The organism is Aeromonas sp. QDB14, from assembly GCF_027707845.1.
Taxonomy (GTDB): Bacteria; Pseudomonadota; Gammaproteobacteria; order Enterobacterales; family Aeromonadaceae; genus Aeromonas; species Aeromonas caviae.
Genome location: NZ_JAPCJD010000001.1, coordinates 56,238 through 171,580, shown reverse-complemented (window position 1 = coordinate 171,580; position 115,343 = coordinate 56,238). Strand labels below are relative to the sequence as shown.

Here is a 115,343-nt window from a genome sequence, read left to right as displayed (position 1 = left end):
ATCCGGGTTCATCGCCAGTACCTCGGCGGCCGGGGTCTTGGCCGGCACCACGGTCAGGCGGCAGCCACGGTCCACCAGCATGCGCAGGATGTTGCGCTTCACGCCGAAGTCGTAGGCCACCACGTGGTATTTCAGCTCATCGGCCGCCGGGGTGACGTGACCCTTGCCGAGCTGCCAGCTGCCTTCAGTCCAGCTGTAGGATTCGCTCACGGTCACTTCCTTGGCCAGGTCCATCCCCTTCAAACCGGGGAAGGCCCGGGCCTGTTCGAGGGCATGGGCTTCATCGAGCTGCTTGCCGGCCAGGATGCAACCGGCCTGGGCGCCTTTTTCACGCAGGATGCGGGTCAGCTTGCGGGTGTCGATGTCGGCGATGCCAACGATGTTGTGGGACTTGAGGTAATCGGAGAGGGATTGCTGATTGCGGAAGTTGGAGGCCAGTATCGGAAGGTCCCGGATGATGAGGCCCTGAGCATGGACCTGACTGGACTCTTCATCTTCGCTGTTGGTGCCGGTGTTGCCTATATGGGGGTAAGTGAGGGTAACGATCTGACGGGAATAGGAGGGATCTGTGAGGATTTCCTGATAACCCGTCATCGACGTGTTGAAAACCACTTCACCAACGGAACATCCCTCGGCGCCTATCGACACGCCTTTGAACACAGTTCCATCTTCCAGCACTAGCAATGCAGTGTGATTCAAGACAACCTCCAGTTATTTAGCTTTAAATTCAGCAATTTACCTGGGTGTTGCGGGCTCGGTTCCGGTCTTTGACAGGACTCGAACCCGGCAGATTTCTGGCAAATTGGGCGCATTCTACTTAAAAACGATTTCATTTCAACGTCTTTTCTCGTTTGAAATGCATCTAAATTCAATAAACAAGCAATATTACCCATTATCTATGCACTCACTCGCTTTGCAACCCCCTCTTCAAAAAGAAAAGCCAAACACAGACCACAAAGCGGCGCCCGATGCCATGCAACGTACAAAAAACCAAATTTACCACTTAATAAACAGCAAGATAGAAAATTAAAAAATAAACAACACAACAGCAAAAACACCATTTGAAGCCAGAAAAGTGAACACCAAGAATAGAAAACGTTTTTCTTGGATTGCATTTTTAGTCTATTTCACATCAAGGCGAAATGCCCCCCGCAGGGGAATATTGAGACCCAAACCCGTTACCCCTTGATGACATTTTTGTCGCAAGAGGGTGGCAGGCTTGTAAGAATGGCAGGATTTAGCGAGGTTCACTCAAAAAGTGATGATTAAGGCTCATTTCTACAAAAAAGTGACAAAAAACCCCGGCGGACCGGGGTTTGGCAACCAGTACGGGAGTCTGCACTCCCCCTGAAGTCGGTTTATTTCAGACCGAGCACATCCTGCATATCATAGAGACCGGCCCCTTGCTGGCCGAGCCACTTGCCCGCCCGCACTGCACCGTTGGCGAAGGTCAGACGGCTGGAAGCCTTGTGGCTGATCTCGACCCGCTCGCCGATGTCGGCGAACATGACGGTGTGCTCCCCCACCAGATCGCCGGCGCGGATGGTGGCAAAGCCGATGGTGTTGCGATCCCGCTCACCGGTGATCCCCTCACGGCCATAGACGGCGCACTCTTTGAGATCCCGGCCCAGGGTTTTCGCCACCACCTCCCCCATGGAGAGCGCAGTGCCGGACGGAGCATCCACCTTGTGTCTGTGGTGCCCCTCGATGATCTCGATGTCGGTGTACTCCCCCATCACCCTGGCCGCCTGCTCCAGCAGCTTGAACACCAGGTTGACCCCGACCGAGTAGTTGGAGGCGAAGACGATGCCGATCTGCTTGCCCGCCTCGTGCAGGGCCGCCTTGCCCGCCTCGTCAAAGCCGGTGGTGCCGATCACCATCTGCTTGCCATGAGCCAGTGCAAAGGCGAGGTTCGCCAGGGTCACCTCGGGGCGGGTGAAGTCGATGATGAGATCGAATTCGTCCTTCACCTTCTCCAGACTGTCGCTGATGATGACGCCAAGGCGCCCCAGGCCGTTGAGTTCACCCGCATCCAGACCCATCACGGCAGAGCCCGGTCGTTCCAGCGCCGCTCCCACCACCACGCCCTCGGCGTTGGCGATAGCCTCCAGCAGCACCTTGCCCATACGACCATTACAGCCCATCACGGCCACACGGATCGGATTGTCCATCTCCACCCTCTCATCTCTTTATTATGGAAAGAGACCGTTTTACCAGCCCGCGTCCCCTTTGAAAAGCCCGATCTGGCCCGCCAAACCACCCCGACGTTTAAACGATAAATTCATTAAAAACAGAATAAATAACGGAATAACCAGACAAGTCAGAATCTCGAAGCAAAAAGCCCTATCCATCTGGACGGCTATCTTGACCCGGGCGGGCCGACTCACTACTGTTGGCCCCCCATGGTGGCAGGATGCCCGCCCTGTGCCCGCCCTGGAGGCGCCACAGGCAACGACAGGAGGTCATTGTTCAAGTTTCGAGGAACACATGATCCAGACCCAACCCCGTGCCAGAGCCCTGCTGCCCCTTCTGGTCTTTCTTGCCCTCTTCATCGGTACCGGTACCTGGCTGACCCTGCAGGGGGTCGAGTTCGCCTTCTACCAGCTCCCCGCCCCCGTTGCCGCCCTGCCTGCCGTCATGCTGGCCCTGCTGATGGGACGCGAGGGGTTCAACAAGAACCTCGAGACCTTCTTCAAGGGGGTGGGCGAGAGCAACATCATGGCCATGTGCCTCATCTATTTGCTGGCGGGCGCCTTCGCCACCGTGGCCAAGGCCACCGGCGGGGTGGATGCCACGGTCGCCCTCGGCCTCTCCCTCATTCCGGGCTGGTGCCTGCTGCCGGGGCTCTTCCTCATCTCTGCCTTCATTGCCACCGCCATGGGTACCTCCATGGGCACCATCGGCGCCGTGGCACCGGTGGCGCTGGGCGTCGCCCAGGCCGCCGGCATCGATCCGATGCTGATGGCGGGGACCATCCTCTCCGGCGCCATGTTCGGGGACAACCTCTCCATCATCTCAGACACCACCATCGCCGCCACCCGCAGCCAGGGCTGCGAGATGAAGGACAAGTTTCGCGAGAACATCAAGATTGCCGCCCCCGCCGCCGTGCTGGTGATCCTGCTCTATCTGGTGCTGGGCTCCACCGGTGAAGCGCCGGCCCCCACCGCCGAGGCGGACTTGCTCAAGGTCGCCCCCTATCTGCTGATCCTGGTGCTGGCCCTCTCTGGCATGAACGTCTTCATGGTACTGGGGCTCGGCATCCTGGCGGCCGGTGGCGTGGGGCTGCTTGGCAGCTACTCTCTCGGCCAGTTCAGCAAGGACATCTATCAGGGCTTTACCAGCATGCAGGAGATCTTCCTGCTCTCCATGCTCATCGGCGGTCTGGGTGCCCTGATGGAACGCCAGGGGGGGCTCGCATGGATAAGTGAGCGCATCGCCGCCCTGATTGCCCGCTTCACCCGCCACCACGATGGCGAACAGAACGAAAAGGCGGCCGAGCTCGGCATCGCCGGCGTGGTGAGCCTCACCAACCTGTGCACCGCCAACAACACCGTGGCCATCATAGTCGCGAGCAAGGTGGCCAGGGATCTGGCGGACCATCACGGGGTCACCCCGCGCCGCGCCGCCTCCATGCTGGACATCTTCTCCTGCGTGGTACAGGGGCTCATCCCCTGGGGCGCCCAGGCGCTGCTGCTGGGTTCCATCTTCGCCCTCTCGCCGATCCTGGTCGTGAGCATGAGCTTCTACCCCATGGCGCTGCCCCTGGCCGCCATCGTGGCCGTCTTCCTCAAGCACCAGATGGGCGCAGTGGCTCCCGCCCCCCACCGTTCCTGAGGCCCGACCTCAGGGGCCGCCCGGCTGGCGGCCCCGCCATCGGCTTTTCATCCCGTCGGCCCCTTGCTAAGGTAGCGCCAGCCCACCCTTGCCCAGGAGTCCCCATGCCGGATACCCAACCCGAACGTCAGAACCTGCGCCAGCTCATTCGCCAGCGCAGAAAAAGCCTGAGTCAGGCCGAGCAGCAGGCGGCGGCCCAGCAGTTGGTCGAACGCTTCCAGGAACACCCCGGCATCCTCGCGGCCAGGCGCATCGCCCTCTATCTGGCCAACGACGGGGAGCTCGATCCCCTGCCCGCCATCCACTGGCTGTGGGCCCGGCAAAAGGAGGTCTACCTGCCGGTGCTGCACCCCTTCACCCCGGGTCACCTGCTCTTCTTGCGCTACACCGCCACCACCCCCATGACCCGCAACCGCTACGGCATCGCCGAGCCCGAGCTCGACGTGCAGCAGGTGCTGCCCCACAGCATGCTGGACATCATCTGCACCCCGCTGGTGGCCTTCGATGAGGCTGGCAACCGCCTCGGCATGGGGGGCGGCTACTACGATCGCACCCTCGCCTGCTGGCACGAGCACCAGCTCGGCCCAAGACCTCTGGGGCTCGCCCACGACTGCCAGCAGGTGGATGCCGTCCCCCGGGAGCAGTGGGACGTGCCGCTCCCCCAGATCATCACCCCCAGCCGCAGCTGGCACTTTGCCTGATCAGGCGGGGGCGCCCCCTTCGGTTCAATAAACAGGCAAACGATTTACATCTTGGGGATTTTTGCGCCGGAACGTGAGCACCATGGTCGCTCTGGGGGGGATGCTTGGATATAATGCGCCCGCTTTTTCCATAAGGATCCATCATGACTCAAGATGAAATGAAGAAGGCGGCCGGTTGGGCTGCGCTCAAATACGTGGTACCCGGCACCATCGTCGGGGTGGGCACCGGCTCTACCGTCAATCACTTCATCGACGCACTGGCGACCATGAAAGACCAGATCAAGGGCGCGGTGTCGAGCTCCATCGCCTCCACCGAACGCCTCAAGGGTCTCGGCATCCCGGTGTTTGACCTCAACCACATCGATGCCCTCTCCGTCTACGTGGATGGTGCCGACGAGATCAACGCCAGCCGCGACATGATCAAGGGGGGCGGAGCCGCCCTGACCCGCGAGAAGATCGTCGCCGCCGTGGCCGACCAGTTCATCTGCATCATCGACAACACCAAGACCGTCGACGTGCTGGGCACCTTCCCCCTGCCGGTGGAAGTGATCCCCATGGCCCGCGAATACGTGGCCCGCGAGATCCGCGCCCTTGGCGGCAACCCGGTGTGGCGTGAAGGGGTGGTGACCGACAACGGCAACATCATCCTGGACGTCAAGGGCATGGCCATCACCGATGCCAAGGCTCTGGAAACCCGCCTCAACAGCATCGTGGGCGTGGTCACCAACGGCCTGTTCGCCCACCGTGGCGCCGACGTTGTGCTGATCGGCACCCCCGAGGGTGTGATCACCAACTAAGGCCTGCTCCCCGGACCTCCCCCTCCGGGCAAGCCCCCGCCCGGGTCAGTCAACCTGACTGCCCCAAATGGACAACGGCGCCTCATGGCGCCGTTTCTGGTTATCCCTCAATGGCTTGTAGCAGCACATCTGCAACAATCGTTGATAACTTCAAAGAATTTGACTTTCGTCACAAATATTCCCTCTCCCAAACGTTTTTGCTACTTTACGGTTTTCTTCACACTGCAAGCCTGAACGCATTTTTCAAAACAATAGAGGGAACGTCATGACAGTCAAGTTTTCGCTGGACAAGGATAAGATCAAGGTACTGCTGCTGGAGGGAGTCCATCCCAACACGGTGGAGACCTTTCGGGCAGCCGGCTACACCAATGTGGAATATCTGAAGACGTCCCTGTCGGAAGAGGAGTTGATCGAGCGCATTCGTGACGTGCATTTCGTGGGCCTGCGTTCACGCACCCAGATCACCGAGAAGGTGCTGGATGCCGCCACCAAGCTGGTGGCCATCGGCTGCTTCTGCATCGGCACCAACCAGGTCTCCCTCGACGCCGCCCACGTGCGCGGCATCCCCGTCTTCAACGCCCCCTTCTCCAACACCCGCTCCGTGGCCGAACTGGTACTGGGGGAGATCCTGCTGCTGCTGCGCGGCATTCCCGAGAAGAACGCCAAGTGCCATCGCGGCGTTTGGGAGAAGCTGGCCAACCGCAGCGTCGAAGCCCGCGGCAAGAAGCTCGGCATCATCGGCTACGGCCACATCGGCACCCAGCTTGGCATCATCGCCGAGATGATCGGCATGAAGGTCTATTACTACGACATCGAGAACAAGCTCTCCCTTGGCAACGCCATCCAGGTGCCGAACCTGGTGGAACTGCTCAACATGTCTGACGTCATCAGCCTGCACGTACCGGAAACCGCCTCCACCAAGGATCTCATCGGTGCAGAGCAACTTCGCATGATGAAACCGGGCGCCATCTTCATCAACGCCTCCCGCGGCACCGTGGTGGACATCGACGCCCTGGCCGACGTCATCAAGAGCGGCCACCTCTCCGGCGCCGCCATCGACGTCTTCCCGGTGGAGCCCAAGTCCAACAACGAGGAGTTCCTCACCCCGCTGCGCGGCCTGGACAACGTGATCCTGACCCCCCACATCGGCGGCTCCACCCAGGAAGCCCAGGAGAACATCGGTCTGGAAGTGGCCAACAAGCTGGTCAAATACTCCGACAACGGCTCCACCCTCTCCGCGGTCAACTTCCCGGAAGTCTCCCTGCCCGGCCACAAGGGCTCCAGCCGCCTGCTGCACATTCACCGCAACCAGCCCGGCGTGATGAACCAGATCAACCAGATCTTCGCCGACGAGGGGATCAACATCGCCGGTCAGTACCTGCAGACCAGCAGCGAGATCGGTTACGTGGTCATCGACGTCGAAACCGAGCACAGCGAGAAGGCCCTGGCCCGTCTCAAAGAGATCAATGGCACCATCCGTGCCCGGATCCTGCACTGATAAGCCCTTATCTGCGCAGCAAAAAGCCCGTCGTGATGACGGGCTTTTTTATGTCAGGAGAAAGGTTGCTCTCGCAACCTACCACCAGCCCAGCAGGTTGCGGCCCACCAGGGCGCCCCACACCAGGGCATTGAGGGCCAGAGCGATGAAGACGGCGGCGGAGCCCAGATCCTTGGCGCGGCCCGAGAGTTCGTGATGCTCGGAGCCGATGCGATCCACCACCGCCTCCACGGCGGAGTTGAGCACCTCGACGATCACCACCAGCCAGCTGATGCAGACGAGCAGCAGGATCTCGTTGAGGGAGTCACCTATCCAGAATGCCAGCGGCATCAGCAGCAGGATGAGCAGCAGCTCCTGACGGAAGGCGGCCTCGTTGATCCAGGCCGATTTGAGACCTTTCATGCTGTAACCGGTTGCGTTGATGATGCGGGTGATCCCGGTCGCGCCTGGCTTTGCCACGATAACTACCTCATTTGAAATGGCTTTTGGGTTCACATCCTATCAGAGCCGCCCAAGGTTTCCATCGGGTGACTTTTGCTTTATTTTATTCCCTTGCATTTTGGCATCCCGCCCACCTTATCCACTCGAGAATTGAGTCGTATGTCCATTCACACCGATGAATTGCGCACCCGTCGCCTGGAGGCCCTGATCACCCCAAGCGAGCTGGCGCACGCCTTCCCGTTAACCGACACCATCGCCCAGAACCTGCTAGATGCCCGCCGCCAAGTGGAAGCCATTCTGTCCGGTGAGGATCAGCGCCTGCTGGTCATCGTCGGCCCCTGCTCCATCCACGATCCCGCCGCCGCCCACGAATACGCTCTGCGTCTGAACACCCTGCGGGAAGAGTACAAAGAGAGCCTGTGCATCGTGATGCGCACCTACTTCGAGAAGCCACGTACCATCGTCGGCTGGAAGGGGCTCATCAATGATCCGCGCCTGGACGGCAGTTTCGACGTCAATGAAGGGCTCAAACTGGCCCGCAAGCTGCTGGTGGACATCAACGAGACCGGCATGCCCACCGCCACCGAGTTCCTCGACATGGTGACCGGCCAGTACATCAGCGATCTCATCACCTGGGGCGCCATCGGGGCGCGCACCACCGAGTCCCAGGTTCACCGGGAGATGGCCTCCGCCCTCTCCTGCCCGGTGGGGTTCAAGAACGGCACCGACGGCAACACCCGCATCGCCATCGATGCGGTGTGCGCCGCCCGTCACAGCCACATCTTCTACTCCCCGGACAAGGACGGCAAGATGACCATCTACCGCACCGCCGGCAACCCCTACGGCCACGTGATCCTGCGAGGCGGCCACAGGCCCAACTACGACACCGCCAGCATCGACGAGGCGTGCGAGGCTCTGGCCCAGGTGGGCCTGCCGGAGCGCCTGGTGGTGGACTTCAGCCACGGCAACAGCATGAAGGATCATCGCCGCCAACTGCTGGTGGCCCAGGATATCTGCGATCAGCTGCGCCGCGGCCGCACCGGCATCGCCGGCATCATGGCCGAGAGCTTCCTGGTGGAAGGGCGTCAGGACGTGGAGAACGGCTGCGCCGTCACCTTCGGCCAGAGCATCACCGATGCCTGTCTGTCGTGGAGTGACACCGAAACCCTGCTGGCCATGCTGGCAGAAGCCGCCCAGGTGCGGCTGGACAAGCAGAAAGCCTGAGCAACCGCTCAACGCTCTCTCTACCAAAAGAGCCAGGCATCACGGATGCCTGGCTCTTTTCATTTCCACAGTGATTCACTCGCCCACCTTGGCTTCACTCAGCCTCTGCAGGTTTTCAATGCTGTATCCGTAGTCGACGGAGCGGCTCCCTTCTCCCACTTGTTTCAAAAGAATGGGAGAAGGGCTGGGGATGAGGGGGCAGCCCGCCTCACAGGCTCGGCATAAACCAGGTGCGGCCGGCCGCCTCGATTCGATCGGTGCGGATCTGGAACACCCGCTCCAGCAGCGCCTCGTCGATGATCCCGACGTCCCCTTCCCCCACCACGCGGCCCTGTTGCAGGCAGAGCACGCGATCCGCCCAGTCGATGGCCAGATTGATGTCGTGGATGGCCACCACCACCAGCAATCCCTGCGCGGCCAGTTGCTTGAGCAGCCGCAGCAGCGCCATCTGGTGATGCAGATCCAGCCCCGCCAAGGGTTCGTCCAGCAGCAGCACCCGCCCGGTCGGATTGAGGCTTGGCCACAGTTGCAGCAGGGTGCGGGCGATCAGCACCCGCTGCTGCTCCCCCCCGGACAATCGGCTGAAGTCCCGTGCCAGCAGAGGCGCCAGTTCCAGGGCGTCGCACACATCCGCCACCGCCTGCGCCTGGGCATCGGGGCCCCCCTCCTCCAGCCCCAGGCTCAGCACCTGGAACACCGGGATGTGGAACAGCTGGGGCTGGCGCTGGGGCAGCATGGCGCGCCGCGTTGCAAGCTCGGGCCAGCTCAGGGTCGTGATGGCCTCTCCCCCCAGCAAGACGGCGCCATCGGCGGGCAGCAGGCCCGCCAGGGCCCCGAGCAGAGAGGACTTGCCGCTGCCGTTGGGGCCGAGCAGGGCCACCAGCTGACCGCCGGACCAGGTGAGATCCAGGGGGGCAAGGCGATGGGGGATGGCCAGGGCGCGGGCCTCCAGCCGCCAGGGGGCGGGATCAGCGGGACACATCGGCATCTTGCCTCAGCAGCAGATAGATAAAGAGCGGGGCGCCCACCGAGGCGGTGATGACCCCGATGGGCAGTTCACCGGCGTGCAGCGCCGAGCGGGCCACCAGATCGGCCCCGAGCAGCAGGGCGCCCCCCCCCAGCGCCGAGGCGGGCAGCAGGAAGCGCTGATCGCTGCCACCGCACAGGCGCAGCAGGTGAGGCACTACCAGGCCGACGAAACCGATGACGCCGCACAGGGAGACCGCCACCCCGGTGAGCAGGCAGACCGCCAGCACCAGGCGTACCCGCATGCTGTCCACGTTCAACCCCATGAGGCGGGCCTGGGTCTCCCCCAGCAGCAGTTGTTGCAGTGCCCGCCCCTGCCAGCAGAGCCAGCCGAGGGTAAGGGGCAGCACCAGCCACCACCAAGCGAGCTGCTGGCTGCCGTAGGCGAGGCTGCCCATCATCCAGAACATGAATTCCCGCAAGGCGCCGTCGTCGGCGAAATACATCAGCCAGGTCATGGCCGCATTGGTGAGGATGCCGATGGCGACCCCGAACAGCAGCAGCCGCCCATGGCCGAGCCGTGCCCGGCGTGCGAGACGGATGAGCAGCATGGTCACCACCAGGGCACCGCCAAAGGCCGCCAGCGACAACCCCCAGCCCGGCAGATAGAGCCCGAGCCCCTTGGCCACCGCCATCGCCACCATGGCGGCCAGCCCAGCGCCGCTCGAGACGCCGAGCAGGCCGGGTTCCGCCACCGGGTTGTGCAGCATCACCTGGAGCACGGCACCGCCGCAGGCAAGGGAGGCCCCCGCCAGCAGAGCCAGCAGGGCGCGCGGCAGGCGCAACTCCAGCAGGATGCGCAGCTCCAGATCCCCCAGCGGCTGCCAGGGCAGCAGCACGAACTCCCCGAGGGCGAGGGAGAGCAGGAACAGGGCCAGGGTCAGCAGCGACAGCAGGAGCAGCCAGCGGCGCTGCCAGCGCTGCTGGCGACGGATGAGAGCGAGATACACGGGATCCCCAAGAAGCGAGGCCCGCCGGGGGGCAGGCAGGAAAGCTGCATGATAACAGCGCGTTACCACCCAAGGTCAAGGCTGGTAGGGCTTGGCCAGCGCCGCTATCTCGCCGCTCTCCACCATGGCTTGCAACGCCTGCGCCAGCTTGGAGCCCAGCTCGTGGTGGGGTGAGTGCTTGCTCATCCCGAGGTAGAGCACCACCGGGTTGGGGGGCTGGAAGGGCGCCTTGACGAGGCCGGCGTCGTTGTGCTGGCTCAGGGCGTAATCCACCTGGCAGTCGGTCCCTATCATCAGGGGCAGGTGGCCCCGCTCCACCATGCGCTGCAACTGGTCTTCGGTAGGAACCCCGTGCTTGTCGAGCTGGGTGTCGCCATCAAAGGGGGGGAAGTAGGCGGAGTTGAGCACATAGCCTATCTCGCGGCCTCGCAGATCCTCGTAGCGCCTGAGACCTGCCACGGCGGCGGGCTTGCCATAGAAGGCAGGCCGGCACTGGTAATAGGACGGCTGCAGGTAGTCGATGAAGGCGGCCCGCTCCTCGGTGTGAGCCAGCCCTATCATCAGATCCACCTGACCGGTCTGCATCTGTTTGAGTGCCCGTCCCCAGGGCACCCGTTTGAGGGTGAGCACAATGCCGCTGCGTGCCTGCAACTGGCGCAGAATGTCGATATCCAGCCCCTGGAAGTCGTCGTTCTCTGCCAGCATGCGAAACGGCGGCCAGACATCGGTGGCCACCGTCAGGGTCGGCGCACCTTGCGCCCAGCAGGCAAACAACAGACAAAGCGCACCCCAGCTTGTCTTGCCCATCCAGCTTTCGCCTTCTTTTGTTACATCCTTGTGAGCTAAAAATACCCTCAAGCACCACTTATGAAAACCCATGGAGTCGAGATAAAATGCATTGATTTAAAAGGAGAACCTAATGAACCCCATCATGACCAGTATCGGCCTGCTCATCTGCAGCAACGTCTTCATGACGTTTGCCTGGTACGCCCATCTCAAGAGCATGAATCACAAACCCTGGATCATCGCCGCCCTGGTGAGCTGGGGGATAGCCCTGTTCGAATACCTGTTGCAGGTGCCCGCCAACCGCATCGGTCACACCGTGCTCTCCGTCGGCCAGCTCAAGATCCTGCAGGAGGTGATCACCCTCACCGTGTTCGTTCCCTTCTCCATCTTCTATCTGAAAGAAGACCTGAAGTGGGACTACCTCTGGGCGGGTCTGTGCATCCTGGGCGCGGTCTTTTTTGTGTTCCGCGAAAAACTGACCGGCGCCTGAGGCTGTACACTCAAGCCATTCATCATCCCCCAGCCCTTTGAGCGACGAGGCCCCTCATGGAATTGAGAGACATGCTGCAGATCCTGGCCAAACAGGACGGTTCCGATCTCTATCTCTCCACCGGCGCCCCCCCCTGCGCCAAGTTCAACGGCGCCCTGCGCCCCCTCACCCAGGAGCCCCTGGGGCCGGGCGAGGTGGCCCGCATCGCCTACGACATCATGGATCTCGAGCAGAAACAGCAGTTCGAGAAAGAGCTGGAGATGAACCTCGCCATCTCCCTGCCCCAGATAGGCCGTTTTCGGGTCAACATCTTCAAGCAGCGCAATGAAGTTTCCCTGGTGGCGCGCAACATCAAGACCGAGATTCCCCGCTTCGAGGATCTCAAACTCCCTCCGGTGCTCCTCGACACCATCATGGAGAAGCGGGGTCTGGTGCTCTTCGTCGGCGGCACGGGGTCCGGCAAATCCACATCGCTCGCGGCCCTCATCGATCATCGCAACCGCAACAGCGGCGGCCACATCATCACCATCGAGGATCCGGTGGAGTTCGTCCATCGCCACCAGAAGAGCATCATCAACCAGCGGGAGGTGGGGGTGGATACCCGCAGCTTCCACGCGGCCCTGAAGAACACCCTGCGCCAGGCGCCGGACGTCATCCTCATCGGTGAAATCCGCGATCGGGAGACCATGGAGCATGCCCTCGCCTTCTCGGAGACCGGGCATCTGGCCATCTCCACCCTGCACGCCAACAACGCCAACCAGGCGCTGGATCGCATCATCAACTTCTTCCCGGAAGAGCGCAGACCCCAGCTGCTCAACGACCTTGGCAACAACCTCAAGGCCTTTGTCTCCCAGCGGCTGGTGAAGACCACGGACGGCGGGCGCCGGGCGGCGGTGGAGGTGATGCTCGGGACCCACACGGTGCGCGATCTCATCAAGCGCGGCGAGTTTGGCGGCCTCAAGGAGATCATGGAAAAATCCAGGGCCCTTGGCATGGTGACCTTCGACAGCACTCTGTTCGATCTGGTGGTCGAGGGGGTGATCGACGAGGAGGAGGCGGTGAAGAACGCGGACTCCCAGAACAACCTGCGCCTCAAGATCAAACTCTGGCGGGAGAAGGGCCAGATTGGCAACAGCGCGGCGGCGAGCGGCTGGAGCCTGGAGCCCACCAAGGACGAGGGCGACCTCTTCTGAGACGGGCCCGGCGGCCACGAAAAAGGGAACCCTCGGGTTCCCTTTTGCATATGGGCAGGCATCACCCCTTCTGGATCAGCCCTATCTGGCCGGGCTCGCACCACTCGAACGTCACCTCTTCGTGCTTGCCGCAGCAGGAGCCGCCACACAGGCGGCTCTCCCGCTTGGCGACGCGCCCCTTGCGCATCCAGACCCCGAGCATGGCCTCTACCGCATCCTCGGAGGTGTGGAAGTGGCGGGCCAGTGCCCGCCGGCTCACCTTCTTGTGAAGGGCCAGATAGTCCCCCAGTTCACGCAGGATCACAGAATACCCTCCCTCTCGGCGCACTCGCCCCTGACCATGAGCCCCTTCACAGGGTCACCACCTTGCGGGCGACGATGTCGCCGTGACGACGCCCCAGCCACCAGAGCAGCACCAGGGAGAACAGATAGCTCAGGCTCCAGACCAGGCTCTGCGCCGGGTGGGCGGCGAAGGTCGCCAGTTGATAGAAGAGAGTGGCGCACAGGAAGGCGACGTAGTTGCACCAGGCGGCAGTGAACAGGGCCCACTGGCGACCGGTCTCTCGCACCAGAGCCCCCATGGCGGCGGCGCAGGGCATGTAGAGCAGCACGAACAGCAGGTAGGCAAAGGCTCCGGCCACGCCGTCGAAGTGGGTCTGCATGTTGCCGTAGGTGGAGGTGTCCACCTCCTGGGCCTCGGCTGCCGCCTGCTTGTCCTCCAGATCCCCCACCTTGAGCCCCATGGGATCGGCGGGGTCGATGTCCGCCAGGTTGGCGGGAATGGTGGCCAGCGCCGCTTTCAGGCTGCCCAGCAGGGAGTATTCACTCTCCTCCTCATCACGGGCGCCGCCGGCGTAGAGGCTGTTGAGGGTAGCGACCACCGCCTCCTTGGCAAAGATGCCGGTGAGGATGCCCACCGTGGCCTGCCAGTTGTCGTCCCGCACGCCTATGGGATGCAGCACCGGGGTCACGGACTGGCTCAGCTTGCTCAGCACCGAGTTCTCCTGATCCTGGTTGCCGAAGCTGCCGTCGGTGCCGAGGGAGTTGAGCACGCTCAGCACCGCCACCATCAGGACAATGGTCTTGCCCGCGCCGAAGATGAAGCCCTTGAGTTTCTGCCAGGTGCGCAGCCCCACGTCCACCGGACGGGGCCACTCGTAATCGGGCATCTCCATCACCATGGAGTCGCTCTTGCCCGGCAGCAGGGTGCTGCGCAGGAAGAGGCCGGTGAGCACCGCCACCAGGATGCCGAACAGATAGAGACCGAACACCAGATTCTGCCCCGACTCGGGGAAGAAGGCCACCGCGAACAGGGCGTAGACCGGCAGACGGGCACCGCAGGACATGAAGGGTGCCATGGCCGAGGTCATCAGCCGCTCGCGCTCCGACCCCAGGGTGCGAGTCGCCATCACCGCCGGCACGGTGCAGCCAAAGCCCATCAGCATGGGGACGAAGGCCTTGCCGGGCAGGCCGAGGCGACGCATCAGGGCGTCCACCACGAAGGCGGCGCGGGCCAGATAGCCGGAGCTCTCCAGCACCGCGAGGAAGAGAAAGAGGCAGCCCACCACGGGGATGAAGGTCGCCACCGTCTGCAAACCGGCACCCACGCCGTCCGCGAGCACGGCTCCCAGCCAATCGGGGGCACTCATCAGCCCCAGCAGGTGGTGCACCCCGTCCACGAAGAGGGCCCCCCCGAGGATGTCGAAGAAGTCGATGAAGGCGCTGCCCACCTTGATGGCGAACATGAACATCAGGTACATCACCAGCAGGAAGAAGGGGATGCCCACCCAGCGGTTGAGCAGCACCCTGTCCAGCCGTTCGCTCTGGGCGACGGTGAGCTTGTCCTGATGGCGGCACGCCTGCTGGCACCAGTGGTGGATATGGCCGTAGCGCAAATCAGCGAGTTGCAGGTCGATGTCCTGGGCGTGGTGGGCGCGGCTCACCACGTTGTCGGCCGCCGCCTGCTGCCCCGCCGCCAGGGTCTCCTGCATGGCGATGTCTTCCTCCAGCAGGCGCAGGGCGCGGCCACGGCGATGCAGATGATGGGGGGCGAGCAGAGTCTCCAGCTCGGCGATGTCCCCCTCGAGGGGCTGACCGTAGTCGAGCACCAGGGCGGGCTGGGGCTGGCCGATAAACTGGTGGATCCCCTCTTTGAAGGCCGCCACCTGCTGGCGATTGTGGGCCGAGAGCGACACCACGGGGCACCCCAGCGCCTTGGCGAGCAAGGCCTCGTCGATGGTGATGCGCCGCTTTTGCAGCAGATCCATCTTGTTGAGCACCACCACCATGGGCAGCCCCAGCTCCCGCAGTTGCAGGGTGAGGTAGAGGGAGCGCTCCAGGTTGGCGGCATCGATGACGTTGAGCAGCAGATCCGGCTGCTGGCGCTGGACGAAGCGACTGGCGATCTGCTCGTCCAGGCTCGCCTCCTGGTTGGCCAGGGCATAGATGCCGGGCAGGTCCACCAGGGTGTATTCCTGCCCGCGGGCAGCAAAGGCCCCCATCTTCTTGTCGACGGTGACCCCGCTCCAGTTCCCCACCTGCTGGCGGGAGCCGGTCAGGGCGTTGAACAGGGAGGTCTTGCCGCTGTTGGGATTGCCCACTGTGACCAGGTTGTAGCTCATACCGGCTCCACCTCGATTTGCTGGGCCAGACTCCGCTGCATGGAGAGGCAGATGCCCTGGCACTGGATCTGGAGCGGGTCCCCCAAGGGGGCGGCCCGCAGATAGAGTATCTCGGTCTGGGGCAGCAGCCCCATCACCATCAACTTGCGCCGCAAGGCGCGGCCAAGGTGGTTCATGTGCGTGATGCGAGCGCTCTGTCCCGGCGACAGCTCTGTGAGTACCATGACGGGCTCCTGAAGTTAAACAAGAATAATTCGCTTTTAATGGGGGGGATTATAAGCTGTGCCCTCAACATTTATTTGCGTAAAATCAAACTCCGCTTAGCTAACCGACAAAGTATTGCCATGAGTCACGACAACAACAGCCGCCTGGTCTACAGCACGGACGGCGGCATGATCAAGGAATCCGCCCCCGCCCAGCACGCCTCCCCCTTCCCCGCCGACGGGGTCGTGCGCATCCGCCGCGAGACCAAGGGACGCAAGGGGGCCGGGGTCATCAGCATCCATGGCGTTCCCGTCGACCAGCAGAAGGCCCTCGCCACCCTGCTCAAGAAGAAGTGCGGTACCGGCGGCGGTCTCAAGGAGGGGAGCATCGAGATCCAGGGGGACAAACGGGACCTTATCAAGGCGGAACTGGAGAAGGCCGGCTTTCAGGTCAAACTGGTGGGGGGATAATTCCCCATCCCGCGCCTTGCCTCACCGGGGGTTTTTCCCTAGAATGCCCGCTCCCATCGAGGGGGAGTAGTCTCGCCACGGACCCGTTCCGTGCGCGATCCTGATCAACATACTTGGTGCCAACTCACCATGGTCAGGGTGATCCGGGCAATGCCGGATTTGACAAGACCTTTGACGGGCCAGTGCCAAAACCGGGGACGGATGGCGCAGGCTTGTCTTTGGTTTATAACAATTCCGTCCCCCGGTCATTTTTATGGAAGCCTTGTTAACCTCCACCATCAGCGTTGCCATCGCCGAGATCGGCGACAAGACACAGCTGCTGGCCCTGTTGCTCATCTGTCGTTTTCGCAAACCCTGGCCCATCATCGCCGGCATGCTGGCTGCCACCCTGCTCAACCACGCGGGTGCCGCCTGGATAGGGGAATTCATCAGTCGCTGGATGGATCCCAAGGTGATGACCTGGCTGGTCGCTGGCGCCTTCATCGCCATGGCCGCCTGGATCCTGGTGCCGGACAAGATGGATGATGAAGAGAGTTCCCTGGACAAGTACGGCCCCTTCATGGCCACCTTCGTGCTCTTCTTCATCGCCGAGATCGGTGACAAGACCCAGATAGCCACCGTGCTGCTGGCAGCCAAATACGACTCCCTGATCCAGGTGATCACCGGCACCACCCTCGGCATGATGCTGGCCAACGTGCCCGTGGTGCTGCTCGGCAAACTCGGGGCCGACAAGCTCCCCCTCAAGGGGATCCGCATTGCCTGCGCCATCCTCTTTGCGGGGCTTGGCATCTCCACCCTGATCTTCGCCTGACCTCCATAGAAGCCGGCGGGGGATCAGCGTGAGCACTGATCGCCACCGCCGCCCCGGACGTCCTTCAGGCCCCCTCCTCACGGCGGGGGCCTTTTTAGTGCAAAGACATGGCCCCGTGCCGCGACCTGTGTCGCAGCGCCGACGGCGCCCCTGCCCCGAGACGCGGCGCCGTGCCATAATGCCTTATCTTTCAGGCATCACGGCTTCAGGAGCCCCCATGCACCTCACCTCAAGACAGACCCTGCTCGACTGGGTCAGGCGCGGCCGCCTGCCACGGGCCTCGCTGCCTGCCGCCCTGGCCCTGTGCGATCTGCCCCCCGGCCCTGCCCGCTGGCAGTGGCTGTTCGACAGGCTGCTGCTCTGGCTCGGCTGCCTCTGCCTTGGCGCCGGCCTCGTCTTCTTCGTCGCCTTCAACTGGCAGGCCCTGGGGCGCCTCTCACGTCTCGCCCTGCTGGAGCTGCCGTTGCTCGCCATGCTCCTGGTGCTCTGGCGAAAACCCATGAGTGACACCCCGCGCCAGGCCCTGCTGCTGGCCCTGGCCCTCAACCTCGGCGCCCTGCTCGCCCTGGTGGGTCAGACTTACCAGACCGGCGCCGACCCCTGGCAGCTCTTCGCCACCTGGGCCCTGATGCTGCTGCCGCTGGCGGCCCTTGGCAGAAGCCCGCTGCTCTGGACCCTGGCCTGGCTGCTCGGTCAGCTCGCCCTGGTGCTCTACTGGCGGCTCGGCCTTCTCGATCTCTTCTTCTCCTTCAACGAGGAGGCCCTCGGCTGGTGCCTGACCCTGCTCAACGCCGCCCTCTGGGGTCTGCTCATCCTGGTGCCCGCCCGCTACGCCCTGATGCCCTCCTGGCTCGCGGGGCTGGCCGCGGGGCTCGGCATCACCCTGCTTACCCTGCTGGCCCTGTTCGATGTCGCCTCTCCCTGGGTCTGGCCTGCCTGGCTCGCCTGGCTCGGCGCCGCCTACCTGCGCTGGCACCACAGGTTCATCGCCGGACTCGCCATGGGGTGCCTGAGCCTCATCGCCGTCATCCTCGCGGCCCTTGGCAAGTGGATGGAGCCGGACATGAACGGCTTTTTGCTGCTGGCCCTCATCGCCATCGGCCTGTCGGTGATGGCCAGCCGCTGGCTGCAACAACAACGGAGGCAGCATGTCTGATCTCACCCCCTGGGAGCGCCTGCGTGCTGCCCAACTTGTGGAAGGGGATGCTCCCCGGGATGAACAGCCCCACTGGTCGGGCCGTTTTCTGCTCGGCATGGTGGGCTGGATAGCCGCCCTCTTCCTGCTCTTCTTCCTCTTCATGGCCTTCGAGCAGCTGACCCGCGACCCCAACAACGCCCTCACCATGGGGATGGTGCTGATGGCCGCCGCCCTCGGTCTCAACCGCATGGCGACCCGCAGCGATCTCTGGGATCAGTTCGTGCTGGCGCTGGCGCTGGCGGCAGATGCCTGGCTGCTCTACGGCCTGCTGGACAGGCTGGATCTGAACGTCGCGTGGCTCTGGTTCGGTCTGACTGCCTTCTCCCTCGGGGTGGCCGCCCTGTTCGAGCACTGGCTGATCAGGCTGTTCCACAGCTTCGCCGCCGCCATCCTGCTCACCCTCGCCCTCGCCTGCCTCGGCCTGCACCTGCTGGCTCTGCCGCTGGTGATGGGCGCCGTCGCCCTGTGCTGGCTGCAGGCGGAGCGCGATCCCACCCGCCATCTGCTCTATGAATCCCTCACCCTGGGGCTGGCACTCTCCCTGCTGGTGCTGGGACGGCTGCACCACCCCCTGTGGGAGGGAGGCACCAGCGTCCTCAATGAGCTCGGCAGCTCCCGCCTGCCTCTCTGGCTCAATCCCCTGCTCTGCGCCGCCCTGCTGCTCGCGGTCATGGTTCGCCTCAGGCTGCCGCTGCGCTACGGGCTGCCGCTGGTGGTGATCAGCGCCATCATTCCCGGCATGGGGGCTGGCGCCCTGGTGCTGGTGCTCGGCTTCTACGCCGGCAGCCTGGCCCTGATGACCCTGGCAGGCCTCCTGCTGCTCGGCTTTGGCTCCCTCTATTACTACGATCTGGGGCTGACCCTGATGACCAAGTCCTGGCTGCTGCTCGCCTCGGGGGCCCTGCTGCTCGGTACCCGTCAGTGGCTCAAGCACCTTCACAACGGGAGCCCCTCATGAGACGCCTCGCCTTTTTGCTGACCGGTCTTGCCCTGCTCGCCGGCATCAACGCCACCGTCTGGCGCTTCGAGCACGCCATGAGCCAGGGGGAGGTGGTGCTGATCGAGCTGGCACCGGTCGACCCCCGCTCCCTGATGCAGGGGGACTACATGCGCCTGAACTACGCCCTCGCCCGCCAGCTGGCGGGCCGCCAGGCCGCCGCCGGCCCCCACACCCTGGTCATTCGCCTGGATGAACATCAGGTGGTGCACTGGGTGGAAGGGGGCAAGCCCGAGGCCCCGGGCCCGGAGGAGCGCCTGCTCAAGGTGCGCCAGCGCGACGGCCAGTGGTTTATCGGGCCAGACGCCTTCTTCTTCGAAGAGGGCACGGGAGATCAATATGAGTCGGCCCGCTACGGCGAGTTTCGCCTGCAAGAGGATGGCAGCACCCTGCTGGTAGGGCTGAGGGACGAAGCGTTCACCCCCCTGGGTCACACCCGCCCGGCCTGGTAAAAAGGGGGCGCCGACCCGGTTGTGAGTGGCAAGATGATGACGGCCCCCGGCGGATAACGTCTTCGCCGGGTGGCGAAACGCCGTGACTTGGCAACACTTGAAACTGGGCACTCGGCAGCAGGACGGTCAGGATGAACACAGACATTGCAGTCCCCCTTCGCAGACTGGTCGCCTGCGCCGCCCTCGCGGCCATGGTCTGGGGCACTCCCGCGACCCAGGCCAGCCCGGCGCTCGCCAGCCTGCACTACCTCACCGAAGAGTACAAACCCTACAACTTCACCGGGGAGGATGGCGCCCCGACCGGCTTTGCCATCGACCTGCTGCACCTGGTGTGGCAAAAGACCGGCACCCCTGTCCAGCCCGTCAGCATCCTCCCTTGGGCCAGGGGTTACTACCTGCTGACCCAGAAACCCAATGTGGTGCTCTTCTCCACCGCCCGCACCGAGGCGCGCAATCCCCTGTTCAAGTGGGCCTGCCCCATCGGCTATGCCGAGATAGTGCTGATGGGGCTCGCCAGTCGCCCCCTGACCCTGACCAGCCTGGAAGATGCCCAGCGCTACACCATAGGCGCCGTGCGATCCGATGTGGGGGAGCAACTGCTGCTCAACGCCGGCTTCGACGAGCAGAAGATCATGACCGCCAACCGCCTCTCCCAGGCCCTGCGCATGCTCACCTCGGGCCGGGTCGAGCTGATCTCCAGCAACAAATCCACCCTGCTGGATCTCATCAAGACCCAGCAGCTGGATCCCGCCCAGTTCGAGGTGCGCTGGATGTTGAGTTCCGAGCAGTACTGCTTCGCCTTCAGCCACCCGGTTGACGATGCCCTGGTCAGGGAGTTCCAGCTCGGCCTGACCCAGGTGCTGGCCAGCAGCGACTTCCAGCAGCTCCAGTACAAATACTTCCCCTCCCCCTGACCTCTTCCCCCGCCGGTGCCGCCAAGGCCCCGGCCCGCCTTTGAGCCAGCGCACGAAACCCGTTTAATGTTCGCCACTTGCAACGACAAGGGGTGACGCAGACCGCCTCGGGTCCGTAATATAGGGCGCAGGAGCCTGTTGGCCCCTTTTTCACGGCAAGGGGCAGGGCGCACGGTGGCAGCGACAGTCAGGGGCGGCAGCGTGCCCGCCGACCGCCTTCATCGGGCAGCGCCGCGCTCACGCCCTTCCCCGCCATCTCTGCGATCTCTTGGGAATACACATGCACAACACAGCGAAATGGTTGATGAGTCTCTCGGTCTGCGCCCTTCTGATGGCCTGCGGCGGTGACAAGACCACCGGCAAGGCCTGCCTCGGGTCAAACAACGACACCCTGGTGGAGGGGATGCAGGACAAATGCAAGGCGGGGGACATTGTCGCCACCAAGCACCCGGCCTATTTCTGCGATTTCAACTACGCGGTCACCTTCAACAGCTACAACTCCGCGATTTGCGTCTACTCCGGTGGCCTGAAACCGGAGAGAACCACGGAAAAATCATGACTGGCGACCCATTTTCCCCGTCTGATACGAAGATGGCGGCAGAATATGTGGTCAATGCCCGAGCGGCGGTGCCGCCCAGGCCATCAGGGGGCGGCTTCGCCCCTATTTCACCCGCATCAGACGGTGATGCTGCCCGGCGCACTCGAGCTGGAGCACCTGGGATCGGGCCATGGCCTCCACCCTGGCCAGCATCTCGGCGCTGTAGCCTTTGCGGCGCATCCATTGCAAGGGCTCCTCGAAGCCCCCTTCGTTGACCACGAAGGTATCTGTGTAGGACTCCTTGACGATGCTGACCACCCAGATGCGCTGCTGAAACTCGCAGAGTCCGGCCACCAGGGTGGCCGCCCGCCCGGCCAGGGCGCGCACACGGCGGACAAGAAAATGAACCATGGTATGGGCTCCGAACCGATAAAAGGGAAAACAGGCTGGCACCCGGGTGGACGCGCCACCCTGTGCCCTCTCAACCCGCCCCGCTGCTATCGCGGGGCAGACACCTGACTGGAAGGAGGCGGGTTCCCGCCCTCCCCTGCGGCCCGGCGCTGGCGCTTGACCGCATACATGCTCGCATCGGCCCGGTTCAGCGCCTCCTCGACGCTGACCTCGGCCGGCATCACGGCCACCGCCCCCACGCTGGCACCGGGATAATGGATCACCTTGTCCCCCACCGGCAGTGACAGCACGCTGTGCTCGAACAGGCGCTGGCGAAACGCCGCCACCGCCCCGTCCTGCGTGTCGGCGTCCGGGAAAGGCCCCATGCCCACGGCCACGAACTCGTCCCCCCCAAAGCGGGCCAGCAGATCGCCGCCACGCAGGGTCTCGCTCAGTTGCCGCGCCATGGCGGTGAGCAGCCTGTCCCCCGCCTCGTGGCCATGCTCGTCGTTGATGGCCTTGAAGCCATCGAGATCCACAAAGGCGATGAGCACCGGATGCCCCGTCCGCTCCGACAACGAGAAGAGGCGGGTGAGCTCCAGCATCAGGGCGCGGCGGTTGGGGAGCCCGGTGAGGGGATCGGAGAGGGCCAGGCGCGAGAGCTCGTCGTTGGCCTGCTGCAATTGCCGCAGCAGTTGCTCCCGCTCCACCTGTTCGGCAATCAGGTGCGCGAAGAAGGCGATGAGCTGCTGCGCCCCCGCCACCGCGGGTTTTTGTTCGGTACTGGCGCCGCACAGGGTGCCATAGAGGGAGCCGGTCGAGGTGCGCACCGGGCTGCTCAGATAGGAGCGAATGCCGAGCTCGCTGGCCGCCTGGGAGTCCCCCCACAGAGCGGCGACGTCATCGGTGTAACCAATCTCTTCGTCGATGGCACGGCGACACAGGGTATCGCTCCACTCCACCGTCATCCCCTCGGGGATCTGCAGCCCGGCCACATTGCGGGCATAACGGACATGCTGGGTGCTTTGCCCGAGGTCAATCTCGGTGAGATAGGTCGACTCCAGCCCGGTCACCGACGCCAGCATCTCCAGCAAGGGGCGGGTCAGGCTCTCCAGATCCCGCGCCTCTGTAACCCGCTCCGACAGGGCCTGCAATATCTTGTCCATGCCTCTCTCCCAGCTTGCATGTCATGTCCGCACACCTTAGCCAACTCGGGGCACGCCAGACAAGTGCGAGAAAGGGGTAGACCGGGAAAACACCCACCCGCTCACGGCCTGGCGGGCGCGCCGCCACGCCCGGGGCCCCCCCGGCGGCCCGCCCCGGGCCATAACTTTGAACCAGCGCAAAAAACCCATCATTTCTGACACATCCCTCAGCAATAGCCGTGGATCGGGCCCCGTCGGCTCCGTAGGATGGTAATGGGTGCCCGTTGGCCCCTGTTTCGTCCCGTCGGGTCAGCGGCGCATTGTGGTAGCGAGAGCCAGGGGCGGTAGCAATTCTGGCGGATGCCAGCCCGGCATCCCGCGCCTGCGGCAAGGGGCGAGGGTGTCACCCTCGACGGGAGTGCCCGTCAGCCTCGAGGCTCCATCCTCTCCCCTGCGGGTAAGACGTTAGAAACCATTGGTAGAGTCGAGTAGGGTCGATTAGCGAAGCGTAATCGTCCGCGGTAACAGTCCCCTCTCCCCTTGCGGGAGAGGGTCAGGGTGAGGGGTTCGGTAACGCCATTGCCTGGCGAATGCCACCCCACGCCTCAATGGCATGGCTTCGCCATGCAGGACACGAGGGCGCTGCCCTCGACCGGGTTTCGCCCTTATCCCCTCGCCCCTTTGGGGGAGAGGGCCAGGGTGAGGAGTCGGTAACATCATTACTCGATGTCGTAGACCGCTGGATTGACATGGCTTCGCCATGCAGGACACGAGGGCGCTGCCCTCGACAGGGTTTCGCCCGCCCTTCGGGCTTGGGCGAGTGACTTTTCTTTGCGTGGCCAAAGAAAAGTCACCAAAAGAAAGGCCACCCCCACTTGTTCGCCCTCCTGCGTTGGGTTCCCTCGGTTCAGGCAAAAGGTCTGGCGGAACGACGCAGACGGTACATCCCTGTACCGCCTGCGTCTGCGCCGTCGTCCATGACGGCGCTCCTGACCTTGTGCCCTCACCTCGGCGAACAACAGGGGGGCAACACCCAACCCGCAGCACCGAGGCCGGTTAACAGGCGCAGGGTACACCAAGCGCAGCGCATTGCACTGTGGTAACCCCCCGTCTATTCGGGGCAAAAATCGGGCGGGTTGTTATCTCAGAGCCAACCCCTCGCCCACCCCATGGCGTGACCAGATTGCCTCACCAATGAAACAAGAATTATCAACGTAGCTTCATTGGTGAAAAAATCATGGTGAGTATAACGACAAGCGGCACCCATCCCTATCGGGAAACGGTTTTATATTGAAGGCCCGAGAGTGAGTATTTCACTGTAATAACACCTTATTTCTCGAACGTCCTATTATGTTTTTTAATCGAACCTATAACCATTAACCACAATTAATAAACCACATAAGTGATAAGCATGAAAATTTCAATTCTCCATTTAAGTGACATTCATATAAAAGGAACAACGGAGGAGGAATTTCTTGAAAAAATAGTTCCAAATCTTACTAATCTCACATCCTATCATGCATCATCCTCTGACGTTATATTCATAGCGATCACCGGAGACATTGCATTCAGCGGTAAAGAACATGAGTATTTAATAGCATCTAGGTTTATAGAGAAACTAAAAAATGACATTAATGCAGATACTAAAAAGCCTGTTGAGATAATCATAGTGCCTGGAAATCATGACTGTAACTTTAGCAATGCAAACCAAGCCAGATCTATCTTACTTCAATTTTTAACATCTAATAGTAATTCTAGTTTAGAGAATGAAACCATAAATCAAATTGCATCTATACAAGATGAGTATTTTAAGTTTGAAAAAGACGTAAATCCTAATTACATCGAACACTCTAAAATCTTTAAAACATTTGACTACGTACATGTCAATACAACAGTTAGATTTGCACTAATAAATACATCTTGGTGCTCAGAGTTGCATGAAAAACAAGGAAAAATGATAATTCCAAACAATGCAATTAATTTCGGTAAAATCAACCAAAGCGATATTGTAATAACTCTATTTCATCACCCGTTCAATTGGTTTTCACAAAGTTGTTATCATGACTTCAGGAAAAACACCAGAGAGCATTCAAACTTCATAGTAACAGGCCATGAACATCAGCCTACCGTGACCGATACATATGAACAAAACTCTGGCGAATGTGTTTTTATCGAAGGGGCATCATTGCATGATGATTCTAACAACTCAGAGTTTTCAGTCATCAATATTGATACAGACTCACATCACTACATTATTTCAACCTATAAATATGACCCTGCGGAGCAAATATACGTTGCCAACTCAGAATGTACAAATACATATGGCTGTGATACAAAACATAAGAATGGTAGCTTGTCCTACTCATTTGAAATACTAGAAAACAATAATGACTTGGGCGGTGCATTCCAAAACTCAGGCACGGACCATCTAAAGATTAGTGATATATATGTTTACCCACATATTAAAGAAATAGGAAACGATGTAGACAACCATCTATATGATGCATCCGAGTTAAAAAAAGTTGATTTTATTGGTGAGTGTATAATCCTAAAAGGTGATGAAAAAACAGGAAAAACTACCCTACTTAAAACACTCCTAGTTGAACATTTAAAAAATGGCCTACATCCAATTTATATGGATGGGAAGGAATTAAAAATATCAAAGCCGAATCAACTTACACGCAGTATAGAGTCAGCAATAAATGCCCAATACACTAAAGAATCTGCTTTCGACACTTACAAACAAGTACCGAAGGAAAAAAGAATTTTGTTTTTTGATAATTTTGACGAAATTCAAGTAAAATCAACAAGTGGGCTAGACTCCATTCTTAATGAGCTAAAAAGTACCTTTGGAAACATCGTTATCACAGTAAATGAACTTTTTGATCTAACTTCATTTATTAATGAGCATACTGTAAACCCTTTTAATGGATATAGAAATTTCTCTATTCAACCATTTGGCTTTAGAAAACGGAATGAACTTATAAAAAGATGGTATAGCGTTGGTAGTAACAAGTTTGAAGATGAGTCTTTGCTTTTCAATAAAGTAGATAAAGCTGAGAAAAACATTGGTATCATAATATCTAAAAACCTTATTCCACCAGCTCCAATTTATCTTTTGACATTAATGCAAAGCATGGAAGCTGGACATGGCAGTGAGTTGAATGAGAGTTCACTAGGTGAATATTATCGTTTCCTAATCACACAGTCCCTACTTAATAATGGGATAAAAAGAGAAAATCTTACTGAATACTTTGAGTATTTATGTCAACTATCTTGGTATGTCCATCAGAACACAAGAGAACAATTAACGCACGAAGAGGTAAGCAATTTTAACAGTATTTTTAGTAATGAGCGTCATACCGTAGAGCTAAGAACTAGGCTTGGAGAGCTGTGTGCAGCAAACATATTGTCAAACTATGGAGGACTCTACTCATTTAAGTACCCTTACATATACTATTTCTTCAAAGGGCTATATTTGAGTGATAATATTGAGCTACACGTATGTGTTGAACATATAAATCATTGCTTCAAACACCTTTATGTTAGATCAAACGCACATACTATACTATTTTTAGCTCATCATGCTGGTTCAAGCTCGACTAGAACTTTAATTGAGTGTATGAAACATGCAATGTCATCATTGTTTCGAGATAATTCGCCTGTCACGTTCGAAACAGATGAGGGATTAACCAACATTGTTCGACATTCACCTAATTTAATATATAACAAAACTTCACCTGAAGAACATCGCCAAAGAGTAAATGAAACTAAAGATCTTGCAGACAGTGATAATGATGGTCTATCAGAAATTGAAGAAGACAACCCAGACGATCTAAGTCTTGTTGCACAGATAACTACTATGTTCAAAGCGATCGAAATTGCGGGTCAATTTTTGAAGAACCAATACGCAAAAATCAACCGCTTAGAAAAAAGAGAGATTTTAAACGAAATATTTTCAGCACCATTGAGAAGCTTAGATAATTTCTATGAGTTTATAAGAGAGAATCCGGATGCACTCATATCCGAGATTGAGAAAAAAATTGAGCGAAAAGGAATATCAAATGATAAAGAAAAAATTAGGGTTGCTTCACAACAAACTGTGTCAGCACTAATTCAATTCCTTTCCGTAATATATTTAACAAAACCGGCTCAAGCAGCAAACTCAGCTAACTTATTTGAGGATATTTTTCATATTGTTGATGATAAAAAAACGACATCATACAAAATGATTAGATTGGCTCAATTACTTGACTCACCGAGTGCAATTCCAAGGGGGCACATCGAGGAAATTTTAAAAGAGTCAAAAAACAATATCTTTGTCAAAAAGATACTTCAAATAATAGTAATAAAACGGCTTTACATGTACAGAACCGCAGAGGCTGACATGCAATGGATCAATAGTAAGCTAGATATTGACATCACCAAACAGAAAGAAATTTCATATATTAAAGGCTCAAATCTATTTCTCACCAAAAAATAAACCTAGTTTTTTACAACCTCAATAAACACGCTAGAAACATTGAGCAATGTGATAGTTAAAAACCGCGGCCTTGAGTTGCGGTTTTTATTTATATTGCCCAGATAATTTTTACCAAAACGCTATTTCCCCCTTGCACTGCTCCAAGGCAGGATAGGCAGCCAATATGCAAGATGAAGCCACGGACTGGCACGGTATTGGCTCCCCCTGCAATCCGCCGAGTCGAGTTCAGCGGGTCAGGAGCGCCATCAGGGATGATGGCGCAGCCGCAGTCGGCACAGGGATGTGCCGTCTGCTGCGCTCCGTCCGACCCGTTGGACGAGACGAGGGAACCCGCGAAGCGGGCGGTTTGCCGGGGGAGAAGACCTTTGGTGACTTTGGGTCTTTCCAAAGTCACTCGCCCCAGCCCGAAGGGCGGGCGAAACACCTTCGAGGGCAAGGCCCTCGCCCAAACAAAAACCGCAGCCCCAGGGCTGCGGTTTTCTTATTGGCTCAACCTGTTGGCACTAGGCGCCAACAGCGCCACCGGCCTTAGGCACGGCGCCAGCTGGTCTTGCCTGCGCTGTCTTCCAGTACGATGCCCATCTCGGTGAGACGGTTACGGGCGGCATCCGCCGCGGCCCAGTTCTTGTCGGCGCGGGCCTGAATGCGCTCGGCGATCAGGCGCTCGATCTCGGCGACCTCTTCGTCCACCTCAATACCCTTCAAGAAAGCATCCGGATCCTGTTGCAGGATGCCGAGCACGGCGCCCAGTTCCCGCAGGCGGGCACCGAGGCCGGCGGCGACAGCGATGTCTTCGGCCTTCTGGCGGTTGATCTCGCGCACCAGGTCGAACAGGGCAGAGTAGGCTTCCGGGGTGTTGAAGTCATCGTCCATGGCATCTTTGAAGCGAGCCACCTGCTCGTCACCACCGGCGGCGGCAGCCGCCGGCAGGTCGCGCAGGGCGGTGTACATCCGCTCCAGGGCGGCGCGGGCCTGCTTCAAGTTGTCTTCCGAGTAGTTGAGCTGGCTGCGGTAGTGACCGGACATCAGGAAGTAACGGACGGTTTCGGCGTCGTAGTGGGCCAGCACATCGCGGATGGTGAAGAAGTTGCCAAGGGATTTGGACATCTTCTCTTTATCCACCATCACCATGCCGCTGTGCATCCAGGTGTTGACGTAGTCGCCGCCGTGGGCGCAGCAGGACTGGGCAATCTCGTTCTCGTGGTGCGGGAACTGCAGATCGGAGCCGCCACCGTGGATGTCGAAGTGGTTGCCAAGGTGCTTGGAGTTCATGGCGGAGCACTCGATGTGCCAGCCAGGGCGACCCGGGCCCCAGGGGCTGTCCCAGGTCGGCTCGCCGGGCTTGGACATCTTCCACAGCACGAAGTCGAGCGGATTGCGCTTGGCATCCACCACGTCGACCCGGGCGCCGGCCTGCAACTGCTCCAGATCCTGGCCCGAGAGCTTGCCGTAGTCGGTGTAGGACTCGACGATGAACATCACATCGCCGTTGTCCGCCACGTAGGCGTGCCCTTTTTCCAGCAGGGTTTCAACCAGGGCGATGATCTCGCCGATGTGCTGGGTGGCGCGGGGTTCGATGTCCGGGCGCACCATGCCGAGGGCATCGAAATCCTGGTGCATGTCGCCGATGAGGCGCTCGGTGAGATCGTCACAGGTCACGTGCGTTTCGGCGGCGCGCTTGATGATCTTGTCATCCACGTCGGTGACGTTGCGCACATAGGTGAGGTCGTACCCTGCATAACGCAGGTAGCGAGCGACGACGTCGAAGGCGACGAAGGTACGGCCGTGGCCGATATGACAGTGATCATAGATAGTGACGCCACACACATACATGCCCACCTTGCCCGGGTGGATAGGTTTGAATTCTTCTTTTTGACGAGTGAGTGTGTTGTATATCTTCAGCATCTTATGACCACTGCCTGTGAGTAAAATGGCCTGCCATTCTAACCGCATCCGGTATAGAAAACGAGGCAGAAAAAGCCCCCTCTCCCCCCTGCCATCTATGCCGCAGGGCCCTGATGGGCTAGAATTGCCACCACTTTATGCCATACACCTGCGGGCACCTTGCTGCCTGCGTCAAAATGAAAGGACAACTCATGGTTACTCTGCACACCAACCACGGCGACATCACCCTGACCCTGAACGCGGAAAAAGCCCCGGAGACCGTGGCCAACTTCCTGCAATACTGCCGTGACGGTCACTACGACAACACCATCTTCCACCGCGTCATCGACGGCTTCATGATCCAGGGCGGCGGCTATGCCCCGGGCTTCGAAGAGAAAGAGACCCGCGCTCCCATCAAGAACGAGGCGGCCAACGGTCTGTCCAACAAGGTCGGCACCATCGCCATGGCCCGCACCATGGAACCACACTCCGCCAGCGCCCAGTTCTTCATCAACGTGAACAACAACGACTTCCTGGACTTCAAGTCCGCCACCACCCAGGGCTTCGGCTACTGCGTGTTCGGTGAAGTGACCGCCGGCATGGACGTGGTCAACAAGATCAAGGGCGTGAAGACCGGCAACTACGGCCGCATGCACCAGGACGTTCCGACCGAAGACGTCGTCATCACCAAGGTGACCCTTGCCGAGTAATCCCTGCCGGCCAGGCTCTGACACAACTGCGGCCCCGGCCGCAGTTTTTCCATCTGCCGCCCCCAACTGGCGCCGCCTCGACTATCTGGCCCAGGGCAACGCACGTCAGCGCTCGGCCCACGCCCTGCTGAGCGGCGGCCTGTGGAATGAGCTTGGCCCCCTGTGCAACGATCTGGCCCTGGTGAGCACGATCGCCATCGGGCTGGATAGGCCCGGCAGCGATCTCGACATCCTCTGCCAGCATCCGGATCCGGCCTTCCTTGCCGCGACACTGGCAGCACAAGGCTGGCAGGTGCGAAGCAAGGGCGAGCAGGTCTGGATCGCCGAGCAGCGACGCCACGGGCCAGATGGCCAGTGCTGGCCAGTCGAGCTCTACCTCACCCCTGATCCCCTCGAGATGTGTCATGGCTGGCGCCACCTCAGCCTGATGGCCGCCCTGCTTGAGCGCTTTGGCGCCCCCTTCCACCGGGAGGTGCTGCGCCTGCGCGTTGATGAAGGGCTCAAGGGGGAAGCGGCCATGTGCCGCCTGCTGGGTCTGTCCGGCGACCCTTACGAGGCGTTGCTGACCCTTGAGGGCGTCAACCTTGCGGGGCTCTGCTGCCCTTCCCTCCCCCACCCGCTCGACGTGCAAGGTCACAGGCCTTGTCCGCACCCAGGCGGGACTCTCTTACCATGATGCCCAGGAACTCATGAGCACCCTCTTTATCAGTGACATTCACCTCAGCCAAGGCAGGCCCGACATGACGGCGGCCTTGGTGCGCTTTCTGGCCGAAGACGCGCCCGGTGCCGACGCCCTCTATGTGCTGGGGGATCTGTTCGAATTCTGGATTGGGGACGACGACCCCAACCCGCTCCACCGCGAGGTGGCCGATGCCTTTCTCGCCCTGAGCCAGCAAGGGGTGCCCCTCTACTTCATTCACGGCAACCGCGACTTCCTCTTGGGGCACCAGTTTGCCAAACGGGCCGGCATGACCCTGCTCGGCGACCCCTGCGTCATCGAGCTGTACGGCGAGCGGGTGCTGCTGAGCCACGGGGATCTGCTCTGTACCCGGGACGAGGGCTACCAGAAGTTTCGCCGCATCACACAACAGAAGTGGCTGCGCTGGCTCTTCCTGCGCCTGCCGCTCTCGCGCCGCCAGGCCATCGCCCACAAGATGCGCGGCCAGAGCCAGATGGAGAATGCCCACAAGAGCCAGATCATCATGGACGTGACCCCGGAGGCGGTGGACGACATGCTGCGCCAGCACGGCTGCCGCCTGATGATCCACGGTCACACCCACAGGCCCGCCATCCACGACTTCACCCTGGATGGGCGTGCGGCGCGGCGCATCGTGCTGGGAGACTGGTTCGAGCAGGGGTCGGTGCTGGTCTGCTCCCCCGCCGGGCAGCGCCTCGACACCCGCGCGCTCGGCTGAGGCCCTCTGCCTGCCATGGTCAGGAGCGAGTCTCATATGACCGTTTCTGACTCACGCCGTGCTGTGGCGGGATACAAGCTGGATCCCTGCATATACTCTGGTTCTCTGCACACAACGAGGAGAAGACCATGGGATTTCTTACTTGGGTGGTACTGGGGCTGATCGTCGGCATCCTGGCCAAATGGATCATGCCGGGCAAGGATGGCGGCGGTTTCTTCATGACGGTGATCCTGGGGGTGGTCGGCGCCATGGTGGGGGGCTATGTCAGCACCCTGCTCGGGATGGGAACGGTCACCGGCTTCAACCTGCCGAGCATCATCATCGCCACCGTTGGCGCCCTGATCGTGCTGTTTGTCTACAACAAGCTGCGCAGTTGAGACGCAGCCACCCATCGATGCGAGGGCGCCACTGGCGCCCTCGCTGTTTTCTGCCCCGCTGGCGCCAGCTTGTCTCGACTACCCGATCTCATCCACTCGTTTCGTCCCTTCGATGCAGCGCTTGCATCATTTCTAGTTGAGGCGTCTAATAAGCCCCATGCAAGCCAATGACCCCCTGCCCCGCCGCCCTCGCGGCCGCCCTGCCCAGCACGGGCACACCTATGCCGATACCCGGGATCTGTTGATCCGCCGGGGCATGGAGCTGCTGACCGAGCAGGGCATCGCCGCCACTTCCATCGAGCGGGTGTTGCAGTCGACCGGGATCCCCAAGGGCTCCTTCTATCACTACTTCGCCACCAAGCACGACTTCACTCTGGCGGTCATGGATGCCTATCACCACTACTTCTGCCGCAAGCTGACGCGCTATCTGGAGGATGAGAGCCTGCCCCCCCTGGCCCGTCTTGTTGCCTTCGTCGACAGCGCCTGCCGGGGCATGACCCGTTATGGGTTCCAGCGGGGCTGTCTCGTGGGTAACCTGGGTCAGGAGGTGGTGCAGCTCTCCCCCGAGCTGCGCCTGCGCCTCGAGCAGATCCTCCTCGACTGGGAGGCGCTGCTCGCCCGCTGCCTGAGGGATGCCGTGACGGCGGGGGAGCTGCCCCCTGAATGTGACTGCCCTGCCCTCGCCCATCAGTTCTGGATCGGCTGGGAAGGGGCCGTGCTGCGCGCACGCCTGGTGGGCGATACCGAGCCCATGCTCTCTTTTCTCAATTTTTTCATGAAGTTAGCAAAGTGATTTTTTTACGAAGATTAATAGTCAGTCAGTCCAATTAATGGGAGTAGACAAGATGTTCAACGGTATTCTGATCGAGAAAGACGAGGCGGGTTATCGCGCCAGCTACCAGAGCCTCTCCGAGGAGATATTGCCTGCCGGGGATGTGACCGTGGCGGTACAGTGGTCTTCCCTCAACTACAAGGATGGCCTGGCCCTCACCGGCGCCGCCCCCGTGGTACGCCGCTTCCCTCTGATCCCCGGTATCGACTTTGCCGGTACCGTGCTGGAGAGCCAGCATCCCGACTGGCATCCCGGCGACAAGGTGGTGCTCAACGGATGGGGCGTGGGCGAGACCCACAGTGGCGGGCTGGCAGAGCGGGCACGGGTCCGGGGCGACTGGCTGGTCGCCCTGCCTGAGCGCTTCCAGCCCCGGGACGCCATGGCCATCGGCACCGCAGGGTACACCGCCATGCTCTGCGTGATGGCGTTGGAGAAGCACGGCATCACCCCCGGTGACGGTGACATTCTGGTGACGGGCGCCAACGGCGGTGTGGGCAGCGTGGCGATCACCCTCCTGGCCAAGCTGGGCTATCGAGTGGTGGCCGCCACCGGGCGGCTGCACGAGGCCGACTATCTGACGTCCCTCGGCGCCGCCGAGGTGATCGATCGCGCCGAACTGGCCACGCCGGGACGCCCGCTGGGCAAGGAAAGCTGGGCCGGCGTCATCGACACCGTCGGCAGCCACACCCTGGCCAATGCCTGCGCCACTACCCGCTACGGCGGCGCCGTGGCCGCCTGCGGTCTGGCGGGAGGGATGGACTTCCCCTCCACCGTCATGCCCTTCATCCTGCGCGGCGTCACCCTCTATGGCATCGACAGCGTGATGGCACCGCGCCCGCTGCGTCAGCAGGCCTGGGCCCGACTGGCCGAGGATCTCGACCTGACCCGCCTCCATCTCCTCACCCGGGAAGTGCCCCTCTCCCAGGTCGTGACCCTGGGGGATGCCTTCCTGGCAGGCCAGGTGCGCGGCCGGATCCTGGTCAATGTCCAGGGGTGATAACTGACGCGATATGAGCCGGCTCGCCTGACCAGGTCAGGCGAGCCTCTTTGTGTCCCCCTATTCAGGTCATGGAACTGAGCCGGGATGCAAACCCCATCAGCAGAACGCCTGCCCCGGGGCAGACGTTCGTGAAGGTCAAAACATCAGAAGGCCGCTTCACCAGTGCATAAGGCGCTCAGCTAACCGATCACCGAACAACATGATGACGAGCCCGGTCAGCATGACCAACATTCCACCCAGCTTTATCAAAGATACCGGACGCTGGATGGTGCCAAGCAGACCGAAATGGTCGATGACCTGGGATGAGAGCAACTGTCCGACGATGGCCAACCCAAGCAGGGCTGACAACCCGATTTTCGGTGCGAGCACGACGTAGCTGAACAGCGCGCAAGCACCGATCAGGCCGCCAGCCAGACTCCACAGAGGCTGTGATGGAATGGCCGCAAGCGAGGTGAATAATCCGCCACGCAGCAGCGAGAAGACCCCGAGGCTGAATGCACCGGCCGCGAAGGAGAACAATGCGGCGGTGACCGAATCGCCCCCGAGTCCTCGTGCCAGCTGGCTATTCAGAGTTGTCTGCAGCGTGATCCCGAGACCTGCGGCAAAAGCGATGACGTAATACAGTGTGCTCATGGGTTGCATACCTGTCAGTGTGCCTGTGCCAGCGGCAGGAAGGCGTCAGCAAAAATGTCAGGTTCATACCCGGCGGCGGCAAACAGATGCTCACGGGACTCATCAATGGCGGCGCGAAGGCGCGTGCTGTCTACGCCAAGCACCTTGCCATGCTGCTTGACGATGCGCCCGCCAATAATGACGGTATCAATGTTGCTGCGCTCTGTCGCATGCACCACGGTGCCAAAGGCATTGCCGGACGGGTAGAGGTTGATATCGCCAACATTGATCAGAATGAGATCCGCCTGTTTTCCTGGCGTCAGGCTCCCTACCTTGTCCAGCAGCCCTGCACAGGCAACACCATCGACAGTCGCCGATTTGAGAAGTTGGGCAGCCGGCAGCGTGGTCAGCGAGTGGTCGGAGCCGCAGCAGTGCTGCTGATGCATGCCCATCACCCGCTGCAGGTAAAATGCCACGCGCATTTCCATAAACATATCAGTGCTGTAAGAGGTTTCATTGTCGACGCTGAGGCCAGGGTTGATGCCATGACGCTGCGCCGCCTGGATGGCAAACATACCGTCCTCGATGCCATAGTGCGCATCGGAGCGCGGGCAGACATTCACCCGGACACCGGCTTCTCGCAGGATCTTCCATCCCTCATCTGGCAGTGACGTACAGTGATTGAAAATATTGTCCGGGCCGAGCAGACCGCGCCGATGCAGTGACTCCAGCTCAGACGCCATAAAAGAACCAAAGAATTCAGTGACGATCGGCAGTCCCAGCCTGCGAGCCTCGGCCCACAATGCAGGCTCCAGCTGGGCCATGACAGCAAGGGAAACCAGGCTCTCTGGGTTGTCCTTGAAATATTTCTCTTGCAGGCGTTGCCAGTTACCCGGCCAATGAGCCTTGTCCCATTCCCCCGATACCGGTGCGCCGGAGGCGTGTATGGCACGGATCCCTGCATCCAGCAGGGCCTCGACGGCGGCGTCCGAATGGGCTGCGGTGCGGCTGTTATGGGAATTGTCAATGACGGTGGTGATGCCTGCATCAATGCAGCCCAGTGCCGTCAGCAGGTTGCCGATATACATATCGGCAGGGCGATAGTACTTGGCGAAAGAGAAGTGCGTGGCGTTGCTGTAGTCTTCCAGACAAGTGGCATTCGGATTGATGCGGCGCAGTTGTCCCTCCCAGGAGTGGCGATGAGAATCCACCATCCCCGGCATGGCGATCATGTTCGTAGCATTGATGATACGGGCACCATTCGCCTCCAGATTCTCGCCTATGGCCGTAATGGTTGATCCACTGATCAGAATGTCTCCACGTTCAATGTTACCCACGCTCTCATCCATGCTGAGGATCGTGGCCCCCTTGATCAAGATTGAATCTGGTATTACATCTTGATTATTAACAATATTTCTAACGTATCCGGTCATTTCAAGAGCCTCTTTTCTAGCCAATGGCAAAAAGATACGGCACTCTATTACCCTGAAAAAGATGACCAAACTGTTTTCATAATTCATGATTTTCGAATAATCATGGGAACTATCGGTAGAGTTATCGTCTCAAGGGAGAAGGGCTGTGGATCGTATTCAGGCTATGCAGATCTTTATGCGGGTTGCTGAGACCGGAAGCTTCGTGCAGGCAGCAGAGACCCTCTCACTGCCTTCCTCGACAGTCAGCAGTACGATTAAAAACCTCGAAAAATACCTGCAGGTGCGCCTGCTGAACAGAACAACGAGGCAGGTGAACCTCACCCCTGAAGGCCTGCAGTATCTTGGCCAGTGCAGGGAAATACTCTCATTGATTGAACATGCCGAGTCCAGCCTGACGGAGGCTATCAAGCGGCCACAGGGGCGTTTGCGGGTTGATATGCCGAGCGGGATAGCACACTCCATCGTCATGCCGAATCTCAGAGACTTTCACCAACGTTATCCAGATATCTACCTGATGATAGGTGTGAGTGACCGGCAGGTTGATCTTGTTCAGGAAGGTGTGGACTGCGTGATCAGAACAGGAGAGCTGAATAACTCCACCCTTGTTGCTCGTCCCCTTGGCCGGTTTCGGTGGGTAACCTGCGCCTCGCCTGAATACCTTCACGAAAACGGTGTTCCCCAGTCCCCTGAAGAACTGTCTGTGCACCAGGCGGTCCACTACTTTTCGGGCCTCGCCAGGCATGCAAACGAAATGCGCTTTGTCCGCGGTAAAGAGACTCTATCGGTTACTGTGAGCGGCACCGCAGCCGTCAATGACACGGGGCTTTATATCAAGATGTGCCTCGATGGCTTTGGCCTCATCCAGCTTGCCGAGAATGTTGTACTGGAGCACCTGCAGGCAGGAAGGCTCATCGAGGTGCTAGCAGATTGGCAACCGCCATCGGTGCCAGTCACATTGCTTTATCCCCATCAGCGTTTTCTGTCTCCTGCCGTGCGTGCATTTGCTGACTGGATTGCCGAACTTGTCCACAAGACCAGCCCGGGAAAATGAATACAACCATAGGATTCAAATCTGTTTGCTGGCCAACGAAACGCGAGGCCCAGGCGCCATAACAAGCCGCGCTAGCTTCAGTACCAAAGACCATCCCTAGACAACCTCGGCGCAGTGTCAAGACACATCTGCTTGCCTATGTCGGAGCACTCAGCCAGCCGATTACAGCAAATCACAGGGAGCAACAAGTCACCTGGACAGGAAATGGCCAATTCAGCAAAAGTGGGAAAGAAATTCTGGGGGGAGGGGGGTAAAACAAAAACGACACAATGAAGCGTCGTATCTGTTTAATCTGTAAGGCTTTTTCTTCAATTTTAATGGTGCCCGAGGCCGGAATCGAACCGGCACGACGCGAACGTCGAGGGATTTTAAATCAAAGGGCCTCGTTTGCATCTTGTTGCATGAAATAGCAAACAGATGGAGCGAGTGACACCGCTAATTCGCAACGAATCGCACCCCGTCATAGAACATCGCATACCGCTTATCACAGAATTCGAAAAGATGAGGGGAATCACCCCCGTCGATACAATCTTTGCAGACCCCTTGCAGGTTCCTTCTGTAACAGTCAAAGTAAACTCAAGCGCAATGAATCCTCTTTGCGCATAAAAGAAAAATATAACATCTTGTTTTTCATAACAAAAACTACAAGGTGTAAGAATCCCATTGGGGATAGAAACTACTGTGTTACTTGCTCTACATTCTTATGGATAGACTCTTACAGGTCAGCTAACCAGTCCTCATCACATCCGCAAAAAACGCACGAAATGGAATTCTCGTCGCTCGCGGTATCTGACCACTACCTCCGGTACTTAGCCAAAGCGGCATAATTTCTACATGCGGATCCAGCTAAGCATGGGGTGATTACCATCGTGATTGACCCTATATATTGTCATCAAGCGTACCTAATTAGATGGCAATCCAAGCTTGTCAAAGAACGCACGGTTACGTTCCTTGGCCGCCTTTACTAACTGATCGAAACTAATCACTTCTATATATGCATGAGATGGCTCGTTATACCCAAAATAACCCATCCCATCAGATGTTATTCGCAAATTGGCTCTACGGCAGCGACGATGCATGGATTCAGTAAGGTCACAAAGCACATAGCAATACCCGGGGATATCCTTGTTCCCGGGTATCGGGCGACCGGATTTTGTCGTTACTTTACCCTCTCGTATTCGCTCTAAATAACCAAGCGCTTGATCAATCGGGTCTTTATCTTCACCTTCACGCATATTGTTGCGCATTGGACGTATGATTTCGACCACGGTGATAGATGCTAAGGGAAAGCTATTTTGATCATTAACAAGCAGCGGGTTATCAAACACTCTTAGGCTGAGTAAATCTGGTTCCTTTGTCGAATCATTACCAGTAATCGGCATCGCATTCAGAGTTTTGTCGGAAGCCAAATAGTTGTGAAATGCTAAACGTTCGTCGATCAACCATAGATTACAAGAATCCAGTAAAACCTCGCTAGAATCTTTGCGCATTGGCATGATTAGCTCATGAATTATGTCTTCTCGGGCATACTTGCCATCATCCAGTCGCTCGATGGATTTTTGCAGTAGATCAATAATGACCTTTCGATGTGATACGTAATTGGCGAGGTCTGATTTTTTCAGATCTTCAGCTTTTCGCAGATACTGGCTTAGCCGTTCCTTGTATTCCTCTACATGCTCCTCATTTTGAGGTTGCATGATGTCATGACCCTCACTTACTAATTGTCTCTCGACCTCATACCACTGAGCATGTAGATGTAACTCTAAGTCTTTGTCCGACTTTTCTGGGTCAACAATGAGCTGTTCTTCTGCAACATAGTGAGCAATAGGCCGGTATCGGGGTGCATGGCTATTAATAAAATCATCTACGCGTTTACGACCGGCTGAGACATTTTCTGCCAAAACATCTTGCAGATATTCTTTCGTGCGTGCGAGCACTGCATCGCGAATATCTTTAAAGCTTACTTCGTTGAGCATGTCTTCTACGTTTTCGGCAATATCAAAAGAGGTGCGCTCGCTGCGTACACGCTCATCTAAGTAGCCTGAAGACACGTAACAGGTATAGGTAAATTCCCCCGATTCGTCAGATATTTTGCCGTACAAGCCGGGAATTTTTCCTTGAATGGATTCTTCTTTAACCAATCGATTAGCTGCGCATAAAGCTAACTGATGCTTTTTATTTACCGATGCCCGAAACTTGATATGAGTTAGGTCGAACGCATAATCGCGTATTTTTATCGTTTCGAGGAATGCGCTGGCGTGCATATGTTCTTCGAGCAAGGAATCCAGTTCGAAAATCTCACCAGCGTCTTCGACTTGTATATCGGGTGCACTGCCTCGACGAACAAAGTACCAGAGCACATGTTCAAGTAGCTGATTAGCTACTGTTAGCCCCTTGGTTGGCACCTGCTTTCGATAACTTTCATCAAATCCCACCAGTTTGATTTGAGTACCTGGTTGTTGTTCGGTAGCTACCTGAAGATTTTCACTGTGGACGCCTGATTTATCGTTAAAGCGAAATACACGCTTTTTTAGATGGCCATCCCCATCGACAAAATGGCTTTCTACTTCGACAAGATCAAACACCTTCAACCACATCAAGCGACCGACACCTCGGCAGCCTTTGTCAATTTTGTGGTCGGAATCCAGTGTTTCAAATGACTTAAAGTTGGTTTCATTAAAACCACAACCATTATCAGTGATGGTGAAACCTACTATAGGTGGCTGCGATTTGGCATCGAAATCTAAACTCTTCTGAGTCGCGCGATTGATCCGAAGAACAACCCTACCGTTATCGCTATTACCTTTTTCTTCAATCGAGTGAATAGAGTTTACCACCGCCTCAAAAACAGGCATCAGGCCGTGACTCTTAGGTAAAGAAGTGTTGCGTAAGCGACCTTTGAGATTGGTTTGTAAACTCATACTCCCTCCTTAGAGCTCGCCTTTAAAAGCTGAATCGAGAATTGATGCTTTTAGTTGCTGCATCATTGTTATTTTTTCAGAAATTTCAGCTTTGCTCTTTCTTGCTTTGGATATCAAAGCATTGCAATCAGCAACCGCTTTAGCAATGGCCTCATCATTAGCCGGTAAAGGAAGCGCGAGGTTCTTAAGGTCTGTTATTGATAAATTTGGCTGATTCAGGGACTTAGATTTTTCCAGTACATAATTTTTAGTGCGGGATGACTGTAAGTAAAGATAAATGAAATCTAATACGTGTTTGTTTTTTGAAGTTATTGCAGCGACACGCTGATTCACTAGCGCGCCACTATAACTTTCTGGTACTCGGCAAACTTTAAGTCCACCATTAATTATCGGACGAGTTAATGCGATTACGATATCGTTCGCCTTTGCTGCAAATCTCTGATATTCACTCTCATAGTTGACGGGCAAAAACTCTTCTGCATTTTCAGAAAACTCATTAACACCAACGTTGGTTATTTTAATCGGCTTAACTCCGGATTCCGAAGTGAAGTCACCGCTTTTGAATGCATAACCAGATATAAAATCAGCCAGCTTTGACAAGGGTAACTCGGGGTTTGTTTTTGTGAGTTCAGCAAAATAGATATCAAGCCCATTCTGAGATAACGCATCGGCCAGCGTGACGCTTTCCTGCAAATGCTCGACGGAGGTGTCGATGCGGGTGAGCAGTGCATCGAGTTTTTCGACGATGCGTTTTTGTTCCTTAAGTCCACAAACAGGAACGCTGACACTTTTTAAAGCTTTTAAAGGTACTCGCTGTCGACCAGTTGCACCTTCCATGTTATCTATTAGAAAACGGCGAACTGATGGCGACCGAAAGAAGTGCAATAAATATTTTGGTTCAACACTATCTAACGCATGGATTGGAAAAACCTCTGTCGTAGCGAAGCCACCGTCAACATTGTCGATTAAGGCTGTTTTGTTATTCTCTGTACAAGGAGTGATTTTGGCAAACAGTACCGCATCACGTTGAAATTTTGTGTATCCCTTTTTTACGTCATCAAAGTTTCGTAGTTCGTAAGTGCTCTTTTGACCTGTTTCTTGATCAATGTCTGTCATTCCAATAAACGGGACATTCCCTTCAGAATCTGGAGTTGGCACAAATCCTCTATCGGCTCCGATCTGCGCAACTTCTTCAATGCTTTGCCACTCCCACCCGTCCGGCAATGAATACAAAACCTGTTCCATTATTATTTCTCCGCCAACAGGTCTTCAATTTCATCCAACAGGCCTGATACCAGTTTTTCTTTGGTGCGGATCTGCTTAAGAATATCGCTTGGCGCTAAGTGCTCGGCATCTTTCTGTTTGGCTGGGTTTTTGGCGGATAGGTCATAGTCTTCAGCTAATTTACTGGCTGAAACTGTCCATGAACGTTCAGTGGTTTCGCGGCTGCTATACAGTTCTACAAACTCTTTTAGGTGATCATCGGTGATCGGTTTGTTTTTGGTGAGCTTTTGCTCAGGCTCACATTCGTAATACCACACATCGCTGGTGCCACCGCTGCGCTCAAAAAACAACACGTTTGTTTTTACGCCCGAATATGGCAAAAATACCCCAGCGGGTAGGCTTAAAATGGTGTGTAGGTTAAAGTTTTCCAGCAGTTCTTGTTTGACCTGTTTAAACGCACTGTTGGTTTGGAACAGCACGCCTTCTGGTACTACGATGGCAGCTTTGCCGCCACTTTTTAGTGCTTTCATAAAGTGTTGCAAAAACAGCAACTCGGTGGCGTTACTTTGGATAGGGAAGTTTTGCTGGATTTGTGACTTTTCTTTACCGCCAAATGGTGGGTTAGCGAGAATAATGTCGTAACGGTCTTTTTCCTGAATGTCGCGGATATTCTGGGTCAGGGTATTACCACGGAACAGGTTTGGCGACTCAATGCCATGCAAAATCATGTTCATCATACCCATCACGTACGCCAGCGAGGTTTTCTCGTAACCGAAGAAGGTGTCGCGTTGAATAAAATCCCACTGCTCGGTAGATAGTTGGTTCTTTTTGCCCTTTAGATGCTCAAAGGCTTCCACTAAAAATCCGCATGAGCCAGCCGCTGCATCGTAAATGGTTTGCCCGGCCTGCGGGTCAATGGCCTTAATCATGGCTCGTACCACGGGGCGCGGCGTATAAAACTCGCCCGCATAACCACCGGCATCGCCCATGTTTTGCAATAAGCCTTCATAGACCAGCGAGAGTTCAAACATGTCATCACTGGACTGGAAATTCAGTGTGTCGATAATATCCAACACTTCACGCAAGGTATGGCCAGACGCTACCTTGTTGTCTAAATACTGGAAAATGGCACCAATTTTATAGGCGAAAGTTTTTGGGTCTGAACCTGTAACGGCGGCATTGGCAAAGCTTTTTAAGTAGGGGAATAACTCGTTATTCACATACTCGGTTAAGTCATCGCCCGTGCGAACTTTGTTAATATCTAGCTTGCCCTCAGCATTTTTTGGGCAGGCCCAATTTGACCAGCGGTGCGCTTCATCCAACACCGGTTGATAATCTTTACCTGATAGTACCGCTTCATCTTCTTTTTCAGACTCATAATCATCCAAAAACTTTAAGAACAACACCCATGAGGTTTGCTCGGTATAGTGCATAGCACCACTAATGCCATCGTCACGGCGCAGTATGTCGGTAATTCGGTCAATCTTTTGTTGTAATGACATGGCTTATAGTTTTCCGATAATAAAATTGTACATATTGGTGATGTCTTCGCTGATTTCTGCGGGCGGAATCAGATCGAGATAGGCTTGGAGTTTTTCAATGTCGAGGCCTAGGCCCTCGGTATTGATCAGAGGGTCAATGACACTTTTGGCATTCAATCGCCGAATATCGTCGTTATCACCTGGGTTGTTTGGTTGTAAATGATTGCGCTGCGCAATTTCACCATTGTTGATTTGAGTAAGCACGTTGTGGTGCGACAGCGCTGTATGCGAAAGCAAGTAATTTTTGATTTCGCGGCGTTTCCAAGCCAATAGATATGGCGAAACTCTGGTACCACGCGGCCATTGAATGGCATTTAGCAACTCACGGTACACTTGCCCGTTCACTTGAACGCCATTGGCAGCATTCCAGTCCAATGCCGCCTCGTCTCGATCACAAATTAGGAAAATCTGTGTTGTTACAAGTGGTGATTCAATCTTGCTTAAGCCATGTAACCAATCTATTTTGCCCTTGCCAAAGGTTTCGTTAGCAGAAGCGTAGCTAGAGGACTTTTTCATGGCATGCACAGTGGCTAATCGATTTACGTCTAACCCTGCACGTGAGGCGAGTTTGGTAAAGATAATCCAGTCATTGTAGTCATCTAATAAGGCGATGTTAGGCAGCTTACCACACACCTCAAATTCAACGGATTTGGCACGAGAAAGTACACTAAGGCGGCTGATTAGTTGCTTGATCTTGTTGTCTTCGTTAATTCGACCTTGTTCTACCACTTTCAGGTGTTCTATGCGGTTTTCTTTTGCAGAAATAGAGTCCAACAGGTGTGTCGTAGTAATCGCATGGCCTTGAATGCTGTGTAATAGCGACCATAGTTTCTCTACGTTTTTGTAGTGCAGGTGCGAATCTGCTTCATCAAATAGGAATAGCGTATTCGGCGCATCAAAAAGGTCTATCAACGCATATAGAAAGAGCAGTTGGTATTCACCATCGCTTAACAGGTCAAGCTCTATTCCATCTTTAAAAACGAGTTTGTAGCCTTGTTTGTCTATGAAGTAATCGTTATCCGCCGCTTGGGTAAAAAAGCTCACTTCAGGGTCAAACGCTATATTTTGAGCCTGGGCATTTGCTTCACCAGCTTCTATACCCTCTTCACCTGCTTGTGGCTGTCTTGGGTAATCGAACGAAACATCAATGAGTCGGCTTGCTGGTATTTCAATAGTTCGCTTACGCAGCGGTTGCTCAAACTCATAATCATTAGAGAGGAAGCTACTAATAAAGCTGTCTAACGAACGAAAGTAGGGAGTATTTCGTAGCGTATCAACTTCGCCATTTTCTTCGCGCCTCAGGGCATCCTGGACTCGATTAACATAGTTTTTATCAATTTTGAATGCGCATTTTAAGTAAGTAGTTTGGTCATCACCTTCAAATGCCGATTCAGTAACATAGCCTCGTTCGCGCAAAAATGAACGAACTTTGCCACTACGCTTGGTCGCCGTTGCAAGGAAAATGAGTAATTTAGACCAAGGCTTGTCAAAGTACAGGCATTCCAACCCCAACCCTCTACCCGCTTGACGTTCGCGTTTTAAGTAAATACCAAACTTTTCAGAGTAGTTCTCATTCTGCCCTGAAGAAAAGCACACCACATTTAGGTGGTGATGTGCGCGCTTGTTTAACCGTTCTTCAAATACTGACTGCAAGATGCTGGATTTACCGCTGCCATTTTCACCAATTAAAGTAGCAACCTTATTGATGTTTAAGGTTTGTGGCTGGTCGTGCAGCGGGTTAGGTGCGAGTGTTAATTCCATTTCAATTCACATGATAAAGCTGTTGTTGTAATTTTTTAAAAGCCGCCAGTAAATAGGCCGGCTTTCCACCGAATGCTGTTGAAGCGTCTTTCACTGTGCCCAACCCTGATAGCTCGATGAGAGCAGGTAAGCGTTCGCGTGATAACTCCGTGCTGCCGGTTTGCTCATAACGATTGAGTACAAAGTGCAAAAACTGCTGTGCCTTTTCTTGCTGATATTGTTTAAAGAAAGAGCTGTTAGTACGAACTTGCTCAGCGCGAGCTTTACGGGTTGCCATGGGCTGTTCAAAGGCTAAAAAAGCCAGCAGATCGAAGATATCGCACTCTTCTGCTTCAAACATGCGTCGCAGTGTGGCAAGTTGCTCTTTATCAAAGCCTGCTTGAACGAGTTTGCCGAGCAAGATTTCGCGCTCGTCGGGGTCTGACCATATCTGCCGCAATTCCTCAATCGATTTAAACAACCCTGGCAATTGGGTGATCAAGCGCTCAACAAATTCTTGCACCGTTAGAGGTTTGCCGTTTTCATCGATATAACGGGTTTCTACATCAATGACTTTCAGTTCACGGTGTTTGCCTAGCTTTACTTTCAATCGAGGTTTTGACTCGCACGGTTCAGGCTCTGGGCCATCTGTTCCTCCGGGTGGCTCTGGTGTGTAAGGTGGTGTTGTTGGCTCACCAATGCCACCTGGCTCTGGTACTTCAGGCTCTCCATCCCAATCTTTGTCATAAAATTTATTGGTTGCACCACGAAAATCAACAATCGTGAAATAGTCTTTGCCATCAAAAACACGGGTGCCGCGACCGATGATTTGTTTAAACTCCACCATTGAGCCGATGGTTCTGTCCAGCACTACGTTACGCACGTTGCGGGCATCTACTCCAGTGGTTAGCATTTGCGATGAGGTAATGATGGTAGGGATGTCTTTGTCGTTATCCTGAAACTTTTCCAGAAGATCGCGGCCAACTTTGCCTTCATCACTGGTTACACGCACACAGTAATGTGGGTCTTTCAGCTTTTTGTGTTTGTTGATCATGTCACGCATGGTAAGTGCATGATTTTGGTTTTCGCAAAAGACGATAGTCTTTTCTAGTGGATTGATATTGTCCAAAATAGCTTTTGCGACCAGTTCGGTACGTTCATCTACGACGATTTTTTTGTCGTAATCTGCAACCTGATAGACATCTTGCCCTGACTCACCTTCGATCACTTGGTCATCTTTGGTTAGCACCAGCTCATCTAAGTTGGTGCGTACGCGTTTGACACGATATGGCGTTAAGAAACCATCGTTGATGCCATCTTTTAATGAGTATTCAAAAGCGGGGGAGCCAAAGTAGTCGTAGGTATCCACGTTAGCTTCACGTTTTGGTGTAGCTGTTAGGCCGACATGTACCGCACTGCCAAAATGATCAAGTATGACTCGCCAAGAACCTGTCTCATTGGCACTACCCCGGTGACACTCGTCAATCATTACAAGGTCAAAAAAATCACTTGGATACGCTTTGTAATAGCCTTCAATATTTTCTCGCTCAGCAATGGCTTGGTAGATAGCAAAAAATATATGCGCATTGGTTGGCACGACTCCGCCACGCTTGCGTACCTCCTCACCATTTATTTTGATGAGATCTTTTTCGTATGGGTTGAAAGTGTTAATGGCTTGATCGGCCAAAATATTGCGATCCGCTAAAAACAAAATTCTAGGCCTACGTGTACCCGGAGATTCTTTGTTCCAACGTGACTGGAACAATTTATGGACGATTTGAAAGGCAATAAACGTTTTACCTGTACCGGTCGCCAGCGTTAACAGCACTCGTGGCTTACCTTTACCAATAGCATCTGTGGCGGCATGGACCGCTAATTCTTGGTAATAACGCGGCTGCATTGCGCCTTCTAAATGAAAGGGCACATTACGAAGTTGCTGGCCTAGATCCGAATTAACACCCGCATAGCGGTTTTCAAGCTCTTGTGGTGTTGGATAAAACTCGATGTAGTCGCCTTTGCCAGTTTCTAAGTCGAACTCATAGGTTTGTTTGCCATTGCTTGAATAGACAAAGCGAACGAGTAGCTTCTTGGCATAGTCGATGGCTTGTTGAAGGCCTTTGGTTGGGTGCTCAGATTCTTTTTTTGCTTCAACAACTGCAAGGTAACGATTGTCTTTGTGGAGCAGATAATCGACAAAACAACGACGACCACGGGCTCCAGCGGCAAGCTTACGGCCATCGGTAAAGTAGTGCTCCCGAATGATGTTGCCTGGATGCCAATGTGCGGCTTTTAATGCTGGGTCGATGTAGTTTGCTCTGGTATCTGCTTCTGACGACATATCGTCACTCCTTGATGCTTTTTAGCTTTGGCTATCGCTTGGCACTTTTTCCAATATGTCGTTCAATGGGCAGTTAAACAAATCACATAATTTATCTAATGCCTCTAAATCCACCTTGAGCGCGGTTTCTTTGTACAGTAGCGTGATAGTGGTACGGCTTATGCCGGTTTCTCGCATCACGTCGCTAATGCGCATTTTTCGTTCGCCCATTAAACGGGCAAGGTGGCAGCGGATCATGCTCTCTCCACGGTCGTATACATCACATTTGCGTTTTATTGCATTGAAAAATTCAAAGCCAACGTATTGATTGGTGTTTGATTTTTAATCGTTAATGCTACGAGTAATCACTGTTGCCAACCCTATCACGATTAGGTTTTTTATCAACTTATTTGAGTTGAAGCGTAATTTTTTAGAGTAGTGAAGACAGATTGTCAGTGTGAGGAAGTTAGGTTGCCGTGATCATGACAAAACGGTACGGTAGCATGGCTTGCAATTTATGCTCTATGCTACTGATATTTTTTGAGACCGCAGTGCTCAGATACCATCCCCCCACAAGGACCTTGGTGCATAATTTCTAAGCAGAGCGGACTTTCTCCAAGCACCGGTTGCGCTCAGATGATCTGCTGCTGAGCAGAGGACCGTCACCACTTCGTTTCGCGGCTCCCACTATGCCATATTCTGATTGTGAGGCCACACTAGAAGCCGTTTGAACCAACCTCCTTGCAAACCGTCATGGCTAGTTATGGTCGCACTTCCTAGGCGGCTTAACCGCTTCTCGCCGGTTGATAACAAAACCCCTCTACTGATGACAAAAGCCCATCGCCGATGATGGGTTTTGCGAAAAACTGCCTGCCAGCCAATTCGTCACGCCGTGTCGCGGCCTGTTTGGATAATCCGCGACACGGTTATTCCCCTTCTGTGATGGTATGCACGAACACGACAAGATTGCTCAGCGCCTCGGTATGCTCCTCACCCGTCTGTACAGCGGTGAGAAGCTGCACCTGAGTGATCTGGCCACCGAGTACAACGTCACCGTGCGCACCCTGCAGCGGGATTTCAATCAACGCCTCAGCTATCTACCGATAGAGCACCGCAGCCAGCAATACTGGCTGGATCCTGGGTTCCTCAATCACAAGAACGACGGAAAGGTGCGAAAGCTGGCCGAGCAGTTGGGTATCACCGACTTGTTCCCCCGCGCCAGTGAACATCGTCTGGGTCAACTACTGGACAGAGGCAGCCCCAGTCTCTTTGCCATCAAGGGGTTCGATGGACAATCAGCCGACTCACTCATTCACCAGATACCGGTATTAGAGCAGGCCCTGACCCAGCATCTGCAATGCTGGCTCATCACCAAAGACCAGCGCAAGCAACTGTTTAGCCCCTATCAGCTCGTCAACTACAAGGGCACCTGGCACTTAGTCGGCGTCAGCGAGGGGCGGTTGCAAGCCTATCCGCTGAGCAACATCGCACTGGTTGAGCTATCGCAACAGACCTTTACCCGCGATGCGCTTATTCAGCGGCAAATCGATACCGATCCGACGCTCTGGCGCTCCGGCATGATCGAGGTGCTCCTCAAGGCCAGTGCCTCCATCGCCATCAACTTTCAGCATCGTCCGTTGTTGCCCGAGCAGGAGATTGTCAAAACCCTGGATGACGGTGCGCTGTTATTGAGCAGTCGTGTGCTCGATGCCAATCAAATTCTGCCCATCATCAAATCCTGGATGCCGGGACTGACCGTGATCTCACCCGGTTTTATCCATGAGCAGATCGTCCGTGATTTACGCCATCTATTGACCCTGATGAGCCAGGCTCCGCCCTGACCCATTTGTGACCAACATCTCGATTTATACATCTGACGACAACGTATGATATGCCGCGACACAACCTGTCGCCACTGATTCACATTGTCGTCAACCATCCCGCAGTCGATATCCAAGGAGTAGTGCATGAACACCATCAGCCTGCAAAAAGTGTCCGACAACACTCTTTGCTCCACCAGTCCCTATGAGCCACTCTTCGAGCATGTCGCCGCCCATTTGCAAGCCCAGGGCGGGACGTTAAAAACCATCGAGCGCACCCAAGGCAGGATCGAAGCCGCATGGAAATATGGCTTTAACCCATTCGGCATGCGTATCACCGTGAATTTCGCCTCTCAAGGCAATGAGACCATCCAGCTCACCCTCAATGGCTCGTTTGTCGATGCCATCGATACCTTTGGAGCAGCCAAGAAGAAAGCCAGGGCAATCACGGATGAACTGCTGAAGCCTATCGATATCGCAGCATGGCCGATTAAAGAGGGGGCAACATCCTCCCAGCACCCCTCTACCGCGACCACTCCCCCGCAGGCACCGCTAAACGGCGCAAACGCCGTTGCGCACCGTGGCAAGCGCAAGGGGCTCACCGCTGTGCTCGCATTCTTGGGCGGCGGCATTGGTCTGCATAAGTTCTACACCGGGAATTGGGGCTGGGGGCTTATCTACTTAGCGCTCTGCACCACCGGCCTTCCCCTGATCTTGTCCGTGATCGAGTTCATCCGTGTTTTGTGCCTGACACAGGAGGAGTTTGACCGTCGCTATAACTACCGCCCCATATCCGCGTTTTCATGGGTGTGGTGAGGAGCGCCTTGTATGAACATAAAAACTGCAGTCGGATTACTGATGCTCTGCTCGACAGGCGCTTATGCTGGCGTACTCAGCATGCTGGATGTGGCAACCCTCAAGGAAAGCGAGCTGGAGATGTGCCCGAACATCTCCGTCGAGAAGATGGTCAACAGCTTTTTCGAAGATCCCGAGTGGACCGGCGGGAAAGCGGCGGATGGTCGGAAATTGGTGAATGTCAGCGGCACCATCACCTATGCCAGTCAGCCTGCACGGGCCATGGTGCAGGTCTGGATGCAAGACGATGGTTTTTCTGTGGAGGCGCTGGAGATTAACGGACGACCACAGCCAGAGGGGATGCTGGATCTTCTGCTAGAGAAAATGTGCCAGAGCGCCAGAGGTACCGACCATACAGGAGATCCACAGCAACAAGCAGTCGAGCTGCCGTTCACGGGAACTCGGTACTTCAACTTCGGAGGTGAAAATGGGATTCAACAATCCATCACTATCGCCCCCAATGGACGCGTCACATTGAGATCCCATGGTGCGACCGCTGTCTCCGTCGATTATCAGGGCATGTATGAAAACCCACTGCTGACCCCGGCGGGTAACTACCGCGTCCATGCCGACAAGATATATCTCACCGACGAAGGCGGAGACTTCCCTGACCCATCAGAGTGCGAGGTCATCGTGTGCGAGACAGAACTGTCTGCACCTTGATGCACTGAAGCTAAAAACAACGACAAGCACGGTGAATAGAAACGCATAAATTAGAGGCTAATCAACATTTTATAGCCGTACACCGAGATAAAATTATCACGATGATAACGGACCATGCTCTGGACGTTATCGCATACCAATAATAAACGGGAAACTAACAATGAAGAAAACCCCCTTGGCCATGGTGTTGATGGCTACTTTGTCAGGCTGTGGCGGTGGTGGTAGCGACGGTGGAAACACGGATAGTCCAACCCCACCGAGTGCCTCCTTGGCGATGTCAGGAAAGGCGATTGATGGATACATTCAAGGCGCGACCGTCTATCTCGATCTCAATTTCAACCGTCAGTGGGATCATGGTGAACCCAAGACAACCACCAATGATGCCGGTGATTATCGGTTAGAGCTGCCGGTAGACCTGCAAACCTGCGCTCAATACGCCCCCTTGGTGGTCGATGTGCCGGTAGATGCCGTGGACCAGGATCTTGGCCCTGTAACAGAAGCCTATCAGATGGTCCTTCCTCCCACCTTTGCCCCCATCACCAAGGATGATGTCTACCATGTGACGCCGCTGACCACGGTGCTCTGGAGCAGTGTAGGAAGTGAGCTGGCAGCCCAATCACAGACGACTTGCCAGACCGTCATGGCGAACCGGCAAAAGCAGGAGCAGTTGATCGCCTCGATGAAACAGGCCGTCAGCCGTGTTGTCAGTCACTACAACATCTCTGAGCAGAAGCTGTATGCGGACTTCATCGCCAGCGGTGATAGCGAGACAGCCACGCTGGCCCAGGAGATCGTGCGCGGCTTGCAGCAGTCTTTTACCGAGACAGAAACCTTGAAACGGGAAAACCCGGACGCCAACTTTGTCTATGTCGATTACCACAAGGGGGATAGTCGCGACCACAACAATGCCTATCCGGATGCCTGGTATCGTGAAATCCAGTTGCAAGGGGCAGCCCAGAGCAGCACCGAGCTGGTGAAGGTGAGCGATGATTTCGCGCAAATTATCAAGACCATCATCTACGGTGAAGAGCGCCAAGTGACAGGCAATAACTACACCTACACAACCCGTTACGACTTTGAGTCGCGCCATGGGGACAACACCCCCTATAGCTGTGACATCAAGGAGACCCTCTCGACCCGCTCGAACGGAAAAATGTACTCACTGGAGAATCTGGCCGAAGCATCGGCAGAGAGCTTCAACGACTGTGCTCCTGACGATATGGCAGCAGCGATCACCCACCGCTACGCCTTCATCAACTACAGCAACAACGATCTGAGCTACTCCACCCAATTCATCTATAACCGGCAGGCGGGCGCATTCAGCTTCCTGAACGACTGGGTCGGTCTGGAAGGGCAGCTATCCACCCTGAACATGGGTGAGCTCACTGCGGCTCTCGAAGCCCTTCCCTATCCGTATGACGAACCATCCCAAGATCCTGATGCGGCTAGCTGGGTCAAGAGCATGACGGCCAGTGAAAATGGCAATACCATCAAAACGAGCTATAACAGCAGCGGCCTCTATCAGAAGCAAACAACCTATGCGGACGGTACTCATAGCCTGGAATGTGGCACGGACGGCATAAACTGGGGAGCCTGTCAGTAGTCCGGCTCCATAGCGCGGAAAACGCAGAGGTCAGGGTCGGTCGGCACTGGCCTCTTTTTCGCACAGCTTAGCTAAAACGGAACGATCCTGACTAATGGCCGAGCCGCATCTCCTGATCCAGCTTCAATCGCCCATATGAAAATCCATCATCCTGCGCAACACGCGTGAAATGCGCATTGCAGCCTGCACGTAACCATATGATTGATCGACGAAGAAGTAATAGGTGTAACAGCGCCATTGGGGATACATAGTGTACTGGTCCAGGGCAGGAGCTGGGGGAGGCGATGACCTGAGGGATGATTTAGGAAACAACGTCATGGCAACCCACCGTAGTTGCTTGATCTTCAATGCTATACCAGCTCTTGCAGCGAGTTGAGGATCATGGATAATCAGGAAAAATACTATTAGAAGCGGTTATTCTCACCTTAGGACTTTTTATGCAGCACAAATATCTAATTGATGATAACGACCCAGATATCGCATATGTTCTTGAAAATCACCCTGATTATTCCCCTGATCTCGTATTTGACGTCACTGGCGATAAAGTTACGTTAAAGAAGCAGTCCATACAAATTTACTCTGAGAGTGAAACTTCTCGTCTAGAACAATACTACAACTTAGAGCTACTTAGTAAATATCTGCACTACCTTCATGCCGAAAGTGTTAAAAAGACTAATGTGCAGGCAAAAACTCTCGAAAATTTAATTTCTTTTTGCTTAAGCCTTTTTGGAAAAACTGACGTAAGAGAAAGTTTAACTGGAGAAACTAAACGCTTGTACGTTGCACTATTAGATGAGTTTGAAAAGTGCGACCAAGTTTATAAATCAACAACGGATGCCTATTATTATCCTGAGCATAATGAACTCACCGAATACGCAACAAACCTTTCCACCCTGCTGATATCATTCTTAGATAGAGTAGACATTCCCTCATATATTAAAATTAAAAGTGATAAAACAAAGAGAATGAAAATAAAAGCGCACTTTGCTCGAGGACTGTTTATTGAGCATGCGATTCGTGTGCTAGCTAAGATAGATGTAAACACTTCCACTGCCTACGCAATTGATAAAGCCGGGTTTATAGGAACGGTTTTTAGCATCGCAGCTTTCCAGGTTCTGACAAAAATCGCCGACGTTGGGGAACTTGAAGACCGCAGGTCTTGGATTAAATCCCCTGATGCATATGCAATTTTAAACATGAGGAACGAGCGATTCCAAGGAACAAAAATAACCAACAGTGCCGTTCGAACTATCACAAGAAACTTATACATCAAGTTAGTCATATATTATTTGGAAAGAAATTGGGATCACGTCTCCGCACTATACAGTACGCCAGGGAAGCCCTTTACATACACTATAAACAACCTATTGCTTGTTTTGATAAGCATTTGTGATGATGTTTTTGTTTATGACGGTGCCACACCAATCGACCTCTCTTCTAGGCCGAAACTCGACAACCTTAAAACCCGGCATGAACATAGAGTGATGCGGCGTTATCTTAATAAGATTATCGGAAAAAATGGACCTCTCCTGTCTGAGCTGACAAATAATGAGAATGCTACTTAACAAAAATGACATTTCCTGAATGCATGTGATGTCAATGATGTAACCACCCCCGATGGCCTAGCATCCTCCTTTTTCTGAAGGAGGATCTATGTCCATTACTAATCTGAAACTGACAAAACGAGCACTTGAGACCTTACCACCACCAGCCAATGGCAAGCAGCAGGTATATCGTGATGCTGACGTAAGACAGCTATACGTGTACCGGTACGCTCTATCTACGTCTTTCGTCTTCGACACAACCCATCGTTACAAACGGGTCTTCGAGACCATTGGCCCCTATCCGCAGCTCTCCATCCAAGAGGCCAGGGACGAGGTGCATGCGAGGCTCCATAAACTTGCCCGCAATACGTATCCCCTGGGACAAAACAAAACCCTCCAAGAGATCTTTGAAACCGCCTACCTCGACGATCTGCAGCTGCATAAGCGCAATACGCAGTCAGAGCTGTCCAAGGTCAGAAAACACATTCTGCCAGAGTTTGGAAGCCGTCGCCTAAAAACACTGGATCGCCAAACCATTGTGGCCTTCCAAAGGCGACTTGCTGAACACCTCAAGCCTGCCACTGTGAACAAGATCTTGTCTGCCCTGTCGAGGATGCTGACCTTGGCCGTGGAGCACGGATACCTCTCTGTCTCACCGATGAATGGGTTACGGCAACTCAAGGAAAATAATGAACGCAAGCGGATCCTGAGCCTTGATGAACGCTCACGTTTTATCGATGCATGTTATGCCCAAAACTCGGAAGCAAGTCGGTCGCTATTACTGTCTCTCTATACAGGGATGCGAATTGGGGAGGTGTGCTCCATAGAACAAGCCCACTTGCACCTCGATGAGGCTTACCTGATCCTGCCTACGACCAAGAATGGATTACCTCACCAAGTGGCCCTGACGTCTCATGCCATCAGGCTCATCGAAACACAGCAACTACTGGTCAACAAACAGAGGTTCCTTTTCCCCTCCTCCCAATCCTCTTCAGGGTACATGAGCTACCCACGGCATGCCTTTCAGCGGATTTGTGCTACAGCAGGGATCAGTGACCTTTGCATTCATGACCTCCGCCGAACCTTTGCCACAGAGCTGATGCTACAGACGGGTGACATTGCCATGGTTGCGCAGGCCCTGAACCACTCATCACTACAGATGGCGATGCGATATCAGCAACGCACCACGACCCACTTACTCCCTCATATCAATGCTACTCAACAGCAATGGCTCTCTGAAGACATACCACAGCCCACAGCGTGTTGCAGTTGAGTTGCGCAGAACACCACAAAGACCCATTTGTAACCAAAACACACAAAATTCCGCAATGCATGTGTTGTCAATGCTTTGGGGGGTCAACTTCTGAATACTGCAATCCAGTCGCACGAACAGGCAAACGAGAGGCAGTGATGGACGGTGTACATATGTTGACACGAAGCGAGTTAGCGCTGCGGTGGCGCATCTCAAAAAGCTGGCTGGACAAGCAAATGATCATCGCACCCGAGACGCTACCTGCATTTGTCACCATCGGGCGGCAAACCCGGTTCCCACTAAGTGAAGTGGAGAAGTGGGAACGTAAACAACTGCAAAACCAAAATTAACAACCCTAACCACAGGAGGCTCTCATGAGCACAAATAACACTCAACACACCGCTGCCTATCAAATCGTAGGTGCATTCATCAAAGTGAACGATGGTTTGACGAACCTCGGCACGATCAGCCGCGTTGCACACATGCAGCTCAATGATCCCGACCAGCCACATGCGCTGATGGCATGGTCCGACAGCAACACATACCCGGCCATTATGTACAGGAGCAGTGACCGACAAGAAATCGAGGAGCGCTTCAAAGAGGTCTCTAGTCTCGTGCTCAAGCAAAAGAAGCGCAAGTTCATCCGAACCAAGAAGTTACTGGTCGCAACAGACCTGATTGCCGGTTGCACCCCGATCGTAAAAGACGCCAATGTCTGGATCAGTATTTCCCTTCTGTTGCCGGACACCAAGCCCCTGTGGGTTGCATGCGACTCTAAAGAAGAACTTGATGAGGACATGGAGGCTATCGAACGCCAGCTAAGCGCCTAACCGTATTCCTCTTCAATAAAGGGTCTCCAAGGAGGCCCTTTTTTTACGAGCCAACACGCATGAAAAGACAAGAAAACCCCGCACATAATGCTGGAGACACGGCGGTGAGCTTTCCCTACGCAGATACCGACCTGCTGCCGGAGCTTAATAACAGCCCCCTTCCCGATGACTACGGCATGCTCAACGACGAGCAACACCAGAGTGCATTGGCGCTCGCGATTGAAAGCGCACTCGACCCCTGCCAGTACATGAATGCTCCCTCACGCCTTCCTGACTGGATGATAGATGGCCTGAGTTCTGATGTGATTGCGGGAGACCCCGACATACCTGATTACCTGCTACCCGTGCAGGAGAATTCTACCAACAAGGCACTGCGGTTACGCACTCAGCATTATCTCAAACCGGGAGAGACAGTAACCCCGGCCAAAGGGGCTAGGCTCCATATCGGCATAGACAGCGAATACGTTTACAATCCCGCGACAAAGCGTAACGACATTCTCTCCTACCAGTTCTTTGCTATGACAGAGAAAGGAGAACATTCAGACATCATTTACCCCGCATCCAATCGGACATCTGATCGCCTGAGTTTCGATAAATTCCTCGGCCACATCGTAGTGGTATGTAAGGAAAAAGGGATACTCACGGAGTGGCCCAAACATGTCTTTGTGTATGCCCATTTCCTAAGAGCAGACCTTGCCTCATTTGGCGACTTCTGGCGGTTCAAAACCCAGGTTAATGGCATTCGCCGAACAGTGGCGTCAGTAAACAATGCCTATGGCATCGATCTTGAGAACGTCTTGCACCGTCAAGCAAAACCGGCCCCGCTGATTTTGCGAGACAAGCAGCGTAAAGCACAAAGAACCTTGATCACCTTTGTCGATACTATGTTACACACCCCTGGTGGTGCGGGCCTTGCAGCCGTTGGTGAACTCATTGGCTTACCCAAATTGTCTCTCCCTGCGGGTCAGTCTATTGATCGCATGGATGAACTACTTGCCAGCAACAAGGCAGCCTTTGAAGCTTATGCCCTGCGCGATGCCGAAATTGCAGTCAAATATGGCCTTCAACTCCATGCATTCGCTAAGACACTGGGGCTTTCATCCCTGCCAAAGACGATTGGAGGCTGTGCCACATCGGTGTTCCTGAAACATCTGCGCGAAACGGGCCAAGACCGGGATCAGCTATTTGGAACTCATGAGGTGGTGCAAACTGGATGGAACAAGAATGCATCCAGACCTGTGACCAAGAAGGCCCGGGAAATGGCCCCTGAAGCAAAGCTATTCGAGGGTTTTGCCATCGATTGCTACCACGGTGGACGAAATGAATGCTTTTGGGGTGGCCCGACCCCACTATCGCTCTTCAACGATTTTGACCTCAGCGGAGCCTATACCACAGGGCTTGTTGACCTTTTTCCCCTTGATTATGAGCGAGGGCGAATGACCACCAACACAGCCGAGTTCTGTGGCCATGTCTTTGGTCTTGCTCGCGTTAAATATAGATTTCCATACGGGACACGTTATCCCAGCCTACCGGTGCGTACTGAAATTGGCCTGCTGTTTCCCCTCACTGGTGAATCTTTCTGTACCGCACCAGAGATCGAGGTCGCACTCCGCATGGGTTGCCAGATTGAGATACATCAGGGTGTCATCATCCCTTGGGCAGATACGACGCAGCGCCTGTTTGAGCCCTTTGTCTCGCAGGTTCGGGAAAAACGCCAATCGTATGTGAAGAAATCCTTCGAAGAGCTGCTTTGGAAAGAAATTGGTAACTCTCTCTATGGCAAGCTGGCACAAGGTCTGAGGGGCAAGTCAGCCTTCGATACATCCAGTGGATTGAGCAAGCCCATTGAGCGCTCCGCCATCACCAACGCATTCTTTGCCGCGCATACGACCGGCCTGATCCGTGCCGTACTCGGAGAAGTCTTGGCCTCCATCCCCGCTCACCGAACAGTGGTGAGCGTCACGACAGATGGCTTCCTCACCGATGCTACATATGACGAACTTGTGTTGACTGGCCCGATATGCCGCCGCTTTCAGGAACTGGGCGAGCGACTGGATGGCCCTGGCTTTCGGATGCTGGAGCAAAAACATCAGGTTAAACAGGTCATCGCGATGAAGACTCGTGGTCAACTCACCTCAGAAGGCGTTGAGGGTCAGCCCCAGATCCTGGCCAAGGCTGGGGTTAAGCCCCCCTGCACTAAGGAGCTGCATCAGGCGTACATGCTTGACCTGTATCTGAATCGTGCCCCCGGCCAAAAAGTCGATAGTGACCATTTAATATCTACGACTGAAATGTGGATCAATGAACGCGATCTCGTATCCGTGAGCAGGTCAAAGACCCTGAATCTTGAGTTCGACTTCAAGCGGCAACCCATGCTGCCATCAATGCAGAGTGTGCTAGGCACCGAGCATATTTGTTTTGATACACGCCCCTGGTCGACGGTAGCTGCCGCTATGGAGCAACGTGTGGTATTCGATAACTGGCGGCGAACGAACTGCCTGAAGACCCTCAATGACTGGGAGAGCTGGGAGGATTACTTCGTCTGCAAGACGTCGATAAAAGGATTGCCAATGCGTGTGACGGATGAAGGTTCGCTTGGCATCCTAAAGCGGGTTTTCCTGCGTGCTTATACCCAGTCCGCTTTCGGTATGACGAAAACGATGGGGTACGATGAGCTGGCCGAATGGCTGACCATCAATGGCTGCCCAACCAGTGTTGATGACTGTAAGTCCGCCAAACGCGCCAAGCTGGTCGGGCAGTGTGTACCGGTGACGACACGCACCGTCCGCCTGGTGCGGGTGATCCTGCAAGAGTGTCCGGGGTTAGATCTGGGGGCGATGTTCAAGCCCGAGGACATACTTCAGCTCCAAGACAGACTGAACAGAGCCAAGGCAAGGATGGCGCAAATCACGCAGGATGCGCCGAGCCATGAAATGATAACTGATTGATTTATATATTAATATCTGGCTGGTGTAATAAAGCGATTGGGGAAACAACATAGTGGTTGCTTCCCCCTTCTCTTTACGTGGCACTGATAAGATGCACTACAGATTCCTTAAATCGTCCAGCCGGCGCTGGCCCATTGCAGGCTTTCCGGAATTATGTAGCGGTTACTGACATTGGCGAGCCGTTGATTGACGGCACTTTCAGCATCTGCAAACAGCGCCTTGCAGTGCTCTGACATCGGTTTTAGCTCGGCAGGTTGCGCTGGCTGCAGCAACCACTGCCCAATGGCTTCGGTATTCAACTGCGCGCCCCCCTCATTGACCTGAATGGTCACGAACTCCTGGCGCATACGTTTTCCCTGCAATCCTTGCCAGCGCAGCATGGCACCAAACAGCGCTCCTTCACCTAGCTCATCTCCCTGCACCACTGCAGCCAGGCCACCAAAGTCGTAGTCACGTGCCTTGTTGAGCAGGTACTGCATGAGTGGCGAGTTGAGATCGAGCATTTGGGTATCCGGCCGATGGGCCGCTAGCTCGCGATCCAGGGTGACATCCATACGCGGTGACGCCTTGGACGACATGCCTAGCTCGCGCATCACTAGCTCCGGCAAGCGGATACGCAGCAGCTTGCTCTTGTGGGTGCGTTCGACGACGTCTATACCTAGCTGATAACACATACCCAGCACGAAGCTGAGCAGGTGTTCTTGAGTGATTTCCAGCTCATCACGCAACTCGTTAGCATCACTTCTGGCCGCATACTCGAACAGTTCACGCTGCTTGGCGATTGCTGTATGCGCTTGGTGCAGGGCTTCATCAATGCGCTCGCGAGTGCGCTCGATCCCCTGCAGTGTGGCCGCCTGCAGGATATCCTCGACATCAATGAGCTCAGCCAGTTCCCCGAGGATCTCGTCTTTCAGGCCCTCGTTGAATTCATCTTTCTGTACCACAGCCATGTCATGAACCACAGAGTCGATGCGGTCGTACAACAGGTCGATGATCTGCTGATCCATGGTGTCAGGCTGGTGGATGTTGAAGACCACTACCTTTTTCTTCTGGCCGTAGCGATAGAGGCGACCGATCCGCTGAACTAGACGCATGGGGTTCCAGGGTAGATCGAAGTTAATCATGATATGGCATTGTCGCTGCAGGTTGATACCTTCGCCACCGGCCTCGGTGGAGATCAAGAACTGGCCTTGATCCTCAAATCGGGTAATGGCCTCTCGGCGCTCAGTATGCCCCATCGAGCCATTTATAAGCTCGACTTTGTCTGCGCCGAAATGACACCGCAAGGTCTCGCACAGGTAATCTTGTGTCGTGCGGTACTCGGTGAAGATCAACACCTTTTCTACGGGGTTGGCTGCAAGAATCTTGCGGATGACCTCATCGATGAAGAGCTGGAGTTTGCGGTCGTTATGCTTGAGCTGTTCAGCTTCCTCGATCAGATCATTTAGCAGCATAATTTCCCCGGCGAAGAACTCCTTGGCGTTTGTTGCCAGCTGCTCTTCCCATTCGCCGAAGTAGCGCTCGTCGACCGGCTCATCTGTTCCATGCTCGCCGTTGAGTTTCTTTTCCAAGCGAGCCAGGCGATTGCAGAGCGCGTTGAGGATTGCCGCCGAGCTGGATGCAGCCAGCTTGCGATAGACCGTCATCACGAAGCCGATAGCGTTACCTGTGCGCCCCATCTCCACACTAGCTGCGTAGCCACGGCGTAAGTAATCCTGCAGGCCCTTATCAAAAGTCTGTGATTCCTCGCTAGCAGGCACTTTCATCGCGCGCGTGATCTTCCCTTGGAAGATGAAGTTACCCTCAGCATCGGTCACATCCGCTTTGTGGTTGCGGTAGACCATGTCATGGAGGATTTCCGGTTTGAGGTTGAGCATCAGCAGCTCGCGACGACGCTTGGGACGCAACAGTTCGAGCAAGGCGATGAACTTGTCCTGCATGCCCTGGTGAGGCGTGGCACTAAGCAGCAACATATGCTCAGTTTTTCCGCGCAGACTGGCTGCCAACGAGTAACGATCAGAACTGTCGAGCTTTTGCCCGTACTGGCGGCGACTGAGGCGATGCCCTTCATCGAAAATGATCAGGTCCCAATCCTCGGCCTGCAGCAGACTTGCCAAGTGGTCTTCCTGCTTGAAGCGATCCATGGAGCCGATCACGTGGTCATGCATCTTCCACTGACGCGGCTCGTTGATGGAGAAGTCTTCTCCGTAGATCTCGAACTCATCCAGCTTGAACTTGTCGTAGAGCTCCTCCTGCCATTGTTTGGTCAGCCCAGCTGGAGTTATCAGCAGAACCCGCTTGATCTGTCGACGCTGATGCAAGGCATGCAAGAGCATGCCGGTTTCGATGGTTTTACCGAGCCCCACGTCATCGGCAATCAGCCAGTTGAAATTGCCTGAGGCCAAGATGTGGTGAACCAAGTTGATCTGGTGTGGTAAGGGCTCGATATCCAGATGCGAGAGCGCCCCTGTGTTCTCGTTCCAGGTCTCGATGGCATGCGCGAGCATGCGCAAGCGCATGCGCTCTGCATCCAGTTCCTTGCCTGTGGCTGCTGTGATAAAGCGGTGCTTGGCGCCTTTCACTTGGCGCAGGTGCTGATAGGGCAACCAGTGCCGCTCTCCACTCTCCGGAAAATCGACCAGCACTTGCTGAGAGCCCGCCAGGATACGCTGCTGCATGATGCTGCCAATACCCAGCGAGCGCACACCTGTACCGGGAGTCGCATCCTGAACATCCATGCCGTTCTGGAAACCAGAGCCAACCAAGCTGGCGTCAACCATGCCTTGGGAGCGCTCAGGCATGAACCAACTCACCTGCAATTGGGAGCCACTGTCTCCGTGAGCCATCTTGACCATGCCGTAACGGTACTTTTCGCCGCTGGGCAGGGGTTGGCTAACCCAGCAGCCGGTAACATGGGTAAGACTTTGATCAGACATCGATTGAGATCTCCTTGCTCGTTTGCGTGGCCATTGAATACGCATCTACAGGAATGGGCTTGTCACTCGCATAGCAGCTAGGTTCCTGGGGGTGTTTGGTTTGAAACACACCGTAAGCACGTAGCTTGGTTGTCTGTTCGATCACCAGCAGATCACTAATCCCAAGGTCGCTGTACTCCTCGACAGGTAATTCATGAGGACTGCAAAAGTTGAATGGCAGACTGGCGGGTAAACAGCCAGGTAGGTTACAAATCCGAAACCAGAGGAAACGGTTGAACGAGCGGAATGCTCGACGGAGGCTAGACCTGTCGTACCAGTACTCAAACAACGATTCGATGAACTGCTCGATTTCCTCTATTTGCGGCAATGATTCAAAGGCTCGAATCAGCATCAAGGCTGTCGGCCATGACATAACATACTGTGACAAGTTGCTTGAACCGTTCCTGTCATAGGCAATCCAGTAGTAGTCATTCTCAGCCCAAAGTGCTTTCACATGAGCAGCCAGGATCAGCTCATCTGGGCTCATACCTTTGTCAATTTCTCGCTCCAATGCTAGCCGAGTGGCACCCCACCCGTTCATCACAAAAATCTGCTGAACTAAGGGAAGCATCGATAATGACCAGCCCGCTCGGCTAATCAGCTCTACTGCTTTCTGCAGAGCTCGATCTTCACGGCTAAGTCTTTCATCAAACAGCTCAGTATCAGAATCGAAGCTACCTTGGCTGTCATACACGTCGTCGGGATCAAAGGCATAAGCCGCAAATTCGTCGTCATTTTGGTCATCATGAATGTCAAGTTCATCAGCTACACCAAAATAGAGATCATCCTGCTCGACCAATATCTCATCATTGTCGAAGAAGTCATCCTCAGGCTCATAACTATCAGGCTGATTGACTTGATACCCTTCAAAATCGAGGGCGAATTCATGTGGATCGCAAAAATCTATACCACCAACCAACTCTTGAATATGGCTATCGCTGTAGTAGCTCTCTGAACCAGAAGGCCACTGATAATCAATTATTGCTTCCTTAGGTGTCTGAGGCAGTTGAGGGATTGCTTCACAGAGAACGTCGTCCACCGTTACAGATACCTGTGTTGAGTGTGACGGGACTACTTTGAAGTGGGGGGCATGGCTCACTAAGGTCTTGGGCCCCTGCGCCGTTGACGCCACATCCACAGGCTTACATGCACGAGCTAAGGATAGGGTTTCGCGCTCATTGGCAGAAATAACTCGCGTATCCTCAGTTACTGACAATGGAACCGGCAAAATAACCGTTTCATAGACTTCGTCCCGCAAACAGGGGAAGGGGTCTAGCCCGACAAAAACACTGGCATCAGCGGTAATGTATTCCAAATCAGTAGCTGTGATCGTCTCATCATCCCTCTCTGAGACGACATCGACTTCTGGAGACAGATCAAGAAAGGCGCTCTGTTGCCTTTTCGCCAGAAAAGCCTGTTGCATCAAAGCCGCCGCCTGCTTTGGACGGCTCTGTAGTATGTAGACTCGTCCTAAGAGATCTAGAAGCTCAGGATCTTCGTTTTCAGCAAGTTCTTCTTCAAGCAACTCTTCTGCGGCAACTAGCTTTCCGGAGCTCACCAGGACGTTGACTGATTGAAGCAGTTGTTCACGGTTGCGGGTTTTGTGAGCTGGCAAATGAGCAGCCTTGTGACGATCGCATAGGCTTTTCAGCTCAAGATTTCTAATAATGTCTAGTAGATCCGGATGGTCTCGCAGAATATCGCAGGCCACAATCTTGGCCTGATCCAGTTGCCAATCATCTAGGGTCTGACCACGCGAGTACAACTCATTATCGGTTGTACGCTCCTTCAACAGATCCAGAACATGTTTTTCCGACTCTGTGCTGCCACGTTGAGCCAGCAAGTCCCTCAGGCTATGCAGCAGGTCTTCCCAATCCATCAACAACTCCAAATGACCCTTAGCCTTATGGACAATGCAAACCTCAGTCTATGGACCGCTCTTGTTATCCGTTCGAAACAGACTATGGCAATTCTGTGGTCTCCAGTAGCCAGATACCGAGCAGTGCCACACGTATTTACGTTGGCGGATGCCATATAGTATGAGCGCCCCAAACACGCTTCATACTTATGCAATGCAATGCAATGCAATGCAATGCACGATCTCGTTGCTCTAATGTGGCAATCAACGCTGCCATCCTGGCTGTCGCTACCAGATTGCTCAGACCTCAGGTTGTGACAAACACTAACTCATGATGCGAGGGAGTCCTACCTTATCACCTCATTGAGCTGATGGACATTTGCGGCCATCACACAATGAGAAGATGCTCGAACTTTCTTTGTTGTCGACGTTCAATGGACAGAGACGCTTTGGGACTGACTGCGCAGCCGCCCCCTGTTGCATAAGATGATGACCACATAACTAACTGATAATTAATGTAAATCAGGCTTGGTGGAATAACGCTATTGGGGATACACACATATCTGTCTTTCTCCCTCCCCGCCGATGACAAAAAAACAAGCCTCCCAGCCACAGGCCGGGGGATACTTGTTTTGGGGATGGTGGCTGAGAGAGACACCTGAAGCAGCCGAAGGATGGACTAACCTACTGAGCCGCTGACCGGTTTCGTGTTGGGTTAGTCCATGGCTCTTTGCCCCGCATGGAAAGGTAAACACAGCAGCACCGCTGCCAGAACCAAACCGCCGCTGATTCCTGTTCCTCTCCTGTCCGGTGCGACGGTTACGCAGCCACTGAGACGGTAAACACGCCCATCTGGTAGTAACTGACGAAGTTCGACTCCCACATCGTATAGAGCTCCCTGGCCGACGCGGGTCCCATCTGGCCGTAACGGAGCAGGTAGTATTCTTCGCTCAAAAAGTTGAAGTCGATCTCTTTGACCAGCTCCGCCATATCCTCCGGCCCCTGATAGCTAAAGTCCGTCACGTAATCGAACTGCCACTGGTCTTTACGCTTTAGCAGCCGTATTTCTACCGGATGGAACCCACCACGAACCGGGCCGTAATCCGGGTCTCGGAAGTTGAAGACCAGACTGGATTTTCCCTTCAGCACCATTCCAGATCTAACCAGTTCCTGATCCAGAATACTCATCAATGCCTGACTGACAGGCAGGGCAAAATCGCCCGCAAATGGGATCGTCATAATCACCTCAGATTGGTTGTTTGGGGGGGCTCACCCTTGGGCAGGTGAGCACTATGCAGGGGTTATTCGATGGTAGAAGTTACGGTACAGAGCTCATTGGTTAGCGAACCCAAGCGCTCAAGGTAATCAGGCACCAGTTCGTGCAGCATCGGATTGCCGTCTGCCTTCTGGATCAACTTCAGACCATCCGAACGCAGAATGGCTGATAAGAATCCGGCGTTATTGGCGCTGCCACCATTAAACAGTCGCTTCATGACGCTGGATTTAAACGGCTTGTCTGCGGGCAAGGAGCGCAACACATCGTCAATCGCCGACAGCGCAATCCACTCCTTGCTATGCAGACCCCCACCCTGATTGCCTGTAATTTTCAGGAACAGCTCGCCACTCTCTTCATGACGACCGATGGCATAGAAAATCAGCCCTTCTGATCGGGCACTGAGTTTCTCGGCGGTATGGTTGAGCAAGGCGTGTATGGGGGCAGGACCGCCGGGCACGGAGTCTGCGGTGTCGCCGGGTCCAGGCCTGGCCTTGTCGGCGTCAGCCGCAAGGGCTGGCGAGAGAGGCTCGGCGCAGCCGCTTGCTCCAGATGTGAGAGGGCTCTCGTCGGCTGGCGTGGTGCTGGCGGGTTTAGGGGTCTCTTCAACGCGGTGTTTACGGGGTCTTGCCATGATAGTTTCCTTACAACGTCGTTAGATAACCGGAGATTGCGATCTCCAGTTCATCGGTAGATGGGTCATAGATAAAGGGTCATAGAAAACGCGATAGCGCGATAGGACCGACTCCATCACTGTCACAGTGATCTCATCCGATCCTTGGCAGATTGACGGTGATGTGACTTAACCGGTAATGCGGCTAATGCCGAGGTGATGACTGATAAGTCATCCAGATAACCGGCAAATGGAATGGGGTCTGGTACCACGTCGAACGGGTTTACCAGATAAGCCAGCGCACCGATGATGAGCGCATAGCACCAGACCGGCAGATCGCCATCCGTGAGCAGGACATACAAGAGCACGGCCTTCTCCAGCAGCTCCTTAATCCCCTTGATCTCTTTTAACTTGCGCATGATGTCGCTATGGCTGGGATTACTCATGGTGCATCACCTCCAGGGTGGGAAGCAGCGGTGCATTTGAGTGGATCAGCAGGTAAATTCCCGCCCCCTCATCGTTGAGAATGGCCAGCAGCAGGCGCCAGTCTTCGGATATGGCGAATTCTTGCTCCGGGTAACGCAAACCGAACATCACCTGATTCTGGGTATGCTGTGGCATGGCCTGGAACTCATTCACCGAGTCCGTCATCTCGATAATGACCAGACTACAACCGGTCGTGTCCCAGAATGCCCTCGCCTCCTCTACTGATGAAAAGGGCTCGATAATTTGCTCCATGACCAGTGAGTAAATGTCCGGGTAGGCCGCGAGCAATGTCTCCTCCGGCCATTCCATACAAGTTTTCATCGTGTTTCTCTCCAACTAAAAGGCCCTTAAGCTCAGATGAACTTAAGGGCCTGGGAACTGTGACATGTGGACCAACAGCCGATGTGACAGCGCTGTCTGGTTATTAATATCTGTTTATAAACAATACCTTTTCGGTCACTCCGCCTGGATCATAGACGAGAGACCTTCGCTGATATTGCGACTGCGCTCAGAGGTCAGCTTTGCATACCGCTGGGAGGATTGAATGCTGGCGTGGGCTAGTTGTGCCTTGACGTCATACAGGCTGTATTGCCCGGAAGAGACCAAGGCACTGGCGACCGAATGGCGAGCTGTATGGAAGCAGACCTCATCGCGGTCTTCGATACCGGCTTTCTGCAACACCCGTTCATAGGCGCACCTTGGTTCACCGATGGGTTTGCCCTGACAGCGAATATGCTGGCTCGCGAACACATAGGGATTACCGGCTATTCTGGGGAGCTTCTCCAGAATATCGATAGCCAATGTGCTCAGGTAAATGATCCGGCTCTTGCCATTCTTGGTCAGGGGTACGAACAGCGTCTTATCCTCCCAGTTCACATGTTCCCATTTAGCGAGTAACACCTCTGATTTTCTTGCCCCCGTCAGATAGAGCATCGCGATGAAGCTGCCTGCAGCTTGATTGCGATCCTGCAATGCCACCTCAATGACCCGTTTCATCTCTTCAATCGATAGGAAACGCGTCCTGGCATTGTCCTCCTTCAACAGCTTGATCTTGGCCGCCTCATTAGTCTCCAGAATGCCCCAGCGCACCGCATAGCTGCCCATGGTCTTTAACTGGGCCAGCACCCGGTTGGCGGTACTCGGTGCGTAGGCGGTCTGCTGAGGGTTGTTGGGGTGAACCATCTCCGATTGCAACTGCAGGACATCCATCGCCTTGAGTTGCCGGTAACGCATGGCACCAAAGCGTGGTTCTATGTTGTGTTTGAACCGCTGAATGTCGCTGTTGATCGATCGTTTGCCGATGGTCTTGAGGTGCGGCAAAAAGGTCTGCCAGAAGAACTCCGAAAGGGTGGGCTCAGTTTTGTAGCTATCCCGCTCTGCTACCGGGTCGATGCCTTCTGCCAACATCGCCTTGTACTTGCGGGCAATGGTCCTGGCTTGGATCACATCGATATCGCCGAATCGTCCCAAAGCAATGCTGCGCTTCTTGCCCTGGAGGGTATAGCGCAGTAGGAAACGCTTACTGCCTTGGCTTTTTCCTGACAAGAGTTTTAAGCCGATGACCTCTGTATCGGAGAACTCCAGTTCAGTAGCGCCAGCCTCTCGTTGTTGTGCGGGCAAAGCCTTGATGGCTGCATTGGTAAAGCGAAATTTGGTCTGCATAGATACCTCCGATGATGGGTTAGATCATGGGATTAATATCTGTTTCAAAGGGGATTCAATGCGGGTTTGGGAAGTGCGCGGTCAAGACGTAACAGCACGCCACGCTTGCCTTAGTACCAGAGACAGACCCCGGAAAAGTCCGGAGCAGTAGCCTACCAAACGTCCTTGGCTATGTTGGAAGACTGAGCAGGTTGTTCGCAACGAGTAGCAGGAAGTAGTAAGTCGCTTAGACAAGAAATGGACAAGAAAGGAAAAGTGAGAGAGGGGAAACGCTGGGGAGCAGAAACAAAAACGACGCAATGAAGCGTCGTATCTGTTTAATCTGTAAGGCTTTTTTCTTCAATTTTAATGGTGCCCGAGGCCGGAATCGAACCGGCACGACGCGAACGTCGAGGGATTTTAAATCCCTTGTGTCTACCGATTTCACCACTCGGGCACCGCAATCGGTATCAAGCTCGCGTGGCGGGCTTGTCAATATGGAGGCACGTTCCGGAGTCGAACCGGACTAAACGGATTTGCAATCCGCTGCATAACCGCTTTGCTAACGCGCCATGCAAAAGAGAGGAGCTCTCTATTGTCTGAATTTGGAGCGGGAAACGAGACTCGAACTCGCGACCCCGACCTTGGCAAGGTCGTGCTCTACCAACTGAGCTATTCCCGCATCGGTCTGGCTGACTGCCTGACTGTGAGAACGCATTCTAGCGATGTTCCCCGCCCAGTCAACCAAAAACATTTAATACGCTGATCGTTCGGGTGTTTTTTACCCTTGTCCCACACTTTTGGCGCTCATGGCCGTTTCTCGGCGCCAGTGGCAGAGAAACGGCCATCTTCCCGTCGGGACTAGAACCGGGAGTGGTAGCTGAGATCGCCCCAGGCAGCCTTCATGTACTGGAACATGGACCAGAAGGTGAGCACGGTGGCCACGTAGAGCAGCACATAGGCGAGCCACACCATCCAGATGTCGTACTGCCAGATGAGGCCGGTGAGCGACACCATCTGGATCATGGTCTTCCATTTGCCAATCCAGCTGACCGCCACCGAGGAGCGCTTGCCAAGCTCGGCCATCCATTCACGCAGGGCGGAGATGATGATCTCCCGGCCAATCATGGTCATGGCGGGGATGGTGACCCAGACGGTGTTGTAGTGCTCGACGATGACCACCAGGGCCGCCGCCACCATGATCTTGTCGGCTACCGGATCGAGGAAGGCGCCAAAGGCGGTGGACTGGTTCAGCTTGCGGGCAAGATAGCCGTCAAACCAGTCGGTTGCGGCCGCCAGGATAAAGACGATGGCCGCCGCCATGTAGGACCACTGATAGGGAAGGTAGAACAGGATGACGAAGACGGGTATGAGCAAAATCCGAAAGAACGTCAGCAGGTTAGGAATATTTGTCATTATTTTCAGCCACTTCTTGTATGCCGCTACATGGTAGCCCCAAGCCGATCGCGGATGCAACCGAACTGGCGCCCGCCTTGGTCCATTAATCCATCAATAACCTCAGGATGCCGGTCATTATGGCATTTGGGAGCCCCCTGCGTCACGGCTCTTGTGCGCAGGCAGCACGCCCTGATGCCCCCTGGCGTGACCTCCTTCACACCAAAGGCAGCGCTAGAGCGAGTGCAATGCGTCGTGAATGGACTGGGCCAGCTCCTGGCTGATGCCGGGCACCTTGGCGAGCTCGTCCACCCCGGCTTTTTTCACCTCCTGCAAGCCACCCAGGTATTTGAGCAGCGCCTGCCGCCGTTTCGGCCCCACCCCGGGAATCTCTTCCAGGGTACTGGTAGTGCGGGCCTTTGCCCGCCTGGCCCGGTGGCCCGTGATGGCAAAGCGGTGGGATTCGTCGCGAATGTGCTGGATGAGGTGCAAGGCGGGCATATCTGCCGGCAGGTGCAGCTCTTCGTGGCTGTCCCCCAGGATCAGGGTCTCCAGCCCCGCCTTGCGCGTCACCCCCTTGGCGATGCCCACCAGCAGCGGATATTTGCCGCCGAGAAACTCCAGCTGGCGCGCCAGGATCTCCTCCGCGCGGCGCAACTGGCCGAGACCGCCGTCGATGAACAGCACATCCGGCACCTTGTCCGGCTCCTGCTGCTTGCCAAAGCGACGCTCCAGCGCCTGCTCCATGGCGGCATAGTCATCCCCGCCGGTGATACCGTCGATGTTGAAGCGGCGGTATTCCGAGGAGAGCGGCCCCTCCCGGTTGAACACCACGCAGGAGGCCACAGTGCGCTCCCCCATGGTGTGGGAGATATCGAAGCACTCCATGCGGGCGATGGGGCTTTCGAGCTCCAGCAGCTCCTCCAGCTGATCGTAACGGGCGGTGATGGTGCTCTTGTGGGCGAGGCGCGAGCGCAGCGCAGTCTGGGCGTTGATGGAGGCAAGCTTGATGAAGCGGGCCCGTTCGCTGCGCGTCCGGCTCACCACCCGCACCTTGTAGCCGGCGGTCTGGCTCAGGGTGTCGGCGATGACGCTCTCATCCTCCAGCGCCACGTCCAGCAGTACCTCGCTCGGGATCTGCCGTCCCCCCTGCCCCGACAGATAGAACTGCAGCAGGAAGGATTGCACCACCTCGTCAAGCTGGGTATCGGCCGGCACTTTCGGGAAGTAGCTGCGCGATCCCAGCACCTTGCCCTGGCGGATGAAGAGCACGTGGATGCAGGCGGTCCCCTGCTCGAAGGCCACCCCCACCACGTCGAGCTCGTCCAGCACGTTGCCGCTCACAGACTGCTGCTCGGTGACCCGGCGCAGGGCCTGGATCTGATCCCGGTAGCGGGCCGCCTCCTCGAAGCGCAGATCGCCGCTGGCGGACTCCATCTTGCCCACCAGTTCGCCGATCACCTGCTGGTTCTTGCCCGCGAGGAACAGCTTGGCCAGCGCCACCTGCTGGGCATACTCGGCCTCGCTCACCAGCCCCGCCACGCAGGGGCCGGCGCAGCGCTTGAGCTGGTAGAGCAGGCAGGGGCGGGTACGGTTGGCATAGACCGCATCCTCGCACTGGCGCACCGGGAAGATCTTCTGCATCAGGTGCAGGCTCTCGCGTACCGCGCCGCCGGAGGGGTAAGGGCCGAAATACTCCCCCTTCACCTTGCGGACGCCGCGATGGACGCCGATGCGCGGGTGCCGATGGTCGGTGATGATGATCCAGGGGTAGGACTTGTCATCCCGCAGCAGCACGTTGTAGCGGGGCTGGTACTGCTTGATGAGGTTGTGCTCGAGGATCAGCGCCTCGGTCTCGGTGTGCGTGACCGTTACCTGCACATCGGCAATCTGGCGCACCAGGGTGCGGGTCTTGATGCTGTCGACGTTGGCCCGAAAGTAGGAGGCGAGCCGTTTCTTGAGATCCTTGGCCTTGCCCACGTAGATGACGGTGCCGCCGCTGTCGTACATGCGGTAGACACCGCTCTGGTGGGTGACGGCGCTCAGAAACGCCTTGCTGTCAAAATGGGGCTCGGGAGAGAGGGTCATCGGCAACTCGACTCAACGGATGAATGCAAAAAGACGGGGAGAGCATACTGCCCACAGCCTGCAAAAAGCAAAAGGCGGCCGGTGCCGCCTTTGGTGTCCACACGCCCCCGTTACAGGGTATCGGCATCCAGCATGCCATAACGAATGGCCAGATGGGTCAGCTCCACGTCACCGTTGATCCCCAGCTTGCTGAACAGGCGGTAGCGGTAGCTGTTGACCGTCTTCGGGCTCAGGTTGAGCTGCTCGGAGATGTCGGTCACCTTCTGCCCCTTGGTGATCATCATCATGATCTGCAGCTCCCGCTCGGAGAGGGACTTGAAGGGGTTCTCGTCGGCGGAGGCGAACTGGCTCAGGGCCATCTGCTGGGCGATCTCCGGGGAGATGTAACGCTGACCGGAGTGGACCAGGCGAATGGCGTGGATCATCTCGTCCGGCGCGGCCCCCTTGGTGAGGTACCCGGCGGCGCCCGCCTGCATCACCTTGGTGGGGAACGGATTTTCTGAATGAATGGTCAGCACTATGATGCGTACATCGGGGCGGATCCGCAGGATCTTGCGGGTCGCTTCCAGACCGCCGATGCCCGGCATGTTCATGTCCATCAGGATCACATCGGGGTGATGTTGCCGACAGAAGGCCACCGCGGTTTCCCCGCTCTGCGCCTCGCCCACCACCTTGATCCCGCGGACGTCTTCCAAAATGCGTCTTATCCCTGTACGCACCAACTCATGATCATCGACCAGGAATACATTAATCACCCAAACACCCCGTTTTTTATCTCGTTATATGCCAGTTAGGGTTAACACGGCGTCTTGCATCATAACCAAACTCGATGATTTGGCAAACCATGGGCGGGAAAAGTTTGAAATTGCTCGTAAAATCCGTTTTAAATCAAATTATTATACAAAGAATCAATTAAAAAACGGCGCCCTGGGGCGCCGTATTGCATCAAAGCCGTTCCGCCAGCCTCAACCGGCCAGCAGTGCTCGCACCTTGTCGAGATCGGCCTGGGTGTCCACCCCCACCGGCGGGGCTTGCAGCGCCTGGGCCACGTGGATCTTCTCCCCGTACCAGAGCACCCGCAGCTGCTCCAGGGCTTCGACCTGCTCGAGCACGCTCGGTGCCCAGTCCACGTAACGCTGGATGAAGCCGGCGCGATAGGCGTAGATGCCGATGTGGCGTTGGTAGTGATCGCCAATCTTCTCTCGGCTCTGGGCAAAGCGGTCCCGATCCCAGGGGATGCTGGCGCGACTGAAATAGAGGGCATACCCCTCCCGGTCGGTCACCACCTTGACGGCATTGGGATTGAACGCCTCTTCGGCATCCCTGATCGGCACCGACAGCGTCGCCATGGGCGCGCTGGCCGCGGCCAGGTTGTCCGCCACCTGGCGGATAATGACGGGGGGAATGAGGGGCTCGTCCCCCTGCACGTTGACGATGATGGTATCGGCGGCAAAGCCGTAGTGACGGCACACCTCGGCCAGACGCTCGGTGCCGGACTGGTGATCCGGTGAGGTCATGCACACCTCGAACCCGGCAGCGGCGGCAAAGGGGGCCAGGACCTGCTGCACCCGCTCGTCATCGGTGGCGACGATCACCCGATCGGCACCCGATTGCAGGGCCTTCTCCACCACGTGCTGCACCATGGGCTTGCCGTGAATGTCGGCCAGCGGCTTGCCCGGCAGCCGGGTGGAGGCGTAACGGGCAGGAATGACGACGACGAAACTCATGGCTTCAGCTCTTCCAGCGCCAGGTGACGGGCCCGGTTCTCCAGCAGCACCGGGATCCCCTCCTCCAGGGGATAGGCCAGTCTGTCGAAACGGCAGATGAGCTCCTGAGGGCCCTCGGCGTGCGCTTGATAGTGCAGTTTCCCCTTGCAGACCGGGCAGGCGATGATGTCGAGCAATTTAATATCCAGTGCCACAACGAAACTCCTTTAACGATTTCCCACAGGCGATCTTGCCTGGCATGTCAATGTGCAGGGCCAGCCCCCGAGTCCGGGCGCTGGCCGTCTGTTCCAATCCGGTAGCACCCCGTCAGGGCGCCTGGTGCCCGTTCCCTCTTCCGGGCTGCGGGCCCAGGGTGCGCAGCAGCGCCTCCCCCAGGGCATCGGGCAGCTCGGCGCTGACCGGCAGATACCACCAGTTGTCCGGGGCGAAGGGGCGGCACTTGACCGCATCCTTCTCGGTCATCAGCAAGGGGCGCTGGCCGAAGCGGGCCAGCAGCTCGGCGGCGTCGAACGCCTGGTGATCCCCGTAGCCGACACTCTGCACCAGCTCGTAACCAAGGGCGGTCAGGGTGGCGAAGAAACGGGGGGGATGGCCGATGCCTGCCAGGGCATCCACCGGCCCCGAGAGGGGGGCCGTGAGAGGCGCATCATCGCACACCCGGCGCAGGGTATCCGGCACCAGGCGCATGGCGTATTCGCCACGGGCGGGTTCGCCGCCGTTGCAGATGATGGCGTCCACCCGCTTGAGGCGGGTCGTGGGCTCGCGCAGCGGCCCCATGGGCAGCAGACAGCCATTGCCAAAGCGGCGCGCACCGTCCACCACCACCAGTTCGATGTCACGGGCCAGGGCATAGTGCTGCAGGCCGTCGTCGGTGACGATGATGTCCACCTCACCGCTTTGCTCCAGCAACCGCACAGCATCGGCCCGTCTGGGGGCCACCGCCACGGGGCAGCCGCAGCGTCTGGCGATGAGCACGGGCTCATCCCCGGCCTCGGCCGGGGTACTGCTCTCATCCAGTCGATAGGGGTAATGGGGCGCCTTGCCGCCATAGCCGCGGCTCACCACGCCCGGGCGCCAGCCCCGGGCCTGGAGTTGTTCCACCAGCCAGACCACCACCGGGGTCTTGCCGTTGCCCCCCACCGAGAGATTGCCCACCACCACCACCGGCAGGGTGGCCCGATAGGCGCTGAACCAGCCCCGGCGATACCCCAGACGGCGGACGCCGCTGATGAGGGCAAACAGCAGGGCGAAGGGGGCCAGCCCCCAGCGCCAGAGGCTGTTCCCGTACCAGAGTCTGGCCAGCATCAGCCCTTGTTACCCGTGGCTGTATTACCAAACTGAATGGCCCGCAGCTGGGCATAAGTACCATGCATGTCCATCAGGGTTTGGTGGTTGCCGCGCTCGACGATGTGTCCTTCGTCGATCACCAGGATCTCGTCCGCCTTCTCGATGGTGGAGAGGCGGTGGGCGATCACGAGGGAAGTGCGCGCCTTGCACAGCTCGTCGATGGCCGCCTGGATGTGGCGCTCGGACTCGGTGTCCAGGGCCGAGGTGGCTTCGTCCAGCAGCAGCACCGGGGAGTCCCGCAGCAGGGCGCGGGCGATGGCGATGCGCTGGCGCTGGCCGCCGGAGAGGGAGGCGCCGTTCTCTCCGATGACGGTGTCATAGCCTTCCGGCATCTTGCTGACGAAGTCGTCCGCATGGGCGATGCGGGCCGCCTGCTTGATCTCGTCGCGGCTGTACTTCTCTTCCGCCGCGTAGGCGATGTTGTTGGCCACGGAGTCGTTGAACAGATGCACGTGCTGGGAGACCAGGGCGTACTGCTTGCGCAGCTCGCTCAGGCGGTATTCGCGGATGTTGACGCCATCCAGCAGAATTTCCCCCTCTTCGATGTCATAGAAGCGGGTCAGGAGGCTCGCGATGGTGCTCTTGCCGGAACCGGAACGCCCCACCAGGGCCACCGATTTGCCTGCCTCCACCTTGAAGCTGATGTTGCGCAGCGCTGGTGTCTCCTTGGTCGGGTAGGTGAAGGTGACGTTGCGAAACTCGATTTCACCTCGGGCACGTTCCAGGGTGCGGGTGCCGGTGTCCTGCTCCGGGGTGGAGTCCAGCAGACCGAACAGGCTCTGGCAGGCGGTGATGCCGCGCTGGAACTGGTTGTTCACGTCGGTCAGGCTTTTCAGCGGCTTGAGCAGCATCATCATGGAGGTGACCATGACGGTGAAGGTGCCCGCAGTCAGGGTCGCCTTGACGCTGTCGATGGTGGCGACATAGAGGAAGACCGCAAGAGCCACGGAGGCCACCATCTGGACGATGGGGCTGCCGATGGCGTCGGCGGCGACCATCTTCATGGTCTGCTGGCGCATCCGGTTGCTCACCTGGTAGAAGCGCTTGTCCTCCACCTCCTGACCCCCGAACATCAGCACCTCTTTGTGCCCCTTGAGCATCTGCTCGGTGGAGGTGGTGATGTCACCCACCGCCTGCTGGATGTGGCGGCTTATCTTGCGAAAACGTCGGCTGATGATGCTGATGAGGATCCCGACCAGGGGCCCCACCACCAGGAAGATCACCGACAACTGCCAGGAGTGCCAGAACATCAGGCCCAGCAGGCCGATGACAGTGGCCCCTTCCCGCACCAGGGAGACCAAGGTCGAGCTCGCGGCGGACGACACCTGACCGGCGTCATAGGTCACCTTGGAGAGCAGGTTGCCGGTGTTCTGGCGGTCGAAGAAGCTCATGGGCATGGCCATCAGGTGGCTGAACACCTGCTGCTGCAGGCGCATCACCACGTGGTTGCCGACCCAGGCCATGCAGTAGTTGGAGAGGAAGGCGGCGCAGCCGCGCAGAGCCACGATGCCGAGGACGAAGAAGGGCATCCACTTGAGCACGCTGCTGTCGTTGCCGTTGAGCCCCTGATCGATAAGCGGTTTGATGGAGTAGACGAAGGTGGTATCCACGGCCGCGTAACCCAGCATGCCAATGATGCCGCCCACCAGACCCAGCTTGCGATCCCGGACATAACCGAGCAGGCGCTTGAAGACGGTCCAGCTCTCTTGTGAGGTTTCTTGTTGCATGAATAGCCGTTAATAAGGGAAATGACGGGCTATTCTAGCCAAACCTTGGAGCTACACCAAGCGCCGCTGGCGCGATGGCTACAACCCGGGTCACAAATGAAGGCCGCCCCTTGCCGGGCTGGCTCACCGGATCCTCACTCCCTTCCCCATACCTGCGGCTGCCACCAGGGGCCGCCACGCCTGTACCAGGGCCCCTGCTCCCGCTCGGCCCGGATCCTGAGCCCCGCGTCCCCCGGCTCGATCAGGATGGCGCCCGCCTCCCCCGTGACCCACTGCCGCGCCCCCTGGTATCGCGCCACCACCTCGGGGCGGGGAAAGCCCCACTGGTTCATGAAGCCTGCGCTGTGCACCACGAAGTCAGGTTTCACCGCCGCCACGAAGGGGGCCGTGGAGGAGGTGCGACTGCCATGATGCGGGCTCACCAGCAGGGTGCTGGCCAGCCCCGCGCCCTCCCCCTCCTCCAGCGCCTGCGCCAGCAGGCGGCGCTCCGCCTGCTGCTCGATGTCGCCGCTCAGCAGCAGCCGATGGCGCCCGTCGTCCAGCTGCACCACGCAACTGTCGTTGTTGCGCCCTGCCCCGGCTGCCAGGGGCCAGAGCACCCGCACATCCAGCCCCTGCCAGTGCCACTGCTGACCTCGGCGGCAGGCCTGGGTAGCCGGTGTAAAGGGGAAGGAGGAGAGCTCCCGGCGTACCGCCATGCTCTGCAGCAGAGCCTGCCGGTTGCCCGCGTGATCCCTGTCTCTGTGGCTGATGATCAGGGTGTCGATCACCCGGATGCCGAGCCGGTTGAGCAGGGGCAGGATGGCCGCATCCGCCATGTTGTAGCCCCCGGGGTAGCGATCCCCGGTATCAAACAGGATGGCCCGCTCCCCCCGGGTGACGAGCACCGAGAGCCCCTGCCCCACGTCCAGCACCCTCACCTGCCAGGAAGCGGGAGCAGGCCAGAGGGCGAGCAGCATGGCCGCCGCCACTGGCCCCCCCAGGGCGCGCCCTCCCGGCAGGTGCCATCCCGTCCACAGCAGGATCAGCAGGGCGCTGGCGGGCATCAGCCAACCGGGCACCGGCCACCAGAGCTGCAGGCGATCCGCCAGCTGCGTGAGCCCCCACAGCACCCACTCCAGGCCGAAGGCGGAGACCCAGAGCAGGCCGTGGGCCAGCAACGTGGAGAGGGGCGCCACCAGCACGCCGATGAGCGCCAGGGGAATGATGACAAGGCAGAACAGCGGCAGTGCCAGCAGATTGAGCAGAAACGCCAGGGGCGCCATCCCCTCGAACAGCAGCAGTTGCAGGGGCAGCAATCCGAGCAGCAGCAGAAGTTGCAGCCGCACCAGGCCGGGGCGATCGTGCAACAGGCTCGCCAGCAACAGCAGGGCCACCGCCAGAAAAGAGAGCCAGAACCCCGCCGAATAGAGGGCGAAAGGGTCCCACAATGTCAGCACCACAAAGGCCCACAGCCAGATCCGGTGGCTCGGCCAGTCCCGCTTTAGCCAGCGCAGCAGGCTCCACACCAGCACCATGATGAGGGCACGCTCGGTGGCCACCGCAAACCCCGCCAGCCAGCTGTAGGTGGCCGCGAACAGGAGTGACACGCAGATAGCCCCGCGCAGCCCGAACAGCCGCCCGAGCCACCAGCCGAGCACCGCTACCAGAGCAATATGCTGGCCCGAGATGGCGATGATGTGGGTCAGGCCGCTGCCGCGAAAGAGTTCCCACTGGGCATCCGTGATCCCTCCCTGTTCCCCGAAGGTGAGGGCCGCCAGCAGGGGGGCCTGCGCCATCCCCTCCCAGGCGCGACTCGCCGCCGCCAGCCAGCGATCGCGCACACCCGGGGGCACGGCATCCAGGGCGATGACCCGGCGCAGGTTGCCGGTGGCGGTGATCCCCTTGCCAAGGAGCAGGCGCCGCCCATCCATCCCCGCTTCGTTGGCCAGGCCATGGGCCGGCTTGAGAGAGGTCACCAGGGTGACGCGGCTGCCGGCAGGCAACGGCGGCAACACCTGATAGGCATTGACCCGCACCAGGGGTGGCACGATGAGGGGGCGATCGTCCAGGGTGTCGAGGCGCAGCAGCAGGCGCGCAAATTTATCCCCCTCTTTCTCTCCCGAAGACTCCGTACTTTGCACGTGTGCGGTTATGATGTGGCTCGTTTTTTTGCCAAGCTGATCCAGCCAGGCAAGCCGGTAGTGCAAATTCACCTGCATCCAGAGGATGCCGAGCAGCAGAAACAGCAGCCGCCAGCAACGACCACCGGCGAGGGGGAGCGCGAGCAGCAGCATCAGGCCACCCCATTCCCATGAAGGCAGCCATGGCCAAAGCAGTGAGGAGCTTGCCCCCAGGGCAAACGACAACAGACGCAGATCCATGGAGCAAGTATTTAGCAAGGTTCAGAACATGCCCAAACGAATCATACAGCGCTGGCTACCCGACCCGGCGACCCTCAAGGAACACAAGCACTTGCGACTCTTTGGCAAGCTGCTGCTGGATGCCAACCTCTGGCATCTCAACCGGCGCTCCGCCGCCGGTGCCTGTGCGGTCGGCCTCTTCATGGCCTGGGTGCCCCTCCCCTGCCAGATGCTGCTGGCCGCTGGCGGCGCCATCGCCTGCCGGGTCAACCTGCCCCTCTCGGTGGCCCTGGTCTGGCTCTCCAACCCCCTGACCATGCCACCGCTGTTTTATGGCGCCTATCTGGTGGGCTGCCAGTTGCTGGGGCAACCCTCCCAGCACATCGAGATCACCTTCACCTGGGCCTGGCTGGTGTCGGTGTTCGAGACGGTGGCCCCGCCGCTCTTGCTGGGCTCCCTGGTGCTTGCCCTGCTGAGCGCCCTCGTCGGCTATGTCCTGGTTCGCGCGGGCTGGCGCCTGAGCACGGTGCGCCAGTGGCAAAAACGCAAGGTGGCGCGCCCATGCTGAACCGCTGGTTGGCCCGCTTCAAGATTGACCCCGATACCCTGCGCCAACAGAAGTGGTTCGCCCTCTTTGGCGAGCGACTGCTGACACCCGCCCTCTGGCAAGGGGGAACGCGGGCCCTCTGTGGCGCCGTGGCGGCCGGGCTGTTCGCCAGCTGGGTCCCCATGCCCATGCACTCTCTGGTGGCCGTCGCCCTGGTGCTGGCGTTCAGCTTCAACCTGCCGCTGGCCCTCTTGGCGGTCTGGTTCAACAACCCGCTGACGCTCCCCTTCATGTACCTCTACGCCTATCGGGCCGGTTGCCTGGTGCTGAACGAGACGCCAGCCCCCTTCCATCTCACCTGGTCCCTGCACTGGCTGGAGCAGGAAGCGGCTATCCTGGTGCCCCCCTTCCTGCTCGGCAGCCTGCTGCTGGCGGTGCTGAGCGCTGCCGCCGGCGCCTTGCTCACCCTGCTGCTGTTGCAACTGGGCAAGCTGACCCGCCCCCGCTAGGTTGCCAGCACGCTGTCCTTGTCTCGGGCGGCGTGCCTTGCCATCGTCTGCCTCTGCCACCACACTCCTTGTAACCCGTTGTTTTTCGACCCCCATTCGAAACAAGGAGCCCACCATGGCCGAACCGCTCACGCTGGCCCATGCCAATGGCAACCCCCTCTCCCTGCTCCCCGCCATGGCCAATCGCCACGGCCTCATCACCGGGGCCACCGGCACCGGCAAGACAGTCACCCTGCAGGTGCTGGCGGAGGGGTTTTCCCGCCTCGGCGTGCCGGTCTTTCTTGCCGACGTGAAGGGGGATCTGAGCGGCCTGGGCGCCGCCGGCACCCCCTCTGCCAAGCTGGATGCCCGTCTGGCCCAGCTCGGCCTTCAGGCACCCGACTTTGCCGCCAGCCCCACCCTGTTCTGGGATCTCTTCGCCGAAGAGGGCCACCCGGTGCGGGCCACCGTCTCCGACATGGGGCCTCTGTTGCTTGCACGCCTGCTCGGCCTCAACGACACCCAGAGCGGGGTGCTGGAGCTGGTGTTCAAGGTGGCGGACGACGAGGGGTTGCTGCTGCTCGATCTGAAAGACCTGCGGGCCATGGTGCAGTTTGCGGGGGAGCACGCCAAGACCCTCACCACCCGCTACGGCAATGTGTCGACCGCCTCCATCGGCGCCATCCTGCGCAACCTCCTCACCCTGGAGAGCGCGGGCGGCAATCACTTCTTCGGCGAGCCCATGCTGGACATCCAGGATCTGATGCAGACTGACGGGGCAGGCCACGGCCATATCAATGTGCTGGCCGCCGGCAAGCTCACCCAGTCCAGCCGCCTCTATGCCTGCTTCCTGCTCTGGCTGCTCTCCGAGCTGTTCGAACAGTTGCCCGAGATAGGGGATCCGGAAAAGCCCGTGCTGGTGTTCTTCTTCGACGAGGCCCACCTGCTGTTCAAGGATGCGCCCAGGGCACTGCTGGAGAAAATTGAGCTGGTGGTGCGCCTCATCCGCTCCAAGGGGGTGGGCGTCTATTTCGTGACCCAGAGTCCGGCCGACATCCCCGACAGCGTGCTGGGGCAGCTTGGCAACCGGGTGCAGCACGCCCTGCGCGCCTTCACCCCGAGCGATCAGAAGGCGGTACGCATCGCCGCCAACACCCTGCGGGCCAACCCTGCCTTCGACGCCGCCGGAGCCATCACTGAACTGGGGGTCGGGGAAGCGCTCATCTCCCTGCTCGACGAGAAGGGGCGGCCCAGCGTGGTGGAGCGCGCCTTCATCGCGCCCCCGGCCAGCCGCATCGGCCCCCTGAGCGCGGCCGAGCGCCAGGCGCTTATTCAGGGCTCATTGCTCTACGGCAGATACGACACCCAGGAGGACAGGGAGTCCGCGTTCGAGCGGCTTCAGGAGGCATCGCCCGCCGCCGATGACGAGACCGCTTCCCCACAGACCGACCAGGGCGGCGGTCTGCTGGATGCCTTGAATGGCATCCTGTTCGGTCGCACCGGCCCCCGTGGTGGCCAGCATGACGGGGTGGTGCAGACCGCCGCCAAGAGCGTGGCCCGCACCCTCGGCAACGAGGTGGGACGCCAGCTTATGCGCGGGGTGTTCGGCTCCCTGCTGGGGAGCAGCAAGCGGCGCCGCTGATGCCGGAAAATGAAAAAGCCCGCCGTGTCGGCGGGCTTTTTATGGCTGAAGCAAGGCGCTTGGCGCAGATGCTTCTCTCTTACAACACCTTGGCGATGGCGTCGCAGAGGGGATCAATGTTGGCGCGGGTGATGCCTGCCACGCTGATCCGGCCGGAGCCGACGATGTAGATGGCGAATTCGCTCTTGAGGCGCTCCACCTGATCCTTGGAGAGACCGGAGAAGGAGAACATGCCGTTCTGTTCGCGGATGAAACTGAAATCCTGGTTCACCCCCCGCTCGGCCAGCTTCTCCACCAGCAGCTCACGCATCTCGCGAATGCGCACCCGCATGGCGGCCACTTCTTCCACCCACTCCGCATAGAGGGCCGGGTCGCTCACCACGGTGGTGACAACGGCGGCGCCGTGTGACGGCGGGTTGGAGTAGTTGGCACGAATGACGGTCTTCACCTGGGTGAAGGCGACGTCGGCCACCGCCTTGGTCGCGCAGACCAGGGTGAAGGCGCCGACCCGCTCGTTGTAGAGGCCGAAGTTCTTGGAGAAGGAGCTCGCCACCAGCAGCTCGTCGTGGCACTCGGCGAAGATGCGAAGGCCTTCGGCATCCTCTTCGATACCCCGGGCAAAGCCCTGATAGGCGAAGTCAAAGAGCGGCAGCCAGCCGGCGGCAGCACTCTGCCTGGCCAGGGCACGCCACTGCTCGGTGGTGGGGTCGATACCGGTCGGGTTGTGGCAGCAGCCGTGCAGCAGCACCAGATCCCCCGCCTGCGCGTCAGACAGGGAGGCCTGCATGGCGGCGAAGTCGAGCCCCTTGGTGGCGGCGTCGTAGTACTTGTACCACTTGACGGTCAAACCGGCCGCCTGGAACACGCTGACGTGGTTCGCCCAGGTGGGATCGGAGATCCAGATGGTCTTGGCGAGATTGTTGCGTACCACGAACTCGGCGGCGATGCGCAGGGCACCGGTACCGCCCGGCGCCTGCGCCGTCTTGGCGCGGCCGCTGGTCACCAGGGCGGCATCACGGCCGAACAGCAGTTGCTGCACGATGCGGCCGTATTCGATATTGCCTTCGATACCGAGGTAGTTCTTGGTCTTCTCGTCGGTCAAGAGCTTCTGCTCGGCTTGCTTGACGCAGTGAAGGATAGGAGTGGCACCGGTCTCATCCTTGTAGATACCGACCCCCAGATTGATCTTGTGGCTGCGAGTGTCGGCACGGAAGGCTTCGGTCAGGCCCAGGATCGGATCCGCTGGGGCGGCAACAACCTTTTCAAACATGGTATTCCCTGTAGTCCGTTGAGTTCGTTGGCTGGCAAAGTAGGTTGGCAAACAAAAGCGCCCGTCCAGGGAGCGCTTCGTCAGCTCTTTATACCACTGCCTTCCATAGGGGAAAACCGCTTTCTCGGTGCCGCCTCAACCAATCCCGTGCCAATCCGGTGCCAGGGCACACACCTCGACCGACAGACCCCGATTCGACTCCACCAGATCATTGCACTGTCCCAGCAGCGCACGGGGGATACGGCTCGGCTCCCAGGGCCGACCATCCCCCAGGGGAGCCCCGTAAGCCGCCTTGATGGGCACCAGATCCCGGGGCAGCCACCAGCTCGCCGGTCTCCCCAACCGCTGGGCCAATGCCAGTACTCTGTCGACCCCGGCCGGATCCAGGGCAGTGAGGTGGCTCCAGAGGGTCTGGGGCGGCAAAGCGGCGATCAGGGGCTCCAGCGTGCCGGGATCCTCGGCGGGATACCAGACCAGCAGGGCGTCGGCGGGCAGTGGCAACTCGGCGAAGGCGCCGACGGCATCGGTCGTGATCACCCGCTGTATCTCCCCCTCTCCCCAGAGGATCTTGCCAAGCTGCGCCAGGGTGCGGGCTGGCAGCGCCACCTCCCCCAGGGTCTGGAGCCAGGGGGCGGCATCCAGCAGGGTGCCGCCGCTGAGAAACAGGCTGAACGGCCGTGCGGCCCGCAGACGAAGGGGCAGATCAGTGCAAAGCCGGATCCCCTTGTCTTCGAAGTCGATCTGCTCGATGGGGCTGAAATGGCCCTCCCCCTTGCGATACAGGGCCGCCAGCACCCGCTCGTTGACCCTCTCCCCCAGTTGCCAGCCGTGGGATTGCAGCCACTCCTCGGGTTCCGGCGGGGCACTGGCCATCTTCGCCAGCATCAGCTCCCGAGTCAGATAGCGGTGCCCGGCAGGGGTGAGCTCATAGTGGTGATTGCCAAGGGCCAGCAGCAACTGGTTGTCCCGAAGCATGCCGATGAGCGGCTGCCATTGACGACCGCGAACAGCCTGGGGGCTGCCGCTCAGCAACTGCTGTGCCAGCGCGCGCCACTCGGGGTGGGTGAAATCGATCAAAGACATCCTTCCCTGTCGGCAAACCATCCTTCAACGAATTGAATAATCTAGCGATTTACGACGAAGGAGCCAAGGGCGGAAAAGAGACAACGTGACCTGGCGCAGCACCGGACGTCGAAAGGAAGCGAAAGAGGTGAAAGGCAGATAAAACAAAACGGCCAAGCAAGCTTGGCCGTTTCATCAACTCTTTCACGATTCCCTATGAGAGGGAGCCTTGATTAGAAGTTGTATTGCATACCAACAGTCCACTCGTCATCTTGCTGACTCAGGCCTTGGATTTTGTATTCGGTGTAAGCTTTCAGCTTGGAGTTGAAGGCGTATTCAACACCCATGGAGGTGAAATCTACGGTGTCTTCGTAAGAAGTTACACCTTCCACTTTCGCTTCAGCGAAGTTGTAGCCAGCCAGGAAGGTCCAGGCGTCTACGTTGTAGGAAGCAGCCAGCTCGTAGCCACGCGCCTTGGCATCGTTGAAGCCGTCGAACTTGTAGGTGGATTCGTTATACAGGGCAGCGAAGTAGAAACCCTGATAGGTGTAGCTTGCGGCAACAGCCCAGTCATTCTTGTCGGTCAGATCAGCGCGACTGAAAGTACCGTTTTCGGAAGTGATGGTGAGGCTGGAGGCATCTTCGAAGCTCTTGGACTCGTAACCTGCGGCCAGACCCAGACCAAAGTCGAAGTCATAGGTTGCGCCCAGGGTGTAGCCGTGGTCCATTTTACCTTCAACACCAGACCAGCCAGCGTAGTTCGCATCATAGCTGCCGTTGTTGGTGATGTAGCCACCTTTCAGGCCAAAACCGTTCCACTGACCGTTATAGATAGCCTGACCTTCTTGACGATCATCATAGACGTTGGCCATGTCACCGTAGTCGTTGAAGATATCGGTCTTGGCGACGGTTGCATTGTAGAAAGCAGTTTCTGTCTGACCAAACAGGAACTGGCCATACTGGGAACCATCGAAGCCAGCATAGATGTGACGAACCTTCAGCTCACGCTTGTCGCTGTCATAGGAGTTTTCGGAGGCCAGTTGCCACTCAGTTTTGGCAACGCCAGACCAGGTGTCATTCAGAGCCATTTTACCGGACCAGCCCAGACGGGCATAGGTGGTCAGCTCACCATCATTCTTGGAGTAAGAATCTGCGTCTGCATCGTAGGAGTCGTACTCGCCGAAGTACTGGGCATGTACACGACCGTAGATGTCGAAGGTGGTACCGTCTTTGTCATAGATGACGGCAGCGTTAGCTGCGGATGCAAACAGAGCCGGGATAGCAATAGCCAGAATTGTCTTTTTCATAGTTTCCAATGCCTACTGTAATTAAACACTAAGTCCTTGTTATTCCCTGTGTTAGCAATGTTCTTTGCATCACTATGGCGCCGAGACTATCACCGGGTTTTCGAATCCGCAATGAAAAAACTTGGAACTTTTTATGAAAACCATAGTCACAGGGAAAAATTTGTGAGCTGAATCTCACAATGTTTTCCCCATCAGGGAAAACGTTTACAGCGATACTCTCTGCCTGAATCCCTCTTTTTTGGTGGTTTATTGCAACCCCCTGTTCCCTCATAACATATGTGCAAAGCCGGGGCTGACCCGACTGCTTCTCCCCTGCCTCGACCCGGGCCGCCTGTTGCGGGTATCCTGTTGCCATCTACACCGACACGGCCACACCTTCTTTATGCTATCGACTCGCCTCAAAGCCACCATCCGCAATACCTATCGCCAGATTGCCGATGGTTTACCCGGTTTTGTGCCGCGCAAGGAGCAGAATTTCCTGGTTGCCGAAATCGCCAAGACCCTGACGGGAGAATATGACAGGAGTCGCCGCATCCTGGTGGCCGAGGCTGGCACCGGCATCGGCAAGTCCCTCTCCTATGCCCAGGGGGCCATACCAGTGGCACGGCTGACCCAGAAGAAGCTGGTGATCTCCACCGCCACCGTGGCCCTGCAGGAGCAGCTCATTCACAAGGATCTTCCCTTTTATCACCGTCACAGCGAGCTGCCGTTTCGTTTCATGCTGGTCAAGGGGCGCCAGCGCTACTGCTGCGAGCACCTGCTGGAGCAGGCGGCAAACGGCAGCGAGATGGCCAATTTCGAACTCGACTTCGGCGCATTGAGCAAACACAAGCCATCGGATGCTGACAAAGCGTGCTACCAGGGGCTGTGGCAGGCCTACACCGAAGGCAAGTGGGACGGGGATCGGGACAACTGGCCCAAACCCATTCCGGACCCGTGCTGGGATCGCATCGCCGCCGACCGCCACACCTGCAACAAGGCCCTGAGCCACCATCAGCACTGCCCCTTCCACCGCGCCCGCAACGACATGGACGCGGCAGACGTGCTGGTGGTCAACCACGCCCTGCTGCTCTCCGACCTCACCATGGGGGGCGGCATCATATTGCCGCCGCCGGATGAGTGCATCTATGTGCTGGACGAAGCCCATCACCTGCCCACCATCGCCCGGGGTCACGGCGCCGCCAGCGCCAGTATCAAGGGATCCCGCCGCTGGCTGGAAAAGCTGGTGCAAAGCGCTGGCAAGCTGGCCAGGACGCTGAACAAGGAGAGCCTCCTCGACCCCCAGCTCAAACTGCAGGATGCCCTGGCCTCTCTCCAGCCGGATCTCAAGGCCCTCGAGCAGTGGCTCACCAGCAATGATCACCTCTTTGGCGGCGAGCCCCACCACAGATTCGCCGATGGGGTGCTGCCGGATCCCCTGCCCATGCTGGCTGAAAACCTCAAGGAGGCGAGCAAGAAGGCGTTGCGGGCGCTGGACAGAATGCAGGGGGCCATCGGCGAGGCGCTCAAGGATGGCGAAATCCGTCGCAAGGAGGCCGAGCCTCTGCTGGCGGAGAGCGGTTTTCACCTGCAACGGCTCGAGAGCTTCTGCGCCCTCTGGGAGATGCTGAGCCGCCATGTTCCCACCGGCAAGACCCCCCTTGCCCGCTGGATGGCCAGAAGCGAGGACGGGGACATCTGGTTGCACGCCTCCCCCATCGAGGTGGGGTATCTGCTGGAGGAGTGGCTCTGGTCCCGCTGTCTCGGGGCCGTGCTGGTGTCGGCGACCCTCACCGCCCTCTCCTCCTTCAGTTATTTTCGCCACCAGGTAGGGCTCAAGGAGCATGACGGCACCCGCTATCTGCGGCTGCGCTCCCCCTTCGACTACCACAAGGCCGAACTCTATCTGCCCAAGATGGCCCATGAGCCCAGTGCCCCCGCCTTCACCCAGGAGTTGATCGATACCCTGCCTCGCCTGCTGGCAGGCAAGGAGGCCAGCCTGGTGCTCTTCTCCTCCTATCGCCAGATGAACGAGGTGGCGGTGGGGCTGCGGGCCAAGGGGATGTCGCTCCTGGTACAGGGGGAAGCGTCCCGCAGCGCCCTGCTCCTCCTGCACAAACAGAAGTGCGACGGCGGCCAGGCCAGCATCCTCTTTGGCACCGGCAGCTTCTCGGAAGGGCTGGATCTGCCTGGCCACTACCTCACCAACCTGGTGATCACCAAGCTCCCCTTCGCGGTGCCCAACTCCCCCGTGGAAGAGGCGACCGCCGAGTGGATAGAGCAGCGCGGTGGCAACCCCTTCCTGCAACTGACGGTGCCGGAAGCGTCGCGCAAGCTCATCCAGGCCTGTGGCCGCCTCATCCGAAAAGAGGCGGATCGGGGGCGGGTCACCATCCTGGACCGGCGCCTGCTGACCAAGCGCTACGGCAAGGGGCTGCTGGACGCCCTCCCCCCCTTCACCCGACGCATCGAGTGACACGGCTGACGCCCGTCATGTGCTCCCCTGTCCCTCATGTCAGGAGGGGGCAGGAAGATAGAAGAGCACGCTGCCCGCAGGGCTCGGGGCAGCGGGATCCACACCGCGCACACCGGAAGGCGCCATAAACGGCTATTGCCGCTGTGGGGCAAACCTGTAAAAATGACCCCCTATTTTTCAGTGGGCAATTGCCTGACTGTTCAAGGAGATGAAATGAAACTGACTGTTCTGGTACCGGCCCTGGCTGGTCTGTTGTGGGCAGGTAGCGCCCTGGCCGCTAGCCAACTGGAAATTACGAATCCCTATGTCATCCAGCTGCTCGATGGCGAACCCGTCAACCCCCAGCTGCTCGACAAAGCCACCGTCTTCTCCCTGGAGCCCGGCAGGCACCAGGTCGTGGTCGCCTTCGAGGGCAACTACTCCAGCCGCAGTGAAACCAAGCTGGTCACCGCAGAGCCCCTGGTGATCAACTTCACCGCCGCCGACAACCAGCAACTCTTCCTCGACTTCAAGAAGCCCCGCAAGGAAGAAGAAGCCAAGCGTTTCGTCAAGGAACAGAACGTCGTTCTGAAAGACAAATCCACCGGCCAGGTCCTGAAATCCGAGCAGTTCGTCATGCCGACCGTGGGTGGCTTCCAGCTGACACGTGACTATCAGCAGGAGCTGCTGAAGATGGGCAAGGCCTTCAACCAGCCCAAGACCGTTTCCGTCTCCACCGCCGCCGTGATGGCTGCCGCCAGCGCACCGGTGGAAGTGGCCCCGAGCAAGGCCATGAGCAACCCGGAAGCCCTGACCCAGCTGCAGAGCTGGTACAACAAGGCCGATGCGGAGACCCGCAAAGCCTTCCAGATCTGGGTGATCCAGCAGCAGTAAGGCGCATCGCACGCCTGCATCGAGGGGAGCCTGGCTCCCCTTTTTCATACCCGTTCATGGCCGATGCTTCATGTCACTGCGCATCTTCTATCACCCCCACTACTCCGCCCTGACGCTGCCCGAGCGTCACCGCTTCCCCCTGGCCAAGTACCAGGCGCTGTTTGAACGCCTCGTCGCCCTCGACTATCCGCTGGCACAGGCCGCCCCTGCCAGCCGTGAGCAGATAGAGAAGGTGCACGATGCGGCCTATGTACAGGCCGCCCTCGCCGGCACCCTCGATGAAGGGGCCATTCGCCGGCTCGGCTTTCCGTGGTCTTCCCTGCTGATTGAACGTACCCTGCACTCGGTCGGCGCCACCCTGGCCGCCAGCCGCCACGCCCTTGCGCAGGGCTGCGGACTGCAGATCTCCGGCGGCTACCACCACGCCCACCGGGGATTTGGCAGCGGCTTCTGCCTCTTCAACGATCTGGTGATCGCGGCACGAACATGCCTGGACGAGGGACTCTGCGAGCGGGTACTGATCGTGGATCTCGATGTCCATCAGGGAGATGGCAGCGCCGCCCTGTGCACGGGCAGCCGTGACATCATCACCCTCTCCCTGCACGGGGAACACAACTTCCCCCGCCACAAGCCAGCCTCCCACCTGGATTTCGCCCTGCCAAGCGGCATGGAGGACGACGCCTATCTCGAGACCCTGAACCAGGCCCTCGCCCTGGCTCATCGCCTCTACGCCCCCGACTTCATCCTCTATCAGGCCGGGGTGGATGTGCACCGGGACGACGAGCTAGGCTACCTCTCCCTGAGCGACTCAGGCGTGCGCCAGCGCGATGCCATGGTCTTTGACTCTGCGCTTCGCCACGGGCTGCCCATCACCGCCGTACCGGGAGGGGGTTACCGGCGAGACTGGCAGCAGTTGATCCCGCTGCACCTCTCGCTCTTTGAAGTAGCAAGACACCGGTTTGGTTGAGCGGCACCACCCGGCCCATGACGAAAAAGAGGCGACCCTTGGGTCGCCTCTTCTATATCCGTGCACAGGGATGATGACGCCGTCTGCCCTCAGGCATGGGCCATCGGCGTCGGGTGCTCGCCCATCTTGCGCAGCAGCATCAGCAGATAGACCAGGGAGACCCCGGCAATCACCATGAACAGCAGATGATCCGAGTAGTGCTGCATCAAGAGCGCCGTCAGGGTCGGCCCGAGCAGGCTGCCGATGGTGTAGCTCAGCAGCAGCGCCTGGTTCATGGCCACCAGTTGATGCTGCTCCACCTTCTCGCAGGCCCAGGCCATGGCCACCGGATAGAGCGTGAAGCCCGCGGCCCCCAGAATGAACAGCGTCGGTGCCATGGCCGCGTTGCCGAGCATCGCCATGGCCCCCAGGATCACCACCAGCACCTGTACCCGCAGCACCGGCAGGCGCCCGAAACGATCCGCCAGACGTCCCACAGGCCATTGCCCCAGGATGCCGGCGCTCACCATCACCGCCATCCAGTAGCCGATGGCCCCGTCGCTCACCCCCTGGTGGTTCAGATAGAGCGGCATCAGACCATAAAGCACCCCCAGCACGATGCCGGAGAGGATGCAGCCGTTCACCCCCAGACGCGCCTGACGCAGGCGCAGCATCGGCCAGACCGGAGTCCTGGCCTGGTGGTTGCCTGACGGACTGGCGATGCGGGTGAACAAGAGCGGCAGCATGGCCGTCAACACCAGGGCGGTCACCCAGGGCAGCACCGCCATCAGCGACGTCGGCACCTTGCTCACCAGCAGTTGCCCAAGCACAGTGCCCACGTAATAGACCATCATGTAGGCGGCCAGCAGGCGCCCTCGATTGCGGGCGTTGCCGCTGCACATCAGCGCGCTCTCCACCACCACCCAGATCATGGCGCAGCCGACCCCGGCGATGAATCGCCAGGCGAGCCAGCTCCAGAACGCCAGGGTAATGCCGAGCCCGACGCAGCCTGCGGCAAAGAGCGCACTGGCCAGGTAGTAACTGCGATTGAAGCCGCAGCGGGCGATGAGTCTGCCCGCCAGCAGGGTTCCCAGCAGGTTGCCGGTGAAATAGGAGGAGCCGACCATGCCAACCTGCCAGGTGGGCAGATGCTCATGGGCGAGCCAGAGCGGCACCAGGGTATTCAATACCGCGATGGCCAGGGTCAGCAACAGCAGGCCACAGAGCAGGAGCAGCACCGGGCGGGAGTATGTGGTCATGGATAGAACCGTGGGGAGAGGCAAAATGCGAGCGCATCATGCCACCGCCTGTGCCTTTGTCAATCGGCACTGAGGCCGGGTCGCAAGGTTTTGCTGCCCACCGTGATGGCAACGCGGCACGGCCCTCCCCTGACGGGAGCCTCATCCCCTTGATTGGCCGACACCTTGGTCATGATGAGGGGAACCGGGCGGTTGAATATCGACTCTGTGCCTCCCTCACGCCAGAGCGCCATGACCAGAAGAGGCGGCCCAGGGCCGCCTCTTCTTTCTAACAAGCACAACCTATCGTGCACAACGCCGGTCAGCGCTGGCGCTTCTTGGCGTACTTGCGACGAGCCCGGGCCTGGCGCTCCTCTTCCCGCTCCGCCTTCTCCCTGGCTTTCTGCTCGGCCTCGGCCTGGGCTTCCACTATCTCGACGCTCACCATCTCTGGCGTCTCCAGGGAGATCCGCCCCAGCATGCCGGACCGGAATTCATTGACCAGAATTTCCGAGGCCTTGTGCAGATCCGCAAGCCCCCCCTTGCGCATGAAGCCGCGCTGACGGGCAATGAGATCCAGCAGCTCGATCTCGGTCTCCGGCAGCTCGCTCAGCTGGTAGCGTGCCTTGATGCGCTCCGGATAGGCCTTGATGAAGTAGTCGGCGGCAAACATGGCGATGTCGGCGTAATCGAAGACGGTATCCTTGATGGCCGCCGTGATCGCCAGTCGATAACCGCAGGAGGGCGGATTGAGCTTGGGCCACAGGAAGCCAGGGGTGTCCGTCAGGATGACGTGGTTGTCGAGCTTGATCCGCTGCTGGGACTTGGTCACCCCCGCCTCGTTGCCGGTCTTGGCGATGATGCGCCCCGCCAGGGTGTTGATCAGGGTGGACTTGCCCACGTTGGGGATGCCCATGATCATGGCGCGCACCCCGCGCACCCCGCGCACCCCGCGCAGCTCGAAGTTGCGCTCCGGCAGCATCTCGTGGCACAGGGTCAGCAGTTGCTTGATCATCGTAGGCTCCTGCTGGGTCAGGGGCAGTGCCTTGATCCCCTTTTCCTGCTCCATGTGGGCCACCCACAGCTCGGTGATCTCGGGGTCGGCAAGGTCTGCCTTGTTGAGCACCTTGATCACCGGCGTCTCCCCGCGCAGCTCCGGCACCAGGGGGTTCTCGCTGGAGAAGGGGATGCGGGCGTCGAGCATCTCGATGATGACATCGACCTGGGGCATGACCTCTGCAATCTCTTTGCGGGCCTTGTGCATGTGGCCGGGGAACCAGTTGATGGACATATCCGTTACTCTCTCATTGGCATGCGGTCCCCTCTCGGGGCTGCGGGCGCTCGGGGTTGCGGGTGCGTGGTGATGCGCCAGACCGCTGGCACTCATCGCAAGGGGGCGCATTTTACCTGCTGCGGCCCCGATTTGACAGGCTATTCTTGCCGGGTGTTGTCACCCGGGTGGCCGGATGCCCGCTACGCCACCGGGAGGTGAGTGGCAGAACACAATCAACATAACCCATTGATATAAGATAACATTTACAAGGCGCTTTCACCGCATTGTCATCTCTCTTCACTAAAAGTGTCATCTGCCCCCTCTAGGCTGCGCTCAGGTTTCACAAGGAGCGAACCCCAATGAGAAAGATGGCAGGACTTGCAGTGATGATAGGCGCCGCCCTGGCCGCCGGCTGCAACTCCAACAACGACAGCAACACCCCGGAACCCCGCGCCAAGAACGTGATCTTCTTCCTCGGCGACGGCATGGGTCTCAACACCCTCACCGCCTCCCGGATCTATGGCGTCGGTGAAGAGGGCAGCCTCACCATCGACACCCTGCCGGAAACGGCCTTCATCAAGACCTTCTCCCACGATGCCCAGGTGACCGACTCGGCCCCCTCCATGGCGGCCTACATGACCGGGGTCAAGAGCAACAACGGCGTCATCAGCATGGACAGCGACGCCACCCAGGAGAGCGATTGCAGCCAGAGCGGCGGCAAAGCGGTGACCACCCTGCTGGAGCTGGCCAAGGCCGATGGCCGCGGCACCGGCGTGGTCACCACCACCCGGGTCACCCACGCCACCCCGGCCGCCACCTATGCCCATATCTGCAACCGGGATCTGGAGGCTGATATCGCCGTCCAGATGGTGCCGGGGGGCAGCGGTTACAACAGCGCCCTGAAGGAGGGGCTGGACGTGGTGCTCGGCGGCGGCAGCAGCTTCTTCCTGCCCAGCGCCGACAAGGGCAAGCGGACCGATGGTCGCAACCTCATCGACGAGATGAAGGCGAAGGGCTATCAGTTTGCCGCCACCCTGGACGAGCTGAACCAGGCCGATGCGAGCAAGCCGCTGCTGGGCCTGTTCGGCTCAAGCCACATGAAATATGACCTGGACCGACCCGCCAGCGAGCCGTCACTGGCCCAGATGACCCTGGCTGCCATCAAGCAGCTCAAGGGCAAAGAGAAGGGCTACTTCCTGATGGTGGAAGGGGGGCGCATCGATCACGCCCTGCACGACACCAACGCCAAGCGCGCCCTGCAGGATACCCTCGCCTTCGACAACGCCATCCAGGCCGCCATCAATGAAGTGAAGAAAACCGATCCCGAGCTGAAAAACACCCTGATCGTGGTCACCGCCGACCATGACCACACGCTAGTCCTGAATGGTTATGCCAAGCGCACCGGCAAGACCACGGCAGGCAATGCGGGCGTGCTCGGGCTGGTGAAGAACTACGAGACCGGCGAGCCGAGCAAGGATAGCGATGGCATGCCCTACACCATCATCGGCTTTGGCAACGGCTACAACCGGGTGGACGGCCCGCGCAGCAGCGTGGCGGCCCTCGACGACGCCACCGCCTCCGCCGACGACTATCACCAGGAGGTGGTGGTCAAGGTGGGCGAGATAGGCAACGAGACCCACGGTGGTACCGATGTCTTCCTCGGCGCCATCGGCCAAGGGGCGGAGCGCTTCCACGGCTCTCTCGACAACACCGCCGTGTTCGGCAAGATCAAGGCTGCGGCCAAGCTGTAAGGGATTATCAGGATGAACATCACCATGAAAAAGACGCTGGTCTGCACCGCCCTGCTCGGCACGCTTGGCGGCCTCTCCCAGGCGCACGCCGCCGATGCCAAGAACGTCATCCTCTTTATAGGTGACGGCATGGGCCCCACCGTGCTCACCGCCACCCGCCTGTTCAAGGTGGGGGAAGAGGGGGATCTCGAGATGATGAAACTGCCCCAGAGCGCGCGCATCAAGACCTTCTCCCACGATGCCCAGACCACGGACTCCGCCCCCTCCATGGCGGCCTACACCACCGGCGTCAAGATGAACAACGAGGTGATCGCCATGAGCAGCGACACCAGGGCCGTGGCACCGTCCAAGGATGCCAACGGCAACAAGGGCATCAACAACTGCACCAGCGACAACGGAAGCCCGGTGCCCACCCTTCTCGAGCTGGCCAAGGCAGCCGGCAAGTCGGTGGGAGCCGTCACGACCACGGAGCTCACCCATGCCACCCCGGCGGCGACCTATTCCCATATCTGCCACCGGGATGCGGCCTACGCCATCGCCGAGCAGGCGGTACCGGGCGGCGCCGGCTTCAACCAGGCGCTGGGGGATGGGGTCGATGTGCTGATGGGGGGCGGCGCCAACCACTGGACGCCCTACAGCGCCAGCAACAAGGGCGGCCGGGCCGACGGCCGGGATCTCACCGCCGAGCTGACCGCCCGGGGCTACCGCTATGTCACCACCAAGGATGAGCTCTCTGCTGTCAACTCGGGCAAGGTGCTGGGGCTGTTCAGCACCAAGTCCCACCTCGACTACGAACTGGACCGCGTCGCCAAGGGGGCGGCCAGTACCCAGCCGTCCCTCTCCGAGATGACCGCCAAGGCGATCGATCTGCTCAGCCAGAACAGCCAGGGCTACTTCCTGATGGTGGAGGGGGGGCGTATCGACCACGCCCTGCATGCCACCAACGCCAAGCGATCCCTGACCGATGCGGTGGCGCTGGACGAGGCGGTCAAGACGGCCCTCGGCAAAGTGGATTTGAGCGATACCCTGATCGTGGTTACCGCCGACCACGACCACACCATGACCATCAACGGCTATTCCGCCAAGGGCAACAAAGTGCTGGATCTGGTCAAGAACGCCGATGGCTCGACCCAGAACGACGCGGATGGCAAACCGTTCACTACTCTGGTGTTCGGCAACGGCCCCAACCGCCAGGACCAGCGCCCCACCCTTACCAGCGATGAGGTGATGGCGGATGACTACCTGCAGGAAACCGGGGTCAAGCTCGGCTCCGAGACTCACGGCGGCGGCGATGTGATGCTGTTCGCGGGCGGCGCCGGCAGCAGCCAGTTCAAGGGCACCCTCGACAACACCCGGGTGTTCGGCAAGCTCAGGGAGGCCCTCGGCCTGTGATAAAGGGGCCCGGCACCGCGCCGGGCACCTTTTCCGTCGAGCGAGAGACGATGATGAAATATCTGCTTTCTTTATGGCTGCTGGGCAGCGCCCTCTCCTTTCCCCTCCTGGCCGACGAGGTGCCCGATCTGGCCGCCCGCATCCGCTACGTGGACAGGGTGACCGGCAGCGACGGCATCACCCGGGAGAGCCAGTGGCAGGAGAAGTGGCTGCGGGTCGGTGACCAGGTGTGGAGCCAGCGGCTCATTCCCGTTCCCCTGGCCCGTGCCTATCACGCCACCCACGATGCCCGCCCCGGCCACAAGCACTTCACTCACCAGATGGCGGCGCGCTGGGTGACCCGCAGCGAGGGAGACGCACTCCAGTTGCGCTACGCCGATGCCTGGCACAACCAGCTGGTGGAGGTGCCGCAGGAGGAGTACGGTCAAGTGGCCTTCAAGCCCGACTGGCCGCGGATCCGCCACCTCATCAACCCTTCCCTGTTAGAGGGAATGACACCGCTGGATGAGGCCGCCCCCGACCAGGCGAACTGGTACGAGACCCGCGAAGGTCGCCAGCGTACCCGCATCCTCTGGTCGAGCCGCTGGCAGTTGCCCCTGGTGGTGGAGTCGGCAAGCCTCGACGGTTATCGCAGCTACCGGATGGAGGTGACGCTCAAGCCGCTGCCAAAGACCCTCCCCTGGCAGCAACTGGCAGGGTACCAGACCCTGGATCTGCGGGATTTCTTCGACTGATCCCCCCAGGCGGCAATCGCCTGGCTGACATGGCGTAACGGGATGTTACACTCTCTGTACTCATCCCGGACCCGAACATCCATGCGCCTTGTTACTCTGCTTCTGCTGCTCTCCCCTCTGATCGTCTGCGCCTTTTCGGCCCGTGCCGTGGTCGTCGTGGCCGCGGACATTCCCCCCTATGTGATCCGCGCCCAGCAGGGTGCGCCGAGCGGCATGGCCATCGAGGTGCTGGAGGAGGCTGCCCGCCGCCTCGGGGAACCGCTCGAGATCGAGTTGATGCCGCTGGCTCGCGCCCTCAGCCAGGCCAGCCACCGCCCGGATGTCCTGTTGTTGCCCCCGGCCCGAAATCCCCAGCGCGAACCACTGTTTCTCTGGATTGCCCCCCTGCTGGGGGAGGCCTTCGTGCTGGTCAGCCATCGCCGTCACCATCCAGCGCCGCTCTCCATGAAGACGCTGCCTGGCCTCACCGTTGGCGTGATGCGTGGCTCCCATAGCCAGAGCCTGATCCAGCCGCTGACAGGGGTGACCCGGGAGCTGGTCACCGAGGAGGTCAGCAACGCCAGCAAGCTGGCGCGCGGCCGCATCCAGGCCTGGGCGGTGGCCTGGAACACCGCCCGTTACAACCAGCAGCGGGCGGGCCTGCCGCTTCCGGATCTGGTGCGGGGCGAGACCTTGCAGCAGAGCACCCTCTACCTGGCCGCCAGCCCCCGCTTCTCCCGCAGCGAGGCGCTGCGCTGGCGCCGGGTCATTCAGGAAATGAGGGAGGATGGCAGTCTCGCGCGCATCCTGCACCAGTACGATTACCAGGCTCCCTGATGAGAAAGTCAGCCCAATTGCCAAACCACCCCAGAATGGTTATGGTATCTCCATGAAAGCAATCATGATTTTTTCCAGTACGCTCACACCCCGCTGAGCCCCCGCCCTCGCCCCGCTGCGCGAGTCGCTCGGGGGCATCGCTTTTGCTGTCTGCTTATTACCCTTGCACCGTTTTTTGTCGACCAGTCTGCCCGTCATCCTGGTCCTTTCAGTCATTGATAAGGAAATACCCTATGAAACAGCCTCATCTCGTCATCTCCAGCCTGGATCTGGATCGCATCGAACAGCTGCTTGGCAACCACCCCCAGCACCTTGCCCTGCAAGAGGAGCTGGATCGCGCCGAGATCCGCGAACCCGCCGACATGCCGCCGGACGTGGTGACCATGAACAGCACGGTGCGCTTCAAGATGCAAAACAGTGGCAACGACTTCTGCCTGACGCTGGTCTATCCAAAGGATGTACAGGGGGACGAATCGAAGATCTCCGTGTTGGCGCCAGTGGGCAGCGCCCTGCTGGGGCTCAAGGTGGGTGACAGCATCGCCTGGCCTGGGCCGGCCGGTCGCACCATCCAGGTGGAGATCCTGGAAGTGGTCTATCAGCCGGAACGCGCGGGGGAGTTGCACCGCTGACAGGCCGCCAGGCGGCCATTCTGGTCTGATGCGACCAGGTGGCTGACTCGGTATGCCTTTGTCCGGTCGGAGCCGACGGCCACCGGCCGGGCATGACCTGACGGGGGATCAGGCCCCCTGACAGATCCGGTTCTTGCCCTCCCGCTTGGCCTGATAGAGAGCGCGATCTGCCAGGCTGAACAGGGTGTCAAAGTGCCATTCACGGGCGCTGGGCACCCACCCCAGGCTGGCCGTCACCCGGACCCCCTTCAGCTCCAGCGTTTCTATTCCCTGGCGGATCTGCTCGCAGCGCGCCTGCTGGGCCAGGGGGTCCCACTCGGGCAACAGCAGCACAAACTCTTCCCCGCCGAAGCGGCTGGCCACCAGATCCCGCTGGCCGGCAAGATAGCGACCCACCGCCTCCAGCACCCTGTCCCCGGTCTCGTGACCGTGGCGATCGTTGATCTGCTTGAAGTCGTCGAGATCCAGCACCACCAGCGCCCCCTGCCTTGCCATCGTCACGCAGTGATCCATGAAGCCGCGCCGGTTCAGGAGGCCGGTCAGGGGATCCTGGCTGGCCTGTCGCCGCAGGGCCAGGGCCCGGTACTGGGTACAGAGCAGCAGCACCCCGAAGGTCGACAGATAGTTGCCCATCAGCATGGAAAGGAAGGGGAGCACATTGACCGCATGCTGATCCATCAGGACCCGCACCTCGCCGCCGAGCAGGGCCCCCATGCGCACCAGATTGAAACCGTAGAGCAGGATGTTGACCACGGTGAACACCAGCACAGCGGGCAGATAGTCAGGGTAGCCATGGCGCCAGATGAGCCAGACAATCACCGCCCCCACCATCATGTAGCTCAGGCAGGCCAACAGCACCCGGGGGGCCATCTTGTCGTTGAAGATGACGCTCCAGCAGAGGATCAGCAGGTAGACCAGCATGAAGAGGGTGAATGCCCGCCAGTTTGGCGGCTCCCCGAAGAAGCGCTGGATGGCGAGTGGCATCAGGGCGAGGCAGAAGGTGATGAGCAGGTTGGCCAGCCAGATCCCCGCGATATGGGGGGCAAATGCCTGCATGAAGAAGAGCGATTGCGCCGCCAGGGCACAGAGGCTGGACCACCACCAGAGCCCGAGACCGGGTATTTCCCTGTGGGTCGACCAGATGATGGAGAGGGTGATGAATCCCAGGCTGTAGCCCCCGAGGGCCATCAACATCAGGGTAAATACGTCCAGATTGAGCAGAATTGAGGCGTCCATTCCCGAACCTTCCAATGGGGATGGCTGAGTATATGGGAAGCCCATGACAAGACACAGAGGGAGCCTATGGGCCGGGCAAAAATATTTGCCCTGCTCGCACGCCTCATTCCCCGTGAAGCGTGCCGGGCAACGCCCTGTCTGTGCCCGGATTTTCCACCGAGACGGCCGCCGGATATTTTGCACTTGAACCGGCGCCATTAGATAGATATGTTGTTTTCATGTGGTTTTATGAGTCACCACGAGGGATAAAAGTCTCCATAACTTATTGAGTCTTCTGGCACAAACAGGTTTTGGTACATTTTTCATCCAACGAACCATTCATAGAATCTCATATGGGGCTTTTGCCCCGACCAAGACAATAATCCTGTCTTGCCTGCTGCCGGATGCAGCAGTCTCTTGTGCCATGGAGTCGCACGGGAGCAGGTTCAAGGCCGACCACATTTACGACAGAGACGTCATTTATGATCAAAAAACTCATTCTCTCTACCCTGCTGCTGTGCGGGCTGGCAAACGCCGCGCCCACTTCCACCCTGGATGCCGTGCTGGAACGCGGTGTGCTGCGGGTCGGCTTCGATGCCGGCTATCAACCCTTCGAGATGACCAACAAGCAGGGCCAGTACATCGGCTTTGACGTGGATCTCGCCAAGATGGTCGCCAAGGAGATGGGCGTGAAGGTGGAGTTCGTCAACACCGCCTGGGACGGCATCATCCCCGCGCTCTTGACCGACAAGTTCGACGTCATCATGGGTGGCATGACCGTCACTCCCCAGCGCAACCTGCGCGTGAACTTTGCCGATCCCTACATCGTCGTCGGCCAGACCATCGTGCTTCGCAAGGACAAGGCGGGCGAAATCAAATCCTTCCAGGACCTCAACGATCCCAAATACAAGATCGCGGTCAAACTCGGCACCACCGGCGAGCAAGCGGTCAAGCGCATGATCCCCAAGGCCACCCTGCTGCAGTTTGAAACCCAGGATGACGCCAAGCTGGAAGTGATCAACGGCAAGGTGGATGCCTTCGTCTACGACCTGCCCTACAACGCCATCTTCGCGTCCCAGAACCAGGGCGCCGTGGTACACCTCGACAAGCCGTTCACCTTCGAGCCGCTGGCCTGGGCCATCCGCAAGGGGGATCAGGACACCCTCAACTGGTTCAACAACTACCTGCGCCAGATCAAGGGCGACGGCAGCTACGACCGTCTCTACAAGAAGTGGTTTGAATCCACCGCCTGGCTGAACCAGCTCAAATAACCTCTCAAAGGGGCGGCATGCCGCCCCTTCACGCAGACTCCCCACACGATAACGACAAAAGAGGTTGTGACAGTGATCAACCCCAAACTCACAAGACAGATGGAAAAACAGCCCAATCAGCTGCTCTGGCACGGGATCTTCCTGCTGCTGGTGCTGGCCGCCATTTTCGGCATCTACAAGGCCGTGCAGGCAGTGGATTACACCTGGCGCTGGGAACGCATTCCCCAGTACATCGCCTATCAGGCAGAACAGAAACACTATGCCGAGTTTGACGGCACCGTGGTCGCGGACAAGGGACAGCTCTTCCTGCAAGACGATCTCGACCCCAGCCGCCGTCAGGCCATCGCTCCCAAGGGCTCCCAGCTGGCTGAAGGGGATACCGTCTTCCTCGGCGATACCCTGGATGTGCAACTGAGCTGGACCGCCGGCCCCATTGCCTGGGGCGTCTGGGTCACGGTCAAGCTCTCCCTGGTGGCGGGCATCTTCGCCATCCTGCTTGGCACCCTGGCCGGTCTGGCCCGCCTCTCCCCCAATCCGGCCCTGCGCAACCTGGCCGTGACCTATGTGGAGCTCATCCGTGGCACCCCGTTGCTGGTGCAGATCTTCATCGTCTATTTCTTTATCGGCACCGTGCTGAACCTCGACCGATTCACCGCTGGTGTGGCGGCGCTCGCGGTCTTCACCGGCGCCTACGTGGCGGAAATCGTGCGCGCCGGCATCAGCTCCATTCACAAGGGGCAGATGGAAGCGGGCAGAAGCCTTGGCATGACCTCGGCCCAGACCATGCGCTACGTCATCCTGCCTCAGGCCTTCAAACGGGTGCTGCCACCGCTCGCGGGCCAGTTCATCAACCTCATCAAGGACTCCTCTCTGGTCTCCGTCATCTCCATCACGGATCTCACCAAGGCGGGGCGCGAAGTTGTCAGCTCCACCTTCAGCCCGTTCGAGGTGTGGTTCACCGTGGCTCTGCTCTATCTGGTGCTGACCGGCACTCTCTCCTTCCTGGTGCGTCGTCTGGAGGTGAAATATGCGCGCAGCAACTGATCCCGTTATCAAGGCGCCATCGGTGTCGAAACGTTCTGCCATCACCGGCACTCCCTGCCCCTTCCCGGTGCGTCGTCTGGAGGTGAACTATGCGCGCTGCAACTGATCCCATCATCAAGGCGACCGGTGTAGAGAAGTTCTACGGCACCGAGGTGCACGCCCTGAAAAACGTCAGCACCCAGGTGACCGAAGGGGAAGTGGTGGTGATCGTGGGGCCGAGCGGCTCGGGCAAGTCCACCTTCCTGCGCACCCTCAACCAGCTGGAGACCATCAACGATGGCAATATCGTGGTCGACGGCATCAGCCTCACCGAGCCCGGGGATGTCAACAAGCTGCGGGAAGAGGTGGGCATGGTGTTCCAGTCCTTCAACCTCTTCCCTCACCTGACGGTGCTGGACAACATCACGCTGGCCCCCCAGAAGGTGAGAGGGCTCTCTCGCCAGGAGGCTGAGGAGCGGGCCAAGGCCCTGCTGCTCAAGGTCGGTCTCTCCAACAAGGCCCAGAGCTACCCCTCCCAGCTCTCCGGCGGCCAGCAGCAGCGGGTGGCCATCGCCCGGGCGCTCGCCATGCAGCCGCGCATCATGCTGTTTGACGAACCTACCAGCGCCCTCGACCCCGAAATGGTGGGAGAGGTGCTGGACGTCATGAAGGGGTTGGCCCGCGAAGGGATGACCATGGTGGTGGTGACCCACGAGATGGGCTTTGCCCGGGAAGTGGCGGACAGAGTGCTCTTCATGGAGAGCGGCGAGCTGCTGGTAGACGAGAAACCCACCGACTTCTTCGACAATCCCCCCTCCCCGCGCCTGCGCCAGTTCCTGAGCCAGGTACTATAACCCGCGATGCACCAACACGAAGAGGGAGCCCATGGCTCCCTCTTCTATGCTTGCCTTCCCCCCAGATCATCTCCCTGGCGCATTGCTTGCCGCAGCCTTTTGCCATCTGGTTGTCACCACGCCAACGAGCAAGGATGTTAATGAAATTTTAAATTCATCCGGTATGCTGACATCCAACTGGTCCAACCGGATGGCTCACATGGATGTGCAACTGCTCCTGCTCTACCTCTCGCCCCTCTTTCTGGTTTTCATCGGCTGGGAGATGCTCTACCTGCGAAAACACGGCGCCGCCTATCCCACGGCGGGCTACCAGTGGAAGGATCTCTTCGCCAATGCCACCCTGGCACTGATGCATCAGGGGGGCGATGCCCTGGCCGCCATTGCCATCGCCTATCTCTATGACACCCTCTGGGGCTGGCGACTATTCGATATCGAACTGAATCTCTGGAGCCTCTTGCTGCTCTTTCTGTTGCAGGATCTCTGCTACTGGCTATTCCACTTCGCGAGCCACCATGTGCGCTGGCTCTGGGCCTCCCACGTGGTGCACCACAGCTCGGAGCGGCTCAACCTCTCCACCGCCTTTCGCCAGAGCCTGATGTACCCGGTCTCCGGCATGTGGCTGTTCTGGATCCCCATGATCCTCATCGGCTTCCCCCCCGAGGCGGTGGTGGCCACCGTACTCTTGAGCCTGGGTTTTCAGTTCTTCGTTCACACCCAGGTGGTGGGCAAGCTGGGCAAACTTGAATGGATTTTCAACACCCCCTCCCACCACAGGGTGCACCACGCCAGCAACGCCAGATACATCGATCGCAACTTCGCCGGCGTGCTCATCATCTGGGACCGGCTGTTTGGCACCTTCGTGGAAGAAGACTTGGGCGAGCCGTGCCGTTTCGGCATCACCAAGCCAATCCACAGCTTCAACCCGCTCACCCTCACCTTCCACGAGTGGCGCGACATGCTGCAAGAGGCCCGGGGCCTCCCCTGGCGGCAAAAGCTCGCCGTGCTGTTTGGCAAACCGGCGGGCCCCACCAGCGGTTGACCCACCGACCAGGATAAAAATAGAGCGCCCAGGGGCGCTCTTTTTCATGACAGGGACACCCCCCGGGTCAGACGTGAACGAAGGACCAGACGGCGGGGATCAGGCTCAGCAGCGTCACCCCGGCCAGCAGCCGTTCGCGCCCGCTGAGCCGCTGTTCGGCGCCGAGCTGGCGACGGCTGTAGAGAAACAACAGCAGACCCGGCCCGTAGAGCAGAAGCGACAGCAGCAGGTACTCCACCCCGGCGGCGTAGAGCAGCCAGAAACCATAACCGCTCGACACCAGCGCCACCACCCGCATCAGGCCGCGGCCCTGCCCACCCTTGCCACTGAAGACCAGCTTGAGCAGGAAGAGGCCGATGAGCAGGTAGGGCACCAGGATCATGGAGGTGGAGATGAGCAGCAGGTTGGTGTACCCCTTGCCAAGCAGCCACACCAGCAGCAAGCAGCCCTGCACGGTCAGGCTGGTGAGCCAGAGCGAGGCGATGGGGGTGCCGTTGCGGTTCTCGCGCCGGAAGATGGCCGGGAAGGCCCCGTGACGCGCCGCGCTGAACGGCACCTCGGCCGAGAAGAGGGTCCAGCTCACGTAGGAGGCGAGCACCGACACGATGAGGCCGGCGCTGATGAGCAGCTTGCCCCAGGAACCGGTCATCTGGGCCATCAGTCCCGCCATGGAGGGGTTGGGCAGGGCCGCAAGCTCCGGGCGGCTCAATATTCCGAGCGCCAGCACCGAGATGAGCACATAGAGCAGCAGCGCCAGCACCACGCCGAGCACGGTGGCGGTGCCCACATCCCGCTTGTTTCTCGCCCGGGCCGAGAGCACCGCTGCCCCTTCGATGCCGGTGAAGACCCAGAGGGTGATGAGCATGGTGTTACGCACCTGCTCGGAGACCGGTACCGCCAGGGTGCTGCCCTCCTGATCCGCCGCAAAGGTGACCGGATCGAACCAGTAGCAGGCGAACAGGATGAACAGCAGCAGCGGCAGGCTCTTGGCCAGGGTCGCCACCAGATTGAACAGGGCCGCCTGCTGCACGCCGCGGGCCACCAGCAGGTGCACCGCCCAGAGGATGCAGGACTCGCCGACAAAAGCTGCCAATGTGTTGCCCTCGCCAAACCAGACCCGCTCCGGCGTGTCGACAAAGCTGCCCAGCGCCGCGAAGGCGATCACCAGATATCCCACCACGCCGATGGTGGCACAGAGCCAGTATCCCCAGGCGGAGAAGAACCCCACCAGCTCGCCAAAGCCGGCTCGGGCATAGCTGTAGATGCCGCCGTCGAGCTCGGGTTTGAGCCGCGACAGGTAAAGGAAGCTCATGGCCAGCGCCAGTATGCCGACCCCGGTGACGGCCCAGCCGATCAGCACGGCGCGGGCGCCCGCCACATCGGCCATGTTCTGGGGCAGGCTGAAGATGCCGGCCCCCACCATGGAGCTGAACACCAGCGCAGTGAGGGACCAGAGCCCGATCTTGCTCTCTTTCATGGGCGCTCCTTAACGCAGCCGGCTGGCCAGCGCCTCGATGTGTTCCGGACCGATGCCGCAGCAGCCGCCGATGAGGTTTGCCCCGGCTCTGCGCCAGCGCTCGGCCCAGCCGAGGTAATCCAGCGGCCCCAGATCGCCGCGGATCTCGTCCAGACCGTCATTGGCAGTCGCCTCCTTGGGCTGGGGCGGGAAGGCGTTGGCATAGGCGCCGAGGCGAACGTCGGTGCGCCCCTGAACCTGCAACGCGGCGACGGCCACCTTGAGCGCCCCTTCAATCACCTCGGGCTGGCAGCAGTTGAACAGGATGGCATCCACCCCGGCCGACGCCAACGCGGTCACGGCATCCGCCACCCGCTCGCCGGAGCGCAGGGTGGGCTCGCTGCCCGGCGCTTCGTCTTCCAGAGTAAAGGAGACCCAGAACGGCTTGCCGTCCTCGGGCAGCAGGGCCTTGAGGGCCAGGGGCTCGGCGATGAGGCTCATGGTCTCCGCCAGCCAGAGATCCACATGGGGTGACAGGGCACGGATAAGCGGTGTCGCCAGCTCGCTCACCCGCTCGGCCTGATAGAGGTCCGCACGATAGGAGCCAAAGAGCGGCGGCAAGGAGCCGGCCACCTTGACGGCTCCCCCCTGCTCGTCGGCCACGTCTCGGGCCAGTTGCCCGGCCAGAGCTGCAAGTGCCTCCCCTTGGGCGGCAAAGCGCGCCTCGCCGATGTGGAAGGGCACCAGGGCATAGCTGTTGGTAGTGATCACCCGGGCACCGCTCGTCGCATAGGCCTGGTGTACCTCGCGCACCGTCTCGGGCGCTTCCATCAACGCCAGCGCCGACCACTCCGGTTGACGGAACGGCGCACCACGCCGCGCCAGTTCACGGCCCATACCGCCATCGAGTACCCACAAATCCTGCTTGTCCATCTCTGTCTCTCTGCGTCTCCCCGCCATGACGGGTGTTTATTGTGTGAAACCACATTAAGCCATCAAAACATCTAGACGGCTAGAAATCCCAAATATCATGACCCAAAGTAGAACAAGAGGCAATCGGGGGCTACGAACAAATCCGGGCAAGCTCAGGATGATGGCGGCAAAGGGAGATCTCCCCGGCACAGGCATCACCTGGGCAGGCACTGAAACGACAAGAGGCCACCCCGGGGGGTGGCCTCTTGTGAAACAGGGGATCAAGGCGGGCACAGCCGCCGATAACCAGGGGCTCAGCGCCCGGCCAGCACCCGCTTGGTCTGCTTGACCCAGTCGGAGACCCGGCCCTGCTGGGGATAGCCCTGCCAGATCTGCTCCCACTGGGCGGGGCTGAGGGGGCGGCCCAGCCGACGCTGCACCCCGGCATAGAGGTAGTCGTGGGCCGTGGTGCGTGCCTGGGCCGAGGTGAGGAACTTGGCAACAGGGTCGGTGAGACGCACGTCCCGCATGCCGAGCAGCGGATAGTCGCTGTGCACCGCCGCCAGCATGGTCTCGCGCATGGCGGATTCGATGTAACCCCGGGCAAACAGGGCGGTGACCGATTCAAGCGACCCTTGATCCGGGCCGTGATACTCCTCGTCGAACACCGGGCTGGGCTCTGCCACGGCGCTTTGCACCACCGCATCGGGATCCTGCTGCGGGACCACCACGGCAGGCTCGGGGGTAACGGGTTTGGCAGGCGTCACTGGCTTGCGCGGTGCGCTCTGGCTGCAGGCACCCAGTGCCAGGGCGAGCGCCACACAGGCCAGCGCACGGGAATGAGTCTTCATCTTCATGATTGCTAACGAACTCCTTTAGGATTCCTGAGCGGGCTTCTCATTGCTCGCAGGTTCTACCCGGGTGACCAGCAACTGGTCAATCTTGTAACTGTCGATGTCCACCACTTCGAACTTGTAACCGGCATATTTGACCGAGTCGGTGCGCTTGGGGATCTTGCGCAGCATGTACATGATGAAACCGGCGATGGTCTCGTAGTTCTGGTTTTCCGGGAACTCCTCGATGTCGAAGGCGCGCATCACGTCGGAGATGGGGGTCACCCCGTCCACCAGCCAGGAGTTCTCGTCCCGCTGGACGATCTGCTCTTCCACCACGTGGGTGGCCCACTCCCCCATGACGGTGCTCATCAGGTCATTCATGGTGACGATGCCCACCACCAGGGCGTATTCGTTCATCACCACCGCAAAATCGCCGCGATGGTTCTTGAAGTACTCCATCGCCTCGTAGAGGTTGAGGGTGTCGGGAATGATGATGACGTTCTGCACCAGGGAGCCGCTGTTGAGATCGATGCTCTGGCCGCCGATGACGCGGATCAGCAGCTCCTTGGCATCCACGAACCCCTTGATGCTGTCGAGGTTGTGGTCGCACACCAGGAACTTGTTGTGGGGGTGCTCGGCGATCTTCGCCTTGATGCTCTCCTCCCCCTCTTGCAGGGTGAAGTAGATGAGGCTCTCCCGCGCCGTCATGGCGGAAGTGACACCCAAGGACTGGAGCTCGAACACGTTCTCGATGAGCTGGTGCTCCTCGCGCTGGATGACACCGGCTTCGGCACCTGCATCCATCACCGCATAAATATCGTCGGAGGTGATCTCGTCGTTGCGCACCATGGAGATGCGCATCAGCCGGAACAGGCCATTGGCCATGCCGTTGAACAGCCACACCAGCGGCATCAGCAAGGTGACGCACAGCATCATGGGACGCACCACCACCACGGCGATCCGCTCGGGCATGGTCATGGCAAGGCGCTTGGGCATCAGGTCCGCTATTAGGATGAACATGCCGGTGACGAAGACGAACGAGGCCGCGGAGCTAATCTGGCCGAGCCAGGGCCCCTGATAGAAGCCAGCAATCAGCTCTCTGATGGCGGGATTGAGGGCGGATTCCCCCAGGATACCGCCGAGGATGGCGACGGTATTGAGGCCTATCTGCACCACGGTAAAGAAGTTGCCCGGCTGGGCCTGCAATGCCAGCACCTTCTCGGCGTGGCGGTTGCCCTCGTCGGCCATCACCTGCAACTTGATCTTGCGGGAGGCGGCAAGGGAGATCTCGGAGAGTGAGAAGAACACGCTGCCGGCGACCAGCAGCATCAGAAAGAACAAACTATCGGCAAAACTCATGATTAACCTATTGCGACAGCCGCCTTAGCACAAGACGGCAAACTGGGCCCGGGAAACCGGACCGTGACTCCATCCGGGACTCACACAGGGGCCATATTCTAGCAGAAAAGCGCCCGCTGGGTGGCGTTATCTTGAACTGCCGTGCCATGCAATGAAAAAGGCGCTCAAAGCGCCTTTTTATTCAATCAGGGTTGGATTCCCATCGTGCAGCCGCGACGGAGTCTCCACTCAAGGCGCCCGATCAGCCCTTGCCCAGCAGATCGCTCAGGTCATCGGCCTTAGTGTGACGCACATCCTTGCCCTTGACGTAGTAGACGATGTACTCGCAGATGTGCTGGCAGCGATCACCGACCCGCTCGATGGCCCGTGCCGCCCACAAGACGTTCAGCACCTGCGGTATAGTGCGCGGATCTTCCATCATGTAGGTCATCAGCTCGCGGATGATGGACTCGTACTCCCGGTCCACCTTGTCATCTTCCTTGTAGACCGCCAGGGCGGCATCCAGATCCATGCGGGCGAAGGCGTCCAGCACGTCGTGGAGCATCTTGATGGTGCGACGCCCCATGTTCTCCAGCGACACCAGCGGTGGCTGGGGCTTGTTGGCGTTGTCGGTCAGCATGCGGGCAATCTTGTCCGCCACGTCGCCAATCCGCTCCAGATCCGTGATGGTCTTGATGATGGCCATCACCAGCCGCAGGTCGGACGCGGTGGGCTGACGCTTGGCGATGATGCGGGTGCACTCCTCGTCGATCGCCACTTCCATGGCGTTGACCTTGTGGTCGTTGGCCACGATCTTGCGCGCCGCATCCAGATCCTGGCCATGGATGGCGGCGATGGCGTCGGTGAGTTGCTTCTCCACCAGCCCCCCCATCACCAGTACCTGATTGCGCACGCTCTCAAGCTCGGCATTGAACTGACCGGAGATGTGTTTGTTGAGGTTCATATTGTCCATACCAGTAATCCTTGTTGCTCCGATTATGCCTTAGCCGTTGAACTGACTGCCAATCTGTTTGTTGATGCTCATCTTGCTCATCTCAATCAGCGGCATCCCTTAACCGTAACGACCGGTAATGTAGTCTTCGGTCTTCTTCTTGGCCGGGGTGGTGAAGATGGTGTTGGTATTCGAGTACTCGATGAGTTCCCCCATGTACATGAACGCGGTCTGATCCGAGACCCGCGCCGCCTGCTGCATGTTGTGGGTCACGATCACCACGGTGAACTGGCTCTTGAGCTCGTTGATGAGCTCCTCGATGGTGAGGGTGGAGATGGGGTCCAGCGCCGAGGTCGGTTCATCGAGCAACAGCACTTCCGGCTCGATGGCGATGGCACGGGCAATCACCAGACGCTGCTGCTGACCACCGGAGAGGCCGAAGGCGTTGTCGTGCAGACGATCCTTCACTTCCTCCCACAGGGCGGCACCGCGCAGGGAACGCTCGGCGGCCTCGTCCAGAGTACGGCGGTCATTGATGCCCTGCAGGCGCAGGCCGTAGACCACGTTCTCGTAGATGGACTTGGGGAAGGGGTTGGGGCGCTGGAACACCATGCCCACCTGGCGGCGCAGGGCGGAGACATCCACGCTCTTGTCGTAGATGTTGTGGCCGTGCAGCTGGATCTCCCCCTCGATGCGGCAAATCTCCACCAGATCGTTCATCCGGTTGATGCAGCGCAGCAAAGTGGACTTGCCGCAACCGGACGGGCCGATGAAGGCGGTGACCTGACCCTTGGGGATCTTCATGTTGACGTTGAACAGCGCCTGCTTGTTGCCGTAGTACAGGTTGAGATCCTTCACCTCCAGCGCAGTCTGCTCCGGGGTCAGGTTGAGCAGGTCGGTGGCGGTGTGCGGGGCCGAACTCGGTGTTACGTTGATCATCTGTTTACCTCAAATTCTCTTGGTGGCAGCGGGCAAACGTCTTGCCCGCTGCCGGAATATCTGGTTGGCAGGGAAGGTCCCTGCCCGTCTCTGTAATGGCTGGATTAATGTTCCAGCGACCGGAATTTCTCGCGCAGGTGGTTACGAATACCGATCGCCGTCAGGTTGAGGCCGACGATCACCGTCACCAGCAGGAAGGAGGTGGCGTAGACCAGAGGACGCGCCGCCTCGACGTTCGGGCTCTGGAAGCCCACATCATAGATGTGGAAGCCCAGGTGCATGAACTTGCGCTCCACGTGCAGGTACGGGAAGTTGCCGTCCATCGGCAACGTGGGAGCAAGCTTCACCACCCCCACCAGCATTAGCGGCGCCACCTCGCCCGCCGCACGGGCAATCGCCAGGATAAGGCCGGTCATGATGGCCGGGCTGGCCATGGGCAGCACGATGCGCCAGAGGGTCTCGGCCTGGGTAGCACCCAGCGCCAGCGAACCCTGGCGAATGGTGCTCGGGATCCGGGCCAGCCCCTCTTCGGTGGAGACGATCACCACCGGCAGGGTCAGGATGGCCAGGGTCAGGGCTGACCAGATGACTCCGGGGGAACCGAAGGTCGGGCTCGGCAGCGCTTCCGGATAGAAGAGGCGGTCGATGCTGCCCCCCAGGGTGTAGACGAAGAAGCCCAGACCAAACACGCCGTAGACGATGGAGGGCACCCCCGCCAGGTTGATCACCGCGATACGGATGATCTTGGTCAGGCTGTTCTTGCCCGCGTACTCGTGCAGGTAGACCGCCGCCACCACCCCGAGCGGGGTCACGATGATGGCCATCAGGATCACCATGAAGACGGTGCCGAAGATGGCCGGGAAAACGCCGCCCTCGGTGTTCGCCTCCCGGGGGTCATCGGAGACGAACTTGCCTATCTGGTGGAACCAGTGACCCACCTTGGCCATCAGGCTCATGTCGTTGGGCCAGACCACATCCAGCACCCGGGACATGGGCATGGTCACCAGTTCGCCGCGCATGTCCTTGACGGTGATGCTGTCTCTGTCCGCCTGGGTACGCAGGGAGAAGAGCTCTTTCTCCAGCACCTGATAACGGTCGTTGAGCGCCTGACGCTCGCTCGCCAGCTCGGCTTTAAGCTGATCGGTCAACTTGTCATCCAGCTCGGCCTTGCGCTCTTTCAGGCGCAGGCGCTCCAGCTGATAGTTGATGCTGCCGATGGCCCCTTTTTGCAGGTCGTTGGCTTGGCTTGAGAGGCCGTTGGCACGGGCCAGCACCCGCTGCAAGGCGGGATGCAGATCCGTGGTCAGCTCCTGGCCATCTTCCTTCACCGAGGTGATGTAACCATAGAAGTTGCCGTTGGTGGCGCGTTCCACCATGGCGAGCTCCGCCGGCTGGGTGCGCGATTTGATATCGGTCTCCAGCACCCAGCGAAAATCGAGGTCCACGAACTCCCGGTTGCCGGTCTTGACCAGATAACGGGTGATCTCTTCGCGATCCTCCCCTTTCAGCGCCTGGCCTGCGGCGCGCAGGCGCTCCACCGGCACCAGCTCCCGGTCGTTGATCTCGCCAATCAGGACGCTCTTGTTGCCGCTTGCATCTTCAAGTTGCCACTCATAGATGGGATGGGGCCAGAAATAGACCAGACCACGCCAGCCAATCAGCAACAACAGACCCAGTACGGCCACCAGACTCAGGCTGACGGCGCCCCCCGTCATCCAGATCCAGGGGGCCCCCGATTTAAACCACTTACCCATTGTCGATTCCTTAGTCCTTACAGAGAGCTGTACTTTTCACGCAACCGCTGGCGGACGAATTCGGCCAGGGTATTGAACAAGAAGGTGAACACAAACAGCACGAAGGCGGCGAGGAAGAGCACCCGGTAGTGGGAGCTGCCCACTTCCGATTCCGGCATCTCCACCGCGATGTTCGCCGCCAGGGTCCGCAGCCCCTGGAACATGGAGAAGTCCATGATGGGGGTGTTGCCGGTGGCCATCAGCACGATCATGGTCTCGCCCACGGCGCGGCCAAGGCCCATCATCACCGCCGAGAAGATGCCCGGGCTCGCGGTGAGGATCACCACCCGGCTCAGGGTCTGCCACGGGGTCGCCCCCAGCGCAAGCGAGCCCTGGGTCAGGTGCTTGGGCACCGAGAAGACCGCGTCTTCGGCGATGGAGAAGATGGTGGGGATGACCGCAAAGCCCATGGCGATACCGACCACCAGGGAGTTGCGCTGGTCAAACTTGATGCCCATGTCGTGGGTCAGCCAGATGCGCGAATCACCGTGCATGAAGGCGTTCTCGATGATGGGGCTCAAGGCGAAGGCGCCCCATCCGATGAACAGCAGCACAGGGATGAGCAGGATGGCGTGCCAGCCTTCCGGCAGCCAGGTGCGGCCGCGCTCCGGCAGATAGTTCCACACCAGAGCGGTGAGCAGCATGCCCATGGGCAGCAGGATCAGCAGCAGGATCACCCCGGGCAGGGCCCCTTCGATGATGGGCGCGAGCCACAGACCCGCCAGGAAGCCGAGGATGACGGTCGGCAGCGCCGCCATGATCTCCACCGTCGGCTTGACGTATTTGCGCAGCCCCGCCGACATGAAGTAGGCGGTATAGATGGCGCCGGCGACGCCGAGCGGCACCGCGAACACCATGGCATAGAAGGAGGCTTTCAGGGTACCGAACACCAGGGGCACCAGGCTCAGCTTGGCTTCGAAGTCGTTGCTGGCGGAGGTGGACTGCCACACGTACTGGGGCTCGGGATAGCCTTCATACCACACCTGTTGCCAGAGGGCAGACCAGGTTACCTCGGGGTGATCGTTCTCGACGTCAAAGACCTTGAAGTCATCCCCCTGCTGGGTCAACAGCAGGTTGTGGCGAGGAGAGATGGCAACGGCAGCCAGGTTGCCCCCGTCAATCTTCTCGCCAAGCAGCTTGGCTTCGCCGGTGGCATGGAAGAAGTTGATGGTGCCGTCGCTGCCTGCGCTGATGAAGCCCTTGCGAAAGTGCTCGGGGGTCAGCAGGGCGACCGGCGCGTCACTCTTGAAGTCACGGATCTGGGTGAACTGGCGCTTGCCATCCTTTGCCACCTCGAACCACTGGGAGATGACGCCGTTATCGTTGCCCACCAGCAGGGAAGACGCACCGGAGAGCAGGGCCACCTGGGTCACGCTGGCATTGGGGGCGTTGATCTCCATGACATTGCGCAGGGAAATGTCGCTCAGGTTGTGGATGTCATAGACCGACAGGCGGTTGCCCTCGCGCACGAACAACAGGCGCAGGTTCGGGGTCAGCAGCATCTGGTCAACATGGCGTGGCAGGGACGGAATGGTGTAGGTCTGGTTGCTCCACTCGATTTCGCCGGAGAGGAAGTTCTCCTCGCCGCTCATCACCATCAGCACACCACGACCATCTTCGGTCACGGCCGCGGTCGCCATCTTGTCCTTGGTCGCCTCGAAGACCATGCGCGTCAGCGCCTTGCCCTGGGGATCGATCACCACGGGGGTCTCGCCGAAGGGATATTGCAGGCTGGGCTCGATGACGCGCACGTCATTGGGATAGGAGATCTTGAAATAGGGTTGCACCACCTGAGCCTTGCCGTCGGCAAACCCATAGGCGATGAGTTTCTGGCCCGGCGCAGGCGGCGCGACCGCCGTGATCTCGCCGTTCACCTGCGCCTCGCCAATCACCTGTCCGGTCTTGATCTTGCCATCCGGTTGCACGGCAAAGAATTTGACCTTCCCCTGGTCGCTGAAGCGGTAACCTATCTCGTTTTGCTCCTCGACCCCGAGCCAGGCGGTCTTGCCCTTGATGGGCAGGCTGAAGGAAGCGGTGCTCTCCATGCTGGCGCCATTGAAGATGGGCTTCACCACATAGAGCAGGTAGAAGAAGATAAGCAACAGCGCCACCAGCACCAGGGCTCCCCCTGTGGTGACGCCATATTTGGCCAATTTATCCTTGATCCGGCGTTTTCTACTGCCCGCCATGACCAGATTTAACGATTCCGATGACATGCAAGACCTCAATGTGAGCTAGGCTTGGCGGCATTATATGGCGGATGCATGACAGTTTTGTTACATCAACAGCGGCAAAGAGCGCGGGCTTCATCGCAGGGGTGGCAGTTGATATTCGGTGGGAAGCAGGCAGCCGGTCTGGCAGTGAAATAAAAGCAAACGGGGCCATCAGGCCCCGCTGTCATCTTGAGGAAGCGCCTCTTTCGCGGCGAGTCTGGCCGCCTTCTTCTCGGCGCGGCGCCGCTTGAAGAAATCCGACAGCTGGGCCGAGCAGGCGTCGGCGAGCACCTCCCCCGTCAGTACCACCTGGTGGTTGTGGCGGGGATCCAGCAGGATGTCGAACACAGAGCCTGCCGCCCCCGTCTTCAAATCCCGGGCACCATAGACCACCCGCTTGACCCGGCTGTGGATGAGGGCGCCGGCACACATGCAGCAGGGCTCCAGCGTCACATAGAGGGTGGTGTCGAGCAGGCGATAGTTTTCAAGCTGCTTGCCCGCTTCCCGAAGCGCCATCACCTCGGCATGGGCGCAGGCGTCGTGCTCGCTGATGGAGCGATTCCACCCCTCTGCCACTATCTTGTCCCCCAGCACCAGCACGGCGCCTACCGGGATCTCGCCTATCCCCTCCGCCCTGGCGGCCAGGGCCATGGCATGGCGCATCCAGCGTTCGTCCTGCTCGCGCTGGCTGATCTGTGCTGCAACTTCAGATGGTTTCACGCCCTGATCCTCTCGTCGATATGATGTCGGCTTGCCTGGCCCCTGCACGGCATCGGCCGCGCACTCCCGGATTGCTGCGTCCCGGCCCTGGGCACACCGGGCCCCTTCCCCCTCGCGCTAGCCGGTAGCCCACGGCAGAAGATGCTGTCAATGAAAGAGAGGCCAAAGGCCCCGGCGACATCGGAACGCCCCGAGTTGGGTGTTCGCCACCCTGTGCCCGCCTAAGGGGGCGGCGATTATGCCAAAACTCCGGCCGGGGCCCAAGTTGCATCTTGGCTGAACAATAAAGAAGCAGTCGGCATCTCCCTGATAAAAAAGGAGTTGCGCCCGCCAAATCATCCGATTAGACTTCCTCCCCGTCAGCCGAGCTGACCCCGTCGGTGTGTAGCGCAGCCAGGTAGCGCATCTGCATGGGGTGTAGAGGGTCGGAGGTTCGAATCCTCTCACACCGACCAAAATCCCCGAAAATAGCCCAGTCAAACGACTGGGCTATTTTTTTGCCTGCACGCCCGACGCTTGCCTCTTTTTCCTCTCGCCTCCCCCGTTCATCGGGTCGCCGCTTTTTATTGGCATGAATTTTATACAGAACCACTTGAAGCTTTCATAAAGTGCCGCTAGGATACGCAACTTTTCCGCCGGCCATAAAAACAGGGAGGTGGACACTAGGGTGATGGAATCACCGACCGGCTTGCAATCAATGAGGCAAGCATCCATGACCCAAGCTGTTGACTCCCATCCCGTTCAGCCCCTGATCTCCCCCACGCCCTCCGAGCTCGATTCCGCAGAGCACGGGTTTGGCAGTTCAGTGCACCTCGATGTGATCGATCTCGCCGCCCCGGATGAAGATTACTGAGACGATCCCGTGCCATAGTGCGGTTCAAGACGCCGGTTTTGCTGTCCGGCACAGCCCTTGACCCAGCCCAACAGACCGCCACCGCAAATAACGACAAAATGCTGGTTTTTATTCAAAAATCAGTTTAATTGACCATCTGCTGCGTTCCAACCTCCCTCTCCTTCATGGACACGCCTTGATACAAACCTACGTTATTGCTCGTCATTTCCCTCTCTCCTGTTCGCCTTCGCCATTTTGACTCAATTTGACATTTTAGTTTTAAACGCCAGTTCACTACCCGGTTACTTCATAGCCCCCATGCAGGCTGGATTGAACGAAGGCATTTCATACAGCTGTTTTTGCAAAGCTTGGAGTAGTGTCGGGATTTGTTTTTGCATTTGTAATTTTATTACGTAATTAATTACATTTTTAACCCATCCCCTCTACCGAAATCCTCCCCCCTGCCGCCCCGGCAACCCAAGAGCATAACCATCTGCAAAGAGCTTTTGCACTAATCACATAAATCCATTTAAAACAGCATCTTAACTATCATCAAAAAACACCTGTTTTAAAAATCAAGTTGACGAATCCGCCATTCTTTTGCACCTTATGAATCGTGTTACCCCGCTGTTACGGGGAGTTTGAAAGAAAGGGATATAGACGTTAGTCGTAGTTAATAAATTCAAAATGTAACTTTTGGAGGAGTACCCACTATGTCGGCACCGGCCCAGACCATCAGCAGCCCCCGCCTGCGCATTCAAGGCGAGATGCTTCCCGATTACGCGCAGATCCTGACGCCGGATGCGGTGGCCCTGGTGTCCGAACTGGTGGAACGTTTCGCTCCCCAACGCTATGAGCTGCTGAAGCAGCGAGTCGCACGCCAGGCCCGTATCGATGGCGGCGAGTTGCCGGACTTCCTGCCAGAGACCGCCCATATTCGCGATGGTGACTGGACGGTGCGCGGCATTCCCGCCGATCTGCAGGACCGCCGTGTGGAGATCACCGGCCCGGTCGAGCGCAAAATGGTGATCAATGCCCTCAACGCCAACGTCAAGGTCTTCATGGCCGACTTCGAGGACTCCCTGGCCCCGGCCTGGAACAAGGTGATCGAGGGCCAGATCAACCTGCGCGATGCGGTCAACGGCACCATTGCCTACCAGAGCCCGGAGGGGAAGGCCTATACCCTGAATCCCAACCCGGCCGTGCTCATCTGCCGGGTTCGCGGTCTGCATCTGCCGGAGAAGCACGTCACCTTTGATGGTGCCCCCATTCCCGGCGGCCTGTTCGACTTCGCCCTCTATTTCCTGCACAACCACAAGGCGTTGCTGGCCAAGGGATCCGGTCCCTACTTCTACGTACCCAAGCTGCAGAGCCATCTGGAAGGGCGCTGGTGGAGCGAGGTGTTCGCCTGGACCGAGGACAAATTCGGTCTGCCCCGCGGTACCATCAAGGCCACCGTGCTCATCGAAACCCTGCCGGCAGTATTCGAGATGGACGAGCTGCTCTATCAGATGAAGGAGCACATCGTCGCCCTCAACTGCGGCCGCTGGGATTACATCTTCAGCTATATCAAGACCTTGAAGAATCACCCGGATCGCGTCCTGCCGGATCGTCAGGTGGTGACCATGGACAAGCCGTTCCTCTCTGCCTACTCGCGACTCCTTATCAAGACCTGCCACAAGCGCGGCGCGCTGGCGATGGGGGGCATGGCTGCCTTTATTCCAGCCAAGGACGCGGCAGTCAACGAACAGGTGTTTGCCAAGGTGCACGCGGACAAGCAGCGCGAGGCCGACAACGGCCACGATGGCACCTGGGTCGCCCACCCCGGCCTCGCCGACACCGCCATGGCGGTGTTCAACGCCACCATTCCGGCGGGTGCCCAGAACCAGATCGGCGTGCTGCGCGAGCAGGATGCCCCCATCACCGCCGCCGACCTGCTGGCCCCCTGTGAGGGTGATCGCACCGAGGCGGGTATGCGCACCAATATCCGCGTCGCCCTGCAATACCTGGAAGCCTGGATCAACGGCAATGGCTGCGTGCCCATCTACGGACTGATGGAAGATGCCGCCACCGCCGAGATCTCCCGCACCTCCATCTGGCAGTGGATCCGCCACGGCAAGACCCTCTCCAATGGTCAGGCGGTGACCAAGGCGCTGTTCCGCCAGATGCTGGCCGAGGAGCAGGAGGTGGTCAGAGGCGAAGTGGGCGAGGCCCGCTGGCAATCGGGCCGTTTCGCCGAGGCGAGCGCCCTGATGGACGAGATCACCTGCGCCGACACACTCATCGATTTTCTGACGCTGCCCGGCTACGAGCGGCTGTG

At 58.3% G+C, this 115,343-nt stretch carries 99 protein-coding genes, 4 tRNA genes and 1 pseudogene (2 of these 104 cut by a window edge); 50 read left to right on the top strand and 54 right to left on the bottom strand.

Annotated elements, in window-relative coordinates; all coding sequences use genetic code 11:
- On the bottom strand, nucleotides 1-699 hold the 5' portion of the coding sequence (gene carA, locus PG887_RS00780) for a glutamine-hydrolyzing carbamoyl-phosphate synthase small subunit (RefSeq protein ID WP_010675189.1). It extends 438 nt beyond the left edge of the window; only the first 699 of its 1,137 coding nucleotides appear in the window; the start codon lies at nucleotides 697-699; the stop codon falls past the left edge of the window.
- A gap of 659 nt (nucleotides 700-1,358) precedes the next feature.
- On the bottom strand, nucleotides 1,359-2,171 hold the full coding sequence (dapB, locus tag PG887_RS00775; protein WP_052816492.1) for a 4-hydroxy-tetrahydrodipicolinate reductase: 813 nt from the start codon (nucleotides 2,169-2,171) through the stop codon (nucleotides 1,359-1,361).
- Between the two features lie 316 nt (nucleotides 2,172-2,487).
- Between dapB and PG887_RS00770 the strand changes: the two genes are divergently transcribed.
- The 4 genes from PG887_RS00770 (at nucleotide 2,488) to serA (ending at nucleotide 6,830) form a co-directional block, all read left to right on the top strand.
- Nucleotides 2,488-3,834, top strand: coding sequence for a Na+/H+ antiporter NhaC family protein (locus PG887_RS00770; RefSeq protein ID WP_270820999.1), 1,347 nt, complete (start codon nucleotides 2,488-2,490; stop codon nucleotides 3,832-3,834).
- Nucleotides 3,835-3,938: 104 nt separating this feature from the next.
- Nucleotides 3,939-4,535, top strand: coding sequence for a 5-formyltetrahydrofolate cyclo-ligase (locus tag PG887_RS00765; RefSeq protein ID WP_039040382.1), 597 nt, complete (start codon nucleotides 3,939-3,941; stop codon nucleotides 4,533-4,535).
- Between the two features lie 143 nt (nucleotides 4,536-4,678).
- Nucleotides 4,679-5,332, top strand: a complete 654-nt coding sequence (gene rpiA / locus PG887_RS00760; protein WP_104454357.1) for a ribose-5-phosphate isomerase RpiA — start codon at nucleotides 4,679-4,681, stop codon at nucleotides 5,330-5,332.
- Nucleotides 5,333-5,597: 265 nt separating this feature from the next.
- Nucleotides 5,598-6,830 carry a phosphoglycerate dehydrogenase gene (serA, locus tag PG887_RS00755; protein WP_113977420.1) on the top strand — a complete coding sequence of 411 codons (1,233 nt, stop codon included), beginning with the start codon at nucleotides 5,598-5,600 and terminating at the stop codon, nucleotides 6,828-6,830.
- A 78-nt stretch (nucleotides 6,831-6,908) separates the two neighbouring features.
- On the opposite strand, the gene PG887_RS00750 is transcribed toward serA, so the two are convergent.
- Nucleotides 6,909-7,289: a diacylglycerol kinase gene (locus PG887_RS00750; RefSeq protein WP_039040385.1), complete on the bottom strand. Its 381-nt coding sequence runs from the start codon at nucleotides 7,287-7,289 to the stop codon at nucleotides 6,909-6,911.
- Between the two features lie 141 nt (nucleotides 7,290-7,430).
- On the opposite strand from PG887_RS00750, the gene PG887_RS00745 reads away from it, so the two are divergent.
- Nucleotides 7,431-8,495 (top strand): 3-deoxy-7-phosphoheptulonate synthase, encoded by a 1,065-nt coding sequence (locus tag PG887_RS00745; RefSeq protein WP_270820996.1) that lies wholly within the window; start codon nucleotides 7,431-7,433, stop codon nucleotides 8,493-8,495.
- 208 nt (nucleotides 8,496-8,703) lie between these two features.
- Here PG887_RS00745 and PG887_RS00740 read toward each other — a convergent pair whose 3' ends face one another.
- The 3 genes from PG887_RS00740 to PG887_RS00730 form a co-directional block, all read right to left on the bottom strand.
- Nucleotides 8,704-9,477 (bottom strand): ATP-binding cassette domain-containing protein, encoded by a 774-nt coding sequence (locus tag PG887_RS00740; RefSeq protein ID WP_041213105.1) that lies wholly within the window; start codon nucleotides 9,475-9,477, stop codon nucleotides 8,704-8,706.
- Entirely contained in the window at nucleotides 9,464-10,471 is a 1,008-nt protein-coding gene (gene btuC / locus PG887_RS00735) for a vitamin B12 ABC transporter permease BtuC (RefSeq protein WP_039041213.1), read from the bottom strand. Before btuC ends, PG887_RS00740 begins: the two co-directional genes overlap by 14 nt.
- A gap of 75 nt (nucleotides 10,472-10,546) precedes the next feature.
- The gene (locus tag PG887_RS00730; RefSeq protein WP_128345494.1) at nucleotides 10,547-11,278 is read right to left on the bottom strand and encodes a substrate-binding periplasmic protein; all 732 of its coding nucleotides are present in this window, start codon (nucleotides 11,276-11,278) and stop codon (nucleotides 10,547-10,549) included.
- Nucleotides 11,279-11,390: 112 nt separating this feature from the next.
- On the opposite strand from PG887_RS00730, the gene PG887_RS00725 reads away from it, so the two are divergent.
- Both PG887_RS00725 and tapW read left to right on the top strand, forming a co-directional pair.
- A complete protein-coding gene (locus tag PG887_RS00725) occupies nucleotides 11,391-11,747 on the top strand; it encodes a DMT family protein (protein WP_010675200.1) in 357 nt (118 codons plus the stop codon).
- A 56-nt stretch (nucleotides 11,748-11,803) separates the two neighbouring features.
- A complete protein-coding gene (gene tapW, locus PG887_RS00720; RefSeq protein ID WP_029314740.1) occupies nucleotides 11,804-12,940 on the top strand; it encodes a type IVa pilus ATPase TapW in 1,137 nt (378 codons plus the stop codon).
- Between the two features lie 61 nt (nucleotides 12,941-13,001).
- On the opposite strand, the gene PG887_RS00715 is transcribed toward tapW, so the two are convergent.
- Genes PG887_RS00715 through PG887_RS00705 form a run of 3 tightly spaced genes read right to left on the bottom strand, consistent with a single transcriptional unit; the run spans nucleotide 13,002 to nucleotide 15,785 of the window.
- Nucleotides 13,002-13,244 carry a FeoC-like transcriptional regulator gene (locus tag PG887_RS00715; RefSeq protein WP_010675202.1) on the bottom strand — a complete coding sequence of 81 codons (243 nt, stop codon included), beginning with the start codon at nucleotides 13,242-13,244 and terminating at the stop codon, nucleotides 13,002-13,004.
- Nucleotides 13,245-13,290: 46 nt separating this feature from the next.
- On the bottom strand, nucleotides 13,291-15,561 hold the full coding sequence (gene feoB, locus PG887_RS00710; protein ID WP_270820993.1) for a Fe(2+) transporter permease subunit FeoB: 2,271 nt from the start codon (nucleotides 15,559-15,561) through the stop codon (nucleotides 13,291-13,293).
- Nucleotides 15,558-15,785, bottom strand: coding sequence for a FeoA family protein (locus tag PG887_RS00705; protein WP_010675204.1), 228 nt, complete (start codon nucleotides 15,783-15,785; stop codon nucleotides 15,558-15,560). Before PG887_RS00705 ends, feoB begins: the two co-directional genes overlap by 4 nt.
- A gap of 120 nt (nucleotides 15,786-15,905) precedes the next feature.
- Between PG887_RS00705 and PG887_RS00700 the strand changes: the two genes are divergently transcribed.
- The 7 genes from PG887_RS00700 to PG887_RS00670 all read left to right on the top strand — a co-directional run bounded on the left by PG887_RS00700 (nucleotide 15,906) and on the right by PG887_RS00670 (nucleotide 21,166).
- Nucleotides 15,906-16,235 (top strand): translation initiation factor, encoded by a 330-nt coding sequence (locus PG887_RS00700; protein WP_193758851.1) that lies wholly within the window; start codon nucleotides 15,906-15,908, stop codon nucleotides 16,233-16,235.
- 253 nt (nucleotides 16,236-16,488) lie between these two features.
- Nucleotides 16,489-17,046, top strand: a complete 558-nt coding sequence (locus PG887_RS00695) for a TMEM165/GDT1 family protein (RefSeq protein WP_010675206.1) — start codon at nucleotides 16,489-16,491, stop codon at nucleotides 17,044-17,046.
- Between the two features lie 217 nt (nucleotides 17,047-17,263).
- A complete protein-coding gene (locus PG887_RS00690; protein ID WP_102948570.1) occupies nucleotides 17,264-18,202 on the top strand; it encodes a DUF2157 domain-containing protein in 939 nt (312 codons plus the stop codon).
- On the top strand, nucleotides 18,195-19,202 hold the full coding sequence (locus PG887_RS00685; RefSeq protein WP_102948571.1) for a DUF4401 domain-containing protein: 1,008 nt from the start codon (nucleotides 18,195-18,197) through the stop codon (nucleotides 19,200-19,202). The genes PG887_RS00690 and PG887_RS00685 overlap by 8 nt, the downstream gene beginning before the upstream one ends.
- On the top strand, nucleotides 19,199-19,693 hold the full coding sequence (locus tag PG887_RS00680; protein WP_201985105.1) for a GDYXXLXY domain-containing protein: 495 nt from the start codon (nucleotides 19,199-19,201) through the stop codon (nucleotides 19,691-19,693). The genes PG887_RS00685 and PG887_RS00680 overlap by 4 nt, the downstream gene beginning before the upstream one ends.
- A 191-nt stretch (nucleotides 19,694-19,884) precedes the next feature.
- Nucleotides 19,885-20,607: a substrate-binding periplasmic protein gene (locus tag PG887_RS00675; RefSeq protein WP_102949220.1), complete on the top strand. Its 723-nt coding sequence runs from the start codon at nucleotides 19,885-19,887 to the stop codon at nucleotides 20,605-20,607.
- 280 nt (nucleotides 20,608-20,887) lie between these two features.
- Nucleotides 20,888-21,166 (top strand): hypothetical protein, encoded by a 279-nt coding sequence (locus PG887_RS00670; RefSeq protein WP_029314742.1) that lies wholly within the window; start codon nucleotides 20,888-20,890, stop codon nucleotides 21,164-21,166.
- Between the two features lie 102 nt (nucleotides 21,167-21,268).
- Here PG887_RS00670 and PG887_RS00665 read toward each other — a convergent pair whose 3' ends face one another.
- Nucleotides 21,269-21,556 carry a hypothetical protein gene (locus PG887_RS00665; RefSeq protein WP_102948572.1) on the bottom strand — a complete coding sequence of 96 codons (288 nt, stop codon included), beginning with the start codon at nucleotides 21,554-21,556 and terminating at the stop codon, nucleotides 21,269-21,271.
- Nucleotides 21,557-21,642: 86 nt separating this feature from the next.
- On the bottom strand, nucleotides 21,643-22,701 hold the full coding sequence (locus PG887_RS00660; RefSeq protein WP_102948573.1) for a GGDEF domain-containing protein: 1,059 nt from the start codon (nucleotides 22,699-22,701) through the stop codon (nucleotides 21,643-21,645).
- A 1,390-nt stretch (nucleotides 22,702-24,091) separates the two neighbouring features.
- On the opposite strand from PG887_RS00660, the gene PG887_RS00655 reads away from it, so the two are divergent.
- Entirely contained in the window at nucleotides 24,092-27,163 is a 3,072-nt protein-coding gene (locus PG887_RS00655; RefSeq protein ID WP_102948574.1) for an STAND family AAA ATPase, read from the top strand.
- 528 nt (nucleotides 27,164-27,691) lie between these two features.
- Here the strand turns inward: PG887_RS00655 and cysS are convergent.
- Nucleotides 27,692-29,068 (bottom strand): cysteine--tRNA ligase, encoded by a 1,377-nt coding sequence (gene cysS, locus PG887_RS00650; protein ID WP_102948575.1) that lies wholly within the window; start codon nucleotides 29,066-29,068, stop codon nucleotides 27,692-27,694.
- Nucleotides 29,069-29,259: 191 nt separating this feature from the next.
- Between cysS and PG887_RS00645 the strand changes: the two genes are divergently transcribed.
- From PG887_RS00645 to acuI, 6 genes are all read left to right on the top strand, one after another.
- Nucleotides 29,260-29,757, top strand: coding sequence for a peptidylprolyl isomerase (locus tag PG887_RS00645; RefSeq protein WP_010675220.1), 498 nt, complete (start codon nucleotides 29,260-29,262; stop codon nucleotides 29,755-29,757).
- Nucleotides 29,747-30,433 carry a DUF4269 domain-containing protein gene (locus PG887_RS00640; RefSeq protein WP_102948576.1) on the top strand — a complete coding sequence of 229 codons (687 nt, stop codon included), beginning with the start codon at nucleotides 29,747-29,749 and terminating at the stop codon, nucleotides 30,431-30,433. The genes PG887_RS00645 and PG887_RS00640 overlap by 11 nt, the downstream gene beginning before the upstream one ends.
- A 13-nt stretch (nucleotides 30,434-30,446) precedes the next feature.
- Nucleotides 30,447-31,172: a UDP-2,3-diacylglucosamine diphosphatase gene (gene lpxH, locus PG887_RS00635; RefSeq protein WP_102948577.1), complete on the top strand. Its 726-nt coding sequence runs from the start codon at nucleotides 30,447-30,449 to the stop codon at nucleotides 31,170-31,172.
- A gap of 128 nt (nucleotides 31,173-31,300) precedes the next feature.
- Nucleotides 31,301-31,549 (top strand): GlsB/YeaQ/YmgE family stress response membrane protein, encoded by a 249-nt coding sequence (locus tag PG887_RS00630; RefSeq protein WP_010675223.1) that lies wholly within the window; start codon nucleotides 31,301-31,303, stop codon nucleotides 31,547-31,549.
- Nucleotides 31,550-31,706: 157 nt separating this feature from the next.
- Nucleotides 31,707-32,342: an acrylate utilization transcriptional regulator AcuR gene (acuR, locus tag PG887_RS00625; RefSeq protein WP_201985107.1), complete on the top strand. Its 636-nt coding sequence runs from the start codon at nucleotides 31,707-31,709 to the stop codon at nucleotides 32,340-32,342.
- 52 nt (nucleotides 32,343-32,394) lie between these two features.
- The gene (gene acuI, locus PG887_RS00620) at nucleotides 32,395-33,378 is read left to right on the top strand and encodes an acrylyl-CoA reductase (NADPH) (RefSeq protein WP_201985108.1); all 984 of its coding nucleotides are present in this window, start codon (nucleotides 32,395-32,397) and stop codon (nucleotides 33,376-33,378) included.
- Between the two features lie 159 nt (nucleotides 33,379-33,537).
- On the opposite strand, the gene PG887_RS00615 is transcribed toward acuI, so the two are convergent.
- Both PG887_RS00615 and PG887_RS00610 read right to left on the bottom strand, forming a co-directional pair.
- Entirely contained in the window at nucleotides 33,538-34,014 is a 477-nt protein-coding gene (locus PG887_RS00615; protein WP_201985109.1) for a DMT family transporter, read from the bottom strand.
- A 14-nt stretch (nucleotides 34,015-34,028) separates the two neighbouring features.
- Entirely contained in the window at nucleotides 34,029-35,513 is a 1,485-nt protein-coding gene (locus tag PG887_RS00610; protein WP_234924066.1) for an amidohydrolase family protein, read from the bottom strand.
- Nucleotides 35,514-35,571: 58 nt separating this feature from the next.
- On the opposite strand from PG887_RS00610, the gene PG887_RS00605 reads away from it, so the two are divergent.
- On the top strand, nucleotides 35,572-36,477 hold the full coding sequence (locus PG887_RS00605) for a LysR family transcriptional regulator (protein WP_201985110.1): 906 nt from the start codon (nucleotides 35,572-35,574) through the stop codon (nucleotides 36,475-36,477).
- 902 nt (nucleotides 36,478-37,379) lie between these two features.
- Here PG887_RS00605 and PG887_RS00600 read toward each other — a convergent pair.
- Genes PG887_RS00600 through PG887_RS00575 form a run of 6 tightly spaced genes read right to left on the bottom strand, consistent with a single transcriptional unit; the run spans nucleotide 37,380 to nucleotide 46,478 of the window.
- Nucleotides 37,380-39,398, bottom strand: a complete 2,019-nt coding sequence (locus PG887_RS00600) for a hypothetical protein (protein WP_270820991.1) — start codon at nucleotides 39,396-39,398, stop codon at nucleotides 37,380-37,382.
- Between the two features lie 9 nt (nucleotides 39,399-39,407).
- Nucleotides 39,408-40,643: a restriction endonuclease subunit S gene (locus PG887_RS00595; RefSeq protein ID WP_270820989.1), complete on the bottom strand. Its 1,236-nt coding sequence runs from the start codon at nucleotides 40,641-40,643 to the stop codon at nucleotides 39,408-39,410.
- 2 nt (nucleotides 40,644-40,645) lie between these two features.
- Nucleotides 40,646-42,124, bottom strand: coding sequence for a class I SAM-dependent DNA methyltransferase (locus tag PG887_RS00590; protein WP_270820987.1), 1,479 nt, complete (start codon nucleotides 42,122-42,124; stop codon nucleotides 40,646-40,648).
- Nucleotides 42,125-42,127: 3 nt separating this feature from the next.
- Entirely contained in the window at nucleotides 42,128-43,924 is a 1,797-nt protein-coding gene (locus PG887_RS00585; RefSeq protein WP_270820986.1) for an AAA family ATPase, read from the bottom strand.
- A gap of 1 nt (nucleotide 43,925) precedes the next feature.
- Entirely contained in the window at nucleotides 43,926-46,241 is a 2,316-nt protein-coding gene (gene hsdR, locus PG887_RS00580) for an EcoAI/FtnUII family type I restriction enzme subunit R (RefSeq protein WP_270820985.1), read from the bottom strand.
- A gap of 21 nt (nucleotides 46,242-46,262) precedes the next feature.
- Nucleotides 46,263-46,478, bottom strand: coding sequence for a helix-turn-helix domain-containing protein (locus PG887_RS00575; RefSeq protein WP_270820984.1), 216 nt, complete (start codon nucleotides 46,476-46,478; stop codon nucleotides 46,263-46,265).
- 689 nt (nucleotides 46,479-47,167) lie between these two features.
- On the opposite strand from PG887_RS00575, the gene PG887_RS00570 reads away from it, so the two are divergent.
- The 9 genes from PG887_RS00570 (at nucleotide 47,168) to PG887_RS00530 (ending at nucleotide 57,735) form a co-directional block, all read left to right on the top strand.
- On the top strand, nucleotides 47,168-48,061 hold the full coding sequence (locus tag PG887_RS00570; protein WP_042014312.1) for a helix-turn-helix transcriptional regulator: 894 nt from the start codon (nucleotides 47,168-47,170) through the stop codon (nucleotides 48,059-48,061).
- Between the two features lie 126 nt (nucleotides 48,062-48,187).
- A complete protein-coding gene (locus tag PG887_RS00565) occupies nucleotides 48,188-48,856 on the top strand; it encodes a TM2 domain-containing protein (protein WP_202007713.1) in 669 nt (222 codons plus the stop codon).
- A gap of 12 nt (nucleotides 48,857-48,868) precedes the next feature.
- The gene (locus PG887_RS00560) at nucleotides 48,869-49,558 is read left to right on the top strand and encodes a hypothetical protein (protein WP_118880885.1); all 690 of its coding nucleotides are present in this window, start codon (nucleotides 48,869-48,871) and stop codon (nucleotides 49,556-49,558) included.
- Nucleotides 49,559-49,718: 160 nt separating this feature from the next.
- Entirely contained in the window at nucleotides 49,719-51,161 is a 1,443-nt protein-coding gene (locus tag PG887_RS00555) for a hypothetical protein (RefSeq protein WP_270820983.1), read from the top strand.
- Between the two features lie 437 nt (nucleotides 51,162-51,598).
- Nucleotides 51,599-52,726 (top strand): hypothetical protein, encoded by a 1,128-nt coding sequence (locus tag PG887_RS00550; RefSeq protein WP_111899569.1) that lies wholly within the window; start codon nucleotides 51,599-51,601, stop codon nucleotides 52,724-52,726.
- Between the two features lie 88 nt (nucleotides 52,727-52,814).
- Nucleotides 52,815-53,978 (top strand): site-specific integrase, encoded by a 1,164-nt coding sequence (locus PG887_RS00545; protein WP_111899568.1) that lies wholly within the window; start codon nucleotides 52,815-52,817, stop codon nucleotides 53,976-53,978.
- A gap of 134 nt (nucleotides 53,979-54,112) precedes the next feature.
- Nucleotides 54,113-54,307, top strand: a complete 195-nt coding sequence (locus tag PG887_RS00540; RefSeq protein ID WP_147746076.1) for a hypothetical protein — start codon at nucleotides 54,113-54,115, stop codon at nucleotides 54,305-54,307.
- 24 nt (nucleotides 54,308-54,331) lie between these two features.
- A complete protein-coding gene (locus PG887_RS00535) occupies nucleotides 54,332-54,787 on the top strand; it encodes a hypothetical protein (protein ID WP_111899566.1) in 456 nt (151 codons plus the stop codon).
- 59 nt (nucleotides 54,788-54,846) lie between these two features.
- Complete coding sequence (locus tag PG887_RS00530) at nucleotides 54,847-57,735, top strand: hypothetical protein (RefSeq protein WP_111899565.1); 2,889 nt, start codon at nucleotides 54,847-54,849, stop codon at nucleotides 57,733-57,735.
- A gap of 107 nt (nucleotides 57,736-57,842) precedes the next feature.
- Here the strand turns inward: PG887_RS00530 and PG887_RS22705 are convergent, their stop codons facing one another.
- The 19 genes and pseudogenes from PG887_RS22705 to PG887_RS00440 form a co-directional block, all read right to left on the bottom strand.
- Nucleotides 57,843-59,189 (bottom strand): helicase-related protein, encoded by a 1,347-nt coding sequence (locus PG887_RS22705; RefSeq protein WP_408770859.1) that lies wholly within the window; start codon nucleotides 59,187-59,189, stop codon nucleotides 57,843-57,845.
- Between the two features lie 453 nt (nucleotides 59,190-59,642).
- Nucleotides 59,643-60,242, bottom strand: a pseudogene (locus PG887_RS22700) (DEAD/DEAH box helicase); the annotation flags it as partial.
- Between the two features lie 421 nt (nucleotides 60,243-60,663).
- Nucleotides 60,664-62,589 (bottom strand): hypothetical protein, encoded by a 1,926-nt coding sequence (locus tag PG887_RS00520; RefSeq protein ID WP_111899564.1) that lies wholly within the window; start codon nucleotides 62,587-62,589, stop codon nucleotides 60,664-60,666.
- Nucleotides 62,590-63,387: 798 nt separating this feature from the next.
- Nucleotides 63,388-63,807: a DUF2787 family protein gene (locus PG887_RS00515; protein ID WP_042014322.1), complete on the bottom strand. Its 420-nt coding sequence runs from the start codon at nucleotides 63,805-63,807 to the stop codon at nucleotides 63,388-63,390.
- 62 nt (nucleotides 63,808-63,869) lie between these two features.
- Entirely contained in the window at nucleotides 63,870-64,475 is a 606-nt protein-coding gene (locus tag PG887_RS00510; RefSeq protein WP_106886410.1) for a hypothetical protein, read from the bottom strand.
- Between the two features lie 122 nt (nucleotides 64,476-64,597).
- Complete coding sequence (locus tag PG887_RS00505) at nucleotides 64,598-64,900, bottom strand: YkvA family protein (RefSeq protein ID WP_025201450.1); 303 nt, start codon at nucleotides 64,898-64,900, stop codon at nucleotides 64,598-64,600.
- Entirely contained in the window at nucleotides 64,893-65,249 is a 357-nt protein-coding gene (locus PG887_RS00500) for a hypothetical protein (RefSeq protein WP_042014323.1), read from the bottom strand. The genes PG887_RS00505 and PG887_RS00500 overlap by 8 nt, the downstream gene beginning before the upstream one ends.
- A gap of 147 nt (nucleotides 65,250-65,396) precedes the next feature.
- Nucleotides 65,397-66,602 carry a tyrosine-type recombinase/integrase gene (locus tag PG887_RS00495; RefSeq protein ID WP_118880881.1) on the bottom strand — a complete coding sequence of 402 codons (1,206 nt, stop codon included), beginning with the start codon at nucleotides 66,600-66,602 and terminating at the stop codon, nucleotides 65,397-65,399.
- Nucleotides 66,603-66,951: 349 nt separating this feature from the next.
- Nucleotides 66,952-67,038: transfer RNA gene (locus tag PG887_RS00490), tRNA-Leu, on the bottom strand.
- 41 nt (nucleotides 67,039-67,079) lie between these two features.
- Nucleotides 67,080-67,153 (bottom strand) — tRNA-Cys (locus tag PG887_RS00485).
- Nucleotides 67,154-67,187: 34 nt separating this feature from the next.
- A tRNA-Gly gene (locus tag PG887_RS00480) sits at nucleotides 67,188-67,263 on the bottom strand.
- 179 nt (nucleotides 67,264-67,442) lie between these two features.
- Nucleotides 67,443-67,997 (bottom strand): CDP-diacylglycerol--glycerol-3-phosphate 3-phosphatidyltransferase, encoded by a 555-nt coding sequence (pgsA, locus tag PG887_RS00475; RefSeq protein ID WP_010675229.1) that lies wholly within the window; start codon nucleotides 67,995-67,997, stop codon nucleotides 67,443-67,445.
- A 213-nt stretch (nucleotides 67,998-68,210) separates the two neighbouring features.
- Entirely contained in the window at nucleotides 68,211-70,064 is a 1,854-nt protein-coding gene (gene uvrC, locus PG887_RS00470; protein WP_124814087.1) for an excinuclease ABC subunit UvrC, read from the bottom strand.
- A gap of 110 nt (nucleotides 70,065-70,174) precedes the next feature.
- Entirely contained in the window at nucleotides 70,175-70,819 is a 645-nt protein-coding gene (uvrY, locus tag PG887_RS00465) for a UvrY/SirA/GacA family response regulator transcription factor (protein WP_010675231.1), read from the bottom strand.
- Nucleotides 70,820-71,029: 210 nt separating this feature from the next.
- Nucleotides 71,030-71,791, bottom strand: a complete 762-nt coding sequence (kdsB, locus tag PG887_RS00460; protein WP_111896750.1) for a 3-deoxy-manno-octulosonate cytidylyltransferase — start codon at nucleotides 71,789-71,791, stop codon at nucleotides 71,030-71,032.
- A complete protein-coding gene (locus PG887_RS00455; protein WP_010675233.1) occupies nucleotides 71,788-71,985 on the bottom strand; it encodes a Trm112 family protein in 198 nt (65 codons plus the stop codon). Before PG887_RS00455 ends, kdsB begins: the two co-directional genes overlap by 4 nt.
- A 112-nt stretch (nucleotides 71,986-72,097) precedes the next feature.
- Nucleotides 72,098-73,096 carry a tetraacyldisaccharide 4'-kinase gene (gene lpxK / locus PG887_RS00450; protein WP_010675234.1) on the bottom strand — a complete coding sequence of 333 codons (999 nt, stop codon included), beginning with the start codon at nucleotides 73,094-73,096 and terminating at the stop codon, nucleotides 72,098-72,100.
- The gene (gene msbA / locus PG887_RS00445) at nucleotides 73,096-74,865 is read right to left on the bottom strand and encodes a lipid A ABC transporter ATP-binding protein/permease MsbA (protein WP_010675235.1); all 1,770 of its coding nucleotides are present in this window, start codon (nucleotides 74,863-74,865) and stop codon (nucleotides 73,096-73,098) included. The genes lpxK and msbA overlap by 1 nt, the downstream gene beginning before the upstream one ends.
- A 134-nt stretch (nucleotides 74,866-74,999) precedes the next feature.
- Complete coding sequence (locus PG887_RS00440) at nucleotides 75,000-77,228, bottom strand: DNA internalization-related competence protein ComEC/Rec2 (RefSeq protein ID WP_174219052.1); 2,229 nt, start codon at nucleotides 77,226-77,228, stop codon at nucleotides 75,000-75,002.
- A 28-nt stretch (nucleotides 77,229-77,256) separates the two neighbouring features.
- Between PG887_RS00440 and PG887_RS00435 the strand changes: the two genes are divergently transcribed.
- The 3 genes from PG887_RS00435 to PG887_RS00425 all read left to right on the top strand — a co-directional run bounded on the left by PG887_RS00435 (nucleotide 77,257) and on the right by PG887_RS00425 (nucleotide 79,884).
- The gene (locus PG887_RS00435) at nucleotides 77,257-77,775 is read left to right on the top strand and encodes a DUF2062 domain-containing protein (RefSeq protein ID WP_010675237.1); all 519 of its coding nucleotides are present in this window, start codon (nucleotides 77,257-77,259) and stop codon (nucleotides 77,773-77,775) included.
- Complete coding sequence (locus PG887_RS00430) at nucleotides 77,769-78,263, top strand: DUF2062 domain-containing protein (protein WP_128343763.1); 495 nt, start codon at nucleotides 77,769-77,771, stop codon at nucleotides 78,261-78,263. Before PG887_RS00435 ends, PG887_RS00430 begins: the two co-directional genes overlap by 7 nt.
- Nucleotides 78,264-78,378: 115 nt before the next feature.
- A complete protein-coding gene (locus PG887_RS00425; protein WP_128343766.1) occupies nucleotides 78,379-79,884 on the top strand; it encodes a helicase HerA-like domain-containing protein in 1,506 nt (501 codons plus the stop codon).
- Between the two features lie 79 nt (nucleotides 79,885-79,963).
- Here the strand turns inward: PG887_RS00425 and PG887_RS00420 are convergent, their stop codons facing one another.
- From PG887_RS00420 to PG887_RS00410, 3 genes are all read right to left on the bottom strand, one after another.
- Nucleotides 79,964-81,154 carry an amino acid aminotransferase gene (locus PG887_RS00420; protein WP_010675240.1) on the bottom strand — a complete coding sequence of 397 codons (1,191 nt, stop codon included), beginning with the start codon at nucleotides 81,152-81,154 and terminating at the stop codon, nucleotides 79,964-79,966.
- Between the two features lie 135 nt (nucleotides 81,155-81,289).
- Nucleotides 81,290-82,231 carry a hypothetical protein gene (locus PG887_RS00415; RefSeq protein WP_164883089.1) on the bottom strand — a complete coding sequence of 314 codons (942 nt, stop codon included), beginning with the start codon at nucleotides 82,229-82,231 and terminating at the stop codon, nucleotides 81,290-81,292.
- A gap of 218 nt (nucleotides 82,232-82,449) precedes the next feature.
- Nucleotides 82,450-83,523 carry a porin gene (locus tag PG887_RS00410; protein WP_270805205.1) on the bottom strand — a complete coding sequence of 358 codons (1,074 nt, stop codon included), beginning with the start codon at nucleotides 83,521-83,523 and terminating at the stop codon, nucleotides 82,450-82,452.
- A gap of 382 nt (nucleotides 83,524-83,905) precedes the next feature.
- On the opposite strand from PG887_RS00410, the gene dinG reads away from it, so the two are divergent.
- From dinG to PG887_RS00395, 3 genes are all read left to right on the top strand, one after another.
- The gene (dinG, locus tag PG887_RS00405; RefSeq protein WP_270820981.1) at nucleotides 83,906-85,978 is read left to right on the top strand and encodes an ATP-dependent DNA helicase DinG; all 2,073 of its coding nucleotides are present in this window, start codon (nucleotides 83,906-83,908) and stop codon (nucleotides 85,976-85,978) included.
- Between the two features lie 213 nt (nucleotides 85,979-86,191).
- Nucleotides 86,192-86,851 carry a YccT family protein gene (locus PG887_RS00400; protein WP_039040268.1) on the top strand — a complete coding sequence of 220 codons (660 nt, stop codon included), beginning with the start codon at nucleotides 86,192-86,194 and terminating at the stop codon, nucleotides 86,849-86,851.
- Between the two features lie 70 nt (nucleotides 86,852-86,921).
- Nucleotides 86,922-87,818 carry a histone deacetylase family protein gene (locus PG887_RS00395; RefSeq protein ID WP_128343770.1) on the top strand — a complete coding sequence of 299 codons (897 nt, stop codon included), beginning with the start codon at nucleotides 86,922-86,924 and terminating at the stop codon, nucleotides 87,816-87,818.
- A gap of 89 nt (nucleotides 87,819-87,907) precedes the next feature.
- Here the strand turns inward: PG887_RS00395 and PG887_RS00390 are convergent, their stop codons facing one another.
- A complete protein-coding gene (locus tag PG887_RS00390; protein WP_128318272.1) occupies nucleotides 87,908-89,056 on the bottom strand; it encodes an MFS transporter in 1,149 nt (382 codons plus the stop codon).
- Between the two features lie 301 nt (nucleotides 89,057-89,357).
- On the bottom strand, nucleotides 89,358-90,326 hold the full coding sequence (gene ylqF / locus PG887_RS00385) for a ribosome biogenesis GTPase YlqF (RefSeq protein WP_128343772.1): 969 nt from the start codon (nucleotides 90,324-90,326) through the stop codon (nucleotides 89,358-89,360).
- 341 nt (nucleotides 90,327-90,667) lie between these two features.
- On the opposite strand from ylqF, the gene PG887_RS00380 reads away from it, so the two are divergent.
- The 5 genes from PG887_RS00380 to rnk all read left to right on the top strand — a co-directional run bounded on the left by PG887_RS00380 (nucleotide 90,668) and on the right by rnk (nucleotide 95,630).
- Complete coding sequence (locus PG887_RS00380) at nucleotides 90,668-92,059, top strand: alkaline phosphatase (protein WP_128343774.1); 1,392 nt, start codon at nucleotides 90,668-90,670, stop codon at nucleotides 92,057-92,059.
- A 24-nt stretch (nucleotides 92,060-92,083) separates the two neighbouring features.
- Nucleotides 92,084-93,451 (top strand): alkaline phosphatase, encoded by a 1,368-nt coding sequence (locus tag PG887_RS00375; RefSeq protein WP_171865824.1) that lies wholly within the window; start codon nucleotides 92,084-92,086, stop codon nucleotides 93,449-93,451.
- A gap of 50 nt (nucleotides 93,452-93,501) precedes the next feature.
- The gene (locus PG887_RS00370) at nucleotides 93,502-94,185 is read left to right on the top strand and encodes a hypothetical protein (RefSeq protein ID WP_039040263.1); all 684 of its coding nucleotides are present in this window, start codon (nucleotides 93,502-93,504) and stop codon (nucleotides 94,183-94,185) included.
- A gap of 81 nt (nucleotides 94,186-94,266) precedes the next feature.
- Nucleotides 94,267-95,001 (top strand): substrate-binding periplasmic protein, encoded by a 735-nt coding sequence (locus PG887_RS00365; RefSeq protein WP_270820980.1) that lies wholly within the window; start codon nucleotides 94,267-94,269, stop codon nucleotides 94,999-95,001.
- A gap of 233 nt (nucleotides 95,002-95,234) precedes the next feature.
- Nucleotides 95,235-95,630 carry a nucleoside diphosphate kinase regulator gene (gene rnk / locus PG887_RS00360; RefSeq protein WP_010675253.1) on the top strand — a complete coding sequence of 132 codons (396 nt, stop codon included), beginning with the start codon at nucleotides 95,235-95,237 and terminating at the stop codon, nucleotides 95,628-95,630.
- A gap of 108 nt (nucleotides 95,631-95,738) precedes the next feature.
- Here rnk and PG887_RS00355 read toward each other — a convergent pair whose 3' ends face one another.
- Complete coding sequence (locus tag PG887_RS00355) at nucleotides 95,739-96,866, bottom strand: GGDEF domain-containing protein (protein ID WP_128343776.1); 1,128 nt, start codon at nucleotides 96,864-96,866, stop codon at nucleotides 95,739-95,741.
- 461 nt (nucleotides 96,867-97,327) lie between these two features.
- Between PG887_RS00355 and PG887_RS00350 the strand changes: the two genes are divergently transcribed.
- From PG887_RS00350 to PG887_RS00330, 5 genes are all read left to right on the top strand, one after another.
- Complete coding sequence (locus PG887_RS00350) at nucleotides 97,328-98,116, top strand: transporter substrate-binding domain-containing protein (RefSeq protein WP_010675255.1); 789 nt, start codon at nucleotides 97,328-97,330, stop codon at nucleotides 98,114-98,116.
- 99 nt (nucleotides 98,117-98,215) lie between these two features.
- Nucleotides 98,216-99,160 carry an amino acid ABC transporter permease gene (locus PG887_RS00345; protein WP_041201654.1) on the top strand — a complete coding sequence of 315 codons (945 nt, stop codon included), beginning with the start codon at nucleotides 98,216-98,218 and terminating at the stop codon, nucleotides 99,158-99,160.
- Nucleotides 99,144-99,266 carry a hypothetical protein gene (locus PG887_RS00340; protein WP_257692682.1) on the top strand — a complete coding sequence of 41 codons (123 nt, stop codon included), beginning with the start codon at nucleotides 99,144-99,146 and terminating at the stop codon, nucleotides 99,264-99,266. The genes PG887_RS00345 and PG887_RS00340 overlap by 17 nt, the downstream gene beginning before the upstream one ends.
- Nucleotides 99,250-99,993 carry an amino acid ABC transporter ATP-binding protein gene (locus PG887_RS00335; protein WP_128343779.1) on the top strand — a complete coding sequence of 248 codons (744 nt, stop codon included), beginning with the start codon at nucleotides 99,250-99,252 and terminating at the stop codon, nucleotides 99,991-99,993. Before PG887_RS00340 ends, PG887_RS00335 begins: the two co-directional genes overlap by 17 nt.
- Before the next feature lie 199 nt (nucleotides 99,994-100,192).
- On the top strand, nucleotides 100,193-101,032 hold the full coding sequence (locus PG887_RS00330; RefSeq protein ID WP_039040283.1) for a sterol desaturase family protein: 840 nt from the start codon (nucleotides 100,193-100,195) through the stop codon (nucleotides 101,030-101,032).
- A gap of 67 nt (nucleotides 101,033-101,099) precedes the next feature.
- On the opposite strand, the gene PG887_RS00325 is transcribed toward PG887_RS00330, so the two are convergent.
- The 9 genes from PG887_RS00325 to tadA all read right to left on the bottom strand — a co-directional run bounded on the left by PG887_RS00325 (nucleotide 101,100) and on the right by tadA (nucleotide 112,191).
- Nucleotides 101,100-102,509 (bottom strand): basic amino acid/polyamine antiporter, encoded by a 1,410-nt coding sequence (locus PG887_RS00325; protein ID WP_042864109.1) that lies wholly within the window; start codon nucleotides 102,507-102,509, stop codon nucleotides 101,100-101,102.
- A 9-nt stretch (nucleotides 102,510-102,518) separates the two neighbouring features.
- Nucleotides 102,519-103,421 (bottom strand): homocysteine S-methyltransferase family protein, encoded by a 903-nt coding sequence (locus PG887_RS00320; protein WP_039040257.1) that lies wholly within the window; start codon nucleotides 103,419-103,421, stop codon nucleotides 102,519-102,521.
- Nucleotides 103,422-103,714: 293 nt separating this feature from the next.
- Nucleotides 103,715-104,257, bottom strand: a complete 543-nt coding sequence (locus PG887_RS00315; RefSeq protein WP_042017561.1) for a hypothetical protein — start codon at nucleotides 104,255-104,257, stop codon at nucleotides 103,715-103,717.
- An 18-nt stretch (nucleotides 104,258-104,275) separates the two neighbouring features.
- Nucleotides 104,276-105,595, bottom strand: coding sequence for a hemolysin family protein (locus PG887_RS00310; RefSeq protein WP_029314751.1), 1,320 nt, complete (start codon nucleotides 105,593-105,595; stop codon nucleotides 104,276-104,278).
- Between the two features lie 241 nt (nucleotides 105,596-105,836).
- Nucleotides 105,837-106,547 carry a phosphate signaling complex protein PhoU gene (gene phoU, locus PG887_RS00305; RefSeq protein ID WP_029314752.1) on the bottom strand — a complete coding sequence of 237 codons (711 nt, stop codon included), beginning with the start codon at nucleotides 106,545-106,547 and terminating at the stop codon, nucleotides 105,837-105,839.
- Between the two features lie 99 nt (nucleotides 106,548-106,646).
- Nucleotides 106,647-107,465, bottom strand: coding sequence for a phosphate ABC transporter ATP-binding protein PstB (pstB, locus tag PG887_RS00300; RefSeq protein ID WP_010675264.1), 819 nt, complete (start codon nucleotides 107,463-107,465; stop codon nucleotides 106,647-106,649).
- 104 nt (nucleotides 107,466-107,569) lie between these two features.
- Complete coding sequence (pstA, locus tag PG887_RS00295; protein ID WP_201985112.1) at nucleotides 107,570-109,219, bottom strand: phosphate ABC transporter permease PstA; 1,650 nt, start codon at nucleotides 109,217-109,219, stop codon at nucleotides 107,570-107,572.
- Nucleotides 109,220-109,236: 17 nt separating this feature from the next.
- On the bottom strand, nucleotides 109,237-111,474 hold the full coding sequence (locus PG887_RS00290) for an ABC transporter permease subunit (protein WP_113070044.1): 2,238 nt from the start codon (nucleotides 111,472-111,474) through the stop codon (nucleotides 109,237-109,239).
- A 168-nt stretch (nucleotides 111,475-111,642) separates the two neighbouring features.
- Nucleotides 111,643-112,191: a tRNA adenosine(34) deaminase TadA gene (tadA, locus tag PG887_RS00285; RefSeq protein ID WP_103242896.1), complete on the bottom strand. Its 549-nt coding sequence runs from the start codon at nucleotides 112,189-112,191 to the stop codon at nucleotides 111,643-111,645.
- Nucleotides 112,192-112,569: 378 nt separating this feature from the next.
- Between tadA and PG887_RS00280 the strand changes: the two genes are divergently transcribed.
- The 3 genes from PG887_RS00280 to aceB form a co-directional block, all read left to right on the top strand.
- Nucleotides 112,570-112,646, top strand: a tRNA-Pro gene (locus PG887_RS00280).
- A gap of 257 nt (nucleotides 112,647-112,903) precedes the next feature.
- A complete protein-coding gene (locus PG887_RS00275; protein WP_201985114.1) occupies nucleotides 112,904-113,044 on the top strand; it encodes a hypothetical protein in 141 nt (46 codons plus the stop codon).
- A gap of 692 nt (nucleotides 113,045-113,736) precedes the next feature.
- Nucleotides 113,737-115,343: the 5' portion of a malate synthase A gene (gene aceB / locus PG887_RS00270; RefSeq protein ID WP_270820979.1), read on the top strand. The gene runs 1 nt beyond the window's last position; only the first 1,607 of its 1,608 coding nucleotides appear in the window; its start codon is at nucleotides 113,737-113,739; only part of the stop codon is in view: it crosses the right edge, with 2 bases visible at nucleotides 115,342-115,343.

Bases quoted from the DNA above. Each gene is read 5' to 3' on its own strand.
- PG887_RS00330 (WP_039040283.1), top strand. From the start codon at position 100,193: ATGGATGTGCAACTGCTCCTGCTCTACCTCTCGCCCCTCTTTCTGGTT.
- msbA (WP_010675235.1), bottom strand. From the start codon at position 74,865: ATGCAACAAGAAACCTCACAAGAGAGCTGGACCGTCTTCAAGCGCCTG.
- serA (WP_113977420.1), top strand. From the start codon at position 5,598: ATGACAGTCAAGTTTTCGCTGGACAAGGATAAGATCAAGGTACTGCTG.
- PG887_RS00335 (WP_128343779.1), top strand. From the start codon at position 99,250: ATGCGCGCTGCAACTGATCCCATCATCAAGGCGACCGGTGTAGAGAAG.
- PG887_RS00505 (WP_025201450.1), bottom strand. From the start codon at position 64,900: ATGAGTAATCCCAGCCATAGCGACATCATGCGCAAGTTAAAAGAGATC.
- PG887_RS00355 (WP_128343776.1), bottom strand. From the start codon at position 96,866: ATGGACGCCTCAATTCTGCTCAATCTGGACGTATTTACCCTGATGTTG.
- PG887_RS00690 (WP_102948570.1), top strand. From the start codon at position 17,264: ATGCACCTCACCTCAAGACAGACCCTGCTCGACTGGGTCAGGCGCGGC.
- cysS (WP_102948575.1), bottom strand. From the start codon at position 29,068: ATGCTGAAGATATACAACACACTCACTCGTCAAAAAGAAGAATTCAAA.
- hsdR (WP_270820985.1), bottom strand. From the start codon at position 46,241: ATGTCGTCAGAAGCAGATACCAGAGCAAACTACATCGACCCAGCATTA.
- PG887_RS00685 (WP_102948571.1), top strand. From the start codon at position 18,195: ATGTCTGATCTCACCCCCTGGGAGCGCCTGCGTGCTGCCCAACTTGTG.
- PG887_RS00585 (WP_270820986.1), bottom strand. From the start codon at position 43,924: ATGGAATTAACACTCGCACCTAACCCGCTGCACGACCAGCCACAAACC.
- PG887_RS00395 (WP_128343770.1), top strand. From the start codon at position 86,922: ATGTCACTGCGCATCTTCTATCACCCCCACTACTCCGCCCTGACGCTG.
- PG887_RS00765 (WP_039040382.1), top strand. From the start codon at position 3,939: ATGCCGGATACCCAACCCGAACGTCAGAACCTGCGCCAGCTCATTCGC.
- lpxH (WP_102948577.1), top strand. From the start codon at position 30,447: ATGAGCACCCTCTTTATCAGTGACATTCACCTCAGCCAAGGCAGGCCC.
- PG887_RS00375 (WP_171865824.1), top strand. From the start codon at position 92,084: ATGAAAAAGACGCTGGTCTGCACCGCCCTGCTCGGCACGCTTGGCGGC.
- PG887_RS00700 (WP_193758851.1), top strand. From the start codon at position 15,906: ATGAGTCACGACAACAACAGCCGCCTGGTCTACAGCACGGACGGCGGC.
- PG887_RS00770 (WP_270820999.1), top strand. From the start codon at position 2,488: ATGATCCAGACCCAACCCCGTGCCAGAGCCCTGCTGCCCCTTCTGGTC.
- PG887_RS00495 (WP_118880881.1), bottom strand. From the start codon at position 66,602: ATGCAGACCAAATTTCGCTTTACCAATGCAGCCATCAAGGCTTTGCCC.
- PG887_RS00320 (WP_039040257.1), bottom strand. From the start codon at position 103,421: ATGGACAAGCAGGATTTGTGGGTACTCGATGGCGGTATGGGCCGTGAA.
- PG887_RS00575 (WP_270820984.1), bottom strand. From the start codon at position 46,478: ATGATCCGCTGCCACCTTGCCCGTTTAATGGGCGAACGAAAAATGCGC.
- PG887_RS00740 (WP_041213105.1), bottom strand. From the start codon at position 9,477: ATGTGTCCCGCTGATCCCGCCCCCTGGCGGCTGGAGGCCCGCGCCCTG.
- PG887_RS00325 (WP_042864109.1), bottom strand. From the start codon at position 102,509: ATGAAAGAGAGCAAGATCGGGCTCTGGTCCCTCACTGCGCTGGTGTTC.
- rnk (WP_010675253.1), top strand. From the start codon at position 95,235: ATGAAACAGCCTCATCTCGTCATCTCCAGCCTGGATCTGGATCGCATC.
- PG887_RS00600 (WP_270820991.1), bottom strand. From the start codon at position 39,398: ATGAGTTTACAAACCAATCTCAAAGGTCGCTTACGCAACACTTCTTTA.
- PG887_RS00680 (WP_201985105.1), top strand. From the start codon at position 19,199: ATGAGACGCCTCGCCTTTTTGCTGACCGGTCTTGCCCTGCTCGCCGGC.
- PG887_RS00435 (WP_010675237.1), top strand. From the start codon at position 77,257: ATGCCCAAACGAATCATACAGCGCTGGCTACCCGACCCGGCGACCCTC.
- phoU (WP_029314752.1), bottom strand. From the start codon at position 106,547: ATGGACAATATGAACCTCAACAAACACATCTCCGGTCAGTTCAATGCC.
- PG887_RS00310 (WP_029314751.1), bottom strand. From the start codon at position 105,595: ATGAGTTTTGCCGATAGTTTGTTCTTTCTGATGCTGCTGGTCGCCGGC.
- PG887_RS00440 (WP_174219052.1), bottom strand. From the start codon at position 77,228: ATGGATCTGCGTCTGTTGTCGTTTGCCCTGGGGGCAAGCTCCTCACTG.
- PG887_RS00315 (WP_042017561.1), bottom strand. From the start codon at position 104,257: ATGAAGATGAAGACTCATTCCCGTGCGCTGGCCTGTGTGGCGCTCGCC.
- lpxK (WP_010675234.1), bottom strand. From the start codon at position 73,096: ATGCTGGCCAGACTCTGGTACGGGAACAGCCTCTGGCGCTGGGGGCTG.
- kdsB (WP_111896750.1), bottom strand. From the start codon at position 71,791: ATGAGTTTCGTCGTCGTCATTCCTGCCCGTTACGCCTCCACCCGGCTG.
- acuI (WP_201985108.1), top strand. From the start codon at position 32,395: ATGTTCAACGGTATTCTGATCGAGAAAGACGAGGCGGGTTATCGCGCC.
- PG887_RS00615 (WP_201985109.1), bottom strand. From the start codon at position 34,014: ATGAGCACACTGTATTACGTCATCGCTTTTGCCGCAGGTCTCGGGATC.
- PG887_RS00510 (WP_106886410.1), bottom strand. From the start codon at position 64,475: ATGGCAAGACCCCGTAAACACCGCGTTGAAGAGACCCCTAAACCCGCC.
- PG887_RS00665 (WP_102948572.1), bottom strand. From the start codon at position 21,556: ATGGTTCATTTTCTTGTCCGCCGTGTGCGCGCCCTGGCCGGGCGGGCG.
- PG887_RS00390 (WP_128318272.1), bottom strand. From the start codon at position 89,056: ATGACCACATACTCCCGCCCGGTGCTGCTCCTGCTCTGTGGCCTGCTG.
- PG887_RS00410 (WP_270805205.1), bottom strand. From the start codon at position 83,523: ATGAAAAAGACAATTCTGGCTATTGCTATCCCGGCTCTGTTTGCATCC.
- PG887_RS00645 (WP_010675220.1), top strand. From the start codon at position 29,260: ATGGTTACTCTGCACACCAACCACGGCGACATCACCCTGACCCTGAAC.
- PG887_RS00610 (WP_234924066.1), bottom strand. From the start codon at position 35,513: ATGAATTATGAAAACAGTTTGGTCATCTTTTTCAGGGTAATAGAGTGC.
- PG887_RS00520 (WP_111899564.1), bottom strand. From the start codon at position 62,589: ATGGATTGGGAAGACCTGCTGCATAGCCTGAGGGACTTGCTGGCTCAA.
- PG887_RS00705 (WP_010675204.1), bottom strand. From the start codon at position 15,785: ATGGTACTCACAGAGCTGTCGCCGGGACAGAGCGCTCGCATCACGCAC.
- PG887_RS22705 (WP_408770859.1), bottom strand. From the start codon at position 59,189: ATGCTGCTAAATGATCTGATCGAGGAAGCTGAACAGCTCAAGCATAAC.
- PG887_RS00290 (WP_113070044.1), bottom strand. From the start codon at position 111,474: ATGTCATCGGAATCGTTAAATCTGGTCATGGCGGGCAGTAGAAAACGC.
- PG887_RS00630 (WP_010675223.1), top strand. From the start codon at position 31,301: ATGGGATTTCTTACTTGGGTGGTACTGGGGCTGATCGTCGGCATCCTG.
- PG887_RS00530 (WP_111899565.1), top strand. From the start codon at position 54,847: ATGAAAAGACAAGAAAACCCCGCACATAATGCTGGAGACACGGCGGTG.
- PG887_RS00670 (WP_029314742.1), top strand. From the start codon at position 20,888: ATGCACAACACAGCGAAATGGTTGATGAGTCTCTCGGTCTGCGCCCTT.
- PG887_RS00500 (WP_042014323.1), bottom strand. From the start codon at position 65,249: ATGGAATGGCCGGAGGAGACATTGCTCGCGGCCTACCCGGACATTTAC.
- feoB (WP_270820993.1), bottom strand. From the start codon at position 15,561: ATGAGCTACAACCTGGTCACAGTGGGCAATCCCAACAGCGGCAAGACC.
- PG887_RS00595 (WP_270820989.1), bottom strand. From the start codon at position 40,643: ATGGAACAGGTTTTGTATTCATTGCCGGACGGGTGGGAGTGGCAAAGC.
- PG887_RS00535 (WP_111899566.1), top strand. From the start codon at position 54,332: ATGAGCACAAATAACACTCAACACACCGCTGCCTATCAAATCGTAGGT.
- PG887_RS00725 (WP_010675200.1), top strand. From the start codon at position 11,391: ATGAACCCCATCATGACCAGTATCGGCCTGCTCATCTGCAGCAACGTC.
- PG887_RS00365 (WP_270820980.1), top strand. From the start codon at position 94,267: ATGCGCCTTGTTACTCTGCTTCTGCTGCTCTCCCCTCTGATCGTCTGC.
- PG887_RS00560 (WP_118880885.1), top strand. From the start codon at position 48,869: ATGAACATAAAAACTGCAGTCGGATTACTGATGCTCTGCTCGACAGGC.
- PG887_RS00345 (WP_041201654.1), top strand. From the start codon at position 98,216: ATGGAAAAACAGCCCAATCAGCTGCTCTGGCACGGGATCTTCCTGCTG.
- PG887_RS00380 (WP_128343774.1), top strand. From the start codon at position 90,668: ATGAGAAAGATGGCAGGACTTGCAGTGATGATAGGCGCCGCCCTGGCC.
- dinG (WP_270820981.1), top strand. From the start codon at position 83,906: ATGCTATCGACTCGCCTCAAAGCCACCATCCGCAATACCTATCGCCAG.
- PG887_RS00655 (WP_102948574.1), top strand. From the start codon at position 24,092: ATGAAAATTTCAATTCTCCATTTAAGTGACATTCATATAAAAGGAACA.
- PG887_RS00400 (WP_039040268.1), top strand. From the start codon at position 86,192: ATGAAACTGACTGTTCTGGTACCGGCCCTGGCTGGTCTGTTGTGGGCA.
- PG887_RS00430 (WP_128343763.1), top strand. From the start codon at position 77,769: ATGCTGAACCGCTGGTTGGCCCGCTTCAAGATTGACCCCGATACCCTG.
- tapW (WP_029314740.1), top strand. From the start codon at position 11,804: ATGGAATTGAGAGACATGCTGCAGATCCTGGCCAAACAGGACGGTTCC.
- pgsA (WP_010675229.1), bottom strand. From the start codon at position 67,997: ATGACAAATATTCCTAACCTGCTGACGTTCTTTCGGATTTTGCTCATA.
- PG887_RS00555 (WP_270820983.1), top strand. From the start codon at position 49,719: ATGAAGAAAACCCCCTTGGCCATGGTGTTGATGGCTACTTTGTCAGGC.
- PG887_RS00515 (WP_042014322.1), bottom strand. From the start codon at position 63,807: ATGACGATCCCATTTGCGGGCGATTTTGCCCTGCCTGTCAGTCAGGCA.
- PG887_RS00425 (WP_128343766.1), top strand. From the start codon at position 78,379: ATGGCCGAACCGCTCACGCTGGCCCATGCCAATGGCAACCCCCTCTCC.
- PG887_RS00370 (WP_039040263.1), top strand. From the start codon at position 93,502: ATGATGAAATATCTGCTTTCTTTATGGCTGCTGGGCAGCGCCCTCTCC.
- PG887_RS00420 (WP_010675240.1), bottom strand. From the start codon at position 81,154: ATGTTTGAAAAGGTTGTTGCCGCCCCAGCGGATCCGATCCTGGGCCTG.
- PG887_RS00745 (WP_270820996.1), top strand. From the start codon at position 7,431: ATGTCCATTCACACCGATGAATTGCGCACCCGTCGCCTGGAGGCCCTG.
- ylqF (WP_128343772.1), bottom strand. From the start codon at position 90,326: ATGTCCATCAACTGGTTCCCCGGCCACATGCACAAGGCCCGCAAAGAG.
- PG887_RS00350 (WP_010675255.1), top strand. From the start codon at position 97,328: ATGATCAAAAAACTCATTCTCTCTACCCTGCTGCTGTGCGGGCTGGCA.
- pstB (WP_010675264.1), bottom strand. From the start codon at position 107,465: ATGATCAACGTAACACCGAGTTCGGCCCCGCACACCGCCACCGACCTG.
- pstA (WP_201985112.1), bottom strand. From the start codon at position 109,219: ATGGGTAAGTGGTTTAAATCGGGGGCCCCCTGGATCTGGATGACGGGG.
- PG887_RS00730 (WP_128345494.1), bottom strand. From the start codon at position 11,278: ATGGGCAAGACAAGCTGGGGTGCGCTTTGTCTGTTGTTTGCCTGCTGG.
- PG887_RS00565 (WP_202007713.1), top strand. From the start codon at position 48,188: ATGAACACCATCAGCCTGCAAAAAGTGTCCGACAACACTCTTTGCTCC.
- PG887_RS00570 (WP_042014312.1), top strand. From the start codon at position 47,168: ATGCACGAACACGACAAGATTGCTCAGCGCCTCGGTATGCTCCTCACC.
- PG887_RS00550 (WP_111899569.1), top strand. From the start codon at position 51,599: ATGCAGCACAAATATCTAATTGATGATAACGACCCAGATATCGCATAT.
- uvrC (WP_124814087.1), bottom strand. From the start codon at position 70,064: ATGACCCTCTCTCCCGAGCCCCATTTTGACAGCAAGGCGTTTCTGAGC.
- rpiA (WP_104454357.1), top strand. From the start codon at position 4,679: ATGACTCAAGATGAAATGAAGAAGGCGGCCGGTTGGGCTGCGCTCAAA.
- dapB (WP_052816492.1), bottom strand. From the start codon at position 2,171: ATGGACAATCCGATCCGTGTGGCCGTGATGGGCTGTAATGGTCGTATG.
- PG887_RS00545 (WP_111899568.1), top strand. From the start codon at position 52,815: ATGTCCATTACTAATCTGAAACTGACAAAACGAGCACTTGAGACCTTA.
- PG887_RS00660 (WP_102948573.1), bottom strand. From the start codon at position 22,701: ATGGACAAGATATTGCAGGCCCTGTCGGAGCGGGTTACAGAGGCGCGG.
- PG887_RS00275 (WP_201985114.1), top strand. From the start codon at position 112,904: ATGACCCAAGCTGTTGACTCCCATCCCGTTCAGCCCCTGATCTCCCCC.
- PG887_RS00340 (WP_257692682.1), top strand. From the start codon at position 99,144: ATGCGCGCAGCAACTGATCCCGTTATCAAGGCGCCATCGGTGTCGAAA.
- PG887_RS00695 (WP_010675206.1), top strand. From the start codon at position 16,489: ATGGAAGCCTTGTTAACCTCCACCATCAGCGTTGCCATCGCCGAGATC.
- acuR (WP_201985107.1), top strand. From the start codon at position 31,707: ATGCAAGCCAATGACCCCCTGCCCCGCCGCCCTCGCGGCCGCCCTGCC.
- PG887_RS00590 (WP_270820987.1), bottom strand. From the start codon at position 42,124: ATGTCATTACAACAAAAGATTGACCGAATTACCGACATACTGCGCCGT.
- PG887_RS00675 (WP_102949220.1), top strand. From the start codon at position 19,885: ATGGTCTGGGGCACTCCCGCGACCCAGGCCAGCCCGGCGCTCGCCAGC.